This window comes from Actinomadura craniellae, assembly GCF_003289645.1.
GTDB classification, from domain to species: domain Bacteria; phylum Actinomycetota; class Actinomycetes; order Streptosporangiales; family Streptosporangiaceae; genus Actinomadura_D; species Actinomadura_D craniellae.
On record NZ_QLYX01000023.1, the window covers coordinates 1 to 98,384 of the forward strand.

At 73.3% G+C, this 98,384-nt stretch carries 87 protein-coding genes, 1 tRNA gene, 1 other RNA gene and 1 pseudogene; 45 read left to right on the forward strand and 45 right to left on the reverse strand.

Going from position 1 to position 98,384, the window contains the following annotated elements:
* Positions 1-132: pseudogene (locus DPM19_RS32720) on the forward strand (integrase core domain-containing protein); the annotation flags it as partial.
* Here the strand turns inward: DPM19_RS32720 and DPM19_RS32725 are convergent.
* From DPM19_RS32725 to DPM19_RS32735, 3 genes are read right to left on the reverse strand one after another with little or no spacing between them, the layout of a single operon-like run.
* A complete protein-coding gene (locus DPM19_RS32725) occupies positions 129-941 on the reverse strand; it encodes an inositol monophosphatase family protein (protein ID WP_111871973.1) in 813 nt (270 codons plus the stop codon). The pseudogene DPM19_RS32720 and the gene DPM19_RS32725 sit on opposite strands and share 4 nt — an antisense overlap.
* A gap of 36 nt (positions 942-977) precedes the next feature.
* A complete protein-coding gene (locus tag DPM19_RS32730) occupies positions 978-1,964 on the reverse strand; it encodes a ferrochelatase (protein WP_111871974.1) in 987 nt (328 codons plus the stop codon).
* Positions 1,965-2,016: 52 nt separating this feature from the next.
* The gene (locus DPM19_RS32735) at positions 2,017-3,138 is read right to left on the reverse strand and encodes a lytic transglycosylase domain-containing protein (RefSeq protein ID WP_233511062.1); all 1,122 of its coding nucleotides are present in this window, start codon (positions 3,136-3,138) and stop codon (positions 2,017-2,019) included.
* A gap of 137 nt (positions 3,139-3,275) precedes the next feature.
* Here DPM19_RS32735 and DPM19_RS32740 point away from each other — a divergent pair, with 137 nt between their 5' ends.
* The 3 genes from DPM19_RS32740 to sepH all read left to right on the forward strand — a co-directional run bounded on the left by DPM19_RS32740 (position 3,276) and on the right by sepH (position 7,948).
* On the forward strand, positions 3,276-4,472 hold the full coding sequence (locus DPM19_RS32740) for an MFS transporter (protein WP_111871976.1): 1,197 nt from the start codon (positions 3,276-3,278) through the stop codon (positions 4,470-4,472).
* Between the two features lie 35 nt (positions 4,473-4,507).
* On the forward strand, positions 4,508-5,827 hold the full coding sequence (locus DPM19_RS32745; RefSeq protein ID WP_111871977.1) for a D-arabinono-1,4-lactone oxidase: 1,320 nt from the start codon (positions 4,508-4,510) through the stop codon (positions 5,825-5,827).
* A 312-nt stretch (positions 5,828-6,139) separates the two neighbouring features.
* Positions 6,140-7,948, forward strand: a complete 1,809-nt coding sequence (gene sepH, locus DPM19_RS36630) for a septation protein SepH (RefSeq protein ID WP_233511064.1) — start codon at positions 6,140-6,142, stop codon at positions 7,946-7,948.
* Positions 7,949-7,965: 17 nt separating this feature from the next.
* Here sepH and DPM19_RS32755 read toward each other — a convergent pair whose 3' ends face one another.
* Together DPM19_RS32755 and DPM19_RS32760 are read right to left on the reverse strand one after the other, a co-directional pair.
* Positions 7,966-9,381 carry a PH domain-containing protein gene (locus DPM19_RS32755; RefSeq protein ID WP_111871978.1) on the reverse strand — a complete coding sequence of 472 codons (1,416 nt, stop codon included), beginning with the start codon at positions 9,379-9,381 and terminating at the stop codon, positions 7,966-7,968.
* Positions 9,378-9,974, reverse strand: coding sequence for a PH domain-containing protein (locus DPM19_RS32760; protein ID WP_233511065.1), 597 nt, complete (start codon positions 9,972-9,974; stop codon positions 9,378-9,380). The genes DPM19_RS32755 and DPM19_RS32760 overlap by 4 nt, the downstream gene beginning before the upstream one ends.
* Positions 9,975-10,273: 299 nt before the next feature.
* Here DPM19_RS32760 and DPM19_RS32765 point away from each other — a divergent pair, with 299 nt between their 5' ends.
* On the forward strand, positions 10,274-11,284 hold the full coding sequence (locus tag DPM19_RS32765; protein ID WP_111871979.1) for an ATP-binding cassette domain-containing protein: 1,011 nt from the start codon (positions 10,274-10,276) through the stop codon (positions 11,282-11,284).
* Positions 11,281-12,096 carry an ABC transporter permease gene (locus tag DPM19_RS32770; protein WP_111871980.1) on the forward strand — a complete coding sequence of 272 codons (816 nt, stop codon included), beginning with the start codon at positions 11,281-11,283 and terminating at the stop codon, positions 12,094-12,096. Before DPM19_RS32765 ends, DPM19_RS32770 begins: the two co-directional genes overlap by 4 nt.
* Before the next feature lie 43 nt (positions 12,097-12,139).
* Here the strand turns inward: DPM19_RS32770 and DPM19_RS32775 are convergent, their stop codons facing one another.
* Positions 12,140-15,397, reverse strand: coding sequence for a BTAD domain-containing putative transcriptional regulator (locus tag DPM19_RS32775; protein ID WP_111871981.1), 3,258 nt, complete (start codon positions 15,395-15,397; stop codon positions 12,140-12,142).
* A 65-nt stretch (positions 15,398-15,462) separates the two neighbouring features.
* The gene (locus DPM19_RS32780) at positions 15,463-16,836 is read right to left on the reverse strand and encodes an NAD(P)/FAD-dependent oxidoreductase (protein ID WP_111871982.1); all 1,374 of its coding nucleotides are present in this window, start codon (positions 16,834-16,836) and stop codon (positions 15,463-15,465) included.
* Positions 16,837-17,157: 321 nt separating this feature from the next.
* On the opposite strand from DPM19_RS32780, the gene DPM19_RS32785 reads away from it, so the two are divergent.
* The 3 genes from DPM19_RS32785 (at position 17,158) to DPM19_RS32795 (ending at position 22,075) form a co-directional block, all read left to right on the forward strand.
* Entirely contained in the window at positions 17,158-17,742 is a 585-nt protein-coding gene (locus tag DPM19_RS32785; protein WP_111871983.1) for a YbhB/YbcL family Raf kinase inhibitor-like protein, read from the forward strand.
* 230 nt (positions 17,743-17,972) lie between these two features.
* A complete protein-coding gene (locus tag DPM19_RS32790; protein ID WP_111871984.1) occupies positions 17,973-19,715 on the forward strand; it encodes a hypothetical protein in 1,743 nt (580 codons plus the stop codon).
* Between the two features lie 77 nt (positions 19,716-19,792).
* A complete protein-coding gene (locus DPM19_RS32795) occupies positions 19,793-22,075 on the forward strand; it encodes a SulP family inorganic anion transporter (protein ID WP_233511066.1) in 2,283 nt (760 codons plus the stop codon).
* Positions 22,076-22,117: 42 nt separating this feature from the next.
* On the opposite strand, the gene DPM19_RS32800 is transcribed toward DPM19_RS32795, so the two are convergent.
* Positions 22,118-22,324 (reverse strand): hypothetical protein, encoded by a 207-nt coding sequence (locus DPM19_RS32800; protein ID WP_111871986.1) that lies wholly within the window; start codon positions 22,322-22,324, stop codon positions 22,118-22,120.
* A gap of 189 nt (positions 22,325-22,513) precedes the next feature.
* A complete protein-coding gene (locus DPM19_RS32805; protein WP_158566966.1) occupies positions 22,514-23,143 on the reverse strand; it encodes a TetR/AcrR family transcriptional regulator in 630 nt (209 codons plus the stop codon).
* Between the two features lie 99 nt (positions 23,144-23,242).
* Here DPM19_RS32805 and DPM19_RS32810 point away from each other — a divergent pair, with 99 nt between their 5' ends.
* A complete protein-coding gene (locus DPM19_RS32810) occupies positions 23,243-25,069 on the forward strand; it encodes a flavin-containing monooxygenase (protein ID WP_111871988.1) in 1,827 nt (608 codons plus the stop codon).
* Between the two features lie 56 nt (positions 25,070-25,125).
* On the opposite strand, the gene DPM19_RS35075 is transcribed toward DPM19_RS32810, so the two are convergent.
* The 5 genes from DPM19_RS35075 to DPM19_RS32830 all read right to left on the reverse strand — a co-directional run bounded on the left by DPM19_RS35075 (position 25,126) and on the right by DPM19_RS32830 (position 28,473).
* Complete coding sequence (locus DPM19_RS35075) at positions 25,126-25,365, reverse strand: hypothetical protein (protein ID WP_146779082.1); 240 nt, start codon at positions 25,363-25,365, stop codon at positions 25,126-25,128.
* A 35-nt stretch (positions 25,366-25,400) separates the two neighbouring features.
* An RNA gene (gene rnpB, locus DPM19_RS32815) (RNase P RNA component class A) lies at positions 25,401-25,788 on the reverse strand.
* Between the two features lie 17 nt (positions 25,789-25,805).
* Positions 25,806-26,927, reverse strand: a complete 1,122-nt coding sequence (locus DPM19_RS32820; RefSeq protein WP_111871989.1) for a bifunctional RNase H/acid phosphatase — start codon at positions 26,925-26,927, stop codon at positions 25,806-25,808.
* Positions 26,924-27,667, reverse strand: coding sequence for a zinc ribbon domain-containing protein (locus tag DPM19_RS32825; protein WP_111871990.1), 744 nt, complete (start codon positions 27,665-27,667; stop codon positions 26,924-26,926). Before DPM19_RS32825 ends, DPM19_RS32820 begins: the two co-directional genes overlap by 4 nt.
* Complete coding sequence (locus DPM19_RS32830) at positions 27,664-28,473, reverse strand: Nif3-like dinuclear metal center hexameric protein (protein ID WP_111871991.1); 810 nt, start codon at positions 28,471-28,473, stop codon at positions 27,664-27,666. The genes DPM19_RS32825 and DPM19_RS32830 overlap by 4 nt, the downstream gene beginning before the upstream one ends.
* Before the next feature lie 190 nt (positions 28,474-28,663).
* Between DPM19_RS32830 and DPM19_RS32835 the strand changes: the two genes are divergently transcribed.
* The 4 genes from DPM19_RS32835 (at position 28,664) to DPM19_RS32850 (ending at position 31,817) form a co-directional block, all read left to right on the forward strand.
* Complete coding sequence (locus DPM19_RS32835; RefSeq protein ID WP_111871992.1) at positions 28,664-29,011, forward strand: DUF6191 domain-containing protein; 348 nt, start codon at positions 28,664-28,666, stop codon at positions 29,009-29,011.
* 44 nt (positions 29,012-29,055) lie between these two features.
* Positions 29,056-29,424 (forward strand): hypothetical protein, encoded by a 369-nt coding sequence (locus DPM19_RS32840; protein WP_111871993.1) that lies wholly within the window; start codon positions 29,056-29,058, stop codon positions 29,422-29,424.
* 78 nt (positions 29,425-29,502) lie between these two features.
* Entirely contained in the window at positions 29,503-31,209 is a 1,707-nt protein-coding gene (locus tag DPM19_RS32845) for a RelA/SpoT family protein (RefSeq protein WP_111871994.1), read from the forward strand.
* An 89-nt stretch (positions 31,210-31,298) separates the two neighbouring features.
* Positions 31,299-31,817 carry a DedA family protein gene (locus DPM19_RS32850; RefSeq protein ID WP_111871995.1) on the forward strand — a complete coding sequence of 173 codons (519 nt, stop codon included), beginning with the start codon at positions 31,299-31,301 and terminating at the stop codon, positions 31,815-31,817.
* Here DPM19_RS32850 and galT read toward each other — a convergent pair.
* The 4 genes from galT to DPM19_RS32870 are packed head-to-tail and all read right to left on the reverse strand — an operon-like array spanning position 31,765 to position 36,437.
* Positions 31,765-32,787: a galactose-1-phosphate uridylyltransferase gene (gene galT, locus DPM19_RS32855; protein WP_111871996.1), complete on the reverse strand. Its 1,023-nt coding sequence runs from the start codon at positions 32,785-32,787 to the stop codon at positions 31,765-31,767. The genes DPM19_RS32850 and galT overlap by 53 nt on opposite strands.
* A 48-nt stretch (positions 32,788-32,835) precedes the next feature.
* Positions 32,836-34,362: a serine/threonine-protein kinase gene (locus DPM19_RS35965; RefSeq protein ID WP_199485410.1), complete on the reverse strand. Its 1,527-nt coding sequence runs from the start codon at positions 34,360-34,362 to the stop codon at positions 32,836-32,838.
* Positions 34,363-34,417: 55 nt separating this feature from the next.
* On the reverse strand, positions 34,418-35,284 hold the full coding sequence (locus DPM19_RS32865) for a class II glutamine amidotransferase (protein ID WP_111871997.1): 867 nt from the start codon (positions 35,282-35,284) through the stop codon (positions 34,418-34,420).
* A 49-nt stretch (positions 35,285-35,333) separates the two neighbouring features.
* Complete coding sequence (locus DPM19_RS32870) at positions 35,334-36,437, reverse strand: Hsp70 family protein (RefSeq protein WP_111871998.1); 1,104 nt, start codon at positions 36,435-36,437, stop codon at positions 35,334-35,336.
* 340 nt (positions 36,438-36,777) lie between these two features.
* Here DPM19_RS32870 and DPM19_RS32875 point away from each other — a divergent pair, with 340 nt between their 5' ends.
* Both DPM19_RS32875 and DPM19_RS32880 read left to right on the forward strand, forming a co-directional pair.
* Complete coding sequence (locus tag DPM19_RS32875; protein ID WP_111871999.1) at positions 36,778-37,977, forward strand: zinc-dependent alcohol dehydrogenase; 1,200 nt, start codon at positions 36,778-36,780, stop codon at positions 37,975-37,977.
* Positions 37,974-38,207 (forward strand): DUF6343 family protein, encoded by a 234-nt coding sequence (locus DPM19_RS32880; RefSeq protein ID WP_111872000.1) that lies wholly within the window; start codon positions 37,974-37,976, stop codon positions 38,205-38,207. The genes DPM19_RS32875 and DPM19_RS32880 overlap by 4 nt, the downstream gene beginning before the upstream one ends.
* A 43-nt stretch (positions 38,208-38,250) precedes the next feature.
* On the opposite strand, the gene DPM19_RS32885 is transcribed toward DPM19_RS32880, so the two are convergent.
* Complete coding sequence (locus tag DPM19_RS32885; protein ID WP_111872001.1) at positions 38,251-38,637, reverse strand: winged helix-turn-helix transcriptional regulator; 387 nt, start codon at positions 38,635-38,637, stop codon at positions 38,251-38,253.
* 140 nt (positions 38,638-38,777) lie between these two features.
* Here DPM19_RS32885 and DPM19_RS32890 point away from each other — a divergent pair, with 140 nt between their 5' ends.
* The 4 genes from DPM19_RS32890 to DPM19_RS32905 all read left to right on the forward strand — a co-directional run bounded on the left by DPM19_RS32890 (position 38,778) and on the right by DPM19_RS32905 (position 41,412).
* Positions 38,778-39,350: a YceI family protein gene (locus DPM19_RS32890; RefSeq protein ID WP_111872002.1), complete on the forward strand. Its 573-nt coding sequence runs from the start codon at positions 38,778-38,780 to the stop codon at positions 39,348-39,350.
* A 52-nt stretch (positions 39,351-39,402) separates the two neighbouring features.
* On the forward strand, positions 39,403-40,332 hold the full coding sequence (locus DPM19_RS32895) for a ribonuclease Z (RefSeq protein WP_111872003.1): 930 nt from the start codon (positions 39,403-39,405) through the stop codon (positions 40,330-40,332).
* 58 nt (positions 40,333-40,390) lie between these two features.
* Positions 40,391-40,801 (forward strand): HIT family protein, encoded by a 411-nt coding sequence (locus tag DPM19_RS32900; protein ID WP_111872004.1) that lies wholly within the window; start codon positions 40,391-40,393, stop codon positions 40,799-40,801.
* A 176-nt stretch (positions 40,802-40,977) separates the two neighbouring features.
* Positions 40,978-41,412: a hypothetical protein gene (locus DPM19_RS32905; RefSeq protein ID WP_111872005.1), complete on the forward strand. Its 435-nt coding sequence runs from the start codon at positions 40,978-40,980 to the stop codon at positions 41,410-41,412.
* Positions 41,413-41,540: 128 nt separating this feature from the next.
* On the opposite strand, the gene DPM19_RS32910 is transcribed toward DPM19_RS32905, so the two are convergent.
* Positions 41,541-42,293, reverse strand: coding sequence for an SMI1/KNR4 family protein (locus tag DPM19_RS32910; protein ID WP_199485411.1), 753 nt, complete (start codon positions 42,291-42,293; stop codon positions 41,541-41,543).
* Between the two features lie 155 nt (positions 42,294-42,448).
* Here DPM19_RS32910 and DPM19_RS32915 point away from each other — a divergent pair, with 155 nt between their 5' ends.
* From DPM19_RS32915 to DPM19_RS32930, 4 genes are all read left to right on the forward strand, one after another.
* A complete protein-coding gene (locus tag DPM19_RS32915; RefSeq protein ID WP_111872007.1) occupies positions 42,449-43,198 on the forward strand; it encodes an SDR family NAD(P)-dependent oxidoreductase in 750 nt (249 codons plus the stop codon).
* 197 nt (positions 43,199-43,395) lie between these two features.
* Positions 43,396-44,382 carry an LLM class flavin-dependent oxidoreductase gene (locus DPM19_RS32920; RefSeq protein WP_199485412.1) on the forward strand — a complete coding sequence of 329 codons (987 nt, stop codon included), beginning with the start codon at positions 43,396-43,398 and terminating at the stop codon, positions 44,380-44,382.
* Positions 44,383-44,673: 291 nt separating this feature from the next.
* Complete coding sequence (locus DPM19_RS32925; protein ID WP_158566967.1) at positions 44,674-45,993, forward strand: hypothetical protein; 1,320 nt, start codon at positions 44,674-44,676, stop codon at positions 45,991-45,993.
* A 69-nt stretch (positions 45,994-46,062) separates the two neighbouring features.
* A complete protein-coding gene (locus tag DPM19_RS32930; RefSeq protein ID WP_111872009.1) occupies positions 46,063-46,644 on the forward strand; it encodes a hypothetical protein in 582 nt (193 codons plus the stop codon).
* 461 nt (positions 46,645-47,105) lie between these two features.
* On the opposite strand, the gene DPM19_RS32935 is transcribed toward DPM19_RS32930, so the two are convergent.
* The 5 genes from DPM19_RS32935 to DPM19_RS32955 form a co-directional block, all read right to left on the reverse strand.
* Positions 47,106-47,177: transfer RNA gene (locus DPM19_RS32935), tRNA-Val, on the reverse strand.
* A 70-nt stretch (positions 47,178-47,247) separates the two neighbouring features.
* Positions 47,248-48,147: a proteasome assembly chaperone family protein gene (locus DPM19_RS32940; RefSeq protein WP_199485413.1), complete on the reverse strand. Its 900-nt coding sequence runs from the start codon at positions 48,145-48,147 to the stop codon at positions 47,248-47,250.
* Between the two features lie 111 nt (positions 48,148-48,258).
* Positions 48,259-49,215, reverse strand: coding sequence for a CbbX protein (gene cbbX, locus DPM19_RS32945; RefSeq protein WP_199485414.1), 957 nt, complete (start codon positions 49,213-49,215; stop codon positions 48,259-48,261).
* A gap of 65 nt (positions 49,216-49,280) precedes the next feature.
* On the reverse strand, positions 49,281-49,703 hold the full coding sequence (locus DPM19_RS32950) for a ribulose bisphosphate carboxylase small subunit (protein ID WP_111872010.1): 423 nt from the start codon (positions 49,701-49,703) through the stop codon (positions 49,281-49,283).
* An 11-nt stretch (positions 49,704-49,714) separates the two neighbouring features.
* A complete protein-coding gene (locus DPM19_RS32955) occupies positions 49,715-51,160 on the reverse strand; it encodes a form I ribulose bisphosphate carboxylase large subunit (RefSeq protein ID WP_111872011.1) in 1,446 nt (481 codons plus the stop codon).
* A 121-nt stretch (positions 51,161-51,281) separates the two neighbouring features.
* Between DPM19_RS32955 and DPM19_RS32960 the strand changes: the two genes are divergently transcribed.
* Positions 51,282-52,181: a LysR family transcriptional regulator gene (locus DPM19_RS32960; RefSeq protein WP_111872012.1), complete on the forward strand. Its 900-nt coding sequence runs from the start codon at positions 51,282-51,284 to the stop codon at positions 52,179-52,181.
* A gap of 237 nt (positions 52,182-52,418) precedes the next feature.
* Complete coding sequence (locus DPM19_RS32965) at positions 52,419-53,597, forward strand: saccharopine dehydrogenase family protein (protein ID WP_111872013.1); 1,179 nt, start codon at positions 52,419-52,421, stop codon at positions 53,595-53,597.
* Positions 53,598-53,669: 72 nt separating this feature from the next.
* On the opposite strand, the gene DPM19_RS32970 is transcribed toward DPM19_RS32965, so the two are convergent.
* The gene (locus DPM19_RS32970) at positions 53,670-54,812 is read right to left on the reverse strand and encodes a GAF domain-containing sensor histidine kinase (RefSeq protein WP_111872014.1); all 1,143 of its coding nucleotides are present in this window, start codon (positions 54,810-54,812) and stop codon (positions 53,670-53,672) included.
* Positions 54,809-55,465 (reverse strand): response regulator, encoded by a 657-nt coding sequence (locus tag DPM19_RS32975; protein WP_111872015.1) that lies wholly within the window; start codon positions 55,463-55,465, stop codon positions 54,809-54,811. Before DPM19_RS32975 ends, DPM19_RS32970 begins: the two co-directional genes overlap by 4 nt.
* A gap of 182 nt (positions 55,466-55,647) precedes the next feature.
* Here DPM19_RS32975 and DPM19_RS32980 point away from each other — a divergent pair, with 182 nt between their 5' ends.
* Positions 55,648-56,586, forward strand: coding sequence for a phosphoribulokinase (locus DPM19_RS32980; protein ID WP_111872016.1), 939 nt, complete (start codon positions 55,648-55,650; stop codon positions 56,584-56,586).
* 197 nt (positions 56,587-56,783) lie between these two features.
* On the opposite strand, the gene DPM19_RS35575 is transcribed toward DPM19_RS32980, so the two are convergent.
* From DPM19_RS35575 to DPM19_RS33025, 9 genes are all read right to left on the reverse strand, one after another.
* The gene (locus DPM19_RS35575; RefSeq protein WP_158566968.1) at positions 56,784-57,398 is read right to left on the reverse strand and encodes a hypothetical protein; all 615 of its coding nucleotides are present in this window, start codon (positions 57,396-57,398) and stop codon (positions 56,784-56,786) included.
* The gene (locus tag DPM19_RS32990) at positions 57,385-58,977 is read right to left on the reverse strand and encodes a vWA domain-containing protein (RefSeq protein ID WP_111872017.1); all 1,593 of its coding nucleotides are present in this window, start codon (positions 58,975-58,977) and stop codon (positions 57,385-57,387) included. The genes DPM19_RS35575 and DPM19_RS32990 overlap by 14 nt, the downstream gene beginning before the upstream one ends.
* A complete protein-coding gene (locus DPM19_RS32995; RefSeq protein WP_111872018.1) occupies positions 58,974-60,146 on the reverse strand; it encodes a toxic anion resistance protein in 1,173 nt (390 codons plus the stop codon). The genes DPM19_RS32990 and DPM19_RS32995 overlap by 4 nt, the downstream gene beginning before the upstream one ends.
* A gap of 31 nt (positions 60,147-60,177) precedes the next feature.
* Positions 60,178-61,251: a hypothetical protein gene (locus DPM19_RS33000; protein ID WP_111872019.1), complete on the reverse strand. Its 1,074-nt coding sequence runs from the start codon at positions 61,249-61,251 to the stop codon at positions 60,178-60,180.
* 76 nt (positions 61,252-61,327) lie between these two features.
* Positions 61,328-61,633, reverse strand: a complete 306-nt coding sequence (locus DPM19_RS33005) for a hypothetical protein (RefSeq protein WP_111872020.1) — start codon at positions 61,631-61,633, stop codon at positions 61,328-61,330.
* Between the two features lie 52 nt (positions 61,634-61,685).
* Positions 61,686-62,144: a peroxiredoxin gene (locus DPM19_RS33010; protein WP_111872021.1), complete on the reverse strand. Its 459-nt coding sequence runs from the start codon at positions 62,142-62,144 to the stop codon at positions 61,686-61,688.
* Positions 62,145-62,262: 118 nt separating this feature from the next.
* Entirely contained in the window at positions 62,263-62,691 is a 429-nt protein-coding gene (locus DPM19_RS33015; RefSeq protein WP_111872022.1) for a DUF3052 domain-containing protein, read from the reverse strand.
* Between the two features lie 289 nt (positions 62,692-62,980).
* Positions 62,981-63,391, reverse strand: coding sequence for a YjbQ family protein (locus DPM19_RS33020; protein WP_111872023.1), 411 nt, complete (start codon positions 63,389-63,391; stop codon positions 62,981-62,983).
* Between the two features lie 10 nt (positions 63,392-63,401).
* Positions 63,402-63,611, reverse strand: coding sequence for a DUF1918 domain-containing protein (locus DPM19_RS33025; protein ID WP_111872024.1), 210 nt, complete (start codon positions 63,609-63,611; stop codon positions 63,402-63,404).
* Positions 63,612-63,838: 227 nt separating this feature from the next.
* Here DPM19_RS33025 and aceE point away from each other — a divergent pair, with 227 nt between their 5' ends.
* On the forward strand, positions 63,839-66,625 hold the full coding sequence (gene aceE, locus DPM19_RS33030; protein WP_456049253.1) for a pyruvate dehydrogenase (acetyl-transferring), homodimeric type: 2,787 nt from the start codon (positions 63,839-63,841) through the stop codon (positions 66,623-66,625).
* A gap of 91 nt (positions 66,626-66,716) precedes the next feature.
* On the opposite strand, the gene DPM19_RS33035 is transcribed toward aceE, so the two are convergent.
* On the reverse strand, positions 66,717-67,661 hold the full coding sequence (locus DPM19_RS33035; protein ID WP_111872026.1) for an alpha/beta fold hydrolase: 945 nt from the start codon (positions 67,659-67,661) through the stop codon (positions 66,717-66,719).
* A 113-nt stretch (positions 67,662-67,774) separates the two neighbouring features.
* Entirely contained in the window at positions 67,775-68,362 is a 588-nt protein-coding gene (locus DPM19_RS33040; RefSeq protein WP_199485415.1) for an ACT domain-containing protein, read from the reverse strand.
* Between the two features lie 266 nt (positions 68,363-68,628).
* On the opposite strand from DPM19_RS33040, the gene DPM19_RS33045 reads away from it, so the two are divergent.
* From DPM19_RS33045 to DPM19_RS33070, 6 genes are all read left to right on the forward strand, one after another.
* A complete protein-coding gene (locus DPM19_RS33045) occupies positions 68,629-69,771 on the forward strand; it encodes a PucR family transcriptional regulator (RefSeq protein ID WP_111872055.1) in 1,143 nt (380 codons plus the stop codon).
* A 91-nt stretch (positions 69,772-69,862) separates the two neighbouring features.
* Positions 69,863-70,771, forward strand: coding sequence for an ACP S-malonyltransferase (locus tag DPM19_RS33050; protein WP_111872028.1), 909 nt, complete (start codon positions 69,863-69,865; stop codon positions 70,769-70,771).
* Positions 70,768-71,736, forward strand: coding sequence for a beta-ketoacyl-ACP synthase III (locus DPM19_RS33055; protein ID WP_111872029.1), 969 nt, complete (start codon positions 70,768-70,770; stop codon positions 71,734-71,736). The genes DPM19_RS33050 and DPM19_RS33055 overlap by 4 nt, the downstream gene beginning before the upstream one ends.
* Before the next feature lie 48 nt (positions 71,737-71,784).
* Entirely contained in the window at positions 71,785-72,042 is a 258-nt protein-coding gene (locus DPM19_RS33060) for an acyl carrier protein (RefSeq protein ID WP_111872030.1), read from the forward strand.
* An 83-nt stretch (positions 72,043-72,125) separates the two neighbouring features.
* Entirely contained in the window at positions 72,126-73,391 is a 1,266-nt protein-coding gene (locus DPM19_RS33065; RefSeq protein WP_111872031.1) for a beta-ketoacyl-[acyl-carrier-protein] synthase family protein, read from the forward strand.
* Between the two features lie 16 nt (positions 73,392-73,407).
* Positions 73,408-74,847, forward strand: a complete 1,440-nt coding sequence (locus DPM19_RS33070) for an acyl-CoA carboxylase subunit beta (protein WP_111872032.1) — start codon at positions 73,408-73,410, stop codon at positions 74,845-74,847.
* Between the two features lie 78 nt (positions 74,848-74,925).
* Here DPM19_RS33070 and DPM19_RS33075 read toward each other — a convergent pair whose 3' ends face one another.
* Both DPM19_RS33075 and lnt read right to left on the reverse strand, forming a co-directional pair.
* Positions 74,926-75,423: a DUF3145 domain-containing protein gene (locus tag DPM19_RS33075; RefSeq protein ID WP_111872033.1), complete on the reverse strand. Its 498-nt coding sequence runs from the start codon at positions 75,421-75,423 to the stop codon at positions 74,926-74,928.
* A gap of 189 nt (positions 75,424-75,612) precedes the next feature.
* Positions 75,613-77,064: an apolipoprotein N-acyltransferase gene (gene lnt / locus DPM19_RS33080; protein ID WP_158566969.1), complete on the reverse strand. Its 1,452-nt coding sequence runs from the start codon at positions 77,062-77,064 to the stop codon at positions 75,613-75,615.
* Positions 77,065-77,196: 132 nt separating this feature from the next.
* On the opposite strand from lnt, the gene DPM19_RS33085 reads away from it, so the two are divergent.
* From DPM19_RS33085 to DPM19_RS33100, 4 genes are all read left to right on the forward strand, one after another.
* Positions 77,197-78,330, forward strand: coding sequence for a S8 family peptidase (locus tag DPM19_RS33085; RefSeq protein WP_111872035.1), 1,134 nt, complete (start codon positions 77,197-77,199; stop codon positions 78,328-78,330).
* Between the two features lie 136 nt (positions 78,331-78,466).
* Positions 78,467-79,012 carry an RNA polymerase sigma factor gene (locus DPM19_RS33090; protein WP_233511068.1) on the forward strand — a complete coding sequence of 182 codons (546 nt, stop codon included), beginning with the start codon at positions 78,467-78,469 and terminating at the stop codon, positions 79,010-79,012.
* Positions 79,002-79,445, forward strand: a complete 444-nt coding sequence (locus DPM19_RS33095; RefSeq protein ID WP_146779083.1) for a hypothetical protein — start codon at positions 79,002-79,004, stop codon at positions 79,443-79,445. Before DPM19_RS33090 ends, DPM19_RS33095 begins: the two co-directional genes overlap by 11 nt.
* Complete coding sequence (locus tag DPM19_RS33100) at positions 79,442-82,048, forward strand: CHAT domain-containing protein (protein WP_233511069.1); 2,607 nt, start codon at positions 79,442-79,444, stop codon at positions 82,046-82,048. Before DPM19_RS33095 ends, DPM19_RS33100 begins: the two co-directional genes overlap by 4 nt.
* A 154-nt stretch (positions 82,049-82,202) precedes the next feature.
* Here the strand turns inward: DPM19_RS33100 and DPM19_RS33105 are convergent, their stop codons facing one another.
* From DPM19_RS33105 to DPM19_RS33120, 3 genes are all read right to left on the reverse strand, one after another.
* A complete protein-coding gene (locus DPM19_RS33105; protein WP_111872038.1) occupies positions 82,203-83,324 on the reverse strand; it encodes an alkaline phosphatase family protein in 1,122 nt (373 codons plus the stop codon).
* Positions 83,321-83,902, reverse strand: a complete 582-nt coding sequence (locus DPM19_RS33110; RefSeq protein ID WP_111872039.1) for a DUF5998 family protein — start codon at positions 83,900-83,902, stop codon at positions 83,321-83,323. The genes DPM19_RS33105 and DPM19_RS33110 overlap by 4 nt, the downstream gene beginning before the upstream one ends.
* 459 nt (positions 83,903-84,361) lie before the next feature.
* On the reverse strand, positions 84,362-86,878 hold the full coding sequence (locus DPM19_RS33120) for a bifunctional acetate--CoA ligase family protein/GNAT family N-acetyltransferase (RefSeq protein ID WP_233511071.1): 2,517 nt from the start codon (positions 86,876-86,878) through the stop codon (positions 84,362-84,364).
* A 190-nt stretch (positions 86,879-87,068) separates the two neighbouring features.
* Between DPM19_RS33120 and DPM19_RS33125 the strand changes: the two genes are divergently transcribed.
* Positions 87,069-87,986, forward strand: coding sequence for a carbohydrate kinase family protein (locus DPM19_RS33125; RefSeq protein ID WP_111872042.1), 918 nt, complete (start codon positions 87,069-87,071; stop codon positions 87,984-87,986).
* A 58-nt stretch (positions 87,987-88,044) separates the two neighbouring features.
* Here DPM19_RS33125 and DPM19_RS33130 read toward each other — a convergent pair whose 3' ends face one another.
* Positions 88,045-90,162: a RecQ family ATP-dependent DNA helicase gene (locus DPM19_RS33130; RefSeq protein ID WP_111872043.1), complete on the reverse strand. Its 2,118-nt coding sequence runs from the start codon at positions 90,160-90,162 to the stop codon at positions 88,045-88,047.
* A gap of 161 nt (positions 90,163-90,323) precedes the next feature.
* On the opposite strand from DPM19_RS33130, the gene DPM19_RS33135 reads away from it, so the two are divergent.
* Entirely contained in the window at positions 90,324-90,650 is a 327-nt protein-coding gene (locus DPM19_RS33135; protein WP_111872044.1) for a hypothetical protein, read from the forward strand.
* Entirely contained in the window at positions 90,650-91,759 is a 1,110-nt protein-coding gene (locus DPM19_RS33140) for a DUF6745 domain-containing protein (RefSeq protein ID WP_111872045.1), read from the forward strand. Before DPM19_RS33135 ends, DPM19_RS33140 begins: the two co-directional genes overlap by 1 nt.
* A 120-nt stretch (positions 91,760-91,879) precedes the next feature.
* Here the strand turns inward: DPM19_RS33140 and DPM19_RS33145 are convergent, their stop codons facing one another.
* Positions 91,880-92,536 (reverse strand): TetR/AcrR family transcriptional regulator, encoded by a 657-nt coding sequence (locus DPM19_RS33145; RefSeq protein ID WP_111872046.1) that lies wholly within the window; start codon positions 92,534-92,536, stop codon positions 91,880-91,882.
* 171 nt (positions 92,537-92,707) lie between these two features.
* On the opposite strand from DPM19_RS33145, the gene DPM19_RS33150 reads away from it, so the two are divergent.
* The 4 genes from DPM19_RS33150 to DPM19_RS33165 are packed head-to-tail and all read left to right on the forward strand — an operon-like array spanning position 92,708 to position 98,255.
* Entirely contained in the window at positions 92,708-94,339 is a 1,632-nt protein-coding gene (locus DPM19_RS33150; RefSeq protein WP_146779084.1) for an ABC transporter substrate-binding protein, read from the forward strand.
* Between the two features lie 5 nt (positions 94,340-94,344).
* Positions 94,345-95,292: an ABC transporter permease gene (locus tag DPM19_RS33155; protein WP_111872048.1), complete on the forward strand. Its 948-nt coding sequence runs from the start codon at positions 94,345-94,347 to the stop codon at positions 95,290-95,292.
* Entirely contained in the window at positions 95,282-97,261 is a 1,980-nt protein-coding gene (locus DPM19_RS36635; RefSeq protein ID WP_111872049.1) for a dipeptide/oligopeptide/nickel ABC transporter permease/ATP-binding protein, read from the forward strand. The genes DPM19_RS33155 and DPM19_RS36635 overlap by 11 nt, the downstream gene beginning before the upstream one ends.
* Complete coding sequence (locus DPM19_RS33165) at positions 97,251-98,255, forward strand: ABC transporter ATP-binding protein (RefSeq protein WP_111872050.1); 1,005 nt, start codon at positions 97,251-97,253, stop codon at positions 98,253-98,255. The genes DPM19_RS36635 and DPM19_RS33165 overlap by 11 nt, the downstream gene beginning before the upstream one ends.
* Positions 98,256-98,384: the final 129 nt, after the last annotated feature.

Consider the following 98,384-nt stretch of genomic DNA (forward strand, 5'->3'; position numbering starts at 1 on the left):
ACCTCAGAAACCCAACGCCGCCAAGCACTCCCCACCTGGCTCCACACCTACAACCACCACCGCGGCCACACCGCCCTGGACGGCCAACCACCCGCCAGCCGCGTCACCAACCTGTCAGGACAGAACAGCTAGTCGCGGGCCGGATCGAGCGGGGCCAGCAGGTCGTGCAGGGCCTCGAAGGTCCCCGGACCGGCCGCGAGGGTGAACTCCGGACCGGCCGCCGCCCCGGCCAGGCCGCCGACCCTTCCGCCGGCCTCCTCGACGATCAGCGAACCCGCCGCGATGTCCCAGCGCTGGGTACCGCGCTCGTAGTAGGCGTCGACCCGGCCCGTGGCCAGCGCGCACATGTCCACGCAGCAGGAGCCGCCCCGGCGGATGTCTCGGACCCGGGGCAGCACCTCCGTCAGCACGGCGGCCTGGTGCGCCCGGCGCTCGGCCGCGTACCCGAACCCGGTGGCTACCAGGGCCCGGTCCAGCGGCACCTCTGCGTTCACCCGCAGTTCGACGGTGCCGGTCGCGGTGTGCAGCAGCGCGCCGCGGCCGAGCGCCGCGGTGTACGTCTCGCCGCGCCGCGGCATCTCGATGGCCCCTGCGACGACGCGGCCGTCGACCTCGGCGGCGATGCTGACCGCCCAGTCGGGCAGGTCGTAGAGGTAGTTGACGGTGCCGTCGATGGGGTCGACGATCCACCGGACCCCGCTGCTGCCGCCGCTCGCGGCGCCCTCTTCGCCGAGGAAACCGTCGTCGGGCCGGACCGCGCGGATGCGTTCCACGATCAACCGTTCCGCCGCCTGGTCCATCTGGGTGACGACGTCGGTCGGGCTCGACTTGGTCAAAACGACGGCGGGGCCTTCGACGGGACGCTTGTCGATCAGCATGCGGCCCGTCTCGCGGGCTGTCGCCACGGCCAGTTCGAGCAACTCATCAGCCAGATTTGTCATGAGAAATCCCCCTTGGTCCGCACCACTCTCCCATGATCAGGAGGTGCGGCGGCAGCAGCCCGGGGAGCAGGAGTCCGGGCGCGGCGGCAACGTACCCGGTACCGAGCGGGGCACGCCGGGCGGCTCCGCCAGCAGCTCGCGGGCCAGCGCCACGAAACGCGGATGGGTACCCGGGGTGGGCACCCGGCGGAAAGCCAGGCCGAGCCGCGCGGCGAGCTCCGCGGCCTCCACGTCGAGGTCGTACTTGACCTCCATGTGGTCGGACACGAACCCGATCGGCACCACGGCCACAGCCGGTGTCCCGGCCGCGTGCAGCTTCCCGAGGTGGTCGAGGACGTCGGGCTCCAGCCAGGGCTGCGCGGGCGGGCCGCTGCGGCTCTGGTAGACCAGGTCCCACGGCGCGCCGGGCGCCGCCCGTTCGACGACGGTCCGGGCGACGGCGGCGAGCTCGGCGGCGTACCGCTGCCGGCCGGGCTGGTCCAACGGCACGCTGTGCGCGGTGAACACCAGGCGCGCGCCGGCCGGCAGCTCGGCCAGCGCGGCGCGGGCACCCTCGACGAACGGCTCGACGAAGCCGGGATGGCCGCAGTACACCCGGAGCTTGTCGATCTCCGGGGCCCCGGGCACCTCGGCCCGGGCCCGGTCGATGTCGTCGAGGTACTGGCGGCAGCACGAGTAGCAGCTGTAAGCGGACGTCACGAAGGCCGCGGCCCGGCGCACCCCGTCGGCCGCCATCTCACGCAGCGTGTCGGCCAGGTACGGGGTCCAGTTGCGGTTGCCCCAGTACACCGGCAGGTCGACGCCGTGCGCGGCGAAGTCGGCCTCGATCGCGGCCTTGAGCGCACGGCACTGCCCGTTGATCGGGCTGACCCCACCGAACCGGTGGTAGTGCTCGGCGACCGCGGCCAGCCGCTCGTCGGGGACGTTACGGCCGCGGGTGACGTTCCGCAGGAACGGCAGCACGTCGTCGGGCCCCTCCGGCCCGCCGAAGGACAGCAGCAACAAGGCGTCATGCGACGGCATGACTCCATCCAACCAGGCCCGCCCGGTGCCCCGTGCGCGGTGCCCCGTGCGCTCAGCGGTACCGGGTGGCGTACGCCCGGGCCAGGGCCAGCACCTTCTGCACGTACCAGTCGGCGTGGTTGTAGTGCCAGATCGCCTGATAGAGCTGGCGGCCCCCCGCGCCCGCTCCGGTGGCGCACAGGTACCGGGCGGCGGACGGCACCGCGTCGTAGGGGTTCATGATGTCGGCCCGGCCGTCCCCGTCGCCGTCCACCCCGTACGCCTGCCAGGTGGCGGGCATGAACTGCATCGGGCCGAGCGCCCCGGCGCTGGAGCGGCCGGCGTTGCGGCCGTGGTCGCTCTCGATCTGGCCGATGGCCGCCAGGACGGTCCACGACAGGCCCCGGCAGGTGGCGGCGGCCTTCCGATACAGGTCCAGGTAGCTGGAGCCGCCGGCGGAGGCCCGGTTCTCGGCGGCGTTCAGGTCGAGCACCTGCGCCGAGCCGCCGAGGACCCGCCGGACGGCCACCGCGAGCCGCCGCGGATCAGCCCCCGGCGCGTTGATCAGCACGGCGACCTCGGGGACCAGCCCGAGCCGCTCGCCGGTGCTCCGGCTCACCAGCACGTCGAAGCCGGGCATCCCGAGCGGGCCCGCGCCGCCCAGCCGCAGGTTCTCGACGTTCTTGCCGACCACCGGGTACTCCCAGCCGGGGCGCAGGCCCAGGGTCCGCGCGGCCTGGTCGGAGACGACGAGCTGGGCGCCGGCCAGGGCCGTCCACAGCTCGGACCGCTTGGCGGTGCCCGGTGGCGTCCACGACCGGAACGCGGCGGGTTCGACCGCGAACGCGTTGACCTGGCGGCCCTGCAACTGGACGGCCCCGGCCGCCAGCACCAGCACGTCCCTGACCTGGGGGATCCGGGCGAGCCGATGCGCCCGGGCCCGGCCGATCGGGATCTTGGTCACCGCCAGCAGGTCGGGTGGGACGATCCGGTGCAGCGGCGCGAGCTGCCCGCCGTCGGTGCCCACGTTGGTCACCGCGCCGGACGAGCGGGGCGCCGGGGCCGGCCGGGTGGCGCCGGGTGAGGAACCGGCGGTCACCGCCGCGATCACTCCGGACGCCAGCGTGGCGGCCACGGCGACCGCCAGGGCCGCCGCGAGCCGTCCGACGGTGGGGACGCGCGGTGCTCGTGCCACTTTCCCTCCCGGCCTCTCGTCTCGTCCCGGCCCGTCAGGGCCGGCGGGCCACCGGCCCTGGGACACCGGAACTACGGGTAACGTGCTCCGGGCATCGGAGGAAGGGGCCTCCGAACTGGGGATACGGGGAAAAACGGGTGGTCGGTCCGTACCGGGATCTGCTCGCCGTCCCCGGGGCGCGGGTCTTCGTCGCCGCGGGGTTCGTCGGGCGCATGTCGATGTCGATGTTGGGCATCGGCATCGTCCTCTTCGTCTCGGCGGTTACCGGATCGTACGGTATCGCCGGTGCGGTCTCGGCGGTCTGCGCCCTCTGCTTCGCCGCCGCCTCCCCCGTCATCGGGCGGCTCGCCGACCGGTACGGCCAGCGGCGGGTGCTGGTCAGGCTGGTGCCCGCGAACACGGCGAGCGCGGCCGTCCTGGTGCTCTGCGCCGAGTTCGGCGCCCCGGTATGGACGCTGTTCACGGCGGCCGGCGCGGTCGGCCTGACCTCCCCGTCGCTGGGCGCGATGGTCCGGGCCCGGTGGACGCACGCGCTACGGGCCCGGGCCGGCGGCCCGCCCCTGCACACCGCGTTCTCCTTCGAGTCGGTACTCGACGAGCTGATCTTCGTCACCGGGCCGGTTCTGGTCACTTTCCTGGCCACCCAGGTGCATCCGGCGGGCGGGGTGGCGGCGGCCAGCCTGTTCACGCTGGTGGGGTCCCTGGTGCTGGCCGCCCAGCGGCGCAGCCAGCCGCCGTCGCAGGGGGACGCGGGCGGCCGAGCCGGGACGGCGCTGGGCGTTCCCGGGGTGCGCGTGCTGGTGGTCGTCTTCCTGATGCTCGGCGCGGTGTTCGGGGCCGTCGACGTGACCGCCATCGCGTTCGCGGCCGAGGACGGCCGGCGGGAGCTGGCCGGGGTGCTGCTCGCGCTCTACGCGCTGGGCAGCGGGTCGGCCGCGCTGTGGTACGGCGCCCGGAGCTGGACGGTCCCGCTCGACCGGCGGTTCCTGGCGGGATTGCTGCTGATGGTCGCCGGGCTGGTGCCGCTGGCGCTGATCACGCGGCTGCACCCGATGATGTTCGTGATCTTCTTCTCCGGCCTGGCCATCTCGCCGACGATCATCCCGGGATACGGGCTGATCGAGCGGCTGGTCCCCGCGCACCGGCTGACCGAGGGGCTCACCCTGGTGTCGACCGCGGTCGGCATCGGGGTGGCGGTCGGCGCCTCGGCGGCCGGGCAGGTCGTCGACGCCCGGGGCGCCCACACCGCGTTCCTGCTCCCGCTCGCCGCGGGGGTGCTCGCGGCGCTGGTGGGGCTGGCCGGCCGGCGGACTCTGGCGATCAAGCAAACATGAATGCTTTTCACGATACTCGGGAGTAGAGTCCCGCCATGGCCCTCGTGAACAGGCGGACCGCGGCCGAGCGGACCTGGCGGAACTGGGCGGGCAACCAGCGAGCCGTCCCCCGGCGCGTCCTGACACCCCGCACCGTCGAGGAGGTCGCGGCCGCCGTCCGCGCGGCCGACGGCGGAACCGTGCGGATGACCGGCACCGGTCACTCGTTCACCGGTGCCGCGGTCGCCGAGGGCACCCTGCTGCGCCCGCACGGGCTGACCGCGGTGCGCTCGATCGACACCGCGTCCGGGCTGGTCACCGTGGAGGCCGGGCTCCCACTGCACGCGCTCAACCGGCTGCTCGACGACCACGGCCTGGCGCTGGCCAACATGGGCGACATCCAGGAACAGACCGTCGCGGGCGCCATCCAGACCGGCACCCACGGCACCGGGCGGGACGCCGCCGGGCTGGTCTCCCAGGTCGCCGCCCTGGAACTCGTCCTCGCCGACGGCTCGCCGGTGACCTGCTCGCGTGAGGAGCGGCCCGACCTGTTCGACGCCGCCCGGGCCGGGTTGGGCGCGCTCGGCGTGGTCACCGCGATCACCTGGCGGACCGTCCCCGCCTTCCTGCTGCGCGCGCAGGAGGAGCCGATGCGGTGGGACGAGGTCCTGGCCCGGCTGGACGAACTCGCCGCGGCCAACGAGCACTTCGAGTTCTACTGGTTCCCGCACACCGAGGGCTGCCTGACCAAGCGCAACAACCGGATCGAGGGCCCCGCCCGGCCGCTGTCGCGGGCTCGGCACCTGCTGGACGACGAACTCCTGTCCAACGCCGTCTTCGGGGCGGTCAACCGGACCGTCCGGCGGTGGCCCGGCGCCGTACCCGCCGTCAACGGCGTCTCGGCCCGGGCGCTGGGGGCCCGGACCTACAGCGACACCTCCTACAAGGTCTTCACCAGCCCGCGCCGGGTGCGGTTCAAGGAGCAGGAGTACGCGATCCCGCGCGAGGCGCTGGTGCCGACCCTGCGCGAGCTGCGCGCGCTGTTCGACCGGCGCGGCTGGCGCATCAGCTTCCCGATCGAGGTGCGCCTGCTGCCGCCCGAGGACGCCTGGCTGTCCATGGCCTACGACCGGCCCACCGCGTTCATCGCGGTGCACGTGTACCACCGCAACCCGCACCAGGAGTACTTCACCGGAGTGGAGGAGCTCATGACCGCGGTCGGCGGCCGGCCGCACTGGGGCAAGCTGCACACCCGCGACGCCGGTCACCTCACGACCGTTTACCCCCGGTTCGGCGACTTCCTGACGCTGCGCGACGAGCTCGACCCCGAGCGTCGGTTCGCCAACCCCTACCTGCGCCGGGTCTTCGGCGACTAGGACCGAAAGTCACCAACAGGCTGTCCGAAACCCGCTCCGCGGGCGGCCTAGCCCGGCCACAGGTGTCCCACCCGGCACAGGGAACCCAAGGGATTCACAAGAAACGGGCAGGCCAGCACCACTCACCCCGGTGAAACGGCAAGCTGGTCCGGTCGGCTCCGCAGCTATGAGGCACTGCGGGAGCGGCGATGTTCGGACATGCCGGGTACGGTGCTGGCAGCAGGCGTGTCCGGAGGGGAGACTTCGGGAAACCGGGGGGAAGGGCACGCATGCGCCCCGAGCCGTCGCAAGGACAGGGCAGGAAGGACACGCATGCAGGAGCTGCGCCTCGTCGCGGTCAGCGAGGACGGTACGTACCTCGTGCTGGCGACCGCGGGCCGAGGCACCCGGTTCACCCTGCCCGTCGACGACCGGCTGCGTGCCGCTGTACGTGGGCACTTCTCCCGCCTCGGCCAGTTCGAGATCGAAGTGGAGAGTCCCTTGCGCCCCAAGGAGATCCAGGCCCGGATCCGGGCCGGCGAGACCGCGGAGGAGATCGCCGAGTCCGCCGGCATCCCGGTGGAGCGGGTCCGCTGGTTCGAGGGCCCCGTGCTCCAGGAGCGCGAGTACATGGCGCAGCAGGCGCAGCGGGTCACCATCCGCCGGCCGGGCGAGTCCAGCCCCGGACCGCCGCTGGGCGAGCTGGTCGAGGAGCGGCTGGGCCGGGGTGGGGTCGACCTGGAAGAGGTCGAGTGGGACGCCTGGAAATGCGAGGACAGCACCTGGCGGGTACGGCTGTCCTTCTTCGACGAAGGCCGCCCGCACGCCGCCGAGTGGATGTTCGACCCGCGCCGCCGCCATCTCTCCCCGCTGGACGAGGTGGCAGCCAGGCTGTCGTCGCTGGACTGGCGCGAGCCCGCCGGTGACACCGTCACCCCGCTGCTGCCCCGGCGCCCCGCCATGAAAGTGGTGTCCGATGCCCGGGAGATCCCCGCCCCGCGCACCGAGCCCGACCCCACCGGCCGGCCCGGCGAGCCACGCCGCGAGTACATCGTCGAACGCGGCCGGATCGTCGACCCCCGGCCGCAGCCGCTGGGCCGGCCCGCCCGGCCCGTGGGCCCGCCGTCCCGGGAGGAGACGGCCCGGCTCGCCGAACGCGCCGCCTCCGTGGTGCGCCCGACCGAGCCGCCCCGGGAGATCCGCCCGGAACCCGCGGCCGTCACCGTGCCGCGCCCCGCCCCCGCCGAGCCGCCCGCGGCGCCACCTGCACCCGTGGTCGCCCGCCCGCTGCCGCCGGCCGCGGCGCCCGAAGCCGTCAAGGAGAGCACACCGGCGCCCGAACCGGCCGAGGGCGTCGCCGCCCGCCCGGCCCTGGAGCGGGACGAGCGTCCCGGCACCTCGGCCGGCGAGACCGTGCGGACCGCGGACGACGCCGCGGACGACTCTGTGGACTATTCCGTGGACGAGGCACCCGGCGCGGCCGACCCGCACGCGGACGACCCCGTCGAGGACGTGGCCGAGGGCTCCGCCGAGACCGAGCCGCCCGCCGCGCAGCGGCCCGAGCCCGATGACTCCGTCGCGGCCGAGGAGCACGAGGCCGGCCCGGCGGAGCAAGGCTCCGCCGACCCGGAACCGCCCGCCCCTGAGCCGCTTGCCCCCGAACCACCCGCCGCCGCGGCCCCCCCGGCCGAACCCGCGGCGGCGAAGCCCGCATCCCCGCCGGCCGAGCCGGAGCCCGAACTCCCGGCCGAGCCCGCCGCGGAGGATCCGGCGGCCGACGCCCCGGCCGCCACCACCCCCCCGAAGACTCCTGCGGCACCCGCCGCGGAGAACGAGGAGGAGGGTCCCGTGGCCCAGGCACCACCCGTCGAGGTCCCCACGCCCGCTCCGGCGGAGCAGCCGGCACCGCCCCGCCCGGCCACCGCCCCGGAGACGCGACGGCGGCCCGCCAAGCCCAAGTCCAAGCCGGTCCCCCGGCCCCGCCAGCCGGCGGCCGATCCGGGCGGCGAGACCGAGGCGGCCGAGACCGTGGCCCCGCCGCGGCAGCCGGCGGCCCGGGGCAACCGGCGCAAGGCCAAGAGCAAGCGCGCCTCGGTGCCTTCCTGGGACGAGATCATGTTCGGTGCGCGCCGCCCCGACTGACGTCCGGCCACCGAAGTTCAGGAGTTCAGGAACGGCCGCACCCAGGCCGGGGTGACCTCCTCCGCGAAGGCGACCGCGTCCTGCTCGGCCATGTCGATCGCCGGGTAGCCGCCCTCGCCCGCCCCGACCGCGACGACCAGCGTGGCCAGGCCCAACCGGCGCTGGAACAGCGTCTGCCGGAGCCGCCAGCCGACCACGGCCCGCCGCTCCACCACGGCCTGCCGCCGGCGCAGCGCCCCGGAGCGCACCGTCAGCCGGTCCCGGTCGAGGGCGTGCCCGAGCTGGTGGTAGCGGTCGGCGCCGAGCGGCACGGCGAGGATCATCAGGACGAGGCCGGCGCACGCCGCCCACGGCCGGCCGGCCAGCAGGGCGATGACGGTGAACGCCAGCGGCGGGATAATCGCCCGGACGACGCGGCGGCGCAGCGCCGCGGGCGGATGCGTCACCAGCGGGCCGGGCACCGTGCCGACCACCCGCGCGGCGACGTCCCGGGAGATCGTCACCGGCGCGGTGGGCAGCAGCCGGCCGCGCTGGGCCGCGTCGCCCAGCCCCGTCACCAGGGCGCCCAGCCGGGCCGCGCCGGCCAGCCGCTCCAGCGGGTTGTCGATCAGTTCGACCCCGCGGATCCGGCGGCGTTCCAACGAGACGGTGCGCCGGGTGAGCAGGCCGCGCTCGGCGATCAGTTCCTCGCCCCGGGCCCGCAGTGAGAAATCCCAGTTGAACAGGGCGAAAGCGATCACCGAACCGATCGGCATGGCGACCAGGAACAGCAGCGCCACCACCACGCCGACCGTGACGGGCAGCCCGAGCACGTCCCGGCCCAGATGCGACAGCCGGCGCTCGTCGATGAAGCCGAACTCGTCACCGAGGTTGTAGAGGGTGCCGAGCACGCTGCCGGCCACCGCGAACGGGGTGAGCAGGTAGGTCCCGCCCAGCGGCGCGTAGAGGTTCCAGCGGGGGGACGCCCGGGCGAGCTCGGTGTCGTCCGCGGGGGTGCGCCGCATCTCGGCCACGTGGCTGAGCAGCACCCGGCGCAACCGGTCGGCCTCCTGCCGGGAGACCGCGTTCAGCGTGCCGTCCCCGCCGTCCGAGCCGGCGTCGACGTGCACGACGGCCAGCCCGAGCAGCCGGTGCGGGAGCGTGGAGCTGATGTCGACGCCGCGGACGCGCTCCCGCGGAATGATCTTCACCGACCGGCCGATCAGCGCGCGGCGCAGTTCGATCCGGTTGTCGTGCACCGTGTAGGTGAACGTGGCCCACTTGACCAGGTGCAGGACGAGGCCGAAGCCGAGCCCCAGCAGGGTGAAGTAGAACGCGGTGGACAGCCCGCCGACCGCCAGCCCGGCGGCGCCCGCCACCAGCAGCGCGATCAGCTCGCGGATCGCTCCGACGAGGATGGTCAGCGGATGCAGCCGGATGGCGCGGCCGGTCATGTGGCGTCATCGCCCAGGGTGTGGGCGCGGTGCGCCAGCTGCTCCGCGAGCCGGGTGGCCAGATCCACCGGCAGGCCCGCGACCAGCGACGACCCGGCGTGCGAGGCGGTGTTGATCTCCAGCGTGGCCAGCCCGAGCAACCGTTCCAGCGGGCCCTGCCCGGTGTCGACCGTCTGGATGCGGCCGACCGGCACCAGCAGCCACTCGCGGCTGAACCAGCCGGTCCGGGTGTAGACGACGTCGGCGCTGATCTCCCAGCGGTGCACCCGGTACCGCCACACCGGGGCGACGGCGGACACCAGCAGCCCCAGCGCGGTGATCGCGATCGGCGGCCACCAGAGGCGGTCGGCCAGCCAGCCGGGCATGCCCGACCAGCCCGCGTCGGAGCCGGCCCACGCGGCGGCGCCCCAGACGACCGCGATGACCAGCCCCCAGGCCATCAGGTAGTCGATCGCCCAGTGCGCCATGGCCCGGGGCGACACCCGGTGCGCGGGCGGCCTGAGCCACGGCCCGGAGCGGGTCGCACGCTCCGGAACGGGCCGGACGGGCCGCTGCGCGGGCGGGCCGTCGTCGGCGGGCCGCGTCGAGGTCACCCTGTGAAGTCTAGATTGCCACGCCTACCTGGGCCGGAGCGCCCGGGCATCATGTCCGGGGACGGCCGGTTCCGCGGGTTCTGTCAGACCCCCGTGCAAGGGTGCCCGTGAGCCGCCGAGCCCCGCCGGCAGACCGCCAGGGGTATGTCAGCGCCCTGTCAGGGCACCGTCAACGTGCGGCCAGGGTCCCATCAGCACCGACCTGAAAACTGGATGCATTCCGCACCGTTCGCCGCCTAACGTGATGGGCCGCCCCCTCACCTCCAGCCGTCCGGTGTTCGCCTTATCAGGGAGAATTCATGACTTACGCCATCCAGGCCGAGGGCCTGGTGAAGCGCTTCGGCGAGACTCAGGCGCTGGCCGGGGTCGACCTGGCCGCCCGGACCGGCACGGTGCTCGGGGTGCTGGGCCCGAACGGGGCCGGGAAGACCACCGCCGTCCGGGTGCTCGCCACCTTGATCCGCCCCACCGGGGGCACCGCGACCGTCGGCGGGTACGACGTCGTCAAGGACGCGCACCGGGTACGCCAGCTGATCGGCCTGACCGGCCAGTACGCGGGCGTCGACGAGATGCTGACCGGAACCGAGAACCTGCTGCTGATCGGCCGGCTGCTCGGCCTGTCCCGGCGCGGTTCCCGGGCGCGCGCCGAGGAACTGCTCAAGCGGTTCGACCTGTGGGACGCCCGCGAGCGGGCCGCCAAGACCTACTCCGGGGGCATGCGCCGCCGGCTCGACCTGGCGGCCAGCCTGGTGGGCCGGCCGCAGATCCTCTTCCTCGACGAGCCGACCACGGGGCTCGACCCGCGCAGCCGGGGCGGGTTGTGGGACATCGTCCGGGGTCTGGTCGGGGACGGCGTGACCGTCCTGCTGACCACCCAGTACCTGGAGGAGGCCGACCAGCTCGCCGACGAGATCGTGGTCATCGACCACGGCCGGGCGATCGCCAAGGGCACCCCCGACGAGCTGAAGACGCACGCCGGCGGCCAGGTGCTGGAGGTCCGGCCGGTCACCTCGGCCGACGAGGTGACCGTCGCCAGGGTCGTCGGCGATCTGGTGGGCGCCCCGCCCGAGGTCCGCGACGGCCTGGTCAGCGCGCCGATCGGCGACCCGGCGGTGATGCCCGCCGTGGTCCGCCGGCTGGACGAGGCGGGCGTGACCGTGGCCGAGCTGTCGCTGCGCAAGTCCAGCCTCGACGAGGTGTTCTTCGCGCTGACCGGCCACCGCGCCGAGACCGACGAGACCGACGGCGCCGCCCCCGAAGACACCGCCGAGGGCGAGCGCGGGCTCGTCCAGGAAGGAGCCGCCCGATGAGCGCCGCCACCACGGTCCCCGCCGCGCCCCGGCTCGACCGGCGGGTGTCGCCCGCCACCACCGGCCGCAACGTCCTGACCCTGACCTGGCGCAGCCTGGTCCAGATCAAGCACAACCCGATGGAGCTGATCGACCTCAGCATCCAGCCCCTGATGTTCGTGCTGCTGTTCGCCTACGTCTTCGGGCCGGCGATGGCGGGCAGCGTCGAGGCGTACCTGCCGATCGTGATCCCGGGCATCATCGCGCAGAACGCGCTGTTCGCCACGATGAGCACCGGCTTCGGGTTGAACATCGACATCACCAAGGGCATCTTCGACCGGCTGCGCAGCCTGCCGATCTCCCGGATCGCGCCGCTGGCCGGGCGCATCATGGCCGATACGGTCAAGCAGGCGTGGTCGATGGCGGTGCTGCTGGCGGTGGGCTACGCGATCGGGTTCCGGATCGAGACCGGGATCGTCGCGCTGGGCGGGGCGTTCCTGCTGCTGCTGGCGTTCGCGATGCTCGTCTCCTGGTCCTCGGTGCTCATCGGGCTGTCGGTCAACGAGCCGGAGAAGGTGCAGATCTTCGGATTCGTGATCATCTTCCCGTTGAGCTTCCTGAGCACCGCGTTTATCCCCCGGCTCGACGGGATCCCCAGCGGGCTGGCGTTCGTCATGCGCAACAACCCGGTGACCCACCTGGTCGACGCGGTCCGCGGGCTGCTGGTGGGCGGCCCGGTGGCCGAGCACGCGGCCCTCGCCCTGCTGTGGGGGGCGCTGATCGCCGCGGTGTGCATCCCGCTGTCGATCCGCCAGTTCCGCCGCCGCGTGTGAAGCCGCTGCGGGACGTGCCGGGAGGTGACGGGGCCGGGCGCGGTCACCTCTTGGCGCGTCCCGGGTCCGGCCCCGCCGCGGTCGGTGCGGGCCGGTCGGCCGGGCACTCGACACCGAGGCGGGCCGGCACGTCCTCGGACGCCGTCGCGCGCCCCCGGGCGTACGCGGCCGCGTAGCCGTCCGGGCCGAGGGCGGCACGGGCCTCCTCGGCCAGGCGCACGGCGTCCGGCGACGACCGGTCGGGCATCCCGCGGAGCGCGTCGGAGCAGCCGAGCAGTTCGGCGCACTCCGCCGGGTCGCCCGCACGCATCGCCAGGTCGGCGAAGCCCACCACCGTCTGCGCGACCACCGGCGAGTCCTCCGACGCGATCGCCGCGCGCATCGCCTCGGCATGGCGGGCGCGGGCCCGCTCCAGGTCGCCTCGGCCGGCGTCCAGCAATCCCTGCGCCGAGATGATGATCGCCCTGAATTGGGGCGGGGCGTGTGGCCGGCCGTCCGTGCCCCCCACCAGTTCCAGGGCCCGGTCGAACCGCCGGCCCGCCTCGGTGAGGTCGCCCAGCCGCCGGGCGAACTCCCCGTACGCGTACTCCGCACCGGCCAGGGCCTCGATCGACCCGGTCCGCTCGGCGCTCGCCCGGACCGACTCGACCAGTGCGAGGGCACGGTCGCGCTCCCCCAGCAGCCACAGCTCGTAGGCGTTGCGCACGTGGATGTGCGGCGAGTTCTCCCTGGTGCCCAGCTCGGTCAGCAGCCGGGACGACTCCGTGTAGAGATCGACGGCCGTCCGCCGCTCGCCCCGCCAGCTGGCGACCTCGGCCAGCGAGGACAGGGCGAACGCCAGCCCCCAGCGCTCCCCCAAGGCCAGGAACCGCTCCCGGGCCGCGGTGTAGTGCGCCTCGGCCTCCTCCGCCAGACCCTCGTTGATCATGGCCAGCCCGTACAGCAGCCGGGAGAAGGCGCGCACCCAGACGTCGGGGTCCTCGAACAGGGGGACGAGCGCCTGCCCGGTCCGCCGCCACCCGCCGGCCTCGTAGATCAGGCACAGCGGTTCGAGCAGCCGCAGCAGCGGGTGCGACGTCCCGGCGGCGCCGTCCAGGGACTCCACGACCTCCTGTGCGGCCCGCAACCAGTCGCCCGCCCGGTCGAAGCGGCCCGTGCCCTCGATGGCGGTCAGCGCGCTCACCATGTAGGCCAGGGCGGTGGCGCGATCCGCGCCGAGATCGGGCCGGGCCAGCGTGGCGTCGGCGAGTTCCCCACCCTCGGTGAGGTGCCCGCGCAGCAGCCAGTACCAGCCCAGCGCGGCCACCAGCCGGACGGCCGCGGCCGTGTCGCCGGCCGCGAGCGACCGGCGCAGCGCCCCGTGCAGGTTGTCGTGCTCGGCCGACAGCCGGTCCAGCCAGGCGAGCTGCTCCGGGCCGCGCAGCCGGGGCTCGGCGGCCTCGGCCAGGGCGGTGAAGTGGGCGGTGTGGGCGCGCCGCGTCCGGTCGAGATCACCCGCGGCCTGCGCCCGGTCCAGCCCGTAGGCGCGGAGCGTCTCCAGCATCCGGTAGCGCGGCTCCTCCGCGGGCTCGGCGTCGCCGGTCACGGTCACCAGCGACTTGTCCACCAGCGCCGCGAGGGTGGCCAGGACGTCCGCGGCGGGCAGCCCCGGCCCGGCACAGACCGCCTCGATCGCCGCCACGGTGGCGCCGCCGGAGAACAGGGAGAGCCGCCGCCAGAGCACCTGCTCGGCGGGGTCGAGCAGGTCCCAGCTCCACTCCACCGTGGCGCGCAGCGTGCGGTGCCGGGGCAGTGCGGTGCGGCTGCCCCCGGTGAGCAGCCGGAACCGGTCGTCGAGCCGGCCGGCGAGCTGCGCGGGGGTGAAGGCGCGCAGCCGGGCCGCCGCGAGCTCGATGGCCAGCGGCATCCCGTCCAGCGCCCGGCAGATCGCCGTCACCGCCGCAGCGTTGGCGTCGGTGACGGCGAAGCCGGGCTGCACGGCGGCGGCCCGGTCGGCCAGTAGCCGCACCGCGGGAGAGCGCAGGGCCGCCGCGGCGTCGGCGCCCTCCGGCGGGGACGGCAGCGGCTCCACCGGCCACAGCGCCTCCCCCGGGACGGCGAGCGGCTCCCGGCTGGTGGCCAGGATCCGCACCCCGGGACAGGCGGCGAGCAGCCGGTCCGCCAGGTCCGCCGCGGCGTCGACCAGATGCTCGCAGTTGTCCAGGAGCAGCAGCGCGCGCCGGGTCGCCAGCGCCCCGGCCAGCCGGGCGAGGGGCCCGGGGCCCTCGGCGGACCGGCCTCGGGGGGCGGGCACCGGCGGCGCGTCCCGCAGTCCGAGGGCGGTGAGCGCCGCGTACGGCACCTCGGCCGGGTCGGTGAGGGGGGCCAGTTCCACCAGGTGGACCCCGTCCGGCGAGCGGCCGGCCAGCCGGTCGACCGACTCCAGGGACAGCCGGGTCTTGCCCGCCCCGCCGGGCCCGGTGAGCGTCACCAGCCGTGTCTCGGCGAGCAACCCGACGATCCGGTCGATCTCGTCCTCGCGGCCGACGAAGCTGGTGCGCCGGGGCCGCGGGCCCGGGGCGTCCGCGGGTGGCGGGACGGGCTCCTCGTCCCGGAGCAGCGACAGGTGGACGGCCCGCAGTTCCGGGGACGGGTCGGCCCCCAGGGCGTCGGCGAGCGATCGCCGGGTCTCCTCGTACACCGCCAGCGCCTCCGCCCGCCGCCCGGCGGCCCGCAGCGCGCGCATGAGCTGGCCGCGCGGCGGCTCCCGCAGCGGGTCGGCCGTGACGAGGGCGCTCAGCTCGGGGATCAGCTCGGTGTGCCGGCCGAGGGCCAGGTCGGCCTCGATCCGCCGGTCCAGGGCGGCGCGGCGCAGCCCGTCCAGCCGGGCGATCGGGGCCGCCGCGCACGGCAGGTCGGCCGCGTCGGCGAGGGCGGGGCCGCGCCACAGCCCGAGTGCGGCGCGCAGCCCGTCCGCCGTCGTGGCCGGGTCGGCGCTCGTTCGGGACCGCTCCACCCGGGTCTCGAAGTCGAAGGCGTCCACGGCGGCGGGCGGGACGGCGAGCCGGTAACCGCCGGCCGTGGACGCGACGCGGTCCCGCCCCAGCAGCGCGCGCAGCCGGGACACCAGCGACTGCAGCGCGTTGGCGGCGCCCGCCGGGGGGTCGCCCGCCCAGAGGTCGTCGATCAGCTGCTCGGCGGGCACCGGGCGGTCCGCCCGCAGGGCGAGCAGGGTCAGCAGGGCGCGCAGCCGGGGTCCGCCGATCTCGACGGGCCGGCCGTCCGCCCGCACTTCCAGCGGCCCCAGAATCCCGATCCGCACCCGCCCATTGTCCCCCGCCCGCTCCGCCCGCGGGACGCCGTGTGCGGGCGCCCCGCGGGAGCGGGTCAGGCGGCCGTGGAGTCCGATCGCGCCTCGGTCCGGGTGTCCGTCCGGCTGGCGAGCTCGAACTCGGCGCGCGGCTGCTCGATACTGCCCAGCGAGACGGTCTCCCGCCGGAACACCAGGGCCAGGGTCCAGTCGGCCAGCACCCGGACCTTGCGGTTGAAGGTCGGCACCCGCGAGACGTGGTAGCTGCGGTGCATGAACCAGGCGGCCAGGCCACGGACCTTGATGCCGTAGACGTGCGCGACGCCCTTGTAGAGGCCGAGGCCGGCCACGGAACCCACGCTGTCGTGGACGTACGGCTTGAGCGACTTGCCGCGCAGCGACCGGACGATGTTGTCGGCCAGCACCTTCGCCTGGCGCACGGCGTGCTGCGCGTTCGGGGCGCAGAACTCGGCGTCGCCGGCCAGGTCGGGCACGGCGGCGTTGTCGCCGGCCGTGTAGGCGCGGACCACGCCCTCGATCGTCAGGTACTCGGTGGCCTTGACCCGGCCGCGCTCGTCCAGCGGCAGGTCGGTGTTACGCAGCACCGGAGCCGCCTTGACGCCGGCGGTCCAGACCAGCGTGCCCGCCTCGAACCGCGACCCGTCCGACAGCTCGACGACCTCGTCGACGGCCGAGTTCAGGTAGGTCTTCATCTTGACGTCGATGCCCCGGCCGCGCAGCTGCTCGGCGGTCCAGCGGCCCATCTCCGGCCCGACCTCCGGCAGGATCTTGTCGGCGGCCTCGACCAGGACCCACCGCATGTCCTCGACGTTCACGTTGCGGTGGTAGCGGACGGCGCTGCGGGCCATGTCCTCCAGCTCGGCCAGCGCCTCGACGCCGGCGAACCCGCCGCCGACGAACACGAAGGTGAGCGCCTTGCGGCGGAGCTCCTCGTCGTCGGTCGTCTCGGCGATGTCGAGCTGTGCCAGCACGTGGTTGCGCAGGTGGATGGCCTCGCCGATGGTCTTGAACCCGATGCCGTGCTCGGCCAGGCCGGGAATCGGCAGCGTCCGGGACACCGAGCCGGCGGCCATCACCAGGTAGTCGTAGGAGATCCGCTTGGGCGGGCCGGCCACGGGCTGCACGATCGCCCAGCGCTCGGCGTGGTTCAGCTCGGTCACCCGGGCGTTGAGCACCGTGCATGCGGGCAGCACCCGGCGCAGCGGGGCGACGACGTGGCGGGGCGAGACGTTTCCGGCGGCCGCCTCAGGCAGGAACGGCTGGTAGGTCATGTACGACTGCGGGTCGACGACGGTGATCCGCACCTCGTCGCGCCGGAGCTCGCGACGCAGCTTCTGCTGCAGCCGGAGCGCGGTGTACATGCCGACGTAGCCGCCGCCCACGATGAGGATGTGGGGAGCGCCGGTGGGGTCCTGGGCTTTTCTGGCCATGACGGGCTCCTAGGTCACGGGGTCACGGTCCACTGGCTTGTGAAGACATTCACAAGCTACCCGACGGAACGCTCCCACACCAATCGAAAGTCATGGAAGAACATGATTAGTTCTCGTTACAGCAAGATCGACCACGACTTGCCAAGTGAATTACGCCACTTCTTTCCATTAATTACCCCATTCGGGAACATAACGACCATGGTCAGGATCACAGCGAGCGAACCGGGCAGCGGGCAGGCGCCGGGGAAAGGACCCGCTCTCCCCTGCCGACGGCCTAGGGTGGGGCCTCGAGATACGAGGGGCGCAGCGGAGCGTTATGCGATGAAGAGCACACACCGGCGGTCGGTTCGGCGGTTCCGCGGCGCGGCCGTGGCACTGCTGGCCGCTTCGGGTCTGGCCGGTTGCGGCCTTCCCGGACAGACCAATACCAGCCCCGAGCTGGCGGAGTGGTTCACCGTGACCAGCCCCGCCTTCCGCGATGGCACCGTTCTGCCCGCCCGCTTCGTCTGCGCGACCTACCCTGGGGGGGAAGGCAAGACGCCGCCGCTGCACTGGTCCGGCACCCCGGCATCCACCAGGGCGTTCGCGATCGTCGTGGACGATCCGGACGCACCGGAGGGCGCCGCCGTCCTCTGGGTGATCGCCAATCTCGGCGGAACGACGACCTCAATCGTCGAGGGCGCCCGGCCGGACAATACGGTCGAGGCACTCAATACAGATGGCAGAGTGGGGTACCGGGCACCTTGCCCGCCCAAGGGGGAACGGAACCGCTACCGGTTCACCGTCTACGCCTTGAGCGAGCCGGTGCCGCTGACCCGGGGGGCCCCGCTCAAGCAGGCCCTGGGCACAATCGCCAAGCACACCGTGGGGCGAGGCAGGATCACCGGGAACTTCGGAAACGGCTAGCCGGGACCGGCCGGCCGACGAGCGAGGGGGGTGCACGGGTTGACCGCACCGGTTGATCATTCGCACCCCACATGGGGATAGATGTCAGCGAATGGTGTGACAAGGGTCATAGTGGTCGGCGACAATCAGTCTCGGTCTTCGAAGACTGGGCGCCGGCCGCTGGCGATAATCCGTACGAGACCGCGAGCCGCGCTGGCGACACACGCTGGGCCATGGCATTGGGTGGTGCAATGACTGTCATCGTCGTCCTCGGCCTGATCGTGGTCGTGATCCTCGTAGTGGTCCTGGTGGCCCTCGGCATGCGCGCGAGCCGGGCCGGCCGCGACGACTCCGACCCCTGGGCGGAGGACGACCCGCAGATACAGATGCAGCCACGGGGCCGGCGCGGCGCCGTCGACGACCACTACGACGACGGCTACGCCGACGACCAGTACGCCGGTGAGCAGTACGCCGGTGAGCAGTACGGTGGCGAGCAGTACGGCAGTGAGCAGCAGTACGCGGCCGACGGCTACTCGGACGGTTACACCGACGGGTACGCCGAGGGCCACCAGGACCCCGCCGGCTACGAGCGGCGGGTGGCCGGCGGTCCGCTGGCCGCACCCACCCCACCGCCCGCGCAGGCGTCCCGGCGGGGCGGCGGCGCCCAGAACAGCGACGAGATGGGCGACGACGAGTACTGGTCGACCATCACCTTCGACAAGCCCAAGTTCCCCTGGCAGCAGGACTCCAAGCAGGAGCGCAGCGAGGCCGAACTGGCCGCCGACCCGCTGCGCGAGCAGCCCGTCCTCGACCAGCAGCCCGAGCCGCCGGCCCGGCACCCGGAGCCCCCGCACGCCGTGCCGACCCAGCCCGTGCAGATGAACGGCGGCCCGATGAACATCCCGGGCCAGCCGCCCGTCCCGCCGCCGTCGTCCTTCACCGGCCCCGGCCAGCCCGACCTGTCGCCCGGCTACCGGCCCGACCCGCTGAGCCCGCCCGAGCCCGCCCCGATGCCCGCGGCCTTCGAGGCTCCGGCGCAGCAGCCCCCGGCCCCCTACCGCAACGACGCGCCGCTGGGCGAGCCCTCCCTCGGCGGCGGCCCCGGCCCGCTGCTCGGCGGCGGCCCGGCGATGTCGCCCCCGCCGCCGCCCACCCGGCCCGAGCCGGTGGACCCGCTCCTGCCCCCGGCGCGGCCCGAGCAGCCCTCCTACTCCCCGCCGGAGCCCGCCTACTCCCCGCCCGCCCCGCCGGAGCCCGCCTACGGCGGCTCGCCGGCCCCGGGCGGCAGCGACACCGACGGCCACCGGCTGCCGACCGTCGACGAGCTGTTGCAGCGCATCCAGTCGGACCGGCAGCGGACCACCCCCGACCCCTCCTCCTACGGCGGCTCCAGCCCGCTGAACGACCCGCTGAACGACCCGCTCAGCACCAGCAACGACGCCCCGTCCTACGGCTCGCCTTCCCCGTCGTCCTGGTCTCCGGGCGGCGGCGGCACCTCGGGCTACGGATCCGACTCCCTGCCCGGCTCCGGTGAGCCCGGCGGCTACTCCGGCGGCGGGTACGGCGGCGGCCAGTCCAGCTCCGGCTACTCCACCGACGGGTATCCCACCAGCCCGGCCTACGGCGCCGAGACGACCCGCTACGACGACCCGCTGAGCACCGGCCCCACGGGCGGGCGCGACTCCTACGACTCCTCCTACGGTTCCTACGGCGGGTCGAGCGAACCCGCCGCCCCCGCCCCGCCGCTGTCCGGCAACTACTCCGACTTCAGCGGCAGCAGCTACGGCGCCCCGGCCGGCCCCTCCTCCGGCGGGTACGGCGGCGACACCGGCCAGCAGCAGGGCGGCTACGGCGGCTACCCGCCCCCGGGCGGTGGCGAGCAGCCGGCGGGCTACTCCACCGGCGAACAGCCTGGTCAGTACGGTCAGGGCGACCAGCAGCGCCCGGTCGACGACTGGGACACCTACAACAACAATCGTTACCGAGGACGGTGACTCTCCGCGCGCGCGTCGTCGCGCCCTGATCAGTCCCATCTGATTCGATACGTCAGGTGACCATCCGAACACCTGACGTGTCTAACTTGCGCTGCGATCTGCCGGCTTCCTTCGTCGTCTTCCTCGTGGCGATCCCACTCTCCCTCGGTATCGCGGTCGCTTCGGGCGCACCGCTCGCCGCCGGGCTCATCGCCGCCATCGTCGGCGGGATCATCGCCGGGGCGGTCGGCGGCTCGCCCCTGATGGTCAGCGGGCCGGCCGCGGGCCTGACCATCATCGTGGCCTCGCTCGTCCAGACCTACGGCTGGCGGGCCACCTGCGCCATCACCTTCCTCGCCGGGCTGCTCCAGCTCGCGCTGGGCGCCGGCAAGGTGGCCCGCACGGCGCTGGCGGTCTCCCCCGCCGTGGTGCACGGCATGCTCGCCGGGGTGGGCGTGGTCCTGATCCTGGCCCAGATCCACGTGGTGTTGGGCGGGTCGCCGCAGCATTCCGCGGTGGCCAACCTCCAGGAACTGCCCGGCCAGCTGGTCGGCTCGCACTCCCACGCCGTGATGATCGGCGTGCTCACCGTCGCCGTGCTGCTGGCCTGGGACCGGCTGCCCGGCCGGACGAGCGACGGGAACGTGCTGCGCTGGGTGCCGGCGCCGCTGCCGGCCGTCGTGGTCGCCACGCTCGCCGCCTGGTGGCTGGGCTGGGACGTGCCCCGGGTCGACCTGCCCGACTCGCTGCTGGACGGCTGGCAGCCGCTCGCACTCCCCGAGGGGACGCTGCCCGGCCTGGTCGGCGCCGTGGTCTCGGTGGCCGTGGTGGCGGGCGTGGAGTCGCTGCTGTGCAGCGTGGCGATCGACCGGCGCCGGCCGGAGGGGGTGCCGAGCAGCGATCTCGACCGCGAGCTGATGGGCCAGGGCGCGGCCAACACCGTGTCGGGCCTGCTCGGCGGCCTGCCGATCGCGGGCGTGATGGTGCGCAGCACGGCCAATGTGGAGGCCGGCGCCCGGTCCCGCGCGTCGGCCGTCCTGCACGGCGGCTGGGTGCTGGTGCTGGCGCTGCTGTGCGGGCCGGTGATCGAGCTGGTGCCGCTCTCGGCGCTGGCGGGGCTGCTGGTCGTGATGGGCGTGAAGATGCTCGACACCACCCGGCTGCGTGATGTCCGTCACCACCGGGAGGCCCCGATCTACTTCATCACCCTCGCCGGAGTGGTGCTGCTGGGGCTCGGTGAAGGGGTGCTGCTGGGCATCGGAGTGGCCGCCTGGCTGGCACTACGCCGGCTGGCCCGGCTGTCGGTGGAGGTCGAGGAGGGGCCCGGACCCTGGCACGTCGTGGTCACCGGCTCCCTGACCTTCTTGGCCGTTCCGCGGCTTCTGCGGGTTCTTCAGCAGGTTCCTCCGGGTAAGACCGTGGACGTTGACCTGCATGTCGACTTCATGGATCACGCCGCCTTCGAGGCCCTGCACGACTGGCGGGTGGCCTACCAGCGGCTGGGAGGCCGGGTCGACATCGATGAGACGCACGAGAGTTGGTATGAAAGAGCCGTGACTGGCGAAATGTCCCCCGCGCGTAAGTCGCCCCTGCCTGTCCGCTGGTGGGCACCTTGGGCGAATCGTCGTCGTCAGGTCTCGACCAACGAGCCCGACGCCTCCGGCATGTCCCCGAGCGACCTCCTGCTCGCGGGGGTACGCGAGTACCACGACAGCACCGCCCGGCTGGTCCGGCCCATCATGGCCGAGCTCGCCTTCCAGCAAACCCCGGAGCACCTGTTCATCACCTGCGTCGACTCCCGGGTGGTGCCCAACATCATCACCGCCAGCGGGCCCGGCGACCTGTTCATCCTCCGGAACGTCGGCAACCTGGTGCCCCGGTTCGACTCCCGGCTGCACGACGACTCGGTGGCGGCGACGATCGAGTACGCGACCAACGTGCTCAACATCAACACCATCACCGTCTGCGGCCACTCCAACTGCGGTGCCATGGCGGGGCTGCTGGCCGGCGGGTCCGAAATCGAGCACCTGCCGGGGCTGTCGCGCTGGCTCAGGCACGGCAACCACAGCCTGGCCCGCTTCCTCGACACTCCCCCCGGCGAATCGGGCGAGGACCCGGACGGGGAACTGTCGCCGCTGTCGCGGCTCTGCCGCATCAACGTGATGCAGCAACTCGACAACCTCCTCACCTACCCGTGGCTGCGCCGCCGGGTGGAGGCCGGGAAGGTCGAGCTCACCGGCCTGTTCCTGGAACTGGAGACGGCCCAGGTGCACATCCTCGACCCGACGGCCGGGCGGTTCGTCACCGTCCCGAGCCAGGTCCCGGACCAGGCCGAGGAGGGGACCCCGGGCCCCGGCACGGCCGTTCCGGATCGGCACTGACCCGGTGCCGGAGCGCGGGCCGGGACGCGGCCCGCGCTCCGGTCACTCCCGGTACGCGGCTCCCACCAGGGTGAGCTCCTCCTGGGGGCCTCGGGTGTAGACGCCGGTCACCCGGCGGGCCCGGCGGGCCCCTCCGCTGGACGCCGGCAGGAAGAGCGAGTCCCGGCGGCTGGCCCGCGCGAACTCGACGAGGTAGGCGAAGGACGCCAGCAGGATGACGATCGAGATGACGGCGATGAGCATGAACATGGTCGCTCCTCCCTGCCGGGCCTCGACCGGGGAGCCTTCTGCCGTCCCGAGGACTCCGGCACACCATGAACGGTAGGAGCGTTCTTGCTGCGCCTTTGTGTCGCCTGACCTGAAACTCCCATGATTTGGGACGTCCAGCGGGAAAATATCCGGTGACCGGCCGGAGTCGGGACGCGACGCGTCAGGCGGTCACCGCCGCTCCGCCAGCGCGGCGGCCAGCGCGGCCTCGATGACCTGGGCAGAGACCCGGGCCACCTCGTCGGGGGTGCGCCCGAAGTCGCCGGTGAGGGACTGCGTGGTGAACCCCGACAGGTGCACCGCCACGGTGTCGGCCAGCCAGGCGGGCGGGGCTTCCTGCCCGCCGCGGGCCTGCCACAGGCGGGAGGTGACGGCAGCCGCGGCGGCCTTGCGGCTCTCCCTGCGCTCAGCGGCCGCCGCGGCGAGTTCGGCGGGAAGGTCGTCGGGCTGGAGCGCGGCGAGCTCCCAGTAGATGCGGCCGTTACGGGCGTTGAGCCGGTGGACGACGAGCAGCAGGTCGAGCAGCCAGACCCGCAGGTCGTCCCCCTCGGGCGGGGGCGGGACCTGGAGCGCGTAGGTGCGCACCCCCTCCTTGATCGCGGCGGCGAAGAGGCCGTCGCGGGTGGCGAAGTGGCGGAACACCGTGCGCCGGTTGACGCCGGCGGCCTCGGCCACGTCGTCAACGGTCGCGGCGAGGCCGCGCCCGGCGAGCACCTTCTGGGCGGCGCGCAGGATCCGCGACCGGGCGATGTCGCGTCGTTCGTCGGCGAGCGACGGGGCGATCGCGGAGTCATGGGTCACCCGTGAATCGTACCGGCGGCACTTGCCGGTGTCACTCATGGGTGACATGCTGACACCGCTGCGGGGCAGACGCTGCAGCGAAGACCCTTCGGAGCGTGCATGACCGGCACCGGCCACCCCACCCGACCCGACGGCACCCCCATCGACAAAGAGGCCCTGCGCCGCCGCTACCTGCGGGAACGCGACAAACGGCTCCGACCCGACGGCAACGACCAGTACCTCCAGGTCACCGGGCGGCTCGCCCACTACCTCGAAGACCCCTACACCCCGAGAACCGAGCGGGAACCGAAGACCGACCACGTGACGGTCGCGTTCATCGGCGGCGGCTTCGCCGGGCTCGTCACCGGGGCGCGGCTGAAGGAGGCCGGCGTCGGCGACGTCCGCATCATCGAGAAGGGCGGCGACTTCGGCGGCACCTGGTACTGGAACCGCTACCCCGGCGCACAGTGCGACACGGCGTCGCTGGTGTACATGCCGCTGCTGGAAGAAACCGGCCACATGCCGACGGAGAAGTACGCGCACGCGCCCGAGATCCTGGAACACTGCCAGCGCATCGGCAAACACTTCGGCCTCTACGACAACGCGCTCTTCCACACCGAGGTCCAGGACCTGCGCTGGGACCCGGAGCGGTCCCGCTGGACGATCCGCACCAACCGGGGCGACACCTGCACCGCCCGGTTCGTCGCGATGGGCACCGGGCCGCTGCACGTGCCGAAACTCCCCGGGATCCCCGGCATCGAATCGTTCCGCGGGCACTCCTTCCACACCAGCCGGTGGGACTACGGCTACACCGGCGGCGACCCCACCGGCACACCGATGGACGGGCTCGCCGACAAGCGGGTCGCCATCATCGGGACCGGGGCGACGGCCGTCCAGTGCGTGCCCCACCTGGCGCAGGCGTGCCGGGAACTGTACGTGTTCCAGCGCACGCCCTCGTCGGTCGACGTCCGGAACAACCGGCCGACCGACCCCGAGTGGTTCACCCGGATCGCGACACCGGGCTGGCAGCGGCGCTGGCTGGAGAACTTCACCGCCAACCAGACGGCCGGCATGGCCGACGAGGACCTGGTGATGGACGGCTGGACCGACATCGCCCGGCGGATGCGCGCCCGGGTCGCGGCGCTGCCGCCCGAGGACCGCACCGACATGCGGAAACTCCTGGCGGCCTTCGAGGACTCCGACCACGAGAAGATGGAGGAGATCCGCGCCCGCGTGGACTCCGTCGTCGAGGACCCCGAGACCGCGCGGCAGCTGAAAGCCTGGTACCGGCAGATGTGCAAGCGGCCGTGCTTCCACGACGAGTACCTGCAGTCCTTCAACGTCCCCGGCACGCACCTCGTCGACACCGACGGCAAGGGCGTCGAGCGGATCACCGAGACCGGCGTGGTCGTCGCCGACCGGGAGTACGAGGTCGACTGCATCATCTACGCCTCCGGCTTCGAGGTCGGCACCGAGCACGCCCGGCGGGCCGGCTACGACATGACCGGCCGCGCCGGCACCAAGCTGTCGGAGTACTGGGCCGAGGGCATGCGCACCCTGCACGGCACCCACGTGCACGGCTTCCCCAACGCCTTCCTCGTGCAGCCGACCCAGGGCGCCAACCTCATCTCCAACGTCCCGCACAACCTCACCGAGTCGGGCCGGACGATCGCCACGATCATCAAGCACGCCCTCGACCACGGCCATACCGAGGTCGAGGTCACCCAGGAGGCCGAGGACGCGTGGGTCGACCTCCTGGTCTCGGGAGCGGGGGCGATCTGGCGGCAGCGGTCACCGGACTGCACGCCGGGCTACTACAACAACGAGGGTCAACCCACACCACGGGCAAAGTTCAACGTCGGCTACCCGCACGGTGCCCTGGCCTACTTCCACTACCTCGACCGGTGGCGCACCTCCGGCACCTTCGAGGGCCTGGAGTTCCGCTGACGCCCTAGTCCACCGCCGCAAGGCAGACCCCGCCCCGAGCGGCCCGTAACACCCGGTTACAGACCGTCGCGCCGCCGCTGTTCGGCTTCGATCTCGTCCGCAAGTGCGGATCGCTCGGCCTGATGCAGGGCAAGGAGTTCAGCGCTGTACGCCACCCAGGCGGCCTCTTGTTCCGCTGTCATCTGGGCTCCGGAAACTTCGGATTCGATATCTGGATGAATGTCGAGGAACGCTGTGAACAGGACGCCCATCTCGCGGCTGTGCCGGCGGTTGAGCTCGATACGTCGCGGGTCCATCGTTCTCACGCTCATCAGGCCGGCCGGATGGACAGCGGACGAGTCGGCCTGTAGGCCGGGTTCTGTGCCCGCCGGGGGCGGGCGACGGTCATCCATCTCGGGCCGCCGTTGCCGGCGGCCTCCAGCGGTCTACCCGCAGGCTCGGGCGGGCCGCCCTCAGGCGCCTGCGCGGGGAACCGTCGGCTCCCCTTCTTGACCTTGCTCCAGGTGGGGTTTACCTAGCCGCCCGAGTCGCCTCGGGCGCTGGTGAGCTCTTACCTCACCGTTTCACCCTTACCGCCGGCCGAGGCCGGTGGCGGTCTGCTTTCTGTGGCACTGTCCCGCGGGTCACCCCGGGTCGGCGTTACCGACCACCCTGCCCTGTGGAGCCCGGACCTTCCTCGGCGGGGGCGAAACCCCCGACGCGACCGCCCGGCCGGCTCGTCCGCCGTCGTCCCAGCCTACTGCAGATGGTGCGTGTCGTTGAAAGCTCGCAGCACGGACGGACCGTCGTCGTACCAGTCGATCGCGGACAGCGAGGAGACGTCCAGGTGCATGCGGTACAGCGCGGTCATGGGGGCGTCCAGCGCCGCCCGGACCAGCAGCTTGATCGGGGTCACGTGCGTGACCACCAGGACGGTCTCGCGGCGGTGCCGCACCTTGAGCTTGTCGAGCGCCACGCGCACCCGGCGGTCGGTGTCGGCGAAGCTCTCGCCGCCCGGCGGCGGCACCGACGGGTCGGCCAGCCACGCCTTCAGCTCGCCGGGCCAGCCCTGCTCGGCCTCGGCGAAGGTCAGCCCTTCCCACGCGCCGAAGTCGGTCTCGCGGAAGCCCTCCTCCACCCGTACCGGGGCCCCGGTCGCCTCGGCCACCGCGGCGGCGGTGTCGCGGCAGCGGCGCAGCGGGGACGTCACGATCACGGCCGGGCCACCGCGCCGGGCGAGCGCCCGCCCGGCCGCCGCGGCCTGCTCCAGGCCGGTGGCGGTGAGCGGGATGTCGCCGACGCCCGCGAACCGCTTCTCGGTGGAGTAGGGGGTCTCCCCGTGCCGCAGCAGCAGGGTGGTGGTCGGGGTCCGGCTCGGCGGCAGCCAGGACGGCTCCGCGTCGGCCTCACCGTCCGCCCCGGCGGCAGGCTCGGCGGTGGTCTCGGCGCGGCGCCAGGCGCGGCCCTGGGCGGCGGCGTCCATCGCCTCGTTGGCCAGCCGGTCGGCGTGGGCGTTGCGGGCCCGCGGCACCCAGGTGTAGGTCACCGCGCCCAGCCCGGACGCCACCGACCGGGCCTCGCGGGCCAGGGGGATCATGTCGGGGTGCTTGATCTTCCAGCGGCCGGACATCTGCTCGACGACGAGCTTGGAGTCCATCCGCGCCTCGACCCGGGCGGCCGGGTCGATCTCGGCGGCGGCCCGCAGCCCGGCGATCAGGCCCCGGTACTCGGCCACGTTGTTGGTCGCCTTGCCGATGGCCTCGGCCACCTCGGCCAGCACCTCGCCGGTGATCGCGTCGCGGACCACCGCTCCGTAACCGGCCGGCCCGGGGTTGCCGCGCGAGCCCCCGTCGGCCTCGACGGCGAGGCGGCGGCTCACAGCCCCGACTCGGGGGTGCGGACGAGGATCCGGCGGCACTCCTCGCAGCGGACGACCTCGTCGGGGGCGGCGGCCCGGATCCGGTTCAAGTCGACGGTGTTGAGCGCCAGGTGGCAGCCCTGGCACTGGCCGCGGAGCAGCGCCGCGGCGCCGACCCCGGAGAACTGGCCGCGCAGCTTCTCGTACAGGGCCAGCAGGTCGTCCGGGACGTCCTTGACCACGGCGGTCCGGGCGGCGCCGGTGGCGGCCGACTCGTCGTCGATCTGCTGCTGGGCGACCGCCCGCCGTTTGGCGACCTCGCCCAGTTCCTCCTGGACGGTGCCCTGCTCGGCGCGCAGCGTGGTGACCCGGCCGTCGGCCTCCTCGCGGCGCTCCATGATCTCCAGCACGACCTCTTCCAGGTCGGACTGGCGGCGCTGCAGCGAGGCGATCTCGGACTGCAGGTTGCCGAGGTCCTTGGCCGAGGTGATCTGACCGGAGTCGAGCCGCTTCTGGTCGCGGTCGGCCCGGACCCGGACCTGGTCGACGTCCTGCTCGGCCTTGCGCTGCTCGCGGTCGAGATCGCTCACCTCGGTCTCGGCGGCCACCACGGAGTCGCGCAGCTCGGCCAGGCGGGCCTCCAGCCGCTCGGTCTCGGCGATCTCGGGCAGGGTGCGGCTGCGGTACGCCAGCCGGTCGAGCGCCGAGTCGAGCCCCTGGAGGTCGAGCAGGCGGAGCTGGGCTTGCGGTGCGGCTTTCACTGTTCTCCTTCGAAGTGCAGCGTCCACGCGTCGGTGACGACGGCGGACACCCGGGTCTTGACGTCGAGCGCACCGGTCAGCCGGTGTTCGGCGGCGGCCAGCCACGGCCATTCGGTCGCCCAGTGCGCGGCGTCGATCAGCGCCGGGCCGCCCTGCTCGGTGAACTCCGACGCGGGGTGGTGGCGCAGGTCCGCGGTGAGGTAGACGTCCGCCCCGGCGGCCCGGGCGGTGCCGAGCAGCGAGTCGCCCGCTCCCCCGCAGACCGCGATCGTGCGGACGGGGCGGTCGGGGTCGCCCGCCACCCGCAGCCCGCCGGCGGTGGCCGGCAGCCCGGCCGCGGCCTGTGCCGCGAACGCGCGGAGCGGCAGCGGGGACGCCAGGTCGCCGACCCGGCCGAGCCCGCGCCGGGGGTCGCCGGGGTCGGGTTGCAGCGGGCGCAGCGGGCCGGTCAGGCCGACCGCGCGGGCCAGCGCGTCCGACACGCCGGGGTCGGCGACGTCGGCGTTGGTGTGCGCCGTGTAGAGGGCCACCCCGGCGCCGATCAGCCGGTGGACGAGCCGCCCCTTGGGCGTGGTGGCCGGGACGCCGTGCACCGGCCGCAGCAGCAGCGGGTGATGGGTGATGATCAGGTCGGCGCCCCAGTCGAGGGCCTCGTCGGCGACGGCCGCGACCGGGTCGACGGCGAAGAGCACCCGCCCGACCTCCTGGTCGGGGTCGCCGCACACCAGCCCGACGGCGTCCCAGTCGGCGGCCCAGCCCGGATCGTAGAAGCCGTCGAGGACGGAGATGACTTGGGAGAGGCGCACGTCCGCAGGCTACCGCTCCGGGCCCGCCCGCGCGGCCTTCGTCAGGGTACGGCCGGGGTACGGGCAATGCCCTGGACGAGCATCCCCAAAGGGCGTCCATAATGAGCGTCAGGGAGACTTCGCCGGCTCCCCGCCCGCGGGCGCGCGACCGCGCGGGATCAATCCGGCGACCCGGAGCGTTGGAGTCTGCGTGAAGTCACCCTTCCGCCGCCGGCCCAAGCGGGCCAAGGGCCGTGTCGCCAAGCCGAAGCCGGCCGAGCCCGAGGTCGTCGACTGGCCGCACGACGGCACCGGCCGGACGTCCCTGATGGGCGCGATCCGCGGTGACGGCGAGACCGGCGCGGGGTTCGGCGCGGGCATGTTCGAGGAGTTGCACGCGGCCTTCAGCGGGTCGAAGAAGATCCAGTTGGAGGAGCAGGAGGCGGAGAAGATGCGCCGCCACGACGACCTGCAGCAGGCCGCCCCGCCGCGCGACGACCTGGAGTCCGGCAAGATCCGCATCCGCCGCCCCAGCCAGGACGACCCCGAGGACGGCTGAACCGGGCCTCGAACAAGGTTTCGATCCCGGGCTATCGTGGGGGTGTGAGCACGCACGTCCCACCGGGCTGGCCCGCCCCCGTCCATCCGCCGGGCAGCGAACGGTTCGAGGAGACCGCGATGACCTGGCTGCTGGAGACCGTGCCGCCGGAGTACCGCCGGCACGGCGTGCTGCGCCGCTACCCCGTGGCGCTGGCCCGGATGGCCCGCCATCACGCCGAGGCGAACGTCGAGGCCGCCCGGGCCGGCTTCCGCGGCGCCCGCACCGAACTCGCCGGGATCGTCCCGCCGCACGGGGTCGAGGCGATGCTCGACGTCTACCGGCAGGAGGGCGCCCGGCTCGTCGCGCTCGTCACCGCCGTCGAGCTGGTGGAGGCGGCGCTGCGCGCGCGATCTTCCGATCTCCCAGCATGATCGCTACCGGATGGCGCATAATGGTGGTCACCAGTCGTGGCGGATCGTCACCGTCCGCGATCAGCCGAAAGGCTCGCGATGACTCTCGTCCAGTCCTCGTCCTCGGGGCGTGCGGCGCCGTCCCGCCCGCGCCGGCGGGCGTCCCGGTCTGATCCCGGCCCGGTCCAGGCCGCGGTCGCCCCGCTGCTGGCCGCGCACGGGTACCGCGACGCGCACGAGCTGCGCCGCGCCTACGCGGTGGCCGAGCGCATGCACCGCGGCCAGCTGCGCAAGTCCGGCGCCCCCTACATCACCCACCCGCTGGCGGTGGCGATGATCCTGGCGGGGCTGGGGCTCGACACCACCACCCTGGTCGCGGCGCTGCTGCACGACACCGTCGAGGACACCCCGTACACGCTGGGCGAGGTCCGGGCCGACTTCGGCGAGGAGGTCGCCGTCCTGGTCGACGGGGTGACCAAGCTGGACGGCGAGCGCTGGGGCGACCGGCGCGAGGCCGAGACCTTCCGCAAGATCGTGCTGGCCGCCGCGGCCGACCTGCGGGTGCTGGTGATCAAGCTGGCCGACCGGCTGCACAACCTGCGCACGCTCGGCTTCCAGCCGCCGCACAAGCGGGAGCGGATCGCCCGGGCCTCGCTCGAACTGCTGGTCCCGTTCGCCGAGCGGCTGGGCATCCACGTCCTGCGGCAGGAGATGGACGACCTCGCCTTCAAGGTGCGCGACCCCGAGGCGCACGCCGGTACGGGGGCGGCGCTGGCCGCGGCGCTGCGCGTGGCCGACGGCACCTTCGGGCCCGCCGCCGCCCGGTTGCGCGGCACGCTGGCCGAGCACCACCTGCGGGGCGAGGTCGCCGTCCGGCCCCGGCACCTGTACGCGCTGCACGAGGAGCTCGACGGCGATGTCGCCGGGCTGCGGCCGCACGAGGCGGCCCGGCTGCTGGTGGTCGTCGACGGCGACGAGAGCGACTGCTACATCGCGCTGGGCGCGGTGCACGCGGCGATGCATCCCATCCCGGGGCGGGTGAAGGACTTCATCGCGCTGCCCAAGTTCAACATGTACCAGTCGCTGCACACCCGGGTGATCGGCCCGGCCGGCGACCCGCTGAACGTGATCATCCGGACCCGGGCGATGCACCCGGTGGCCGAGCACGGGATCATCGCGCACCTGCGCGAGACGGGCGACCCGGCCGGCACCATGGCCGGGCGGCGCGACCTGGCCTGGCTGAGCCGGCTGCTGGCCTGGCAGTCCGACGCCCCGTCGGCACAGTTCCTCGACAGCCTGCGGGCCGACCTGACCTCCGGCCACGTGGCGGCCTTCACCCCCACCGGCGAGATCGTGACGCTTCCGGTGGGGGCCACCGCGCTGGACTTCGCGTACACGCTCTCCCCGGAGACCGGCGAGCACTGCATCGGGGTGCTGATCAACGGCCGGCCGGCCCGGCTGGCGACCGAGGTGCGCAGCGGGAACGTGATCGAGGTGCTCACCGACCCGCAGGCCCACCCCACCGACGACTGGCTGGGGTTCGCCACGACCCCGCAGGCCCGGGTGCACATCCAGCGCCGGCTCAGCCACGACAGCGCCGAGGAGGCCTCCCGGGCGGGCCGCGACCGGCTGGACCGGGCGCTGGCCGAGCGTGGCACCGACCTGCTGGCCGCCGAGACGCACGGCGAATCGCTGGCCATCGCCCGGGACCTCGGCTTCGATGAGGTCGACCGGCTGTACGCGGCACTGGACGACGGCTCCGTGGCCCTCGACGATCTCCTCCCCCGCTTTCTGCCGCCCGGCTGACCGGCCGGGAAACTGGGCGCCGGCCCATGTCCAGGGCGGACGGCCACCCCTAGCATCCGGGGGGCCGACCGCAGAGGGGTGAGCCGATCATGAAGTACGGCCTGCAGGACCCGCGGTTGTGGTGGTCCCTCGGTGTGCTGTTCCTCTACACCGTCGCCCGAGCGCAGACGCTCTACTGGGTGGGGCGGGGCATGGGGCTGGGGTTCCACTCGTCCCCGCTCGGCCGGCGGGTCGGCCGGGAGCGGATGGAACGCATCGAGCGGGCGATCCACTCCCGCGGGTCGGTGGTGCTCCTCGTGGCCGCCTTCATCCCCTTCGTACGGATCGGTGTCTGGGGCGCCGCCGGGGTGACCCGGCTGCCGTTCGCCCGGTTCGTGCTCTTCGGCACGCTGGGCGCGGCGCTCTACAGCGTGGTGCTGGGGCTGGGCGGGTACGCGCTCCTGGTGGCCTGGCTCGAACTGGCCGAACGGTCCCCGGTGCTGGCCGGCGCCCTGCCCGTGGCCGTGGCCGGGCTGGTGATCCTCCTGATCCGGCGCCGGCGCCGCGCCGAACCGCTCACCCCAGATCACGCAGCCGGGCGGCCACGCTCTCGGGCACCACGTCGTTGACGAAGGCCCCCATCCCGGACTCCGAGCCGGCCAGGTACTTGAGCCGGCCGGCGGACCGGCGCACCGAGAACAGCTGCAGGTGCAGGTAGGACAGGTCCCGGTCGCTCCTGGCCGGGGCCTGGTGCCAGGCCGCCACGTAGGGCAGCGGGGCGTCGTAGAGCTGGTCGAGCCGGCCCAGCAGGTCGAGGTACAGGTCGCAGAAGTCGGCCCGCTCGGCTTCGTCGAGGGCGGGCAGGTCGGGTACCCGGCGGTGCGGGTAGAGGTGCACCTCCACCGGCCAGCGGGCGGCCTCGGGCACGAACGCGGTCCAGTGCCCGGTGCTGCGGATCACCCGGATGCCCGCTCGCCGCTCGGCGTCCAGGACCTCGGTGAACAGGCAGCGGCCGGTCTCGGCGCGGTGCCGGCGGGCGGAGTCGAGCAGCTGCCGGGTGCGGGGGGTGACGAACGGGTAGCCGTAGATCTGGCCGTGCGGGTGGTCGAGCGTCACCCCGATCTCCGGGCCGCGGTTCTCGAAGCAGAACACCTCCGCGACGTGCGGCAGCCGGGACAGCTCCGCCGTCCGGTCGGCCCAGGCCGCCATGACGGTGCCCGCCCGCCGGGCGGTCAGCCCGCCGAAGGAGCCATGGTGGTCGGAGGTGAAGCACACCACCTCGCACCGGCCGCGTCCGCCGCCGAAGGAGGGGAAGCGGTTCTCGAACACCACGACGTCGTAGGAGGCGGCCGGGATCTCGGTGGGCCGGCCGGGCGCCGAGGGGCACAGCGGGCACAGGTCGGGCGGGGGCAGGTGGGTGCGGTCCTGGCGGTGCGCAGTGATCGCCACCCATTCGCGCAGCAGCGGGTCGAACCGCAGGTCGGTCGCCGCGGCCGCCGGCGGCAGCTCGCGCGGGTCGGCGGGCGGGACGCGGGGAGCGGCCTCGTCGTAGTAGATGATCTCCCGGCCGTCGGCCAGCCGCCCCGTCGTCCTGTGCATCTTGCTCCTCCCGAAGGCTCCGGGACGCAGCCTAGGCGGCCCGCACGCTCAGCCCTGGTAGAGGACGGCGGTGGCGGAGTAGGAGCCGGCGGCGGTGTCGCGGCGGGCCGTGTAGACGAGGTCCAGGCCCCCGTCCGGGCGGGCCCGCAGGGTGATGAAGCCCTGGTCGGTGCAGGCGTCCCTGCCCTGGGTGATGTCCTCACGCAGCGTCAGGCCGGCGCCGGACCGGCTCAGCAGCGTGTGCGTCCCCGAGCAGCCGGGCGAGGTGTAGGAGACCTGCCCCACGTCAGCCCCGGCGGGCAGGACCAGCCGGATCGGCCAGCTCCGCCCGTTGTCCTGCCGGACGACCCCGGTCCAGACACCGGAGTACTCCGCGGGGAAGCCGCCCTCCGTCCCGGAGACGGTCGGCGGCACGGTGGACCGGCCGGATGCGGCCGGGGCACCGGACGGGCCCGGCGCGGCCGGCGCGGTGGCACCCGCGGAGCCCGGGGAGCGGGTCGGGCCGGTCGCCGGCTCGTCATCGCCGTTCAGTAGCTGGCTGCCCAGCAGGCCCGCCGCCGCGGCGACCACCGCCACCGCGCCGATCACCGCCAGGAGCGGAGCGGCGCCCCGCCAGGCCGGGGGCCGCCGGAACGTCTCCGTGGCGTCCGCTCCCGGCGAGGTGGCGGGCGCTCCGGGCGGCGGGCCCGGCGGGACGGGGGTCTCCGGGACGACCCGGGTGGCCGCGCCGGCGGCCTGGGCGAGCAGGTCCGCGGGGGCTCCGCCGGTGTCGTGCCCGAGCATCCCGGCCACGATCCGCTCCGCGGTGGGCCGGGCCGCCGGGTCCTTGGCCAGGCACGCGGTCACCAGGCCGCGCAGCGGCTCCGGCAGCGCGCCGAGTTCCGGCTCCCCGTTCAGGATGCGGTTGATCACGGCCGGGATCGCGTCCTGCCCGAACGGCGGTGCTCCGGTGGCCGCGTACACGATCGTCGCCGCCCAGGCGAAGACGTCCACCTCGGGGCCCAGCAGGTCACCCCTGACCTGCTCGGGCGCCATGTACGCGGGGGTGCCGACGACCTGGCTGGTCAGTGAGGTCGCCGCGTCCAGCGCCCGGGCGATGCCGAAGTCGATCACCCGTGGCCCGTCGGGGCCGAGCAGCACGTTGTGCGGCTTGAGGTCGCGGTGCACCACCCCGGCCCGGTGGATGGCCGCCAGCGCGGTCGCGGTGCCGATCGCCAGCCGTTCCAGGGCGCCCTCGCTTCGCGGCCCCTCGCGTGCCACGACCTCCTGGAGGGAGACTCCCTCGACGTACTCGCTCACGATGTAGGGCCGGTCGCCGGCGACGTCGGAGTGCAGTACCCGGGCGGTGCAGAACCGGGCCACCCGCTGCGCGGCCGCCGCCTCCCGGACGAAGCGGCGGCGGGCGTCGGCGTCTCCGGCCAGCCGGGCGTGCAGCAGCTTGACCGCCACCCGCTCGCCGCCGGGCCCCTCGCCGAGGAAGACCGCGCCCTGGCCGCCCTCGCCTAACCGGCCGAGCAGCCGGTAGCCGCCGAGCTCGGCGGGGTCGCCCTGCGCCAGGGGGTCCGTACGCGGCATTCCGCACCTCCGCCCCCAGCATGCCGGACCGAACCGGGCCGCGGGCGCGAACCGATCAAGGTTCCTGGGAGGTGGCCTCCGCCACGGACAGGTCCTCCTCCGTCAGCCGGTGCGCCGGCTCGTCGAAGGGGAACAGCGAGGTGGCGATGAGGCCGTCGATGACCAGCAGTTCTCCGGAGTCCAGCAGCCGCCAGCGGGGGTCGTCGTTCATCGGCTCGCTGGCCACCACGTACGCCGGGGCGGGCGGGCCGTCCCCGGGGCCGCCCAGTTCCACCGTGCCGGGCTCGTGGTCGGCGTGCAGCAGGCGCGCCCCGGGCGGGCCGGCGGGCTCGGCGGGCGGCAGCACCCACAACTCGTTGGGGTCGGGGTAGCGCAGCGCCCAGATCCGCCGCGGTTCGGCCAGGACCAGGTTGAGCGAGTAGAGCGGCAGCTCGGCGGCGATCCGCCGGACCGCCTCGACCAGCCCGGCCGTGGTGTCGCCCTGCCGCTTGATCTCGGCGGTGACGAGGGCGAACACCCGTTCCGAGTCGGTCTGCCCCTCCAGCAGCGCCCGGTCGACGGGGGTCAGCCAGGAGTCGAGCACGTCCAGCCCCTTAACCACGCCGTTGTGCGCGAACAGCCGGTCGTGCATGTCGAACGGGTGGGCGTTGTGGACGTGCACCGCGCCCGAGGAGGCGTACCGCAGGTGGGACACGAACGTGTGGGAGACCACGTTGCGGGCCTGGAGCGCGAAGTCGGCGTTCTGGTACGCGGCCACCGGCGCCCGGTCGCGCACCGGCTCGTCACCGAGCGAGAACCAGCCCAGGCCGGTTCCGTCAGGTTGCCGGTGGCTCTGCTGGTGCAGGCTCTGGGGGGCGTCCAGCAGCCAGAAGGAGGCCCGCACCCGCGGGCCCCCGGTGGTCATCGCGAACAGTCGGCACATGCCTCCACCATGCCGGACGCGGAACAGTGCCACGTCCACCGGCGGAAATTCAGCGCCGGGCGCCGGTCCGCGGAACCGTCCACGGGACGCGCCGCGCGTGCGGGCGGGCCACCAGGAGCGCGCCCAGCGCGACGCACGGGGAGTCGTCCTGCACCACCGGCGGGTAGTCCAGCGTCCGCCCCAGCAGGTCACCGATCTTGGGGACCCGGCTGGACCCGCCGGTCACGTAGAGCGCAGCGAGGTCGGCCGGGGCCAGCCCCACCGCCTCCATGGTGCCGCGCAGCCCCTGCACGCTGTGCCGCAGCGAGGGGGTGATCTGCCGCTCGAACTCCGCCCGGGTGATCCGCAGGCCGGCCGCGAAGCCCTCGGGCCGAACCTCCGTGCTGAGCCGTTCGGACAGGGCGTGCTTGGCGCCGACGACGTCGCGGCGCAGCCGGCCGCGGGCCGGGTTCCCGGTGCTGACCAGCCGCTCCCAGACAGCGGGCTCGGCCTCGGCCGCGCGCCGGCCGACGATCTCCAGCAGGGCCAGGTCGAGGTCCTCGCCGCCCAGCCGCTCGTCCCCGCCGGGGCGGCCGATCGGCACGAACCCGCCGAGCGTGCGCCGCAGCACCGTAGTGTCGAACGTGCCGCCGCCCAGGTCGTACACGGCCACGTACCGGCCCCAGTCGATGCGCTCGCGGCCGGTGCGGTGGACGGCCGCGGCCACCGGCTCGGCGACGAACTCGGGCTCGGGCAGCCCGGCCCGCAGCGCCGCGGCGGCGAACAGCCGCAGCCGGGCGTTCTTCCACCGGACCGGGTGGGTCAGCACGACCCGGTCCGGTGCCGTCCCGCCCTGCCGGCGCAGCGCCGTCGTGTACACCTCGCCCAGCACCGCGGCGACCAGGTCGGCGGTGAGGACGCCCCGGTCGCCCAGCCGGACGGCCGTCTTCTGGACGAACGCGCGTTTGGGGGTGCGCTCGGCCCGCTCCGGGCACGCCTCGGCCCGGCGCGCCGCCTCCCGGCCCGCGATCAGCCCGCCCGCGTCGTCGAGGTAGACCAGCGACGGCAGCCGCCGGTGCCCGTCGAAGGCGAGCGCCTCGATCCGGCCGTCCGCCGCCACCGCCGCGGTGGTACAGGACGTGCCGAAGTCGATCGCCAGCGCCCACCCGCCCATCAGTCCCCTCCCCGTTCGTGCACGACGCCGGCCCCCGATCTCCCCTCGGCGTGGCGGCGCGATCGGCGACGGACGCGCGGAATCCGGTCGCCGAGGGTCTTCGCCGTCTCGGCGGAGGATGCCGGCCCCCGGGCTGGCAACCGCCAAAATGACGAAAACGGCTGAACCTGCAGCGAATGCCGAATTTTATTGGCCCACGATCCGGGTGTCCAGCAAGACCGGAACCACCTCCCCCGCGAGAACGCCCTGCGCGACCCCTCCGTTTCCACCACCGCACCCGGGGAACCCGGTCAAAAAGGGCATTCATGGCGGATGCCGCAGGAACAGGGAGGAGCGGGACATGAAGGCAGTGGTCTGGCACGGCATCGGGGAGATCTCGCTCGACGACGTTCCGATGCCGAAACTCGAGGGCCGCGAGGACGCGATCGTCCGGATCACCGGCAGCGCGATCTGCGGCACGGACCTGCACTTCGTCCGGGGGACCATGCCGGGGATGCGCCCGGGGACGATCCTCGGGCACGAGGCGATCGGGGTGATCGAGGAACTCGGCCCGGACGTGCGCAACTTCTCCCTCGGCGACCGGGTCGTGGTCCCGTCCACCATCGGCTGCGGGCGGTGCTCGTACTGCCGGGCCGGCTACTACGCCCAGTGCGACGTGGCCAACCCCAACGGCCGCGACGCCGGGTCGGCCTTCTACGGCGGGCCCGCGTCCACCGGGCCGTTCGACGGGATGCAGGCCGAGTACGCCCGGGTCCCGTTCGCGCACACCAACCTGGTCGCCATCCCGCCGGGCGTCACCGACGAGCAGGCGCTGATGGTCAGCGACATCTTCCCCACCGCCTGGTTCGGCGCCCGGCTGGCCCAGGTGGGCCCCGGCGACGTGGTGGCGGTGCTCGGCGCCGGGCCGGTCGGGCAGCTGGCCGCGCTGTCGGCGCGGATGCAGAGCGCCGGGCGGGTGCTGATCATCGACGGCAACGCCGACCGGCTGGAGACCGCCCGGCTGCAGAACGCCGAGACCATCGACTTCAACGCCGAGGACCCCGTCGAGACCGTCCGGGACCTCACCGGCGGGATCGGCCCCGACCGGGTGATCGAGGCGGTCGGTGTGGACGCCCAGCACCCCGACCGGCCGATCGGCGAGGACGCCGAGCGCGCGTTCGCGCTGGAGCAGGTGGCGGCCGCGCCGGAGACCAACCCGCACGACGGGCAGTGGGTGCCGGGCGACGCGCCCAGCCAGGCGCTGCGCTGGGCCGTACAGATGGTCGCCAAGGCCGGGACCATCGGCATCGTCGGCCTCTACCCGCCGGGATTCGACGCCTTCCCGCTGGGCACGGTGACGAACCGGAACCTGACGGTGCAGGCGGGCACCTGCAACCACCGCCGGTACATCCCCCGGCTGCTCAGCAAGATCGCTTCCGGGGCGGCCGACCCCACCACCGTCATCACCCAGCAGGAGGGCCTGGTCTCGGCCATCGACGCCTACCAGGCGTTCGACCGGCGCGAGCCCGGCTGGACCAAGGTGGCGCTGGAGCTGACGTGACGGGCAGCCACGACCGGCCGAAGAGCGCGCTGAACCTGCGGCTGGCACTGGCGATCTACGGCCTGGTGGTCTGCACGGCGCTGGCGGCACTCACCTGGTGGGCCGGGTTCCACGTGCTCTCCGTGGTGCTGGCGATCCTCGCGGTGATCGCCGCGGTGGACCTGGTGGTCGTCGCCCGCCGGATCCGCAGCCGGCGCCGCCGGGGCGAGCACCACACGCTGTTCGAGTGATCGGCCGGCCGGGCGGCGAGTTCCTCGGCGACCGGGCGGATCGCTAGCCGAAGGCCTCCGTCTGCTCGGCCGCCCGCTCGTCGTAGGCGGCGCGGTTCTTCTCGATCGTCTCGACGCGGGTCTCGGCCCAGCCGACCAGCGCCGTCACCGCGCCCAGCAGCTCGCAGCCCAGCGGGGTGACGGAGTACTCGACGCGCGGCGGCATCACCGGGTACATGGTGCGGACGATGATGCCGTCGCGCTCCAGATTGCGCAGCGTGACGGTCAGCATGCGCTGGCTGATGCCGTCGATGCGCCGCTTCAGCTCGGTGAACCGCAGGGTCTCCTCGCCGAGCGTGGCGATGACGTACAGCGACCACTTGTCGCCCACCCGGTCGACGATCTCCCGCGCCCGGCAGTCGTGCCCACCCGGGAAGGACTGATCACTCATGGTTACCTCCAGGTGCCCAAGGCAGGTGAAAGTGCGTTCTTGTGTTTCCTCGGTGACCGTCCGCAGTATGGAGAGGTTCCCTTTCATAACCACACCACCCAAGGGAACCTACTTACCCTTGGGAACCTCTAGGAGACACCATGACGACCGAGGTTGTCGAGATCCCCGGATACGTCGCCGGCACCTGGGACATCGACGTGACCCACTCCTACGTGGGCTTCACCGTCAAGCACCTGATGTTCACCAAGGTGCGCGGCCGGTTCACCTCGTTCGAGGGCCAGATCGTCACCGGGGCCGACCCGCTGGACTCCAGCGTGACCGCGACCATCGACCTGGCCTCCGTCGACACCGGCAACGCCCAGCGCGACGACCACGTCCGCAACGAGGACTTCCTCGAAGTCGACCGCTACCCGACCATGACCTACCGCTCCACCGGGCTGCGCCGGGACGGCGACGACTTCGTCCTCGACGGCGAACTCACCCTCAAGGGCCTGACCCGCCCGGTCCCGCTGCGGCTGGAACTCGGCGGGATCGGCTACGACCCGTTCGCCGCCGACCCGGAGAAGGGCGCCCGGATCGGCCTGACCGCCACCGGCGAGCTCAACCGGATCGACTTCGGGGTCACCTACAACGGCCCCATCCCCGGCGGCGGCGTCGCCCTGAGCGAGAAGATCCAGCTCACCCTGGAGATCCAGGCCGCGCTCCGGATCTGAGCACCGCGGCGCCCGGGCGGCCGCACCGCCCGGGCGCCGTAGGGTTCCTACCGTGCGCGACCTCCTCGTCCTCGGCACGGCCAGCGCCGTGCCCACCCGGCACCGCAACCACAACGGCTACCTGCTCCGCTGGGACGGGCACGGGCTGCTCTTCGACCCCGGCGACGGCACCCAGCGGCAGCTCACCCTGGCCGGGGCCGCCGCACACGACCTCACCTGGCTGTGCATCACGCACTTCCACGGCGACCACTGCCTCGGCGTCCCCGGCGTCGTGCAGCGGATCGCCCGGGACGGGGTGCGCCACCCCGTCCAGGCCGCCTTCCCGGCCAGCGGCGCGCGGTACTGGGAGCGGCTGCGGCACGCGGCGGTCTTCCACGACACCGACGTGATCCGCGAGCAGCCGGTCTCCGGCGAGACGATGCGGCTGGACACCGGGGACGCCCCCTTCACCCTGACCGCCCGGCGGCTGAACCACCCCGTGCAGGCGTACGGCTACCGGCTGGAGGAACCCGACGGCCGCACCATGCTCCCCGACGAACTCGCCGCCCGCGGCGTCCACGGCCCACTGGTCGGCGAGTTGCAGCGGCGGGGCCAGGTGACCGCCCCCGGCGGCCGCACCGTCACGCTCGAAGAGTGCAGCCGCCCCCGCCCCGGGCAGAAGGCGGCGTTCATCATGGACACCGGCCTGTGCGACGCGGTCCACGCCCTCGCCGACGGCGCCGACCTGCTGATCATCGAGTCGACCTTCCTGGACGAGGACCTGGCCCACGCCGAGGCCAACGGCCACCTCACCGCCGGCCAGGCGGGCCGCGTCGCGGCGGCGGCCGGGGTCCGGCGGCTGGTGCTGACCCACTTCTCCGGGCGCTACGACCCGGGCGCCGAGCCCCGCTTCGCCGAGCAGGCGGCCGCCGCCTACTCCGGCGACATCGTCGTCGCCCGCGACCTCGCCCGCGTCCCCGTCCCGCCGCGCCGCACCCCCTGAGCCCCGGGGACGCCCACCGCCTGCGACCATGGATGGACGCGGCTGATCGGGGGCGGGCGTGCGCGACTGCGTCTTCTGCGGGATCGTCGCCGGGAGCGAGCCCGCCGAGATCGTCTACTCGGACGACCGGGCGGTCGCCTTCCTCGACACCGCGCAGGCCACCCGGGGCCACACCCTGGTGGTGCCGCGCCGGCACCGCAGCGGGCTGGCGGACATCGAGGCCGGCGAGGCGGCGGCGGTCATGGCCGCCGTGGTGCGGGTGTCCGGGCTGCTGACCCGCGGGCTGGGAGCCGCGGGGATCAACCTCTGGCACGCCACCGGCGAGACGGCCTGGCAGCGGGTGTTCCACTTCCACGTGCACGTGATCCCGCGGTACACCGTTACGGACCTCTCACCGCCGTGGGTCGGGGTCGAGCTACCGGCCGCGTCACTGCGCGACCTGGCCGACCGCATCCGCCGGGCCCGCTGAACCCCGGCCACCCGGGGGCGGCGGGCACGCGCCCGCCGGGTCCACCGGCCTTCGGCCACCCGGGAACGGCGGCGGGTGAGGAGCGGGGACCGGCGGGCGTCACCCTTGGGTGATGTGGCGGTACGCCCTGTTATGGTCTGACAGACTTTCGCACCGTACCGTCAAGCCAGGAGATAGTGATCAAGAACATCGCGACTTCGCTCGCCGCCGCGTCCCTGGGAGTCGTGCTGTTGGGGACGGCGGCCTGTGGCGGCGATGACACCTCCGCCGCCCCGCCGACCGCGACCCCCTCGGCGGGCGGGAGCCCCACCGGGGCGGCTCCCACCCCGGCCGCCTCGCCGCCCGGCGCGGGCCCGGCGTCGAGTCCGGACCCCCGTCCCAGGGTGACCGGCTCCCAGGTGATCATGATTGATCCCGAGGGCAAGCGGTACACCCGCAAGCAGATGGTCGAGCTGGCGGCGGGGATGGCCGCCGCCTTCGAGGGCCGCGGCCTTCCCCCCAACTTCTGCGAGGTGTCCTACCAGCAGGGCGTCGACGAGGGCGGCCAGTTCCCGGCGGGCAAGGCCGCCTTCATGGAGGCCTGTCAGGAGGGCCTGAGGCTGGCGGGCTGAACCGCCGCGCGCCGCGGCCTCACCCGCCACGAGATCACCGACGAGTGGCGCGACTGGTGACCCCGGTGGGCCAGGGGCCGGCCGGAGAAAGGCGGCCGGCGCCCTCCCGATCGGCGCGCGGCATGACGTCACCAGGGACCGGGGAGATGCCGGTCGAGTGCTTCGTCCCATACGTTGCCGCCGCCGGCCCAGGTCCAGAGCCATCGGCGCAGTGAGGCGGTGGCGTGGCACAGGCCATCGTGGGGGTCCTGGCCCTGGTCGGGGTCCCAGCCGTCGGCGTCGTGGAGGAGCACCGGGTTGTCGATCGCGAGCAACGAGACGTGCCACCGCATCGTGCAGCCACCGGACGCCAGGTGGAGCCACGACGCCGGCAGCCCCGCCGCGCGGTCGCGCTCGTGGGCGCGCACCGCGGACGGCCAGTCGCTCCGGTGCCCGGGCGCGCGGTTGCCCTCGGTCAGGGATGCGAGCCCGCCGTCGGGGCCGAAGCCCCCGTCGGCGACCTCGGTGTAAACGCGCCGGAGCAGTTCGGGCAGGCGGCGCCCGATCCTGCGCTCCGCGCCCTCGACCTCGGTCAGGGTGATCGGGGGGAACAGCGGGCCGCGGGGAGCGCCGGCGTAGTAGGCGGCCACTTCCCCGGCCCGTGCCTTGAACCGGATCATCCCGCCGCTGCAGTACCCCACGATGTCGCCGCGGGGCCGTTCCACCCGGTCCCCGCCGTGGCGCTCGGCCACCCACGCGGCGGGAACGTCCGCCGTGTCGAAGCGCAGGCCCGGGTCCCACGCGCGGGCTCGCAGCTTCTCGATCAACGCGTCGTCGTCCCCGAGCCCGGAGGGAGACTCACGGTGCGGCGCCGCAGGGATGTCGCGCGGGGGGTGGGTCATGCACCGGGAGCCTACTGTCGCCGAGGAGGCCCGGCAGGTCGCTTCGGGCGGGCTCGCCGCCGGATCCGTCCGACTGGGAGAACCCGCCCGGTTCGCGGGGAGGGAGAGGTCTGGAGAGCGAGCGAAAACCGGACGTCAGGAACGGGGGATCGACGATGACACGTCCACTCGCAGGAAAGACCGCCCTGGTCACCGGCGGATCCCGGGGAATCGGCGCGGCGATCGTGCGCCGGTTGGCGCACGGCGGGGCGCAGGTGGCCTTCACCTATGCCCGCTCCGGGGACCTGGCCGGGCAGATCGTGCAGGAGGTGGCGGACGCCGGAGGCCGCGCGCTGGCCGTCCAGGCCGACAACGGCGATCCGGAGGCGGTCCGCGCCGCCGTGGCGCGGACGGTGGAGGACTTCGGCGGCCTGGACATCCTGGTGAACAGCGCCGGCACGAACATCGCCAAGCCCGTCGGCGAGGTCACCCCGGAGGACTTCGACACGATGGTGGCGGTGAGCCTGCGCGGCCCGTACGCGCTGATCCAGGCGGCCCTCGCCCACCTGCCCGCGGGCGGCCGGATCATCAACATCGGCAGCATCTGGGCGGACCACCAGCCGCTGGTGGTGGCCCCGCTGGGCTTGTCCCTGTACACGATGACCAGAGCGGCGATAGCCGGCCTGACCCGCTCCCTCGCCCAGGAGCTCGGCCCGCGCGGCATCACGGTCAACAACGTCCAGCCCGGCACCACCAGGACGGATCTGATCTCCGACCGGCTGGCGGAAACCATGCTGCCGACGATCCCGGTGGGACGCCTCGGAGAGCCCGCCGAGATCGCCGGTGTGGTCGCCTACCTCGCCGGCCCGGACGCCGGTTTCGTCAACGGCGTCAGCTGGAACGTCGACGGTGGTTACCTGACGTGAGGACGGGCGGCCGGGGCCGCCCGCCACCGGGCGCCCCTGTCGATCGTGCTCGTGCCGACGGTTCCCGGGCGTTCTGGCATGGGTGCGCCACCTTGCGACACAAGAACGTATACATTATTTTAAATCGTCCATTCACAGAAGGCGCCGTGGGAGTCCCCGGGGCAGGGGCGAGGCCGTCGCCGGCAGGGAGCTCTGACGTGGCGTTCTTCGTTCTGCGCTTCGACCTCCGCAACCCGCCCGTCGCCGGCACCACCATGGCCGAGCGCTACCGGGCAGCCCTGGACATGGCCGAGTGGGCGGACCGGGCCGGCTTCTACACCATCGTGCTGTCCGAGCACCACGGTTCGGCCGACGGCTACCTGCCCGGCGCGCTGGCGATGGCCGCCGCGATGGCGGCCCGGACCTCCCGGATCCGGATCCGGGTCGCCGCAGTCGTCGCGGCGTTCCACGATCCGCTGCGGCTGGCCGAGGACGCCGCGGTGGTCGACAACCTCTCCGGCGGCCGGCTCGACCTGGTCGTCGGCGCGGGCTACGTGCCCGCGGAGTTCGCGATGTTCGGCGTCGAGCCCAAGGAGCGGGTCCGCCGCACGGTCGAGACCGTCACGACGCTGCGGAACGCGTGGACAGGCGAGCCGTTCGAGTACCGGGGCAGGACCGTCCGCGTCACCCCGGCGCCGTGCAGCCCCGGCGGGCCGCCGCTGGATCTGGGCGGCAGTTCCGAGGCCGCGGCCCGGCGGGCGGCCCGGCTCGGCGTGGGTTTCATGGCCACCGACCCCGGCGTGTGGGAGTTCTACCGCGACGAGACGATCCGGCTCGGCCGGCCGGACCCCGGCCCGTACCTGGGCGGGAACACCGGCTTCGTGCACCTGGCCGAGGACGTCGAGGAGGGGTGGGAACAGATCGCCCCGTACGCCCTGCACGAGTCGGCCTCCTACGGCGGCTGGCTGGCCGCCGGCGGGCCGGGCTCCGCCGAGGTGTACCGGCCGATCGGGTCGGTCGCCGAACTGCGCGCGTCCGGGCAGTACCGCGTGCTGCGGCCGGCGGAACTGGTCGCCGAACTCACCGAGCGCGGCCCGCTGGCGGTCGGGTTGCTCCACCCGATGATGGGCGGTATCCCGCCCGAGATCGCCTGGCGAAGCCTGCGCCTGCTGGAAACCGAGGTCCTGCCCCGGCTCGACGCGTGATTCGCAATTGTTCGACGCTCTGAACCTGCATGGTTTTTGGCAGCCCTCCACCAGCCCGAAAGGGCGACCGCTTTCTGAAACTTCATGGCTCTCGCTGGCGTTCACGAGACCGCACCGGCCGATGCTCTACGGCCTGAGCTGCACAACATGGCGTTACAGTGCCATCTTGATGACCTGCGAGTAAGTCCGCTGAAGTATCTTTTCCCGAAGATGCCCTTCCACCCTCGCACGCACGATGGGATGTTGAAATCCCAAATTCGAGGCAATTCAGCAAATCAAAAGGGGGCTTCGATGATCGGCGATAATGGAAACGGTCAGTGGGTCGTTTCCCGGAACGGTGAGTACTTCAGCGCCGTACTGAACGGCGCCAACTCCGACGGCGTGCTTCTCTACGACCTGTACCGGTACCAGATCAGGCCGGGACAGGACCACACGCCGCAGCACGAGCAAGAGGGAGATTGGGTGCTGGCCGTCTCGGGCGTCCTGGCCACCGATGACGGCTACGACCTCTGGACCGTCCCGGTACCCGAGCCCACCGTCGGCCCCACGGAGGTCACGCCCACCGACGATTTCGCCCGCCTGTCCCAGATCGAGGAGAAGTTCGCCGAGGCGTTCGAGGCGAGGATCGGGGCGATCCCCTCCGGCTGGACCGAGGTCGACGACGAGGTGCGCCGGTTCGCCCGGGTGGCGTGGGTCGTGACCCACCTGGACCGGGCACGCCGGGTGTGCGGGGTGCTCGGCCGGCTGACCGACAAGATCACGATCTCCGTCAACTCGGACACCGGCAACGTCGATAGCATCACCGCCCTGGGCGACGACCTCGCCGCGCTGGTCAAGGCGAGCGGCGACCCAGAAGAGTTCGCCGAGCTGCTGGAGGTGCTGCGGCAGCAGTCGGGCATGAGCGACCACCACCTGAAGCGCAAGCTGCGCAAGGCCTCGACCACGGTCGCGAAACTGCCGGGCGCCGTCGAGGTCCTCGCCGACCCGCTCGGCGAGGAGGGCGCCACGCTGCACGCCGAACTGATCTTCGCCGATCAGGTGCTGAAGTCCAGGACCGGCGACCAGGCCATGATCGGCCTCTCGATGCGCTGCTGCGCCAAGTGCTACCTCGCGCTGAAGGCCGTCCAGGAGGTCGACCGCATCGCCTTCACCATCGAGGGCAGCCACGGCAACGCCTACGACAAGTGGCGGATCCCATCCTTCCTGCTCACCAGCGGACCCCGGATGAAGGCGTTCCTCGGGGACGAGGCGTACGGGCTCTACGTGCAGGCCCCTGACGTCTGCCAGGAGGTGATCAGAAACTTCAAGCTCGTCCACGGCGGCGTTGAGAACTACTACAGCAGCGAGGAGGAGCCCGACGAGAAGAAGCCCGCCGTGGTGGCGGACGAGCCGGCGGAACTCACGGACGACACCGAGAAGGGCGAGACCGGAGGATCCGCCGGCAGCGGCCAGAAACACCTCCGCGACGAGGACAACCAGGAAGGGACCGGTTCGAACAAGCGTCTCAAGACCGGAACGCCCCCCGGCAGCCCGCCCACCGGAACCGACACCCACGTCCCACCCGGCAGCGGAGCCGGCACCGACCCACCCCAAATTCTGGACATCCAATAGCAACAGCGGCGAACCCGGCGGCGCGGAGCGGAGTCTCAACCGACGTCACTCCCGCCGCCGGAGGTCCCCATGCCACCCGCCCCAAGGCCGAACCCGCCGCTGCTCGCGGCCGCGCTCACCCTGGCCCTGGCGCTACTCGCGGGATGCGGCACCACACCGAACCGCCCCCCGGCCCAACCCGCACCGAACGCCGCGCAGAGCACCGAAGAGGCCGCCTTCGCCCGAGCGGCAGGCCTGCCCGCGGCGGAGGCCACCGACGCCCTGACCCGGGGCGAGGCGTTCTGCCGAGGCGAGGAACCCGGCACCCCACCCACCCTGGACACCCTGATCGAGCAGGCGCACGACCCGGTGTACGCGACCGCGGTCACCCGACTCTGCCCGAAACACCTCCCCCTCCTCCACCAGGCCAAGGGCGGATTCACCGAGGGCACCCACCGGGTCGGAAAGGGCGGCAGCGACATCACCCCCGGCCAGTACCGCACCACCCACCGCAACCTGCACGGTTGCTCCTGGCACAGATGGACCCCCAGCGGCCGCACCATCGACAAAGCCACGACCACAACCGCCCCCCAGGGCGTGACGCTCACGATCGCCCCCACCGACGGCGGCCTCACCACCGAGAACTGCGGCAACTGGATCCGCACCCAATGAACCGAGCCGAAGAGGGCGGGCCCTGAGGGCGCTCACCAGGCCCTGCCTCAGAGCGAGACCAGAAACCTCTGCGGTACCACCCCCGGCTGTGCCCACCCCCGGCCCCTTGCTCACGTGATCGTTGAGGATGGGTGGGCCCCCACCCATCCTCAACGATCACCAACGCAGGCGCTTGCGCCAGGCGGCAAGTTTTTGATCAAGTCAACAGGGTGAGCCAGGCCAGTACCGGCAACCCCAGCGGCACACCACCAGCACTGCCGAGTCCTGCACGAACAAACCGTGGCCAACCCCCACCCAGCCACACCACAGAAAAGAAACCCCGCACCAGAAAACCCGCACCGCACCGGGGAGCGTGGGGGACGAAGTCCCCCACATCGGGGGTCCGGGGGTCGCCCCCCGGGAAGGAGATGCGGGCCCCGGCGAAGGTGAGCCGGGCTCACCGAGCAGGCGTGACCGCCACGTGGGCGCAACAGGGTTCGAACCTGTGACCCCTCGCTTGTAAGGCGAGTGCTCTACCACTGAGCTATGCGCCCCCGCGCCAGGTTCCGGCCCGGCGACCGGTCAAGCGTATCGGGTCGGGGCAGGACGGCGCGAAACGGTTGTTCAGTCGGGGCGATCTTGCTCGGCGAGGAAGCGTTCGAACTCGGCGCCGAGTTCTTCCGCGCTGGGGACGTCCTGGTCTTCGGCTAGGAGGCTTTCGCGTTCGGCGGCGCCGGCGAAGGCGTCGTACTGCTGTTCCAGGGCGTGGACGACCTTGCCGACTTCGTCGGAGCCGGCGACCTGTTCGGCGATCTCGGCCTCGGTGCGGGTGGCGGCTTCGCGCAGGGTGTCCGAGGGGATCACCAGGCCGGTGCAGGCGACGACCGCGTTGAGTGCGGCGACGGCGGCCGACGGGTGGGTGGACTGGGCGAGGTAGTGCGGGACGTGCACCGCGTAGCCGATCGCGTCGTGGCCGGCCTCGCCGAGCCGCAGTTCCAGCAGGGCGGAGGCGCTGCCGGGCACCTGTACCTTGTCGAACCAGGAGTTGGTGGTGATCAGCTCGGGGCGGGTGGCGTGCGCGGTCATCCCCACGGGGCGGGTGTGCGGTACGCCCATGGGGATGCCGTGGAAGCCCACCGTCAGCCCTACGCCGAGCCGTTCCACCAGGGAGCGGACCGCGGCGGCGAAGCCCTCCCAGAGCCGGTCGGGTTCGGGGCCGGTCAGGAACAGGAAGGGGCTGCCCGCGGAGTCGTGGACGAGGTGGACGACCAGTTCGGGGGCGTCGTAGGACTCCCAGTGGTCCTGGTCGTAGACCATCAGCGGTCGCCGCGCCCGGTAGTCGATCAGGGAGTCGACGTCGAAGCGGGCGATCACGCGGTGGTCCAGCACCTCCAGGATGTGCTCGCGCACGAGTTGCCCGGCCGAGCCTGCGTCGACGAAGCCGTCCAGGCAGTGCAGCAGCACCGGCCCGGACATCTCCGGCAGGTCGGATTCCAGCTCGTACAGATCCTCGGGTTTCGGCACCGTCTCCCCCACATCGTCCCGCCACTACTTGAGCCCAACATAGGACATCCGCGGTTTCATCCCTACGGGGGAAGCCAGAATCCGCCTGTGCCGCGGGCGGTTCGGGCCTTTTCAGGGGGCGGCGAAGACGCGGCTGGCCAGGAAGTCCTCGGGAGTGAGGGTGGTGAGTTCGGCGAGGCCGACCTCACCGGCGGTGGCGATCAGCCGGTTGGCGTGCCGCAGCCGGGCGCGTTCGATGGCGTTGCGGACGGAGCGGGCGTTGGCGAACCGGGGTTGCTCGCGGCGCCGGTCCAGGTATTCGCGGAACACCGGGATGGCTTCTTCCGCCAGCGAGTAGCCCTCCCGGGCCAGCATCAGCCGCCCGATCGCCTCCAGTTCGTCGCCGGTGTAGTCGGGGAAGTCGATGTGGTGGGCGATCCGGGAGCTCATCCCGGGGTTGGAGGCGAAGAAGGAGTCCATCCGGTCCTTGTAGCCGGCCAGCACCACCACCAGGTCGTCGCGCTGGTTCTCCATCACCTGGAGCAGGATCTCGATGGACTCCTGCCCGTAGTCGCGCTCGTTCTCGGCCCGGTACAGGTAGTACGCCTCGTCGATGAACAGCACCCCGCCCATGGCTCGTTTGAGGACCTCCTTGGTCTTGGGCGCGGTGTGGCCGACGTACTGGCCGACCAGGTCGTCGCGGGTCACGGTCACCAGGTGGCCGCGCCGCAGGTAGCCCAGCCGGTGCAGCAGTTCGGCGAGCCGGACGGCCACGGTGGTCTTGCCGGTGCCGGGGCTGCCGGTGAAGCACATGTGCAGGTTGGGCCGGGCGGAGTCGATGCCGAACCGGGCGCGGACCCGGTCGATGAGCAGCAGCGCGGCGGTCTCCCTGATCCGGGTCTTGACCGGGACGAGGCCGACCAGTTCGCGGTCGAGCGCGTCCAGGACCTCGTCGGCGTGCGAGTCGGCGCGCTCGCGGGCCAGGTCGATCCGGGCGTCCGGCGGCAGTGTCGCCACCGCCGGCTCCTCTTCGGCCGCGGCGTCGCCGTTCGGCGCGGGGCGCATCCCGAAGCCCAGTCGTTCCGTCACGGACGTTCCCTCCTCGCGAAAAGGGGTCCCGCCGGGCGGTGGCCGCCCGGCGGGACCGGTCGTTCCTAGCGGGTGTACCGGTCGCCCTCGGGCCGGTCGAGCGCGTAGGCGTGCATCTGGTAGCGGACCTGCCGGTCGGCGGTTTCCTGCCGGTCGAGGCGGAAGCCGGGCTCGACGGCGGGGCGCTGCACGATGAAGGACAGCGCGGTGGTCTGCCGGCCGTACCGGGCGTCGTAGGCGTTCAGCCGGATGTACTGGTCGGGGTACGCCTGCCGGCACTGGTTGATCTCGTAGAGCACCCCGGCGGGGTCCTTGAGGTCGAACATCGGCAGGCCCCACATCTCCCAGTAGGAGTTGCGCGGGTGCGGGTCGTCGGTGAACTCGACCGAGCACGGCCAGCCGTTGTCCAGCGCGTAGGCGATCTGCGCGCTGATCTCCTCGTCGGTGAAGTCGGGCAGGTAGGAGAAGGTGCCCTGGGTGATGCGCATCGGCCGGCTCCTCAGACGGACGTGGGGGTCTCGACCACGTCGGGGGTGTCGGTGGACTCGTAGGTGAAGGTGATGTCGCCCCAGGTGGACAGGGCCACGTCCAGCGGGCGGTTCTGCTTGGCGGCGGCGCGCAGGAGGTCGGGGCCTTCCTTGAGGTAGTCGCGGCCCTCGTTGCGGGCCTTGATCATCGCTTCCAGGGCGACCCGGTTGGCTTCGGCGCCGGCCGCGATGCCCATCGGGTGGCCGATGGTGCCGCCGCCGAACTGGAGGACGACGTCCTCGTCGAGGTAGTGCAGTAGCTGGTGCATCTGGCCGGCGTGGATGCCGCCGGAGGCGACCGGCATGACGCCGGGCATGGACGCCCACTCCTGGTCGAAGTACAGGCCCTTGACCGGGTCGGCGGCGACCTTGTCCTTGCGCAGGGTGTCGTAGAAGCCGGCGACCGAGTTGGGGTCGCCCTCCAGCTTGCCGACCACGGTTCCGGCGTGGATGTGGTCGACGCCCGCCAGCCGCATCCACTTGGCGATGACCCGGAAGCTGACGCCGTGGTTCTTCTGCCGGGTGTAGGTGGAGTGCCCGGCGCGGTGCAGGTGCAGGATCATCCCGTTGGCCCGCGCCCACTTGGCCATCGACTGGATGGCGGTGTAGCCGATGGTCAGGTCGATCATGATGATGACGCTGCCGAGCTGCTTGGCGAACTCGGCCCGCTCGTACATGTCCTCCATCGTCCCGGCGGTGACGTTGAGGTAGTGGCCCTTGATCTCGCCGGTCGCGGCCTGGGCGCGGGTGACGCCCTCCATGCAGTACAGGAACCGGTCCCGCCAGCGCATGAACGGCTGGGAGTTGATGTTCTCGTCGTCCTTGGTGAAGTCGAGGCCGCCGCGCAGGGCCTCGTAGACGACCCGGCCGTAGTTGCGGGCGCTCAGGCCCAGCTTGGGCTTGACGGTGGCGCCGAGCAGGGGGCGGCCGAACTTGGCCAGGTACTCGCGTTCCATCACGATGCCGTGCGCGGGGCCCTGGAAGGTTTTGACGTAGTGCGTGGGGATGCGCATGTCCTCCAGCCGCAGCGCCTTGAGCGCCTTGAAGCCGAAGACGTTGCCGATGATCGAGGAGGTCAGGTTGGCGATCGACCCCTCCTCGAACAGGTCCAGGTCGTAGGCGATGTAGGCGATGAACTGGCCCTCGGCGCCGGGCACCGGCTCCACCCGGTAGCACTTGGCCTGGTAGTTCTCGTAGCTGGTCAGCCGGTCGGTCCACACCACGGTCCAGGTGGCGGTGGACGACTCGCCGGCCACCGCCGCGCCGGCTTCCTCCGGGGGCACGCCCTGCTGGGGGGTGATCCGGAAGGCGGCGAGGATGTCGCTGTCCTTGGGCTGGTAGTCCGGCCGCCAGTAGCCCATCTCCGCGTACGGGATCACTCCCGCCGACCAGCGGCCCGCACTGCCATTGCTCGTCATCGTCGGCCTCGCTCCTCAGCTCGTCGCCTGGACGTTCCGAGGGTGCATCCGAGACACTTGCCCTGTCCATCAAGTGTTCTGGGCTGATACTTGAGCGAATAGTTGAACCAGTGAGGTCGGGATGACGGAGGCGCGGCTGCGGACGTTCGTCGCGGTCGCCGACACCGGGTCGGTGCGGGCCGCCGCCGAGCGGCTGTACGTGACCGAGTCGGCGGTGTCGGCGGCGGTGACGGCGCTGGCCCGGGAGCTGGGGGTGGCGCTGGTGGAACGGGTCGGCCGGGGGCTGCGGCTGACCCCCGCCGGCCAGGTGTACGCCGGGTACGCCCGCCGGGTGCTGGGCCTGCTGGAGCAGGGCCGGGCGGCGGCACGCGGCGAGGCCGATCCCGGGCACGGGTCGCTGCGGCTGGCCGCGGTGACCACGGCGGCCGACCAGGTGCTGCCCCGGCTGCTGGCGGGGTTCCGGGCGCGCTGGCCCGGGCTGGCGCTGGAGCTGGCGGTCGGGCCGAGCCGGGAGGTATGGGGGCGGCTGGCCGACCACGAGGCCGACCTGGTGCTGGGCGGGCGGCCGCCCGCCGGGATCCCGGCGACCGTGCTGGCGGTGCGGGCCAACGACCTGGTGGTGGTGGCCGCGCCCGCGGTCGCGGCGGCGTTCGCGCTGGACACCACGCCGTGGGTGATGCGCGAGCCGGGGTCGGGCACCCGGGTCACCGCCGAGGCGTATCTCGCCGAGCGCGACGCCCGCCCGCCCGAGCTGGTGCTCGGCTCCAACGGCGCGGTGATCGCTGGCGCCGCGGCCGGGCTGGGCGCGGCGCTGGTTTCCCGCGACGCGGTGGGCGCGGAGCTGGCGGACGGCCGCCTCCAGGTCATCGACGCGCCCGGCACTCCCCTGCACCGCCCGTGGCACGCGGTGGCGGGCCCGGCCCCCACGGCCACCACCCGCCTCTTCGTCGACCATCTCCTGGCCGCCCCCGGCTGGCACCATCCGCCGCCCTTCGACCCTGCGGCGTTCAGGGGGCCCTAGTGCTCGGTCCCGGAGGATCATCGGTGCGTTGCCCCGCTCAGGTGATCCTTCGGCTTTCGGGGGCATGGTGCCTCCGATCCCGATGGATCACGCGCCCGGAACGTCCGTTCAGCGATCCTCCGGTGTGCGGATGCTCCGGCGGTCCGTGGCCGGGAGCGGGGTTACTGGATTGTGGGTCCAGTTGCCGCCGGAGTCACGTCCGGGACAGAATCGAGTTCGGTATCGAGAGGGGTTCGCATGGGGAACGACGATCGGCCGTACGACGTCGTGCTGCTCGGCGCGACCGGCTTCACCGGCGAGCTGACCGCCGAGTACCTGGCCGGGCACGCGCCGGCGGACACCCGGTGGGCGCTGGCCGGGCGCAGCCCGGACCGGCTGGCGGCGGTGCGCGACCGGCTCACCGCGATCAACCCCGCCTGCAAGGACCTGCCGCTGCTGCGCGTCGACACCGGTGACGCCGCGTCGGTGCGGGAGATGGCCGAGTCCGCCCGGGTGGTCGCCACCACCGTCGGGCCGTACGTCCGGTACGGGGAGCCGGTGGTGGCCGCGTGCGCCCGGGCCGGTACCGACTACGTGGACCTGACCGGCGAGCCGACCTTCGTGGACGAGATGTACGTGCGGCACCACGCCGAGGCGGTGCGCACCGGGGCGCGGATCGTGCACGCCTGCGGGTTCGACTCGATCCCGCACGATCTGGGGACGTACTTCACCGTCCAGCACCTGCCCGAGGGGACCGCGCTGCGGGTCGAGGGTTTCCTGCGGGCCGCCGGCGCGGCGTCCGGCGGCACCCTGCACTCCGCGGTGGGCATCGTGGGCGGGCTGCCCCGCATGGTGCGCGCCGAACGCGAGCGGCGGCGGGTCGAGCCGCGTCCGGCGGGGCGCCGGGTCCGGTTGCTCCGGGGGCCGCTCCCCCGCGCCCGGCGGGCCGGCTGGACCCTGCCGATGCCGACGATCGACCCGCAGATCGTCTGCCGCTCGGCCGCCGCGCTGCAGCGGTACGGACCCGACTTCTCCTACGGCCACTACATCTCGCTGAAGCGGCTGCCCAGCGCGGTCGGGCTGGCCGCCGGAGCGGTCGGCATGACCGCGGCCGCCCAGGTGCCGCCGACCCGCGCGCTGCTGCTCAAGCTGATCGAGCCGGGGGACGGGCCGTCCGCAGAGCGGCGCGCCCGCAACTGGTTCAAGGTCCGTTTCGTCGGCGAGGGCGGCGGCCGGCGGGTGGTCACCGAGGTCTCCGGCGGCGACCCGGGCTACGACGAGACCGCCAAGATGCTCGGCGAGTCCGCGCTCTGCCTGGCCCACGACGACCTGCCCCCGACCGCCGGGCAGGTCACCACCGCCACCGCCATGGGCGACGCCCTGATCGGCCGCCTCCAGCGCGCCGGCATCTCCTTCCGCGTCCTCCAGCAGCCGTGATCCTTCAGCTTTCGGTGCGCCATAGCGCCTCGAAAGCTGGAGGATCACCGCTCCGGCGGCGGATCGGCGGGGTCAGGGTTTGAGGGGGACGACGGCGCGGATGGTGGTGCCGTTGCCGGGGCGGCTGTTGACGGTCAGGCGGCCGCCGAGGAGTTCGGCGCGTTCGGCCATGCCGCGCAGGCCGTAGGAGTCGGGGCGGCGGCCGGGGGCGAAGACGTCCTGGATGGAGAAGCCCGTCCCGTCGTCGATCACCGCCAGCCGGACCTGGTCGGTGTCGTGTTCCAGGACGATGTCGACGGTGGTCGCGGCGGCGTGCGCCAGGCAGTTGCCCACCGCCTCCTGCGCGATCCGGTAGAGGGCGGTCTGGATGTGGCCGGCCAGCGCGTCCTCCAGCTCGCCCGAGACCGCCACGGTGATGTCGAGCTCCCGCTGCCGGCTGCTCGCCTCCCGGGCGAGGGTGGCCAGCGCCGCGGACAGGCCGAGGTCGTCGAGCACCGGCGGGCGCAGCCCCCCGATCGCGGCCCGGGTCTCGGCCGCGGCCAGCTCGCACAGCTCCCGGGCCAGCACGATCTGCTCGCGCGCCTCCCGGTGGTGGTCAGGCAGCGCCCGGTCGGCCGCCGACAGGTGGAAGCCCAGGCTGGCCAGCCGCTGCGCGATCCCGTCGTGGATGTCGCGGACCAGCCGAGCCCGCTCAGCCTCCTGCACCTCCACCGCCCGCTCGGCGAACCGTTCCGCCGACAGCTCCCGCTCCTGGGCGGTGCGCAGCCGCCGGCCCGAGCACAGCACCGGCGCGAACAGCGCGGCCAGCGCGGTCACCAGTTCCAGGTCCTCGGGCAGGCAGCCGCCGGCCGACCGGACGTCGACGACCCCGATCGTGGCGCCCCCGCTGTACACCGGCACCGCCGCGCCCCGGCCGTCGGCGTGCCGCCGGGGCCGGCCGTGCGCCGCGACCCAGCCCACGTCTCCCTCGCCCAGCGGCACCGGGCCGGTACCGCCGCCCTCCAGCACCCGCTCGTCCTCGTCCAGCACGTGGACGTCGCAGAAGGTCAGGGCCGCCGCCGACCGCACCACCAGCCCGGCCAGTTCGGCGGACAGGTCCGGCAGCGCCCGGTCCGAGCAGGCCACCGTGACGATCCGCACCAGCAGGTCGGGGCCGCGCGCGGCCAGCAGTTCCAGCGCGGTCGCCGCGCCGGCCCGGTCCCGGCCCGCGTTCACCGGAACAGCCCCTCGCGGAGCGCGACGGCGATGGCGGCGGAGCGGTCGGTGACCTCGAGCTTGCGGTAGAGGGCGCGCAGGTGGCTCTTGACGGTCTCCTCGCTGACCACCAGCCGGGCCGCGATCGCCTTGTTGGACAGGCCTGCGACCAGCAGGGACAGCACTTCGCTCTCGCGCTGGGTGAGCCCGCGGTTGGCGCCGGGCCAGAACTCGCCGCGGTTGAGCCGGGCGGCGCTGGCCGCCATCCGGCCCGCCAGGGTGGGATCGACCACCGTCTCCCCCTGCGCGACCTCCTCCAGCCGCCGGACCAGCTCCGGGCCGTCGACCCGTTTGAGCAGGTAGCCGCTGGCGCCGGCGCGCAGCGCCTCGAAGACGTACTGTTCGTCGTCGTAGACCGACAGGAAGACGACCCGGCAGTTCACCGCCGGGCCGGTGATGCTGCGACACAGGTCCAGGCCGCTCTCCGGGCCGAGCCGCACGTCCAGCAGCACCACGTCCGGGCGCAGCGCGCTGACCAGCCGCGTCGCCTCGGCGGCCGTGCCGGCCTGGCCGACGACGCGGACGCGCCCGGCGAATCCGGCCAGCATCGCCTGCAGTCCGGCAAGGATCATCTCGTGGTCGTCGACGAGGACCACGCGTACGGGGGCGCCCATTCCGGAAAGATAACAACCGCAAGCTACTCGCCAGTAGGTACCGGTGCACAAGGGCTCGCGTGATTTCACCCATGCTCTCACCCCTACGGGTGAAGAACGCCGGAACACCCCCGCCTACCGTCCAGTACGACAGCTGAACCGCCTGCGGACGGAGGAACCTGGTGCCCCATCGGATCGTGCATATGCTCCGGGCCCGCGGAACCAGCCGGCGCCCCGTCATGCTCGCCATCGCCGGGGACAGCGCGGCGGGCAAGACCACGCTCACCAGGGGGCTCGTGCAGTGTCTGGGGGAGGACCGGATGACCGCGGTCTGCGTGGACGACTACCACCGCTACGACCGCACGGAACGCAAGGACAAGCCGTTCACCGCGCTGCACCCCGACTGCAACTACGTCGAGATCATGGAGCAGCACCTGCAGCTGCTGGCCATGGGCGAGCCCATCCTCAAGCCGGTGTACGACCACTCCACCGGCGAGCTCGTCCGGCCCGAACTGGTCGAGCCGCGCGACTTCGTCATCATCGAGGGGCTGCTTCCCCTGCACACCCGGATGGCGCGCGCCTGCTTCGACATCACCGTCTACCTCGACCCGCCGGAGCCGCTGCGGCACCAGTGGAAGATCCAGCGTGACTGCGCCAAGCGCGGCTACACCCCCGACCAGGTGCGGGCCGAGCTGGACCGGCGCGAGCCCGAGAGCGCCGCGTTCATCCGCCCGCAGCGCCGCTGGGCCGACGTCGTGGTGAAGTTCGCCGAGGTCATCGGGCGCGACGACCCGCCCAACACCCCCCTCTCGGCCGAGCTGCTGCTGCGGCCGACCATCGACCACCCCGAGCTGAGCGGCGTGCTCGACGACGCCGAGCACCGGGCGATGCACCTGAAACTGCACCGCGACACCGACGGCCGCCCGGTCGACGCACTGCACGTCCACGGGTACGTTTCGCCCGAGGAGTCCGAGATCGTGAAGAAAGCCATCTGGGAGCGGCTGGACGTCGCCAGCGGCATCCCCCGGTCGCTGGGCCGGATCGCCGACGGCGCCGACGACACCGTCAGCGATCCGCTGGCGATCACCCAGTTGCTGCTGCTCTACCACATGCTCGACGCGGACCGCCGCCGCGCGGCATAGCCCACAGACCCGCAAGGTCGTGCGCAGGGCTCAGGTCACGGTCCGAGGCGCACGACCGGGAGCGGCCGAGGAGGTGTCGGCCGTTCCCACGCGGCGCCGGGAGGGCACTGAGGTTCATTGCGGGCTCCTCAGCGCCCTCCCGGCCACCCTCGGTCTTCCCGGCGGCCGGTGACGCCCCCGGCTCAGTCCCGGTGGGGCTACTCGGCCCGCCCGTCGCGATCTTGCAGGTACCGGGTCTGGTCCCGGAGCCGCCGGGCATCCGTCTCGTAGACCCGCTCGGCCGTCTCCAGCAGCTGCGCCGCGATCAGGTCGAGCTGGGCGGCCAGTTCCTCGGCGGCGCTGCGCCGGCCGCCCGGAGTCCGCCCGGAGGCGAACCAGCCGGGCAGGTTGAGGTAGGTCTCGAACCCCTCCGGCAGGTCGGTGCGGACGACCCGGGCGATCTCGTACCGCGCGTCGGGGTCCAGGGACAGCACCTCCCGGCGCGCCAGCAGCTCGCGCACCAGCCCCACGATCTCGCCGAACCTGACCATGGCCCCCGGCGGCACCCGGCCGGCCTGCCCGGCCACCCGCTCCACCAGCACCTCCAGGTCCGCGCGCAACCGGCCGGACTCGGCCGCGGTGTCGTCGAGCACCAGCACGACCCGCTCCGGCGGCGCGGCCAGCGCCCCGGCCGCGTACAGCCCCGCCACCACGAACAGCCAGTACGGCCCGGCCAGCCCCGCCAGGTGCAGCCCGAGCCCGGCCAGCCCGCAGGCCGAGCCGGCGAGGTTCTTGGTCGAGCCGAGATAGGCCCAGGCCCTACTGGTAGCCACGGATCTCCCGGAAGACGGTCGCCAGGGACTGCGACCGCGCGTCGAAGGTACGGCCGCCGGTCAGCCGGGCGAGCTCGGCCATCTCGTCGGCCCTCGCCTCGCCGAACAGCACCGCGAACACCGGCACGGCGCGCGGCCCCTCCGGCAGCCCGGCGTGGAACAGCCGGAACTGGGCCAGGCGGGTGCCCGCGGTGTTCTCCCCGTCGCTCATCAACACGATCGAGGTGTACCGGTCGGGGTCGCGGGCGGCCTGCTCCCCGGCGACCCGGTAGGCGGCGGCCAGGCTGTCATAGATGGCGGTGCCGCCCCGCGGGTTCCGTAGCGCGCCCGCGTAGTTCCTGATCCGGGCCAGTTCGGCCGCCGGATCGCGCTCGGGGATGACGTAGGACACCGGTCTCCCGGGCCGGCTGTTGAAGAGCATGAGCGTCACCTCCTCCCGGTTGTGGAACCGCTGGAACCGGCCGGCCAGGCTGCCGTCGGCGCCGGTCAGCGCGGTCAGCGCGGAGCGCAGCCCCGCGATCCGGTCCCCGGCCATCGACCCGGAGACGTCCAGGACGTAGATCGTGCGGGCGGGCCGCCGGAACTCGTCGTAGTACGCGGCCACCAGCGTGTCCACCGCGTCGAGGCGGGAGGGGAACGGCAGCTCGGGCGGGCTCTCCCCGAACCTCGCCTCCGGCCGGACCTCGGGCACCGCCGGCCGGCGGTGCGTCCGGGACATGATCTGGCGCTGCACCTCGGGGCGCCGCAGGTAGCCGGTCAGCCTGGCATGGGCGTCACGGGCGGCCGCGGGCGCCGAGGCCAGCAGGGTCAGCGGGTAGTCCGCGGTGATCACCCCGTCCCGCGGACGGATGATCGTGAACTGTTCAGGCAGCCGGCCCGACGCGTTCAGCGCCAGCAGCTCCGACTCGTAGTTGAACATGCCGTCCACCTCGGCCCCCGCCGAGTTCCGGTCCACCAGCCGCTCCGACAGCCAGCCCGAGGATCCGGAGGTGAGCCGCTGGGCGGAGAAGAACCGCTTCAGCCCGGGGGCCTGCGCCCGGATGGCGGCGGCGTCCAGCGCTGTCCCGCTACCGGACAGGGCCGCGGTCACCGCCACCAGGGTGGAGAAACCGGAGTTGGAGGCGGCCGGGCTGGTCATGCCGTAGCCGAACCGTCCCTTCCCGGCGGCGTCGGCGATCTCGGCCCAGGTCGGCGGCGTGGCGTCCCAGCCGAGCTGGGACGCCACGGAGGCGCGCAGGCCCAGCACCACCGGCGACCGCATCGTCCGGACGGAGGTGCCCAGCTTGGCCCGGGCACCGGTGTGCAGCGTCAGGTACCGGTCGGAAGAGAACCAGACGGCCTCGTACCGGCCGTCGGCCTTGCCGTCCAGCACCCGCTGCACGCCGTCGAGGGTGCCCGCGAAGTCCAGCTCCACCTCCACCCCGATCTCGTCCTCGGCCTGTTCGAGGATCGGCCGCAGGTCGGCGAGCTCGCTGCCGGCCAGCACGCGCAGGGTGGTCTCGTCCTCGCCCAGGTCGACGTCACAGGCCGCCGTGACGGCCAGCAGCGTCAGCGCGGCCAGCGCCGCCCGGAGCCTCACGCGCCGGACTCCTCGCCACGGTGGCGGGCGCGCTCCAGATGGGCGCCCGCCCGGGTGAGTTCGGCGCCGAGCGCGTCCACGGTGGCCTGCATGCTGGTCAGGGACTGGGCGCGGAAGCCGTCGATCGCGTCGATCGTCTGGTAGATCTGCTCGAACGAGCGGCGCAGCGTCTCGACCCCGACGGCCGGGTCGGCCGCGATCTGCTGGATCTGCGCGCTCTGCCCGGCGAGCATCTCGGCGTTGGCCCGGATCAGGTCCTCGGTCGTGCCGCGCAGCGCGCCCACCTGTTCGATGACCTGTTTCTGGTTGGCGAGCGCGGCGGCGACGGTGACCGCGATCCGCAGCGCGGAGACCGTGGTGGACGCGGCCCGGTCCACCCCCTTGATCAGCTCGTCGTTGTTGCGCCGCACCGCGTCCAGGGCCAGGTAGCCCTGGGCGCAGACGGCGAGCTGGGTGAGCAGGTCCTGGTGCCGCTGCCGGACGGGGAAGAGCACGTCGGCGCGGAGCGCGTCGGCCGCGGCCGGGTCGGCGGTCTCGGCGACGGCCCGTTCCACGGCGGTGTCGACGGCCTGGGCGTACACGGCGTGCTCCTGCAACCGCCCCATGGTCCGCCACAGGTCGGCGCGCTCGTTCTGGATGGCCGCGTTGTCGCGGCGCAGCTCGTCCTGGCCGGACCGGAGCGACATCACGATCTTGTTGATGTTGGTGTTCGCCGACTGGTAGCGGGAGACGAAGTCGCGCAGCGCGTTGCCGAACGGCAGCCGCGACAGCAACCGGCGGGCCGTCGGCCGGCCGGCGTCCTTGGGGTCGAGGTCTTCGACGGTCCGGCGCAGCTCGACCAGGCCCTGGGCGACCCGCTGCTGGGCGCTCCGGTCCGCGCCCTTGGCCGCGGCCAGCGACGCCACCGTGCGGTCGAGCATCCGGTCGGCGGCCCGGGCGGAGGTGCGCATCTCCCCGTCGCCCAGTGCGGTGACCTCCCCCGCCCGGGTGACGAACTCGGGCGAGCGGGGGTCGAGGCCGGTGAGCACGCCGGCGAACTCGGCCGCCCGGCGGCCGAGTTCGACGCGGGTGTCCCCGTCCACCGGGATGAGCGTCGCGGCCCGCTCCGCCGGAATCGGTTCGACCGGTTCGGGCGGGGTGAGGACCAGGTCGGCGCCGGTCTCTGCCATGTTCGGGAACTCCAGTCGCTCGCGGACGCGGCTAGGGCGGGCCATAGCCCTGCTCGATGCCGCGCACCAGGTTCTCGAGGGTGCCGTAGGAGGGGGTGTCGACGACGTCGACGAGGTCCGCGGTCACCGGCACCCGGTTCTCGGCGACGACCTTCGCGAACCGGGCGGCGTCGGCGGTGCGCAGGCCGTGCCGGGCGGCCGCCTGCTGGAGCGCGGGATCGGAGGTGAGCAGCCGGCCCACCCGGTCGCCGCCGGAGTTCAGCGGAACCAGCGTGTGCTTGGACACCACGGTCGGCGACGGGTACATCAGCACCATCCCCGGCCGGATCTGCCCGGTGACGGCCCGCCCGACGAACTGGGCCTCGTAGATGCAGACCAGCGGCGTCTTGCCCATCCCCACCGCCAGGTAGTCCTCGAAGGGGCCCTCGCTGGAGTTCTCGCTGTAGCCCTGGTCGAGGAAGAGCCGCGACAGCAGCGGCAGCACCCGGCGCTCGGCCTCGGCGCCCTGCACGATCGCGTCCCCGTTGGCCACGTGGCTGACGAGCGACAGGTACATGGCCGCGGAGTTGGAGTCGCGCACGTCGGTGGTGGAGACCAGCACGTTCTTGCGCACCGGGTAGGCGGTGTTGCCCCTGATCTGGTCCCAGCGGGTGCCCTTCTCCACCAGTTCCAGGTAGCGGCGGACGTCGAAGATCCAGATGCCGCCCGCGCCCCGGCGTGCCACGCCCGCCCCGGCGAGGACATCGACGATCGGCTGGAAGCTGGCGATCGCCATCGGCGTGGAGAACGGCGCGTACTTGGCCGTCCGGCCGTGCCGGCGCAGGATCTGCTCGGCGGCGGGCGCCCCGCCAGGGAAGGCGAAGGCGTAGTTGTCAAGGTTGACGGTGGTGGCGATCTGCCGGGACCCGGCCGGGTCCACCTCGACGCGCAGCCCATGCCGGGCGAACGCGTCCCGGACGGCCGGGTCGGCGAAGAACGGGAGCTTCTCCGAGCCGATCACGCCTCGGACGGTGACCGTGTCCGAGGCCCCCCGGCCCAGCACGATCGCGATGATGACCCCGATGGCGAGCCCCGTCGCCAGTATTAGGGAGAGAACCCTTTTCATTTACCGCCCAGGATGGGCAGGCCGAAAGACCCCTGGGCAAGCCGAACATGGCGCGAAGGTAAAAGGATAGAAAAATTCAGTCCGATGGGCGGCGGAGCAGCCTGTTCAACGCCGCCGCAACCTCTTCGGAAAGGCCCGGAGCGGGCTCGGCGGGCTCGGTGGAACGGACGGCCTCGCGGACATGCCCGCAGTCACGGCACTCGACCTCGCCCAGCCGGCAGATCAGCGCCACCGACCCGCAGGAGGCGCACCGGTCGAGTTCGGCCGCCTCCTGGCAGCCAGGGCAGATCAACACCTGGCGGTCGGCCCGGACCCCACGCCGCCACGGGCTCGGCCCCCGGGTGGGGTCGGTCTGCCGCGCCCCGCAGCGGAAGCAGGGCATCGCGCCTCCCGTAAGGGAGGGGCGGGCCCGGCTCGCGGGCCCGCCCCGACGATCACAGTCCGGCGAGCGCCTTGCGGTACTCGTCGATGTCGCGCGCGTCCGGAATCGCGTTCACGACCTTCCAGCGCACCACGCCCTCGGTGTCGATGATGAAGGTGCCGCGCACGGCGAGCCCCTTCTCCTCGTCGAAGACGCCGTAGCGCTGCGCGGTCCCGCCGTGCGGCCAGAAGTCCGCCAGCAGCGGGAACTGGTACTTCTCCTGGTCGGCCCACGCCCGCAGGGAGAACACCGAGTCAACGGAGACCGCGAGGACCTGGACGTCGTCACCGCCAAGGCTCGGCAGTTCGTCGCGGACCGTGCACAGTTCACCGGTGCAGACACCGCTGAACGCCAGCGGGTAAAAAATAAGGACGACATTCTTCTGCCCGCGGTAATCGGACAGTTTCACCGGAGTTCCGTGCTGGTCCTTCAGCTCGAAATCCGGAGCGACGCCCCCTACCTCGACCGCCATTGCACTCCTTGTGGCTCTTCCCCACGGACGGCGTGGGGCGACGATGCGCGCCAGGCGCGCTTTGATCACGCCCAGTCTGCCACCGTGGCGGTCACCACCTGGCCGGCCACCCCTGCGGCTACTTACGCACCTTGGGGGCGACGAGACGGGTGCCGGACCATTCCGGTGCGGCGCTCAGGCTGCTGGTCTGCGACAGGCCCGCGGTGGGGGCCGCCTCGCCGACGTCGCTCGGCTCGACGTGACCGTCCCGGCCCGCCTTGGGCGTCAGCAGCCAGATGTGGCCCCCGTCGGCGAGCCCGGTGCGCGCGTCGACCAGGCCGTCGACCAGGTCGCCGTCCTCGTCACGCCACCACAGCACGACGACGTCGACCACGTCTTCGTAGTCCTCGTCGACCAGTTCACCCGAGGTCACCGCCTCGATGGACTCACGCAGTTCCTCGTCGCAGTCGTCGTCGTAGCCGATCTCCTGCACCACCTGGTTCGGCTTGAAACCGAGCCGTTCGGCCAGGCTGCGCTCAGACTGCGCCTGACCCGCGGTCGCGCTCACGAACGTCCTCCCAGTGTCGATGGGCCGTGCGATACGGCGTTGCGGGACAGTTCACACAAGCGAACGCCCCTAGCGCAAGTGTCTTCTCCGCTTTTACCGGGCCCCTCGGACGCATACGGCGCTTCGTCACGCTGTCGCTGGTAACAAGACACAGCCAGAGCGTAACAACTCCGCACCGTGCCGGCGCCGGAGGAAATGCCGCGGCGGGGTCGAAGAGGGGCGTCCGACCTGGTTTCTTTCCCCCGGATCGCCCCGCCTGCCAGGCGATACCGCCCCCTCGGCCGTCCCATCACCCTCCTGACAGAAAAGAGAGCCGGACCTGCCGGTCGGGGTTGTCGACATTGAGATCGACGACGGCCACCGACTGCCAGGTCCCGAGCGTCATCCGGCCGCCGACCACGGGGACCGTGGCGTACGGAGGGATCAGCGCGGGTAGCACATGCGAGCGGCCATGCCCGGTCGAGCCGTGGGCGTGCCGCCAGCGGTCGTCGGCCGGCAGCAGGTCGGCCAGCGCCGCCAGCAGGTCGGCATCACTGCCCGCGCCGAGTTCGATCAGCGCCACGCCGGCGGTGGCGTGCGGCACGAAAACGTGCAGCAGGCCGTCGCCGCCGGCCGTCGCCGCGAACTCGGCGCACTGGGCGGTGATGTCGTACACGGACTCCCGACCGCCGGTCGGCACGTGGATCACGGAGGTTTTCATGCGCGGTTGTCTACCTGCCCGCGTGGCTCCCCCGCACCCCGGCCGGTTCGATCACGGTGTCCGGGCCGGGGTAGACCAGCCCGGTGTGCCCGTCATCGAACCGCACGAGGTAGGGCGGCGTCCCGTCGGGTCCGCGCACCTCGATGATCTCGCCCTTCCGGTCGGGTTCCCCGACCATCCGGCTGTGGACGTGCAGTTGGTCACCTGTCGTGGCCTGCATGACATACCTCCTCGACTCGACCCGTTCCGCCGCTTTCACCTCCTGGTTCCCAGCTTGGTACGGCTCGACCCATCAGGCAACGCGCCGGAACATCACACCCCCGCTGACCGGCGCAAATGGTTACTCGGCGGTAGAGATGCGCTAGCGTCAATAAAGGACCACGATGGTTTGATGAACACCGCGGCCCACCCGGTCGTATGAACAGCGGTAAGCACAGAGGGGACCCCGTGGCTTCCGGACGCCAACGCTTTTCGATCATCAGCGACGGTCTGCCGAGCCAGCTCCCGGACATCAATCCAGATGAGACCCGGGAATGGCTGGAGTCGCTCGACACGGTACTCAAGACCGAGGGCCGGGGCCGGGCGCGCTATCTCATGCTCCGGCTGCTGGAACGAGCCCGCGAGCAGCAGGTCGGCGTGCCCGGCCTGCGCAGCACCGACTACATCAACACCATCCCACCGGAGCGGGAGCCCTGGTTCCCCGGTGATGAGCACATCGAACGTCGAGTGCGCGCCTACATCCGCTGGAACGCGGCCGTCATGGTCTCCCGGGCCAACCGGCCCGAGCTCTCGGTCGGCGGGCACATCGCCACCTACGCCTCGGCGGCCTCCCTGTACGAGGTGGGGTTCAACCACTTCTTCCGCGGCAAGGACCACGGCGAGTCGGGCGACCAGGTCTTCATCCAGGGCCACGCGGCGCCGGGCATCTACGCCCGGGCGTTCCTGGAGGGGCGGCTCTCCGAGGCCCGGCTGGAGGGCTTCCGGCAGGAGATCTCGCATCCCGGCGGCGGGCTGCCCTCCTACCCGCATCCCCGGCTGATGCCGGACTTCTGGGAGTTCCCGACCGTGTCGATGGGGCTGGGCGCCATCGGGGCGATCTACCAGGCCCGGTTCAACCGCTACCTGCTGGCCCGTGAGATCAAGGACACCTCGCGCTCGCACGTGTGGGCCTTCCTGGGTGACGGCGAGATGGACGAGCCCGAGTCGCTGGGCGCCATCGGCGTGGCCGCCCGCGAGGAACTCGACAACCTCACCTTCATCATCAACTGCAACCTGCAGCGGCTCGACGGCCCGGTCCGCGGCAACGGCAAGATCATCCAGGAGCTGGAGTCGTTCTTCCGCGGCGCGGGCTGGAACGTCATCAAGGTGATCTGGGGCCGCGACTGGGACCCGCTGCTGGCCCAGGACGTCGACGGGGCGCTCGTCAACAAGATGAACACCACCCCCGACGGCCAGTTCCAGACCTTCTCGGTGGAGAGCGGCTCCTACATCCGCGAGAACTTCTTCGGCGACGACCCGCGGCTGCGCCGGATGGTCCAGCACCTCGGCGACGACGACCTGCGCATGCTGTCGCGCGGCGGGCACGACTACCGCAAGCTGTACGCGGCGTTCAAGTCGGCCCGCGAGCACGTGGGGCAGCCGACGGTGATCCTCGCCCACACCATCAAGGGCTGGACGCTCGGGTCCGACTTCGAGGCCCGGATGTCCTCGCACCAGATGAAGAAGCTCACCAAGGCCGAGCTGAAGACCTTCCGCGACCGGCTCTTCCTGGAGATCCCCGACTCGGCCCTGGAGGCCGACCTGCCGCCCTTCTACCACCCGGGCGAGGACTCCGACGAGATCCAGTACATGCGGGAGCGCCGCGCCGCGCTCGGCGGCTACCTGCCCCGGCGGGTGGTCCGGGCCAAGCCGGTGAAACTGCCCGGCGACCCGGTCTACACCGAGCTGAAGAAGGGCTCGGGCAAGCAGGCCGTGGCCACGACGATGGCGTTCGTCCGGCTGCTCAAGGACCTCATGAAGGACAAGGAGATCGGCCACCGGTTCGTGCCGATCATCCCCGACGAGGCCCGTACGTTCGGCATGGACGCCATGTTCCCGACGGCGAAGATCTACTCGCCGCACGGGCAGACCTACGACGCCGCCGACCGCAAGCTGATGCTGACGTACAAGGAGTCCGAAAAGGGCCAGATCCTGCACGAGGGGATCAGCGAGGCCGGTGCCATGGCCTCGATGATCGCCACCGGGTCGGCGTACGCCACGCACGGCGAGCACATGATCCCGATCTACATCTTCTACTCGATGTTCGGGTTCCAGCGGACCGGCGACCAGATGTGGCAACTCGCCGACCAGATGGGCCGGGGCTTCCTGCTCGGCGCCACCGCCGGCCGCACCACGCTGACCGGGGAGGGCCTGCAGCACAACGACGGCCAGTCGCCGCTGCTGGCCTCGACCCACCCCGCGTGCGTCGCCTACGACCCGGCCTGGGCGTACGAGGTCTCGCACATCGTGCGCGACGGGCTGCGCCGGATGTACGGCTCCTCCGAGGAGCACCCGGCCGGTGAGGACGTCTACTACTACCTCACCGTCTACAACGAGCCGTACGTCCAGCCGGCCGAGCCGGCCGGCATCGACGTCGACGGCCTGCTCAGGGGCCTGTACCGGTTCGCCGAGGCGCCCGAGGTCACCGGTGACGGGAACGCGCCGCGAGCCCGGCTGCTGGCCTCGGGAGTGGCGATGCGGTGGGCCCAGGAGGCCCGGCGGATGCTCGCCGAGGACTGGGGCGTGGCCGCCGACCTGTGGTCGGCGACCTCCTGGTCGGAACTGCGCCGCGAGGCCATGCACAGCGACGCGTGGAACCTGCTGAACCCCGAGGCCGAGCAGCAGGTGCCGTACGTCACCCGGGCGCTGGAGAACTCGCCGGGGCCGATCGTGGCGGTGAGCGACTACATGCGCGCGGTACCCGACCAGATCGCCTCGTGGGTGCCGGGCGACTACTCCTCGCTGGGCACCGACGGGTTCGGTTTCTCCGACACCCGGGCCGCGGCGCGCCGGTTCTTCCACGTCGACGCGGCGTCGATCACCCTGGCGGTGCTGACCAGGCTGGTCCGCCGCGGGGAGATCAAGCCGGAGGTGCTGCCCCAGGCGATGGAGCGCTACCGGCTGAACGAGCCGATCGACCAGGTGTTCGCGGGCGGGGTGCAGACCGCCGAGAGCGGCGCCGGCGGCGAGGCCTGACGGGACGGGGCCGGGCACGACCGCCCGGCCCCGCATCCGCCCGCCGGTGACCCGGTCGAGGGCTCGGCGCCCCGGTCCCGTGCCGCGCGCGTCACAGCGAGCGCAGGAATCCGATCATGGCGTCGGACACCTCGGCGGGACGTTCCTGCTGGGTCCAGTGCCCGCAACCCGGTAGCCACACCGGCTCCCGCAGGTTCGGGATCAGCCCGCGCAGCCCCGCCACCCGGTCCGGGGCGATCGCGGCGAAGTCGCGTTCCCCGGCGATGTAGAGCGCGGGCGGGGTGACCGGGGCCCGGTGCCAGGCGGCGGTGAGCTCCCAGTTGCGGTCAAGGTTGCGGTACCAGTTGAGCGGTCCGGTGAATCCGCCCGCCGCGTACTGGGCGGCGTAGGCCGCGATGTCCTCTTCGGTCAGCCAGCCGGGCAGTTTCCCGGGCTCGGGGAAGCCGGCGAGGAAACCGTCGCTCTCGAACGCCACGGGCGCGTCGCCCGCGGCGTCCCCGGACGAGCCGGTGAGCAGCCGCCGGAACGTCGCCGGGAGGTCCCGGGCGAGTTCGGCGTCGGCCTCGCCGGGCCGCTGGAAGCGCACCATGTAGTAGTCCTCGCCCAGCGTCCGGCGCATGATCTCCAGCGGCGGGCGGGACGAGCGCGGCCGGTGGATGCCCGACAACCCGATGACGGCGCGCACCCGGTCGGGCCGGAACTGGGCGGCGTGCCAGGCCACCGGGGCTCCCCAGTCGTGCCCGGCAATCACGGCCCGATCGACGCCGAGCGCGTCCAGCAGGGCGAGCGCGTCTCCGGTCAGGTGCATGATCGAGTACTCCTCGACCCGCTCCGGGCGGTCGGTTCCGCCGTAGCCGCGCTGGTCCGGCGCCACGGCGTGGAAGCCCGCCTCGGCCAGCGCGACGAGCTGGTGCCGCCAGGAGTACCAGCTCTCGGGGAATCCGTGCAGCAGCAGCACCGTCGGGCCCGATCCGGCCTCGGCGATGCGCATGCGCAACCCGTTCACCTGCACATCGCGATGCGCGATCTCCGTCATCGGTGCGCCTCCCGGGTGGGCGATGGTCCGCGGCCGACGCTACCGCCCGCCCGGTGACCGGCGATCGGCCCCCCGGCGAAACCCAGGAAACAACTGCGCCGCTCGGGTTCGGGTCAGGCCAGGGAGCTCTCGCAGGCCGTGCGCGCCACGGTGGTGACGGCCGCGGCCAGGACGGCGAGCCGGCCGACCTCCGCGGCGTGGAAGGGGGGCGCGGCGACCCGGGCGGCCAGCAGCGTCCGGCCCGCCAGCGGCACCGCCGCGTAGCGGGTGCCGCCGGGCGCGGTGAACGCGTGCGGCCCGTCGTCGCGCGGCCGGGGCGGTTCGAACGGCTCGGGGGCCCGCCGGCTGGCGCGCTCCACCCGCCCGGCGTCCACCAGGACCGCCCAGTCGGCGCTGAAGGCGCCGGGGACCAGGTCGACCAGGTCCGCCGGTTCCCGCAGCCCGCCGAACACGGCGGTGTCGACGTGCGGGGACGGCACCTCGGCGAGATGCCAGACCCCGGCCACATGGGCCCCGTCGATCCCCGCGAGCTCGTCGCACAGCGAGCTGACCGGGGCGGCGTCCGGCCAGGTGACGATGAAGTCGTCGAGCGCCCGGCCACTGGCACGTTCCAGAACCACGACCTCGAGAATGTCCGCGCCGGCGTACCCCATCGCCACCGCGACCCGGCCCAGCGCTCCGGGCTGGTCGGGCACGCTCACTCGAACTCGAAGAAACACGGCGACCCTCCACCCGGCAGACTCTCCGGTACCACCGGAGCGTGCTCCACGCCGATTTCCGGAATGTTTCGCCGAGGTATCGACCAGAACACGGTTCGGGAACTCCGATACCGCCCGAAGGCCGCCGCTCCGGCGTCCTCGCGCATGGCGAGGTCAGAGACCCGCGCCGGGGATGACACCCTAATGACGTGGAGACCCCGGAGGAGACGGCACTGCGCGCGCAGACGGCCAAGCGCCTGGAACAGGCGATGGGCACGTTCGGCACCGCGGCGCTGAGCAACATGGAACAGCGGCTGCCCTGGTTCCGGCGAATGCCCGCCGACCAGCGGTCCTGGATCGGGCTCGTGGCGCAGGCGGGGATCGCGGCGTTCGTCGAGTGGTTCGCCAGCGCGGAGAAGACCCGCCCGGCCATCGCCGGGGAGGTGTTCGGTACCGCCCCCCGCGAACTGCTGCGCGCGGTCAAGCTCCAGCACACCATCGACATGGTGCGCGTGCTGATCGACGTCGTCGAGGAGCGCCTCGACGAGCTGGCCGCGCCGGGCGGCGAATCCCAGCTGCGCGAGGCCATCCTGCGGTACACCCGGGATGTGGCCTTCGGCGCGGCCCAGGTGTACGCCCGGGCCGCGGAGACCCGCGCCGCCTGGGACGCCCGGCTGGAGGCGCTGATCGTCAACGCCGTGCTGCGCGGCGAGGTCGACGACAGCATGCACTCGTGGGCCGCGGCGCTGGGCTGGTCGGCCAAGCCCGTGGTGGTGATCGCCGGATACACCCCCGAGGACGAGGAGCCGGAGGCGGTGATCGACCACATGCAGATGGCCGCCCGCCGGGCCCGCGCGGACGTCCTGGCCGGGGTGCAGGGCTCCCGGGTCGTCGTGGTCGTGGGCGGAGCCGACGACCCGCTGGAGGCCGCCCGGCCGATCGCCGCCAAGTGCGGCCCCGGGCCGGTCGTGGTCGGCCCACAGGTGCCCGACCTCTACGGCGCCACGATCTCGGCGCAGGCGGCGCTGGCCGGCCTGCGCGCGGCCGCCGGCTGGCCGGACGCGCCCCGCCCGGTGTCGGCCGCCGAGCTGCTGCCCGAGCGGGCGCTGGACGGCGACGAGGAGGCCCGCCGGTACCTGGTCGACCAGGTGTACGCCCCGATGTGCGCCGCGGGCGCTCCCCTGCTCGACACGCTCACCACGTATCTGGAGCAGGGCTCCTCGCTGGAGGCCACGGCGCGACTGCTGTTCGTCCACCCCAACACGGTGCGTTACCGGCTGCGCCGGGTCGCGGAGCTGACCGACCTGCCCCCGACCGACGGCCGGTCGGCGTTCACCCTGCGAATCGCCCTGGTCCTGGGGCGTTTCGATGACCGTTCACCCGGTTCCGCCACCGGCGGAAGGACCGGTTGACGCCCTTGTAGGGGTCGCACAAAGGCACGCCGCGAAAGTTCGTACCGATCGACATCGGCGTGCCATACCCATACAGGGCAGGGTGGGAGGCGTGATTCTCCTCGCATCGCCCGGCCAGGGCGCCCAGTCCCCCGGATTCCTCCAGCCATGGCTTGAGGTCCCCGGCGTCGCCGACCGGCTGACCTGGTGGTCCGCCGTGACCGGCCTGGACCTGGTGCGGTACGGCACGGAGGCCGACGCCGAGGAGATCCGCGACACCGCCGTGGCCCAGCCGCTGCTGGTGAGCGCGGCCCTGGCCGCCGCCGCCGCGCTGGACGTGACGCCGGGCGCGGTCGCCGGGCACAGCGTCGGCGAGCTGGCCGCCGCCGCGCTCGCCGGGGTGCTGACCCCCGAGGCCGCCCTGGTGCTGGTCCGTGAGCGGGGCCGGGCGATGGCCGAGGCCGCCGCGGTGACCGAAACCGGCATGACGGCGGTGCTCGGCGGCGACCCCGACGAGGTGCTCACCGCGATCGACAAGCACGGCCTCACCCCCGCCAACATCAACGGCGCCGGCCAGGTGGTCGCCGCCGGAACGATGCGGCAGCTCGCCGAGTTCGCCGACGAGCCACCCGCCAAGGCCCGGCTGCGCCCGCTGTCGGTGGCCGGCGCGTTCCACACCGTGCACATGGCGCCCGCCGTCGACCGGCTGCAGGCCCTGGCCCCGGGGATGCCGGTGGCCGACCCCGCGGTGACCCTGCTGTCCAACCGCGACGGCGCGGTGGTCACCGACGGCCGTGAGTACGTCCGGCGGCTGGTCGAGCAGGTCAGCGCGCCGGTCCGGTGGGACTCCTGCATGGCGACCATGCGCGAGCTCGGGGTCACCGCGATCATCGAACTGCCGCCCGCAGGCACCCTGGTGGGGCTCGCCCGCCGCGAACTCAAGGGCGTCGAGACGCTCGCCCTCAAAACCCCCGAGGACCTCGACAAGGCCCGCGAGCTGATCAAGGCGCACTCGGCATGACCGCCCCCCTGCACGCCCCCCGGCCCCTGCCCGGCGCCCGCGTCCTCGCGTTCGGCGACTACCAGCCCGCCCAGGTCGTCACCAACGATGACCTGGCCAAGACCATCGACACCAACGACGAGTGGATCCGCAGCCGCGTCGGCATCGTCGAGCGGCGCATCGCGGGTCCCGACGAGACCGTCGTCGACATGGCCGTCCACGCGGGCGGCAAGGCGCTGGCGGGCAGCGGGCTGGCGCCCGAGGACATCGACCTGGTGATCGTCGCCACCTGCTCGGCCGAGACGCCGATGCCCAACCAGGCGGCGACCACCGCCCACCGGCTGGGCATCAGCGCTCCCGGCGCGTTCGACCTGAACGCCGCCTGCTCGGGCTTCTGCTACGCGCTGTCCACGGCGAACTCCGCGATCGTGGCCGGCAGCGCGCGCAACGTGCTGGTGATCGGCGCCGAGAAGATGTCCCAGTGGATCGACTGGGCCGACCGCTCCACCAGCATCATCTTCGCCGACGGCGCCGGCGCCGCGGTCGTCGGCGGCGCCGACCGGCCTGGTATCGGCCCGGTCGTCTGGGGCAGCGCCGGCGACCAGGCCGACAAGATCACCATTGCCGACCGGCACTCCTTCCTCACGCAGGAGGGGCAGGCGGTCTTCCGCTGGGCCACCACGGCGATGGCGCCGGTGGCGCTGGCGGCGTGCGAGCGGGCCGGCGTCCGGCCCGAAGAGCTCGCCGCGTTCGTCCCGCACCAGGCCAACCTGCGCATCATCGAGGCGATCGCGCGCCGGCTGAAGGCCGTCAACGCGGTGGTGGCCGACGACATCGTCCATGCGGGCAACACCTCGGCGGCCTCGATCCCCATGGCCCTGTCCCGCATGATCGAGCGCGGCGACGTTCCGTCCGGCGCCCCCGCCCTGCTGGTCGGGTTCGGCGCCGGATTGGCCTACGCTGCGCAAGTCATCCAGATCCCGTAGCCGGCGTCGCTCGATGGCCGGTCACTAAACCAGAGGAGAAGGCACACCATGGCAACTGTCACCGAACAGGAGATCCTGGACGGTCTCGGCGAGATCATCGAGGAGATCGTCGGTATTCCGGCGGCTGAGGTGACCCCCGAGAAGAACTTCATCGACGACCTCGACATCGACTCGCTGTCGATGGTCGAGATCGCGGTGGCCGCGCAGGACAAGTTCGGCGTCGAGATCCCCGACGACGAGCTGCGCAACCTCAAGACGGTCAAGGATGTCATCGGCTTCGTCCAGAACCTGTCGGCCAAGGCCTGAGGCGCGTGCGGCGCGCCGCGGACCGGAACCGACCGGCCCGCGGCGCGCCGTCCCCCCAGCCCGGTTTCCCGAGGAGCACAGACATGAGCACTAACCAGGTCAAGGTGGCCATCACCGGTCTCGGTGCCACGACCCCGCTCGGTGGCGACGTGGCGTCGACCTGGTCCGCGCTGCTCGCCGGCCGGTCCGGTGTGCGGAAGCTGGACTGGGAAGACGTCGAGGAACTGCCGACGCACTTCGCCGCCACCATCGCGGTGGAGTCCGACCAGGTGATGCCCAAGCACCGGCTGCGCCGGCTCGACCGCTGCCAGGCCTTCGCGCTGACCGCGTCGATCGAGGCGTGGAAGGACGCCGGGATGGCCCACGGGGACCAGTCCGGCTTCGAGGTCGACGGCGACCGGCTGGGCGTGGTCGTCTCCAGCGGCATCGGCGGGCTGCTGACCGCCCTGAACGGCTACGACCAGTACCGCAAGACGGGCTGGAAGCGGACCTCCCCGTTCACCGTGCCGATGCTGATGCCCAACGGCGCGGCCGGCCACGTGGGACTGGAGTTCGGCGCCAGGGCGGGCGTGCACGCGCTGGTCAGCGCCTGCGCCTCCAGTGCCGAGGCGCTCGGGTACGCGATCGACATGATCCGCACCGGCCGGGCCGACGTGGTGGTCGCGGGCGGCACCGAGGCCACCATCCACCCCTTCAACATCGCCTCGTTCGGCGCCATGCGGGCGATGTCGACCCGCAACGACGAGCCCGAGCGGGCGTCCCGCCCCTACGACAAGAACCGTGACGGGTTCGTCCTCGGTGAGGGCTCCGCGTCGCTGGTCCTGGAGTCCGAGGAGCACGCCCGGGCCCGCGGGGCGCGGATCTACGCGTACGCCTCCGGCGCCGGCTACTCAGCCGACGCCCACGACATCGTGCAGCCCGACCCGACGGGCGCCGGTGCGGCCACCGCGATGCGGCGGGCGCTGGAGAACTCCGGCCTGCGGCCCGAGGACATCGTGCACATCAACGCGCACGCCACCTCCACCCCGCAGGGCGACGTGGCCGAGATCGCCGCGATCAAGTCCGCGCTCGGCCCGGCCGCCTACCAGACGGTCATCACCGGCACCAAGTCGATGACCGGGCACCTGCTCGGCGGGGCCGGCGCACTGGAGTCGGTGGCGACCGTGCTGGCCCTGCACGAGGGCGTGGTGCCCGCCACCGCCAACCTCGAGGACCTCGACGACGCGGTGGACCTCCACATCGCCCAGGGCGAGCCGTACAAGCTGCCCGACGGGCCCGCCGCCGCCCTCAACAACTCCTTCGGTTTCGGCGGCCACAACGTGTGCGTCGCCTTCCAGCGCGCTGTCTGACTAGGGAGCGAACCACGTGACCGTGCTCGATAACCGGGTGCTCGACCCAGGCACCACCGACGAGCAGGAAGAACTCGATCCGCGGCATCCGCGGGTCCGGCTCTCCGCTCTCTTCGACGACGGCACCTTCCGCCCGCTCACCTCCGAAGACGACGGGAGCGGGACGCTCGCCGGCATCGGCCGGATCGAGGGCATGCCGGTCGCGGCGTTCGCCAGCGACCCCCGCGTCCAGGGCGGGGCGATGGGCACGGCCGGGTGCGAGGCCATCGTGCTCGCCTACGACCACGCCGTGAAGGAGCGCCTGCCGATCATCGGGCTGTGGCACTCGGGCGGCGCCCGGCTGGCCGAGGGCGTCGAGTCGCTGCACGCCGTCGGCACGGTCTTCGCCGCGATGACCCGGGCGTCCGGTGTGGTGCCGCAGATCTCGGTGGTGCTCGGCGCCGCAGCGGGCGGCGCCGCCTACGGGCCGGCGCTGACCGACATCGTGATCCTGTCGCAGCAGGGCAAGATCTTCGTCACCGGCCCGGACGTGGTCCGTTCGGTGACCGGCGAAGAGATCGACATGGCCTCGCTGGGCGGGCCCGAACCGCACTCCAAGAAGTCCGGTGTCGTGCACGTGGTCGCCAAGGACGACACCGAGGCGCTGGTCCGGGCCCGGACGCTGGCGACGCTGCTCGGCCACCAGGGCCGGCTGCGCACCGAGTCGGTGGCCGAGCGTGACTTCTCCGAGCTGCTGCCCGAAAGCCCGCGCCGCGCGTACAACGTCAAGCCGCTGGTCCACGGTCTGGTGGACGACACGGACCAGCTGGTCGAGCTGCACCCCAAGTGGGCGCCCAACATCGTCACCGCGCTGGGCCGGCTGGGTGGGCGCACGATCGGCGTGATCGCCAACAACCCGCTCCGGCTGGGCGGCTGCCTGGACTCCACCTCGGCTGAGAAGGCGGCCCGGTTCGTGCGGATGTGCGATGCCTTCGGGGTCCCGCTGGTCGTGCTGGTCGACGTGCCGGGCTACCTGCCCGGGGTCGGCCAGGAGCACGAGGGCGTGGTGCGCCGCGGCGCCAAGCTGCTGCACGCCTTCGCCGAGGCGACCGTGCCGCGCGTCACGCTGGTGACCCGCAAGGCGTACGGCGGCGCCTACATCGCGATGAACTCGCGGTCGCTGGGCGCCACCCGGGTCTTCGCCTGGCCGACCGCCGAGCTCGCCGTGATGGGCGCGCTGGCGGCCGTCCGGGTGCTGCACCGGCGCAAGATCGCCGCCGTGCCGGAGGAGGAGCGCCCCGCCCTGGAGGCCGAGCTCGCCGCCGAACACGAGAAGATCGCCGGTGGGCTGGAGCGCGCCCGCGACCTCGGGGTGATCGACGAGGTCATCGAGCCCGACAAGTCCCGGAGCGCCATCGCCCGGGCCATCGCCGAGGCCATTCCGGCCCGCGGCGCGCACGGCAACATCCCGCTGTAGATCCCGCTGTAACCCGCTCTCGACGCCGAAAGGGGCGCCGCCGGTCTCCCGGCGGCGCCCCTTTCCGGCGTTCCCTGCTCAGACGGCCGCGTGCAGCCAGCGGACCGGGGCACCGTCGCCGGCCCGGCGGAACGGCTCCAGCTCGTTGTCCCACGGGGTGCCGAGCAGCCGCTCCAGCTCGCTTTCGATGGTGAACTTGCCGACGGCGGCGTTGGCCATGGCGGTGCGCAGCCGGTCCTCGGGCACGAGGATGTCGCCGTTGGCGCCGGTCACCCCGGTGAAGACGCCGAGCGAGGGGGTGAAGCTGTACCGGGTGCCGTCGCAGCCCGGCGAGGCGTCCTCGGTGACCTCGAACCGCAGCAGCTTCCAGTTGCGCAGCGCAGAGGTGATGGCGGCGGCCACGCCCCCCGTCCCGCCCTCCCAGCACAGCTCGGCGCGCAGCGTGCCAGGCGCGGCGGGCTGATCGGTCCACGCCAAAGACGCGGGCACGCCGAGAACACCTGCGACGGCCCACTCGATATGCGGGCACAGCGCAGGTGGCGCGGAGTGGACGTAGAAAACGCCACGTGCGGTCACCGGACCTCCTGGTTGCGTACCGAGGCTCGTCTTCCCCTACGGCCTCGTACGTCCCATGAAGGCTTCCGCGCCCATCATTGTGCATCATCCGACCCGGCCCGCACCAGCGCTCAGTCCCTGTTGGCCTGAACAACCGGCCATGCCCGGGTAAAGGCGACGGCCCCGCTCGCCACTTTCGCGAAACCCCCGTCAGCGTCGGCGGCGAGCGGTGTCAGGGTGGCCGTCGCGAACCCAGGGTAGGAAGCCCGAAGTCCCGGGCGGCAGGGACCGCGGTCCCTGCCGTCCCGGGCGCCACAGCCCGAGCGCGACGCCCACGACGGCCAGCGCGGGCACAAAGTCGCCGTACCGCACATAAGGCGTGCGCCCGGTCGCCGGCGGCACCTCCAGCCGCACGACGACCGCCCCGCGCCGCTCGGTGCCCGCCCAGGCCAGCCGCCGGCCGCGAGCGTCAAAGGCCGCCGACACCCCGGTCAGCGCCGCCTGCACCACCGGCCGGCCGGTCTCGGCGGCGCGGACCGCGCCCAGGCTCGCATGCTGGGCCGGGGCCCAGCTCTGCTGGAAGGTGGACGTGGCCGACTGGTAGACGACCACCTCGGCACCGCGTCGCACCACCGCGCGGCCAAGGTCGGGGAAGGCCGACTCGAAGCAGATCAGCGGCCCGAGCACGGTCCCGTCCGCGGTCATGACCGACGCGCCGGTGCCGGGCACCCGGTCCCGCTCCGCGGCCTCGCTGATCGCGGCCAGCCCGCCGAGCAGCGGGCGTGCCGGGATGTACTCCCCGAAGGGCACCAGCCGGGTCTTGACGTAATCGGCGCGGGGGCCGTCGGGGCCGATCAGGACCGACCGCTTGGCGATCCGGCCGTGGACGTCGGCGGCATCCGTGTTGACCAGCAGCGCGCCGCGGGCGGCGAGGCGGGACAGCCGGGCCGTCAGGTCGGGCCGCCGGGCCAGGTCGAACCCCACGGAGCTCTCCCCCCAGACGACGAGGTCCACGGGAGGCAGCCCGGCGGTGATCCGCTCCCCCGCGTCGAACCGTGCCGACGGGCCGTGGATCACCCCTGGCTGGACCAGCGCCACGGTGCGGGTTCGCTGCACGGGCGGGTCGGCCCGCACCGCATGCACGATCGGGCCCGCCGCGACGAGCGCCGCGGCGACGGCGAGGAGGAGCGGGCCGCGCCGCAGGACGGCGAGGGCCAGCGCGGTGTTGACCGCGACCAGGACGGCGCTCACCAGCCAGACCCCGCCCAGGGCGGCCAGATCCAGGACGGCCGGGTACCGCCACTGGCTCGCCCCCAGCAGCGCCCACGGACCGCCCAGCGCCGCCCAGGATCGCGCGTACTCGACGAGCACCCAGCCACCCGGAACCGCCGCCAGGGCGACCACCGCGGGCCCGCCCAGCGAGGACCAGGCCAGAAATCCCCAGCCGGCCCAGAGCGCGCCGAAGACGGCCGCCACCAGAAGCAGCCCGGGGCCGATGTTGGGCACCGTCCAGTGCAGCGCGGCCAGCAGGTAGCCCGCGCCGAAGCCCCAGCCCCGGCAGGCCGCGGCCCGGCCATCCCCCGCCGCCGCGATCACCAGCAGGCCGGGGACCAGCAGGAACCAGGCCGCCCAGCCGAGCCCCGGGCCGGGAAAGGCCAGCACGGGCAGCGCACCGGTGAGCGGAGGGACCGCCCACCGAGCCCATGAAGAGGCCGCCACCTGCCCAGTTACCCACTTTCGGGACATCACGGCAACCTCCATTACGCTGCGCAGCTATTCAGGCACAATAGGTCGATGTCCGATCGTGAAGCTTGGCTGGAACGGTTACTCGCCCGGCACCCGGACGCCGTCCCGGTGGAGGCGCTGCCCGGCCGGCCGACCCTGATCAGGCGCGACGAGCTGCTGGTCGCCCCGGAGCACGCGCCGACCGTGGAGGGTCTGGTCCGGCGGTGGCACGACTCGCGGCGCGATGATCCGGGCGGCTGCCTGCTCCGGCTGCGCGGGCCGGCCCGGGTCGACGTCTGCGACCTGGCGGCCCGGCTCGGTGCGGGTTCGCTGGCCGCCACCCCCAACCATCTGGTGCACGGCCAGCCGCTGTGGTGGTCGGGGCCGGCCGGCCCGCCCCGTCCGGTTCCGCCCGTGCCGGCCCCCGTCGCCGGGGCCGGGCGCCGGGTGGTGACGGTCGCCGTGCTCGACACCGGGCTGTCCCCGCACCCCTGGTACGAGCGCACCGGCTGGTACGCGGAGCATCCCCCGGACGCCGCGGAGGTCCTCGACACCGACCTCGACCTCGAACTGGACTCCCAGGCCGGGCACGGCACGTTCGTGGCCGGGGTGCTGTTGCAACACGCGCCCGCCGTCCGGTTGCGCGCGCACCGGGTGATCGGCGGGGACGGGATCGGCGACGAGTTCACCGTTCTCCGGGCGCTGGCCCGGATGGGCCGGCCCGACATCGTCAACATCTCGCTCGGCTGCCACACCTACGACGACCGGCCCTCGCCGGTGCTCGGCCGGGCGCTGGCCGCGCTGGACGGCACGGTCGCGGTCGCCTGCGCGGGCAACGGCGCCACCGACCGGCCGTTCTGGCCCGCCGCGCTCGACCAGGTGATCGCGGTGGGCGCGCTGGACGGCGCGGACCGGGCCTGGTTCTCCAACCACGGCCCCTGGGTCGACGCGTGCGCGCCCGGCGTGGACGTGCGCAGCTGTCACGTGCGGTTCCCGGCGGCCGAGGACGGCGACCCGCCCGCGTTCGAGGGCTACGCCGCCTGGAGCGGCACCTCGTTCGCCGCCCCCGCCGTGGCCGGCACGATCGCCGCCCTCGCCGCCGCGCACGACCTCTCCGCCCGGGACGCGGCCGCCCGCCTGCTCGCCCCGCCCACCCGCACCCTCCCCGGCCTCGGCGCCGTCGTCACCGAGCCGAGGGAGTGAGCGGATTTCGCGGAGATCGGGTGTTGTCCGCATGCAGACGGCCGGTTGTCGATACTTTCGGTATCGAGATACTCACTCTTCGCGCTTTTTCGGGTTGCGTGGGGAGCTGCGAGCGGCGAGGGGGCGGGAGCCGGCGGTGACCCTGCGACAGCGGCGGGACGACACGGGCGAGCTGGTGACCCGGGCGGCCGAGGGCGACCCGGCCGCCTGGACGGCGCTGGTCGACCGGTACACGGGGTTGCTCTGGGCGATCGCCCGGTCCTACGGGCTGGAGCCGGCGGACGCCTCGGATGTGGTGCAGACGACCTGGCTCCGGCTGGTGGAGCGGATCGGTACGATCCGCGATCCGGCCGCGACCGGCGGCTGGCTGGCCGTGACCGCCCGGCACGAGAGCGCGCGGACGGCCGGGCGACGGATTCCGGCCGCGCCGTACGTCCCGCCCCCGCCCGGCCGTCCCGACGAGGTCGTCCTGGCCCGGGAGCGGCTGGCCCAGGTCGCCGCGGCCCTGCGGGCGCTGCCCAGCCGGTGCCGGTCGCTGCTGCGGCTGTTCGCGCTGGCCCCGGCCGGCTATGCCGAGGTCGCGGCGGCACTGGACATTCCCGTCGGCAGCGTGGGGCCGACCCGGGCCCGCTGCCTGGCCAAGCTCCGGCGGAGGCTGGCCGGTGAGCCCGGTGAACGATGACGAGCTGATGGACCGGGTGCGGGCGGTGTTCGCGACGCTGGAGCCCGTCCCCGGCGGTGTTCGCGCGGCCGGGCTGGCCGCGTTCGGCTTCCGCGATCCGGACGCCGCCCTCCTGGAGCTCACCACCGAACTCACCGCGGCCGGGCCGGCCACCGGGGTGCGCGGTGGCCGGCCGCGCGCGTTCACCTTCACCGGGACCGGCCTGGCCGTGGAGGTCGAAGTCACCGGGGAGGGGCGGAGCCTGGAGATCGTCGGTCAGCTCGTCCCGCCCGGCCCCGCGCAGGTGCGCGTCCGGTGCTCGACCGGCGAGCTGACCTGCCGGGTGGACGCCGCGGGCCAGTTCGCCGTCACCGGCGTCCCCGCCGGCCCGGTCAGCCTGCTGTTCCGCCTCCCCGACGCCGCCTCCATCGTCACCAGCTGGGTCTGCCTGTGAACCGGTCCGGCGGGGAACTGCTGGCGTTGACGGCGGCCGACCCGCGGCGGGCGTACCGGGCGGCGCTGGCCGCCCTGGAATCCGCGGCGGGCGCGGACCGGCCGCCGCTGCTGCGGGCCGCCGCGGTGGCCGCCAAGGAGATCGGCCGGCTGGACGACGGGCTCGCCCACCTGGCGGAGGCACTGGCCGTCGCACAGTCCCTGGGGGCGCCCTACGAGGCGGCCCTGACCCGGACGCACCTGGTCGGGTTGCTCGCGGCGCGAGGCGAGTTGGGCAGGGCGCTGGCGGCCGCCGCCGCGGCCGAGCCGGTGCTGCGCGGCGCCGATGCCGACCGGCTGGCCGCCAACCGGGCCTGCGCACTGGCCCGGTACGGGCGGTTGAAGGAGGCCGAGCGGGTGGCCACCGGGGTGCTGCCCCGGCTGCGCCGGAACGGCGACCCGGCGGTTCTGGCCGGGCTGCTCGCCAACCTGGGGCTGGCCGTCGCGCTGCGCGGCGACCTGGCCGCCGCCGAGGACGCGCTGCTGGAGGCCGTGCGGGTGGCGGAGCGGGCCGGGGCCCGGCACCAGGCCGCCATGAACCGCGCCAACCTGGCGTTCGTCGCCTCCCGGCGGGGCGACGTGCCGCGGGCGCTGCGGCTGTACGCCGCCGCCGAGCCCGGGCTGTTCGGCGAGCGCATCGCGCAGTGCCGGTTCGACCAGGCCGAGACCCTCATCGCGGCCGGGCTGCCCGGGGAGGCCCGGCCGCTGCTGGAGTCCACCCTGCACGAGGTGACCGTCCGGCGGTACGGCTGCGACCTGGCCGACGGGCTGCTGCTGCTCGCCCACGCGGAACTCGCCGACGGCGATCCGGAGAAGGCCGCCGGCACTGCCGAGCTCGCCCGGGCCGCCTTCGCCGGGCAGGAGCGCACCGGCTGGATGCTCCAGGCCGAGCACCTGTTGCTGCGGGCCCGGTGGAGCGCCGGCGACCGGTCACCGGTGTTCTTCCAGACCGCCGTGGTCACGGCCGGCCGGCTGGCGCGGGGCGGCTGGGCGCCGGCCGCGGCCGACGCCCACATCATCGCCGCGCTGCTGGCCCTCCGGCTGGGCCGGCCGGCCGCACCGTTGCTGGCCCGGATCGGCGCGGTGCAACGCGAGGGACCCGCCGCGCTGCGGGTCGCCGCCTGGCACGCGACCGCGCTGGACCGGTGGAGCCGGGGCGACCGGCGCGGGACGGCGGCCGCCGTCCGGGCCGGGCTGCGGGTGATGGCCGAGTACGCCGAGGTGTTCGGCGCGCTGGAACTCCGGGCCCATGCCGCCGGGCTCGGGACCGAGCTGGCCAGGCTGGGGCTGCGGCTGGCCCGCTCCGGACGCGAACTGCTGGTCGCCGAGGAACGGCGGCGGGCGCTCCTCCGCCGGCCCCGCGCCGTCCGCCCGCCGGCAGATCCGCACCGGGCGGCGCTGCTCGCCGAGCTGCGCCGGGTCAGCGCCGAGCACGCGGCGGCGACCGCGCGCGGCGAGGACGCCGCCCCGGCGGCCGGCCGGTTGCTCCGCCTGGAGTCGGCCCTCCGTGCTCACGCCCGGCGGAGCCCCGGCCCGGCCGCCGGAACCGGCCGGCCGGGGGATGTGGCCGGGGAGCTGGTGCGGGAGCTGGGCGACCGGGCGCTCGTGGAGTTCGTCCTCGTCGACGGCGAACTGCACGCCGCGGTCGTCGCGGGTGGGCGGTGCCGCCGGGTGGCGCTGGGGAGTTACGCGGCCATGGCCCAGGAGACCCGGGTGCTCCGGTTCGCGCTGCGGCGGCTGGTGCTGTGCGGCGACGAGCACCCGCCGGCCCGCGCCGGGCTGGCCGGCGCGGCCCGGCGGCTCGACGCGCTGCTGGTCCAGCCGTTGCGCCGGGCGCTCGGCGACCGGGACCTCGTGCTCGCCCCGACCGCGGAGCTGCACGCGCTGCCCTGGGCCGTGCTGCCCTCGCTCGCCGGCCGGCCGCTGACCCTCGTCCCTTCCGCCGCCGCCTGGCTGCACGCCGTGACGCCCCGGCGACCCGTACGCTCCCCCGGCCCGGAGGTGCATCCCCCGCATGGTCGCGCTCCCGGCACGCCCTGCGGCGGGCGGGTGGTGCTGGTGGCCGGACCGGGACTGGAATGCGCGGAGGCCGAGGTGGCGGCGCTGACCGGGATGTACCCGGCGGCCACGGTACTGCGCGGCGCGGCGGCCCGGGTCGAGGAGGTGCGGCGGGCGCTGGACGGCGCCTCGCTCGCGCACCTGGCGGCGCACGGTGAGTTCCGGGACGGCAACGCCCTGCTATCGCGCCTACGGCTGGCCGACGGGCCGATGCTGGGCCACGACCTGGAGGAGCTGGCGGCGCCCCCGCCGCTGGTCGTGCTCTCGGCGTGCGACGCCGGCCGGGCCGGGGCGGGCGACGCGGTGACGGGCATGGTGGGGGTCCTGCTGGCGCTGGGCGCCGCCACCGTGGTGGCCGGTGTGACGCCCGTGCGGGACTCCGCCGCCCGGGACCTGATGGAGCGCTTCCACCGGGGTCTCACGGCCGGACACTCGCCGGCGCGGGCGCTGGCCGCCCTGCCCCGCACCCTGGGCGACCTCGGCTTCCTGTGCTTCGGCGCCGGCTGACCTGGGAGCGGGTGTCAGGGCCCGTCCGGCGCCTCACCTCGCCCGTGCACCGCGCGGACCGCACCGCTCACTCCCTCGGCTCGGCAGCGCCGGCCTGTCGCCGCACCTCACTCGTTCACTCCGCGGACCGCTCGTCCCTCACGGCCCACTCCGCTCACTCCCTCGGCTCGGCGACGGCGGTGAGCAGGGGGACGAGCTGTTCCTCGGGGATCAGCGAGCCGTGCATGCCGAGCAGCGCCGACGCCGTCGGCTCCTGCCGGGTGGCGATGATCGCCAGGTCGCCGTGCGGCACCGCGAGCACATCGCCGACCCGGGGCAGCAGCCCGGGCTCGACCCGGCCGAACCAACCGGCCGTCACCACCTCCTCGCGGGTGCACACCCAGGCCCGGTCGCCGAGCAGCCCGCTCCAGGTGGCGAGCACGTCGGCGGCGGCGCCCGGCAGCGCGTACACGTGGCGGGCGCGGGCCTCGCCGCCGAGCTGGGCGACCCCGGCCCGCAGCTCGGCGACCTCGTCCGCGTCGATGCGGTCGCTCGGGTTCACCATGCCGTGGTCGGCGGTCACGTACAGCGCGGCACCCGGGGGGAGTACCCCGGCGAGCCGTTCGGCGAGCAGGTCGACGAAGCGGAGCTGGTGCAGCCAGTGCGCCGAGCCCGCCCCGAAGAGGTGGCCGGTGGAATCGAGGTCGGGGTGGTAGACCGTGATGTAGGACCGGTCGCCCTCCCGTAGCGCCCACTCCGCCTGCGCGACGAGCTGGCCGAGGCTGTCGGCCGGCAGGTAGCTGGCCCCGCGCGCGGTGGCCACGCTCAGCCCGGAGCCCTCGTAGCGGCCCGAGGCCACGTAGCCGACGTTCACCCCGTCGGCGGCGGCGCGCTGGTAGGCGGTGTCGGCCGGCTGGAAGGTGAGCGGATCGACCTCGTCGGTCCACTTCAGGCAGTTCAGCAACCGTCCGGTGCCCGGGATCGGGATCTGGATGCCGAACAGCCCGTGCCCGCCCGGTGGCAGCCCGGTGCCCAGCGAGGCGAGGCTGGTCGCGGTGGTGGCCGGGAATCCCGCGGTCAGCGCCCGTCCCGGCAGTGACGACAGGAAGGGGGCCTCCTCGGGGTGGGCGCGCAGCAGTTCCCAGCCCAGCCCGTCGATGACCAGGAGGCAGATGCGCGGCACCGGGGGCAGGCCGAGCACGTCGATGCCGCCGGGAACGCCCAGCGCGGCGAGCACCGAAGGGGCCAGGTCGGCCAGCGATCCGGTTCCGTACTGCGGGACCGGCGGGGCCGTCACGAGCTGGTCGCCCTGGTCAGCGCCTGTGCGAACGCCAGCACCTGGGTCACCGCGTCGGCGCCGTCGGCGGCCTCGCTCACCCGCAGCGGCAGGTCCTCGACCGTGATGGTGCCGGTGTAGCCGTGGTCGGCCTCGCAGTTCTCGTCACCGCAGTCGGCCGGTTCGAGGTCGACGTGGGAGACGGTGCCCCAGCCGATGGTCAGGACCACTTCCGTGGGCGGCATTCCCGGCTCGTACGCGGCCGGGTCGGGCACCACCCTGGTCACCGAGACCGACCGGACCGAGCTCAGGCGCACCGACTCGGTGGTGGTCGAGGCGTGCGGCCGGGGCATGGCCTCGCTCGGCGGGTGCTCGTCGGTGTGGCAGACCAGCAACCGGCTCGGCGACAGGACGAGCACCGTCAGATGCCGCCGTACCTCCATCGCCGGGTCGAAGGCCGCCTCGTGGTGGACGACGTAGGAGAGCACGGTCTCGTTGGCCAGCGCCGACTCGACCGCGTCCGCGACCAGGTCGGGGTAGTAGCCGCTGCGCTCGATGGCCGTGCGCAGGCCGTGGGCCGTCGCTCGGGTGTCCCTCATGGCCCCCATCCTGCCCTGTTCCGGGCGTGGCGCGCACATGCCCGGCCCGGTGGGTAGGGAAAGAACATGAACCTCAAGGACCCCTTGCCCTCCCCCCCGCCCGTACCTCCCCCGCCCCGGCCCGATCCGCCCGGGCCCCGGCCGCCCATTCCGGAGCCGGAACCGCCGGTGCCCGTCCCCGAGCCGCCGCCCGGACCCCCGCCGCCCGCACCCCGTCCACCGCAGCCGGTACCGACCCCGCCGCCGAGCCCCATCCCGCCCACCCCGGAACCCCAGCCCACCCCCGAGCCCGAACCCGCCTGAGCCGAGGGAGTGAGCGGAGTGGGCCGCGCAGCGAACGAGCGAGGCGAGGGCGGAGAACAGCACAGCCTGAGCCGAGGGAGTGAGCGGAGTGGGCCGCGAGGGACGAGCGGAGTGGGCCGCGAGGGACGAGCGGAGTGGGCCGCGGCGGCCGTCCGGTCAGAGGGCCGGCATGCGGCGGGGAGAGAGCTCCAGCCGGGGGTTGCGCGGCCGGTGCAGGCTGACCGAGACCCCGGTGATCGTGACGCCGGAGGGCGCCGCGAGCACCGGGTCGAGTTCCACCAGGGCCACCTCGGGCAGGTCGCCGGCCAGCCGGGCCACCCGCAGCAGCAGGTCCTCCAGCGCTCCGACGTCGACCGGCTCGGCGCCCCGGTGCCCGAACAGCAGCGGCGCGCTGCGCACGGCCCGCACGAGTTCGGCCGCCTCGACGTCGGTGAGCGGGGCCAGCCGGTACGCCCGGTCGTCGAGGAGCGCCGCGGCGACGTCGGTCAGCCCGAACGAGACGACGGCGCCGAAGGACGGGTCCTCCATGGCGACGATCCTGACCGGGACGCCGCCCGTCGCGTCGGCCCGCTCGATGCCGTAGCAGCCCAGCAGTTCGGCGGCCTGGTCGGCGGGCAGCCGCACGGTCTCGTCCCGGTCGCCGAGCAGGCGGTCCACCAGGTCCCGGGCCCGGCTCTGGCAGGCCGGCTCCACCGGCGGGATCCGGCCCTGCGGGCGGCGGCGCCACGCGGCGTACCGGGTGGCGAAGCCCAGCGCCCGCAGCGCGTCCTCGGGGGTGGAGTAGGAGGGCACCGAGCCGGGGGCCGCGCTCGTCGTGCCCCCGTCGGCGGTGCTGCGCAGTTCGGTGGGCATCCCCTTGGCGCCGAGGTAGGTCGCCACGATCGGTTTGGGGCTGTTCGCCGCGATCCGGACGATCGTCTCGGCCACCCGGGGGTCGACCAGTTCCTTCCACCCGCCCTGGGGCGGGACGGTCATGCTGTCGAGCCAGGCGCCGCCGCCGGGCCCGACGATCGACGGGGCGTAGATCACCACGATGGAGTCCACCGAGGCGTCTTCGACGGCCGCGGCCAGCGCCGCCTCGTACTCCGCCGCTCCGGCCCGCGGGCCCAGCCCCACCGGCTCGCCGGGGGTGAGCGCGAGCGCCGTCGCCGCGTCCTGGGCGAGCAGGCCCAGCGAGGTGGAGTTGTCGACGATCGCCACCCGGTGTCCGGTGGGCAGCGGCTGGTAGGCCAGTAGCTGGGCGACGTCGAACAGCTGCGACAGCCCGTCCACCCGGATCACTCCGGCCTGCTCGAACAGCGCGCTCACCGCGTGGTCGGGCAGGCTCAGTGCGCGCACCGCGTGGCCGGGCGGCACGCCCTGCGTGCTGCGCCCGCTCTTGACCGCCACGATCGGCTTGGTCCGGCTCAGCCTGCGGGCCAGCCGGGCGAACTTGCGGGGGTTGCCCAGCGATTCCAGGTAGAGCAGGACGACCCTGGTGGCGGGGTCCTCCTCCCAGTACTGCATCAGGTCGTTGCCCGACACGTCGGCCCGGTTGCCCGCGGACACGAACGTCGACAGGCCGAGGCCGCGCTCGGCGGTCCGCTGGAGGATCGCGATGCCCAGGGCGCCTGACTGGGAGAAGAAGCCGATCGGGCCGCGCCCGGGGGTGGTGGGGGCCAGCGACGCGTTGAGCCGGACCGCCGGGTCGCTGTTGGCGATGCCCAGGCAGTTGGGGCCGACCACGCGCATGCCGTTGGCCCGGGCCAGCCGCATCAGCTCGTCCTGGCGGGCCTTGCCGTCGGGGCCGCTCTCGCCGAAGCCGGACGAGACGACCACCAGGCCGTGCACCCCCTTGCCGGCGCACTGCTCGACGACCTCGTGCACCGCCTCGGCGGGCACCGCCACCACCGCGAGGTCCACCGGGTCGGGGATGTCGAGGACGGTCGGGTGGGCCCGCACCCCGGCCACCGCGGTCGCCGTCGGGTGCACCGGGTAGACCGGGCCGTCGAAGTCGCCGCGCAGCAGATGGCGCAGCACCGTCTGGCCGACGCTGTGCTCGACCCGGCTCGCGCCGATCACCGCCACTGACCGGGGGAACAGCAGCCGCTGGATCGACCGCGACTCGGCGCGGTGCTCGCGGGCCACCATGACCTCCAGGGACGTCTCGGTGGGCTCCAGGTCCAGGGTGAGCTCGATGACACCGTCCTCGAACCGCTGCTCGGCGCGGTAGCCGACGTCGCGGAACACCTTGGTCATCCGGCGGTTGTCGGGCAGCACGCTGGCCACGAAGCGGCGCAGGCCACGCTCGCGGGCGGCGGCGGCGATGTGCTCCAGCAGGATGGAGCCGAGCCCGCGGCCCTGGTGGGCATCCTCCACCACGAACGCCACCTCGGCGGTGTCGGGCAGGCGCTCGATCCGGTCGTAGCGCACCACCGCGATCATCGCGCCGCCGACCGTGGCGATCAACGCCACCCGGCGGTGGTGGTCGACGGTCGTCAGGTGCTCGATCTCCCGGTCGGTCAGCCGGGGGCGTGGCGAGAAGAAGCGGTAGTAGATCGACTCGGCCGACAGCCGGGAGTAGAAGGCCCGCAGCAGATCGGCGTCCTCGCTCCGGATCGGGCGCAACTGCGCGGTGCCGCCGTCCGCGACGATGACATCGGCTTCCCAATGATCCGGGTACGGGGCGTTCACCCTCCGAGGGTAAGGCACCGAGGTCCGGCGGGCCGGAACGGTCCGCGGCCGTTTTGGTACGGCGACAATGCACACTGTTCGCGGTTTCGCTGCGCGTTCGAGACCTATTCGGGGGCAGGAAGCTGTTACGGTCGAGCACACGCCCCGGGAAGCCCGGGAACCGGGCCGTGTTGATCGAGGTGATGACGGCATGACGCGCGTGGTCGTGGTCGGCGATCTCATGACCGACGCCGTGGCACGAGCGGCCTTCCCGCTGGCCAAGGGCAGTGACACGCCGGCGGCGGTGACGATGCACGGCGGCGGTTCAGGGGCCAACGTGGCCGCCTGGCTCGCCATCGACGGAGTCGACGTGGCCTTCGTGGGACGCCGCGGCTCCGACATCGCGGGACGTAACCGCGACATGGAACTGATGGGGTACGGGGTCGACGCCCGCCTGGTCATGGACGCCGAGCGGCCCACCGGGACGTGCGTGGTGCTGGTCACCCACAAGGGCGACCGCACGATGCTCTCCGACCCCGGGGCCAACGCGGCGCTGCTGCCCGAGGACATCCCCCAGGATCTGTTCAGCCAGGGCTCGCACCTGCACCTGTCGGGGTACGCCCTGCTCAACGAGGGTTCCCGGCAGGCCGCCAAGCACGCCCTCAACCTGGGCCGCAAGGCGCAGATGTCGATCTCCGTGGACGGTGGTTCCTCGTCCCCGCTCAAGCGGATGGGCGCCGAGCCGTTCCTGGAGTGGACTCAGGGTGCCCGGCTGCTGGTGGTGAACACCGACGAGGCCGAGGTGCTGACCGGGCGCGAGCAGCCCGATCAGGCCGCCAAGGTGCTCACGGCCTGGTACCCCCAGGTGGTCATCAAGATGGGCGCCGACGGCGCGCTGTGGTACACCAACGGCCGGCCCGAGCCGATCGTGGTGGAGGCCGCGCCGATCGACAAGATCATTGATGGTACGGGCGCCGGTGACGCCTTCGTCGCCGGCTTCCTGGCCCCCTGGCTCGACGGCAAGCCCCCGGCCGAGGCCCTGTCGGCCGGTTGCCGGCTGGCGGCCACGGCCATGGCCCACATCGGCGCCCGCCCCACCCTGGACATCCAGGACAACCCCATCCGCTGAACCTGCGGAACGGGCGCGGCCGGGCGGTGACCGCCCCCCGGCCGCGATCGCCTCGGGTTCAATTGGGGACGGCCAGGACCAGGGGAAGGACCGCGGGTGCGCCGGCCTCGCGCAGCAGCCGGGCCGCCACGGTGAGGGTCCAGCCGGTCTCGGTGCGGTCGTCGACCAGCAGGATCGGGCCGGGGGCGGCGGCGACGGTTTCGGCGAGCTCCGCGGGCAGGGTGAGCGCGGACCAGACCGAACGCAGCCGCTGGGCGCTGTTGTGCCGGCGGGGCACGGCGGGGCCGGCGGGCTCCAGCTCGCCCAGGTAGGGCAGCCGCCCGAGCTGGGCGATCCGGCGGCCGAGCCCGGTGACCAGTTCGGGCCGGGTGCGGGAACCGACCGTGACCACCCCGGCGGGACGTTCGGCCCAGTTCCAGGCGGCCAGCACCTCGACCACGGCGCCGAACAGGTCGTCCGGCACCGGGCCGTCGGGAGCCCCCTCGGCCAGCAGGGTGCGCAGCCGGTTCCCCCACCCGATGTCGGTGAGCCGGCCCAGCGCCCGGCCCGGCTCAGCGAGCCGGTCGGCGGGGATCCGGCCGGACACCCCCAGGTCGGACATGCCGGTGGGCCACATGCGGCGCGGCGCCACCTCCACCCCCGGGCGGCGCAGCCGCTCGCGGGCCTGCTCGGCCGACGCCCCGGACACCTCGGCGGGCCAGTGCCGCCCGGTGCAGTTGTCGCAGCGGCCGCACGGCCGGGCCGCGGGGTCGTCGAGCCCGGCCCGCAGGAACTCCATCCGGCAGGAACCGGTGGCGATGTAGTCGAGCATGGCCCGCTGCTCGGCGGCGCGGGCGGCGGCGACCCGGGCGTACCGGTCGGCGTCGTAGGACCACTCGTGCCCGGTGCCGACCCAGCCGCCCTTGACCCTGCGGACGGCCCCGTCGACGTCGAGCACCTTGAGCATCATCTCCAGCCGGCCCCGGTTGAGGTCGACCCTGGGTTCCAGTGCCCCGGTGGACAGCGGCCGGCCGGCGTCGGCCAGCACCTCCAGGGTGGTGCGCACCACCGGCTCCGGCGGGAAGGCCAGGCTCGCGAAGTAGGCCCAGATGTCGCGGTCTTCGGGGCCGGGCAGCAGGATCACCTCGGCCCGCTCCACCCCGCGCCCGGCCCGGCCGATCTGCTGGTAGTAGGCGACCGGCGACTGCGGCGCCCCCATGTGCACGATGAACCCCAGGTCGGGCTTGTCGTAGCCCATGCCCAGCGCGCTGGTGGCGACCAGTGCCTTGAGCTTGTTGTCGAGCAGGTCGCGCTCGGCCTGCAGCCGTTCAGCCTGCTCGGTCTGCCCCGAGTAGGCGGCCACCTCGTACCCGCGGTCGCGCAGGAACGCGGCGATCTCGTGGGCGGCGGCGACGGTGAGCGTGTAGACGATGCCCGAGCCGGGCAGCTCGTCGAGCCGTTCAGCCAGCCAGGCGAGCCGCCGCTCGGCGTCGGGCAGCCGGACGACCGCCAGTCGCAGGCTCTCCCGTTCCAGCGGCCCGCGCAGCACCAGCGGGTCGGCGCCGGCGAGCTGCTCGGCCACGTCCCGGGTGACCCGGGCGTTGGCGGTGGCGGTGGTGGCCAGCACGGGGACGTCGGGGGCGAGCTCGCCCAGCAGGGTGCGCAGCCGCCGGTAGTCGGGCCGGAAGTCGTGCCCCCAGTCGGAGATGCAGTGCGCCTCGTCGACCACCACCAGCCCGGCGCCGCGGGCCAGGTCGGGCAGCACGTTGTCGCGGAAGTCGGGGTTGTTCAGCCGTTCGGGGCTGACCAACAGCACGTCGACCGCGCCCGCCTCGACCTCGGCGTACACCTCGTGCCAGGCGTCGACGTTGGCGGAGTTGACGGTGCGGGCGCGGATGCCCGCCCGCTCGGCGGCGTCGATCTGGTTGCGCATCAGCGCCAGCAGCGGTGAGACGATCACGGTGGGCCCGGCGCCGCGGTCGCGCAGCAGCCGGGTGGCCACGAAGTAGACGGCGGACTTACCCCAGCCGGTGCGCTGCACCACCAGGGCCCGGCGCCGCTCGACCACCAGGGCCCGGATCGCCGTCCACTGGTCGTCGCGCAGCCGGGCGTGCTCGCCCGCCAGCGCCCGAAGGCACCGTTCGGCCTCCTCGCGCAGGTCGCCTTCCGGACCGTCGTTCGGTTCGCCCGTGCCCATGGTCGTGCCGTCTCCTTCCCTGCGGCGGCTCACCGGCGGCCGCACCCGGATCCTTGGTACCAGCCGCCGGGGACGCCGCGCGCCGGAACGGGGTTCTGTGGATATCCGTTCGCCGCGACCACCGGGGCGGAAATGTCAGTGGGCGCCGGTACGTTCGCCGCATGTTCCGACAAGGAGACATCCTGATCCTGCCCGTGCCGGAGGACTCGGTCACCGAGACCGCGCGGGCGCTGCCGGAGGCCGAGCGCGACGGGCGCGGCCGGCTGGTGCTCGCGCTGGGCGAGGCCACCGGGCACGCGCACGCGGTCGTCGGGCCCGGGACGCTGCTGCGCGACCCCGACCCGGCCGCCCCCGACCACCTGCACCTGCCCTCCGGAGGGCGGCTGGTGCACGAGGAGCACGCGGCGATCTCGCTGCCCAAGGGCTGGTACCGGATCATCCGGCAGCGCGAGTACACGCCCGGCGCGGTGCGGATGGTGGCCGACTGATGACCGCCGTCCTGCGAGCACCGCACGCCGAGACCACCGCCGAGACCGCCGGCTGGTCCGCCACCGCCTTCGCCACCGGCCCGGCCGACCGCGCCCGGGCCGAGGCGGGGGTCCGCGCCGCCTATGCGGCGGCCGGCCTGGCCGCCCCCGAACGCATCGTCTGGGTGCCCTCCCCGGCCCAGGGCGCGGTCGCCGCGGCCCTGCTCGGCGGCGGCGCGCCCGAGGCCGTCCGGGCGCTGCCCGGCGCCGGCCTGGTCACCCCTGAGGAGACCGGGGCGAGCGTGCGCGACGCCGTGCGCACCCGGCCCTGGGAGGCCGCGCGGGCCGCGGCGTACGCCCGGCTCGGGCCGCGCGAGTGGGCGCGGGCCTGGGCGGGCACCGGGGCGCCGCTGTGGGAGCGGGTCAACGAGCTGGTGCTGCGTGTCCGCCGGGGCATCGGCGAGCTGGCCGGCGAAGACGCCGAGCGGGCGCTGCGCGGCGCGACCCTCGACGCCGTGCTCGGCCAGCACGACGCGCCCTGGCTGGCGCTGTTCGACTCCCTCGGCATGACGGGGGACGCCGAGCGGGCCGGGCTCGCGGCCCTGGCCGAGGTGGCGCGGACGGCAGGCTGGTGGTGGCCGTACGAGCGGGTCGCGATCATCTCTGAGCGCCCGGCCGAACTGCACCGCGACGAGCCGGGCCGGCTGCACCGGGGCGACGGTCCCGCGCTGGCCTTCACCGACGGCTTCGCGCTGCACGCCTGGCGTGGCATGCCGATCCCGGCCGACTTCACCGCCACCCTGGCGAACCTGACGGCCGAGCAGATCGGCGCCGAGGAGAACGCCGAGCTCCGCCGGGTGATGCTCGAACACTTCGGGTACGACCGCTACCTGGCCGAGACGGGCGCCCAACCGGTCCACCGCGACGAGACCGGGGTGCTCTGGCGCATCAACCTGGCCGGCGACGAGCCGGTCGTGATGGTCGAGGTCATCAACTCCACGCCCGAGCCCGACGGCTCGCGGCGCACCTACTACCTGCGCGTCCCGCCGAACACCCGCACCGCCCGCCAGGGCGTCGCCTGGACCTTCGGGGTCGACGAGGCCGACTACCGGCCCGAGCAGGAGACCTGACGTCGCGACGGGACGCCGTGCCATCCGGGGGCCATGGCGTCCCGTCCCGCGATCAGGAACCCGGCCGGCCCGGAGATCAGCAGGCAGGCCGGCCCGGACCGCTCGTGTCCAGGTCTGCGGTCAGGTGTCCGGCCGGCCCTTCTCGGGCCGGCGGTCGGCCAGTAGCTGGCCGCGGATGCCCGAGAGGAAGGAGGCGAGAACGTCGATGGCCTCCTCAAGGTCCGGGTAGCGCCCTTCGAGATGGCCCATCGCCATCGTCTCGGTCAGGGCGTTGATGCCGTCGGCGACCATCTCCAGCCGCCGCTCCTGCTGGGGGGTGTCCGCCGGCAGGCCCGCGGCGACGAGGTCCTCCACCATCTGGGCGCGGATCTCGGCGGACCGCCGCCGGGCCGACTCGCCCAGCGGGGACGCCGGGTCGTGCCGGGCCCGCACGCTGAGCCGGAAGAACTCCGGATGGCCGCACATCTTCTCCAGCGGCACCCGGAAGGCGGCGCGCAGCCGCTCGGGGTCGTGGGGGGCCTCGCTCGACCGGCGCCGCGCGTCCCGCACCACCGGGCCGGTCTTCCGGCTGGCCTCCTCGCCGAGCGCCCGCAGCAGGTCTTGCATGTTGCGGAAGTGCACGTAGAAGGTGGACTGCGCGACACCGGCGTTGCGGCAGACGTTGCCCGTCGACAGGCCCGCCTCGCCTTCGGTGTCGAGGATCCGCAACGCGGAGGCGAGCAGCCGGCGCCTGGTCAGGTCCTTGGCCTCGCGCCGGCTGAGTGTCACATCGGGCATCAGATCCTCTGATCCTTCATTTCACCGATAGATCTATCGGTGAACATTGTGCCACCACTGGTGAACAAACATACCCAAGGCTGTTCGTCAACCCATTGCAAATCAATTCACCGATAGTACTATCGGTGAACTCGCGGTCATGATCTCTGGGAGGGACGACGCGTGATCCACGTGACGACTAGACGACGCCTCCGGAGAGCGATCCCCGCGCTGTCCCTCACGACGTGCGCGATCCTGCTCGCCGCGTGCAGCGGCGGCGGCAGCGGAAGCTCCAACCCCACCGCCCCGGGCGGGAAGGCCGTCCCCGGCGGGCGGCTGATCTACGGGCTGGCCGCGGACGCCGACGGCTTCAACCCGAACAAGGACTCGTTCGCCGCACAGACCTACGCGATGGCCGGGACGGTCATCGAGGCGCTGACCGCCATCGACGCCTCCGGCAACTGGCGCCCGAACCTGGCGGAGTCCTTCAAGCCCGCCGAGAAGTACACGCAGTGGACGATCAAGATCCGCAAGGGGATCACGTTCTCCACCGGCGAACCGCTGGACGCCGAGGTGGTCAAAGCCAACCTGGACGCGCAGAAGGCCTCCCCCCTGACCGCGGCGGTCCTCGCGCCGCTGCGCGGCATCGAGGTACTCGACCCCCACACCGTCCAGGTGCACCTCACCACCCCGTGGGTGGGCTTCCCGGCCACGCTCGCCGCCCAGGTCGGCATGATCATTCCCAAGTCGTCGCTGGCCGACCCGGCCAAGGCGAGCCGGCAGCCGGTGGGCACCGGGCCGTTCGTGTTCCGCAGCTACACCCCCGACAACCGCTTCGTCGTGGCGAAGAACCCCAAGTACTGGCGCAAGGGACTGCCCTACCTCGACCAGATCGAGTTCCGGATCCTGCCCGACAACCAGACCAGGGCGCAGACCCTGGAGGCGGGCGGCCTGACCGCCATGGCGACGCTCCGCGACACCGACATCGTGAAGTTCGGCAAGCTCGCCGACCAGGGCGGCTACCGGATGTACCGGGTCGCGGGCATGTCCGTGCCGGAGTTCGCCTTCATGCTCAACACCGCGGTCGCCCCGCTGGACGACCTGCGGGTCCGGCGGGCGCTGGCACACGCCACCGACCGCCAGGCATTCATCAAGACGCTGCGCTCCGGGCTGACCAAGGCGGCCGACGGCCCCTGGTCGCCCGACTCCAAGTGGTACGTCCCGGGCGGCTACCCGGCCTACGACCTGAACCAGGCCAAGGCCCTGGTCGGCGAGTACGAGGGTGAGAAGGGCCCGATCAGGATCGAGCTGCTGAGCGTGCCCGACCCGACGTCGATGCAGAACGCCGAGCTGGCCCAGGACATGTGGCGCAAGGCGGGCATGGACGTCACCATCCGGCAGGCCGACCAGCCCGACCTCATCCAGCGCGCGCTCACCGGCAACTTCTCCGCGACCAACTGGACCCAGTTCATCGCGCCCGATCCCGACGGCGAGTACTCCTGGCTGCACTCGCGGTTCGCCGCCCCGGTCGGCGGGCTCTCCATCAACATGCCCCGGCTCAAGGACCCGCAGCTCAGCGCCGCCCTCGACGCGGGCCGCGGCAACCCCGACGAGGCCGCGCGCAAGCGGGCGTACGCCACCGTGCAGCAGCGCCTGCGCGACCAGCTGCCCTTCCTGTGGATCGACCACCTCACCACCAGCGCGGTGATCACCAAGCCGCAGGTGCGGGGCCTCGACCAGTACACCCTGCCCGACGGGTCGATGGGCAAGGCGCTCAGCGGCACGCCGACCCACCGGTTCGACCAGATCTGGATCAGCAGGTAACCGGGATGGCGCTGGTCGTGCTGCGGCGCCTCGCCCAGCTGATCTTCGTGCTCCTGGTCGTGACGCTCCTCGCGTTCTGGATGATCAACCTGCTGCCCGGCGACCCCGCCATGCAGATCCTCGGCTACGGCGGGGACGAGGCGGCGCTGGCCCAGGTCCGCGCGGAACTCGGCCTGAACGATCCCTTCTGGAGCCGGTACGCCGACTGGCTGGGCGGGGTCGTCACCGGTGACCTGGGGACCTCCTACATTTCGAGCATCCCGGTGGCGGAGTCGCTGGCCGATCGGCTGCCGGTGACCATCGAGCTGCTCGTCCTCTCCCAGGTGATCTCGCTCGGGCTGGCGATCCCCGCCGGCCTGGCCGCGGCCCGCCGGGCGGGCGGGCTGCTGGACCGAGTGCTCACCACCACGAGCTTCGGCCTGCTGTCCACGCCGGTGTTCGTGTCCGGAGTGGTGCTGATCATGGTGTTCGCGGTGCGGTGGCCGCTGCTCCCGGCCACCGGGTACACGCCCTTCACCACCGACCCGGTGGAGAACCTGCGGTCGCTGCTGCTCCCCTCGCTGACGCTCGCCGCCGGGCAGCTCGCGGTTTACGCCCGGCTACTGCGCTCGGACCTGATCGCCACCCTGCAGGAGGACTACATCACCCTGGCCCGGGCCCGGGGCCTGTCGCCCCGGCGCATCCTGTGGCGGCACGCCCTGCGCCCGTCGGCGATCTCGCTGGTCACCGTGATCGGGCTGAACCTGGGCGCGCTCATCGGGGGCGCGGTCATCATCGAGATGCTGTTCGGGCTGCCCGGGGTGGGCCGGCTCATCGTCGACTCGATCTTCGCCCGCGACTACCTGGTGGTGCAGGGCGGGGTGCTGCTCGTCGCGGTCGGCTACGTCGTCGTGAACTTCGCCATCGACCTCCTCTACGGCCTGCTCGACCCGAGGATCCGCCATGCTTCCTGAGCAGAAGACCGTCCCCGCCAAGAAGAGGCGCCGGTTCGGCTGGGGTTTCCGGCTGGCACTGCTGTGGCTCCTCCTGGTGATCGGTGCCGCGCTCACCGCCGACCTGCTACCGCTGCCCGATCCCGGCACCACGCTGACCGGGGAGCCCGAGACCGGCCCGACCCCGGGCCACCCGCTGGGCACCGACGGGCTGGGCCGTGACGTGCTCAGCCGGATGGCCCATGGCGCCCGGGTGTCGCTGGGCGTCGGCCTGGGCGCCGTCTTCCTCGGGCTGCTGATCGGCGGGCCGCTCGGCCTCATCGCCGGTTACTACCGGGGGGTCGTCGACCGGATCATCATGACGGCCAACGACATCGTGCTGGCCTTCCCCGCGCTGGTCTTCGCCCTGGCGGTGATCGCCTTCGCCGGGGCGAGCGTCCGCAACGTGCTCGTCGTGCTGGGGCTGCTCGGGGTGCCGGCCTGGGTCCGGCTGGTCCGCGGCGTGACCCTCGCGTTCGCCCAGCGGGAGTTCGTGACCGCCGCCCGGACGCTGGGCGCCCGCGGCAGCACCGTCATGTGGCGGGAGATCGCCCCGAACGTCGTGCTGCCCGCAGTCTCCTACGCCTTCATCATCATGGCCGTGGTGGTGGTCGCCGAGGGCAGCCTGGCCTTCCTCGGCCTCTCGGTCCAGGCCCCCACGCCTACCTGGGGCGGCATGATCAATGAGGGGCGCAGCACGCTGGAGACCGCCACGCACATCGTCCTCGTGCCGTCCGTCGTGATGTTCCTGACCGTCCTGGCGTTCAACCTCGTCGGCGACCGGCTGCGGGAGCTCACCGACGTCCGGCAGAGCGGCCTGGAGCCGGCGCGCCCCCAGCGCCCGGCGGTCCGGGCGCCCGCCGCCGACGCCGCGCCGGCCCCCCGGCGGGAGGGCCCGCCGCCGCTGCTGGACGTGGTCGACCTGCACACCGGTTTCCGTACCGAACGCGGCCTGGTCCGGGCCGTCGACGGGGTGTCGTTCACCCTCGAACGCGGGCGCACCCTCGCCGTCGTCGGCGAGTCGGGCAGCGGGAAGTCCATGCTCATCCGCTCCATCCTGGGCCTGCTCCCCGGCTCCGGCGTCGAGCGCTCCGGGCACGTCCACCTGGAGGGCGAGGACCTGGCCGGCCGGGGGCCGGAGGACATGCGGAAGGTGCTCGGCACCCGGCTGGCCACCGTCTTCCAGGACCCGATGACCGCGCTCAACCCGGTGCGCACGGTGGGCACCCAGGTCACCGAGCCGCTCCGGGTGCACCGGAAGATGAGCCGGGCCGAGGCGTACGAGACCGCCGAGCGGCTGCTCGCCTCGGTCGGCATCCCCGAGCCGCGCCGGGTGCTGCGCAGCCATCCGCACCAGCTGTCCGGTGGGATGCGGCAGCGGATCACCATCGCAATGGCCCTGTCCTGTGACCCCGAGGTGTTGTTCGCCGACGAGCCGACCACCGCTCTCGACGTCACCGTCCAGCGCCAGATCCTGCGGTTGCTGCACCGGCAGCGGGACGAGCGGGACATGGCGATGGTCCTGGTCAGCCACGACCTGGCGGTGGTGGCCGACCACGCCGACGAGGTGATCGTCATGTACGCGGGGCGGGTGGTGGAGCGCGGGCCGGCGGACGCCCTGTTCACCGCGCCGCGGATGCGCTACACCGAGGCCCTGCTGCGGGCCGCCCCCGACCTGTCGGCGCCTAGCCACAGCCGGCTGGAGGTCATCGAGGGGCGTCCCCCGGACCTCGCCGCTCCCCCGGCCGGCTGCCGCTTCCACCCGCGCTGCCCGTTCGCGCGGGAACGCTGCCGGACGGAGGAGCCCGCGCTGGTCGAGGACACCATCCCCGGCCGTTCCTACGCCTGCTGGTATCCCGCGGGCGAGGTACCCGACGAGGGGACCGAGGAAGGGGCCGGGGACCTGACGGCGGAGGACGGCAACGTGGGGAGCGTGCGGCATGGCGGGTAGCGGGACGGCGCATCTGCGCAACGGCGACGAGGTGCTGCGGGTCGAGAACCTGACGGTCAGGTTCCGGGCGGGCCGCAACCGCACCGTGCACGCGGTCTCGGAGGTGAGTTTCGACGTCGCCCGGGGCGAGACGCTGGGCATCGTCGGCGAGTCGGGGTGCGGCAAGTCCTCCGCCGCCCGGGCGATCATGCAGATGCCGCCGCCGACCTCGGGGTCGGTCCGGCTGAACGGGCAGGAGCTGACCGGGCTGCGCGGCGAGGCGCTCCGGCAGACCCGGCGGCAGCTCCAGATGATCTTCCAGGACCCCATCTCGTCGCTGAACCCGCGCCGGCGGGTGCGCGACATCGTCGCCGAGGGCCCGCGCGTCTGGGGCGCCGAAAACGGCGCCGAGCGGATCGACGAGGCGCTGGAGGCGGTCGGCCTCGACCCGGCCACCGCCGCCGGGCGGCGGCCGCACGAGTTCTCCGGCGGCCAGTGCCAGCGCGTCAGCATCGCCCGCGCCCTGGTGCTCGAACCACAGGTGATCATCTGTGACGAGCCGGTGTCGGCCCTCGACGTGTCGGTGCAGGCCCAGATCCTCAACCTGCTGGAGGACCTGAAGGCCCGCTACCGGCTCACCCTGGTGTTCATCGCGCACGACCTGGCGGTGATCAAGAACATCAGCGACCGTGTCCTGGTGATGTACCTGGGCAAGACCTGCGAGCTCGCCCCCGCCGAGGCGCTGGTCGAACGCCCCGCCCACCCCTACACCCGGGCGTTGCTCTCCGCGGTCCCCCGCGGCCCGCTCCGGCTCACCGCCGCGGAGGAGGAGCGGATGGGTGGCGAGCCGCCCTCCCCGATCGCCCCGCCCAGCGGCTGCCGGTTCCGCACCCGCTGCCCCCGGGCGGACGCCCGCTGCGCGACCGAGGAGCCGCTGATGCGCCCGATCGCCCCCGACCACTGGGTCGCCTGCCACCACCCGGCCCGTGATCCTTCCGCTTTCGAGGCGCCATAGCGCAATGCCACTAAGTTAAGTGTTTGAGTGGTACGGTTCTTGGATGGCTCGAATTGGACAGGTAAAGGTTGCTGACAGCGATTCTTCGTCTGTGCGGTTGACGGATCGTATTTCATTGGGTGTGTTGGC

What these genes read in the sequence shown, in the direction of transcription:
- DPM19_RS33010 (WP_111872021.1), bottom strand. Translation starts at nt 62,144, where the DNA reads ATGGCGGTCGAGGTAGGGGGCGTCGCTCCGGATTTCGAGCTGAAGGAC.
- DPM19_RS32870 (WP_111871998.1), bottom strand. Translation starts at nt 36,437, where the DNA reads ATGGGCGGGTGGGCGCTGGCGATCGACTTCGGCACGTCCTGTACCACC.
- DPM19_RS32965 (WP_111872013.1), top strand. Translation starts at nt 52,419, where the DNA reads ATGGGGAACGACGATCGGCCGTACGACGTCGTGCTGCTCGGCGCGACC.
- DPM19_RS32730 (WP_111871974.1), bottom strand. Translation starts at nt 1,964, where the DNA reads ATGCCGTCGCATGACGCCTTGTTGCTGCTGTCCTTCGGCGGGCCGGAG.
- DPM19_RS32925 (WP_158566967.1), top strand. Translation starts at nt 44,674, where the DNA reads ATGATCGGCGATAATGGAAACGGTCAGTGGGTCGTTTCCCGGAACGGT.
- DPM19_RS33020 (WP_111872023.1), bottom strand. Translation starts at nt 63,391, where the DNA reads ATGAAAACCTCCGTGATCCACGTGCCGACCGGCGGTCGGGAGTCCGTG.
- DPM19_RS32975 (WP_111872015.1), bottom strand. Translation starts at nt 55,465, where the DNA reads ATGGGCGCCCCCGTACGCGTGGTCCTCGTCGACGACCACGAGATGATC.
- DPM19_RS32770 (WP_111871980.1), top strand. Translation starts at nt 11,281, where the DNA reads ATGAGCGCCGCCACCACGGTCCCCGCCGCGCCCCGGCTCGACCGGCGG.
- DPM19_RS33055 (WP_111872029.1), top strand. Translation starts at nt 70,768, where the DNA reads ATGACCGCCCCCCTGCACGCCCCCCGGCCCCTGCCCGGCGCCCGCGTC.
- DPM19_RS35075 (WP_146779082.1), bottom strand. Translation starts at nt 25,365, where the DNA reads ATGGACCCGCGACGTATCGAGCTCAACCGCCGGCACAGCCGCGAGATG.
- DPM19_RS32800 (WP_111871986.1), bottom strand. Translation starts at nt 22,324, where the DNA reads ATGTTCATGCTCATCGCCGTCATCTCGATCGTCATCCTGCTGGCGTCC.
- DPM19_RS33110 (WP_111872039.1), bottom strand. Translation starts at nt 83,902, where the DNA reads ATGAGGGACACCCGAGCGACGGCCCACGGCCTGCGCACGGCCATCGAG.
- DPM19_RS32745 (WP_111871977.1), top strand. Translation starts at nt 4,508, where the DNA reads ATGGCCCTCGTGAACAGGCGGACCGCGGCCGAGCGGACCTGGCGGAAC.
- DPM19_RS32915 (WP_111872007.1), top strand. Translation starts at nt 42,449, where the DNA reads ATGACACGTCCACTCGCAGGAAAGACCGCCCTGGTCACCGGCGGATCC.
- DPM19_RS33025 (WP_111872024.1), bottom strand. Translation starts at nt 63,611, where the DNA reads ATGCAGGCCACGACAGGTGACCAACTGCACGTCCACAGCCGGATGGTC.
- DPM19_RS32995 (WP_111872018.1), bottom strand. Translation starts at nt 60,146, where the DNA reads ATGGCAGAGACCGGCGCCGACCTGGTCCTCACCCCGCCCGAACCGGTC.
- DPM19_RS32875 (WP_111871999.1), top strand. Translation starts at nt 36,778, where the DNA reads ATGAAGGCAGTGGTCTGGCACGGCATCGGGGAGATCTCGCTCGACGAC.
- DPM19_RS32780 (WP_111871982.1), bottom strand. Translation starts at nt 16,836, where the DNA reads ATGGCCAGAAAAGCCCAGGACCCCACCGGCGCTCCCCACATCCTCATC.
- DPM19_RS32845 (WP_111871994.1), top strand. Translation starts at nt 29,503, where the DNA reads ATGACTCTCGTCCAGTCCTCGTCCTCGGGGCGTGCGGCGCCGTCCCGC.
- DPM19_RS33060 (WP_111872030.1), top strand. Translation starts at nt 71,785, where the DNA reads ATGGCAACTGTCACCGAACAGGAGATCCTGGACGGTCTCGGCGAGATC.
- DPM19_RS35965 (WP_199485410.1), bottom strand. Translation starts at nt 34,362, where the DNA reads ATGCCGCGTACGGACCCCCTGGCGCAGGGCGACCCCGCCGAGCTCGGC.
- DPM19_RS33085 (WP_111872035.1), top strand. Translation starts at nt 77,197, where the DNA reads ATGTCCGATCGTGAAGCTTGGCTGGAACGGTTACTCGCCCGGCACCCG.
- DPM19_RS32790 (WP_111871984.1), top strand. Translation starts at nt 17,973, where the DNA reads ATGACTGTCATCGTCGTCCTCGGCCTGATCGTGGTCGTGATCCTCGTA.
- DPM19_RS33155 (WP_111872048.1), top strand. Translation starts at nt 94,345, where the DNA reads ATGGCGCTGGTCGTGCTGCGGCGCCTCGCCCAGCTGATCTTCGTGCTC.
- DPM19_RS32810 (WP_111871988.1), top strand. Translation starts at nt 23,243, where the DNA reads ATGACCGGCACCGGCCACCCCACCCGACCCGACGGCACCCCCATCGAC.
- DPM19_RS33045 (WP_111872055.1), top strand. Translation starts at nt 68,629, where the DNA reads ATGGGCACGTTCGGCACCGCGGCGCTGAGCAACATGGAACAGCGGCTG.
- DPM19_RS33005 (WP_111872020.1), bottom strand. Translation starts at nt 61,633, where the DNA reads ATGCCCTGCTTCCGCTGCGGGGCGCGGCAGACCGACCCCACCCGGGGG.
- DPM19_RS32930 (WP_111872009.1), top strand. Translation starts at nt 46,063, where the DNA reads ATGCCACCCGCCCCAAGGCCGAACCCGCCGCTGCTCGCGGCCGCGCTC.
- DPM19_RS32755 (WP_111871978.1), bottom strand. Translation starts at nt 9,381, where the DNA reads ATGACCGGCCGCGCCATCCGGCTGCATCCGCTGACCATCCTCGTCGGA.
- DPM19_RS32955 (WP_111872011.1), bottom strand. Translation starts at nt 51,160, where the DNA reads ATGACGAGCAATGGCAGTGCGGGCCGCTGGTCGGCGGGAGTGATCCCG.
- sepH (WP_233511064.1), top strand. Translation starts at nt 6,140, where the DNA reads ATGCAGGAGCTGCGCCTCGTCGCGGTCAGCGAGGACGGTACGTACCTC.
- DPM19_RS32725 (WP_111871973.1), bottom strand. Translation starts at nt 941, where the DNA reads ATGACAAATCTGGCTGATGAGTTGCTCGAACTGGCCGTGGCGACAGCC.
- DPM19_RS32960 (WP_111872012.1), top strand. Translation starts at nt 51,282, where the DNA reads ATGACGGAGGCGCGGCTGCGGACGTTCGTCGCGGTCGCCGACACCGGG.
- galT (WP_111871996.1), bottom strand. Translation starts at nt 32,787, where the DNA reads ATGCACAGGACGACGGGGCGGCTGGCCGACGGCCGGGAGATCATCTAC.
- DPM19_RS32890 (WP_111872002.1), top strand. Translation starts at nt 38,778, where the DNA reads ATGACGACCGAGGTTGTCGAGATCCCCGGATACGTCGCCGGCACCTGG.
- DPM19_RS32785 (WP_111871983.1), top strand. Translation starts at nt 17,158, where the DNA reads ATGAAGAGCACACACCGGCGGTCGGTTCGGCGGTTCCGCGGCGCGGCC.
- DPM19_RS33135 (WP_111872044.1), top strand. Translation starts at nt 90,324, where the DNA reads ATGTTCCGACAAGGAGACATCCTGATCCTGCCCGTGCCGGAGGACTCG.
- DPM19_RS33000 (WP_111872019.1), bottom strand. Translation starts at nt 61,251, where the DNA reads ATGAAAAGGGTTCTCTCCCTAATACTGGCGACGGGGCTCGCCATCGGG.
- DPM19_RS33145 (WP_111872046.1), bottom strand. Translation starts at nt 92,536, where the DNA reads ATGCCCGATGTGACACTCAGCCGGCGCGAGGCCAAGGACCTGACCAGG.
- DPM19_RS32950 (WP_111872010.1), bottom strand. Translation starts at nt 49,703, where the DNA reads ATGCGCATCACCCAGGGCACCTTCTCCTACCTGCCCGACTTCACCGAC.
- DPM19_RS33035 (WP_111872026.1), bottom strand. Translation starts at nt 67,661, where the DNA reads ATGACGGAGATCGCGCATCGCGATGTGCAGGTGAACGGGTTGCGCATG.
- DPM19_RS32885 (WP_111872001.1), bottom strand. Translation starts at nt 38,637, where the DNA reads ATGAGTGATCAGTCCTTCCCGGGTGGGCACGACTGCCGGGCGCGGGAG.
- DPM19_RS32910 (WP_199485411.1), bottom strand. Translation starts at nt 42,293, where the DNA reads ATGACCCACCCCCCGCGCGACATCCCTGCGGCGCCGCACCGTGAGTCT.
- DPM19_RS32865 (WP_111871997.1), bottom strand. Translation starts at nt 35,284, where the DNA reads ATGTGCCGACTGTTCGCGATGACCACCGGGGGCCCGCGGGTGCGGGCC.
- DPM19_RS32980 (WP_111872016.1), top strand. Translation starts at nt 55,648, where the DNA reads ATGCTCCGGGCCCGCGGAACCAGCCGGCGCCCCGTCATGCTCGCCATC.
- DPM19_RS36635 (WP_111872049.1), top strand. Translation starts at nt 95,282, where the DNA reads ATGCTTCCTGAGCAGAAGACCGTCCCCGCCAAGAAGAGGCGCCGGTTC.
- DPM19_RS32850 (WP_111871995.1), top strand. Translation starts at nt 31,299, where the DNA reads ATGAAGTACGGCCTGCAGGACCCGCGGTTGTGGTGGTCCCTCGGTGTG.
- DPM19_RS32765 (WP_111871979.1), top strand. Translation starts at nt 10,274, where the DNA reads ATGACTTACGCCATCCAGGCCGAGGGCCTGGTGAAGCGCTTCGGCGAG.
- DPM19_RS33140 (WP_111872045.1), top strand. Translation starts at nt 90,650, where the DNA reads ATGACCGCCGTCCTGCGAGCACCGCACGCCGAGACCACCGCCGAGACC.
- DPM19_RS33130 (WP_111872043.1), bottom strand. Translation starts at nt 90,162, where the DNA reads ATGGGCACGGGCGAACCGAACGACGGTCCGGAAGGCGACCTGCGCGAG.
- DPM19_RS33125 (WP_111872042.1), top strand. Translation starts at nt 87,069, where the DNA reads ATGACGCGCGTGGTCGTGGTCGGCGATCTCATGACCGACGCCGTGGCA.
- DPM19_RS33065 (WP_111872031.1), top strand. Translation starts at nt 72,126, where the DNA reads ATGAGCACTAACCAGGTCAAGGTGGCCATCACCGGTCTCGGTGCCACG.
- DPM19_RS33165 (WP_111872050.1), top strand. Translation starts at nt 97,251, where the DNA reads ATGGCGGGTAGCGGGACGGCGCATCTGCGCAACGGCGACGAGGTGCTG.